This window comes from Rothia sp. P5764 (assembly GCF_048512965.1).
Taxonomy (GTDB): Bacteria; Actinomycetota; Actinomycetes; order Actinomycetales; family Micrococcaceae; genus Rothia.
The window spans coordinates 346,030-460,276 of record NZ_JBLXXQ010000001.1 but is presented as its reverse complement, the minus strand read 5'-3'; the positions used below and the strand labels follow the sequence as shown (position 1 = coordinate 460,276).

103 protein-coding genes, 5 tRNA genes, 1 pseudogene and 1 riboswitch (1 of these 110 cut by a window edge) are annotated in these 114,247 nt (G+C 57.4%); of the genes and pseudogenes, 76 read left to right on the top strand and 33 right to left on the bottom strand.

What is annotated here, in order from left to right:
- Positions 1 to 201: 201 nt before the first annotated feature.
- Positions 202 to 777: a CueP family metal-binding protein gene (locus ACN08Y_RS02130; protein WP_419111699.1), complete on the top strand. Its 576-nt coding sequence runs from the start codon at positions 202 to 204 to the stop codon at positions 775 to 777.
- A gap of 71 nt (positions 778 to 848) precedes the next feature.
- Entirely contained in the window at positions 849 to 2,330 is a 1,482-nt protein-coding gene (locus ACN08Y_RS02125; protein WP_237205628.1) for a multicopper oxidase family protein, read from the top strand.
- 276 nt (positions 2,331 to 2,606) lie between these two features.
- On the opposite strand, the pseudogene ACN08Y_RS02120 reads toward ACN08Y_RS02125, so the two are convergent.
- A pseudogene (locus ACN08Y_RS02120) lies at positions 2,607 to 3,317 on the bottom strand (IS6 family transposase).
- Between the two features lie 86 nt (positions 3,318 to 3,403).
- Between ACN08Y_RS02120 and ACN08Y_RS02115 the strand changes: the two are divergent.
- The 3 genes from ACN08Y_RS02115 (at position 3,404) to ACN08Y_RS02105 (ending at position 5,499) form a co-directional block, all read left to right on the top strand.
- The gene (locus ACN08Y_RS02115; RefSeq protein ID WP_419111864.1) at positions 3,404 to 4,273 is read left to right on the top strand and encodes a 5-methylcytosine restriction system specificity protein McrC; all 870 of its coding nucleotides are present in this window, start codon (positions 3,404 to 3,406) and stop codon (positions 4,271 to 4,273) included.
- A gap of 102 nt (positions 4,274 to 4,375) precedes the next feature.
- Positions 4,376 to 4,600, top strand: a complete 225-nt coding sequence (locus ACN08Y_RS02110; RefSeq protein WP_419111698.1) for a transposase — start codon at positions 4,376 to 4,378, stop codon at positions 4,598 to 4,600.
- Positions 4,597 to 5,499, top strand: a complete 903-nt coding sequence (locus tag ACN08Y_RS02105) for an IS3 family transposase (protein WP_419111697.1) — start codon at positions 4,597 to 4,599, stop codon at positions 5,497 to 5,499. The genes ACN08Y_RS02110 and ACN08Y_RS02105 overlap by 4 nt, the downstream gene beginning before the upstream one ends.
- Before the next feature lie 354 nt (positions 5,500 to 5,853).
- Here the strand turns inward: ACN08Y_RS02105 and ACN08Y_RS02100 are convergent, their stop codons facing one another.
- Positions 5,854 to 6,696, bottom strand: a complete 843-nt coding sequence (locus ACN08Y_RS02100; RefSeq protein ID WP_419111696.1) for a sulfurtransferase — start codon at positions 6,694 to 6,696, stop codon at positions 5,854 to 5,856.
- Positions 6,697 to 6,846: 150 nt separating this feature from the next.
- Here ACN08Y_RS02100 and ACN08Y_RS02095 point away from each other — a divergent pair, with 150 nt between their 5' ends.
- Entirely contained in the window at positions 6,847 to 7,356 is a 510-nt protein-coding gene (locus tag ACN08Y_RS02095; RefSeq protein ID WP_419099044.1) for an asparaginase domain-containing protein, read from the top strand.
- A 19-nt stretch (positions 7,357 to 7,375) separates the two neighbouring features.
- Here ACN08Y_RS02095 and ACN08Y_RS02090 read toward each other — a convergent pair whose 3' ends face one another.
- Entirely contained in the window at positions 7,376 to 8,719 is a 1,344-nt protein-coding gene (locus ACN08Y_RS02090) for an FAD-binding oxidoreductase (RefSeq protein WP_419111695.1), read from the bottom strand.
- 168 nt (positions 8,720 to 8,887) lie between these two features.
- Between ACN08Y_RS02090 and ACN08Y_RS02085 the strand changes: the two genes are divergently transcribed.
- From ACN08Y_RS02085 to ACN08Y_RS02070, 4 genes are all read left to right on the top strand, one after another.
- Positions 8,888 to 9,562, top strand: a complete 675-nt coding sequence (locus tag ACN08Y_RS02085) for a hypothetical protein (RefSeq protein WP_419111694.1) — start codon at positions 8,888 to 8,890, stop codon at positions 9,560 to 9,562.
- A gap of 215 nt (positions 9,563 to 9,777) precedes the next feature.
- On the top strand, positions 9,778 to 10,692 hold the full coding sequence (locus tag ACN08Y_RS02080) for an ABC transporter permease (RefSeq protein WP_419111693.1): 915 nt from the start codon (positions 9,778 to 9,780) through the stop codon (positions 10,690 to 10,692).
- On the top strand, positions 10,679 to 11,551 hold the full coding sequence (locus tag ACN08Y_RS02075; RefSeq protein WP_419111692.1) for an ABC transporter ATP-binding protein: 873 nt from the start codon (positions 10,679 to 10,681) through the stop codon (positions 11,549 to 11,551). Before ACN08Y_RS02080 ends, ACN08Y_RS02075 begins: the two co-directional genes overlap by 14 nt.
- A 41-nt stretch (positions 11,552 to 11,592) precedes the next feature.
- The gene (locus ACN08Y_RS02070; RefSeq protein ID WP_419111691.1) at positions 11,593 to 11,754 is read left to right on the top strand and encodes a hypothetical protein; all 162 of its coding nucleotides are present in this window, start codon (positions 11,593 to 11,595) and stop codon (positions 11,752 to 11,754) included.
- Between the two features lie 192 nt (positions 11,755 to 11,946).
- On the opposite strand, the gene ACN08Y_RS02065 is transcribed toward ACN08Y_RS02070, so the two are convergent.
- Positions 11,947 to 13,944 carry a glycosyltransferase family protein gene (locus tag ACN08Y_RS02065; protein WP_419111690.1) on the bottom strand — a complete coding sequence of 666 codons (1,998 nt, stop codon included), beginning with the start codon at positions 13,942 to 13,944 and terminating at the stop codon, positions 11,947 to 11,949.
- A 74-nt stretch (positions 13,945 to 14,018) separates the two neighbouring features.
- On the opposite strand from ACN08Y_RS02065, the gene ACN08Y_RS02060 reads away from it, so the two are divergent.
- The 9 genes from ACN08Y_RS02060 to ACN08Y_RS02020 all read left to right on the top strand — a co-directional run bounded on the left by ACN08Y_RS02060 (position 14,019) and on the right by ACN08Y_RS02020 (position 22,141).
- The gene (locus tag ACN08Y_RS02060; protein WP_419099058.1) at positions 14,019 to 14,768 is read left to right on the top strand and encodes a DUF6270 domain-containing protein; all 750 of its coding nucleotides are present in this window, start codon (positions 14,019 to 14,021) and stop codon (positions 14,766 to 14,768) included.
- 6 nt (positions 14,769 to 14,774) lie between these two features.
- A complete protein-coding gene (locus ACN08Y_RS02055; RefSeq protein ID WP_419111689.1) occupies positions 14,775 to 16,958 on the top strand; it encodes a RecQ family ATP-dependent DNA helicase in 2,184 nt (727 codons plus the stop codon).
- A gap of 39 nt (positions 16,959 to 16,997) precedes the next feature.
- Positions 16,998 to 17,471 (top strand): tRNA adenosine(34) deaminase TadA, encoded by a 474-nt coding sequence (gene tadA / locus ACN08Y_RS02050; protein ID WP_419111863.1) that lies wholly within the window; start codon positions 16,998 to 17,000, stop codon positions 17,469 to 17,471.
- A 104-nt stretch (positions 17,472 to 17,575) separates the two neighbouring features.
- Positions 17,576 to 18,235 carry a TetR/AcrR family transcriptional regulator gene (locus ACN08Y_RS02045; RefSeq protein ID WP_419099060.1) on the top strand — a complete coding sequence of 220 codons (660 nt, stop codon included), beginning with the start codon at positions 17,576 to 17,578 and terminating at the stop codon, positions 18,233 to 18,235.
- Between the two features lie 81 nt (positions 18,236 to 18,316).
- A tRNA-Ser gene (locus ACN08Y_RS02040) sits at positions 18,317 to 18,407 on the top strand.
- Between the two features lie 461 nt (positions 18,408 to 18,868).
- A complete protein-coding gene (gene upp, locus ACN08Y_RS02035) occupies positions 18,869 to 19,507 on the top strand; it encodes a uracil phosphoribosyltransferase (protein WP_419104197.1) in 639 nt (212 codons plus the stop codon).
- A 409-nt stretch (positions 19,508 to 19,916) separates the two neighbouring features.
- A complete protein-coding gene (locus ACN08Y_RS02030) occupies positions 19,917 to 20,687 on the top strand; it encodes a winged helix-turn-helix domain-containing protein (RefSeq protein ID WP_419099062.1) in 771 nt (256 codons plus the stop codon).
- Positions 20,688 to 20,821: 134 nt separating this feature from the next.
- Positions 20,822 to 21,604, top strand: coding sequence for an alpha/beta fold hydrolase (locus ACN08Y_RS02025; protein ID WP_419111688.1), 783 nt, complete (start codon positions 20,822 to 20,824; stop codon positions 21,602 to 21,604).
- 9 nt (positions 21,605 to 21,613) lie between these two features.
- Positions 21,614 to 22,141 carry a SixA phosphatase family protein gene (locus tag ACN08Y_RS02020; protein ID WP_419104199.1) on the top strand — a complete coding sequence of 176 codons (528 nt, stop codon included), beginning with the start codon at positions 21,614 to 21,616 and terminating at the stop codon, positions 22,139 to 22,141.
- A 75-nt stretch (positions 22,142 to 22,216) separates the two neighbouring features.
- Here ACN08Y_RS02020 and ACN08Y_RS02015 read toward each other — a convergent pair.
- Both ACN08Y_RS02015 and ACN08Y_RS02010 read right to left on the bottom strand, forming a co-directional pair.
- Positions 22,217 to 22,305, bottom strand: a tRNA-Ser gene (locus ACN08Y_RS02015).
- Between the two features lie 289 nt (positions 22,306 to 22,594).
- Positions 22,595 to 22,682 (bottom strand) — tRNA-Ser (locus tag ACN08Y_RS02010).
- Positions 22,683 to 22,846: 164 nt separating this feature from the next.
- Between ACN08Y_RS02010 and ACN08Y_RS02005 the strand changes: the two genes are divergently transcribed.
- The 5 genes from ACN08Y_RS02005 (at position 22,847) to ACN08Y_RS01985 (ending at position 28,445) form a co-directional block, all read left to right on the top strand.
- Positions 22,847 to 23,857: an NAD(P)H-quinone oxidoreductase gene (locus tag ACN08Y_RS02005; protein WP_419099065.1), complete on the top strand. Its 1,011-nt coding sequence runs from the start codon at positions 22,847 to 22,849 to the stop codon at positions 23,855 to 23,857.
- A 143-nt stretch (positions 23,858 to 24,000) separates the two neighbouring features.
- A complete protein-coding gene (locus ACN08Y_RS02000; protein ID WP_419104202.1) occupies positions 24,001 to 26,271 on the top strand; it encodes a carbon starvation CstA family protein in 2,271 nt (756 codons plus the stop codon).
- A 7-nt stretch (positions 26,272 to 26,278) separates the two neighbouring features.
- A complete protein-coding gene (locus tag ACN08Y_RS01995; RefSeq protein ID WP_419099067.1) occupies positions 26,279 to 26,470 on the top strand; it encodes a YbdD/YjiX family protein in 192 nt (63 codons plus the stop codon).
- A gap of 128 nt (positions 26,471 to 26,598) precedes the next feature.
- Complete coding sequence (locus tag ACN08Y_RS01990; RefSeq protein WP_419099068.1) at positions 26,599 to 27,084, top strand: dehydrogenase; 486 nt, start codon at positions 26,599 to 26,601, stop codon at positions 27,082 to 27,084.
- A 170-nt stretch (positions 27,085 to 27,254) separates the two neighbouring features.
- On the top strand, positions 27,255 to 28,445 hold the full coding sequence (locus ACN08Y_RS01985; RefSeq protein WP_419111687.1) for an acyltransferase family protein: 1,191 nt from the start codon (positions 27,255 to 27,257) through the stop codon (positions 28,443 to 28,445).
- A gap of 137 nt (positions 28,446 to 28,582) precedes the next feature.
- Here ACN08Y_RS01985 and ACN08Y_RS01980 read toward each other — a convergent pair whose 3' ends face one another.
- Both ACN08Y_RS01980 and ACN08Y_RS01975 read right to left on the bottom strand, forming a co-directional pair.
- Positions 28,583 to 29,212 (bottom strand): response regulator, encoded by a 630-nt coding sequence (locus ACN08Y_RS01980; protein ID WP_419111686.1) that lies wholly within the window; start codon positions 29,210 to 29,212, stop codon positions 28,583 to 28,585.
- Positions 29,202 to 30,596 carry a sensor histidine kinase gene (locus tag ACN08Y_RS01975; RefSeq protein WP_419111685.1) on the bottom strand — a complete coding sequence of 465 codons (1,395 nt, stop codon included), beginning with the start codon at positions 30,594 to 30,596 and terminating at the stop codon, positions 29,202 to 29,204. Before ACN08Y_RS01975 ends, ACN08Y_RS01980 begins: the two co-directional genes overlap by 11 nt.
- Positions 30,597 to 30,790: 194 nt before the next feature.
- Here ACN08Y_RS01975 and ACN08Y_RS01970 point away from each other — a divergent pair, with 194 nt between their 5' ends.
- The 4 genes from ACN08Y_RS01970 to ACN08Y_RS01955 all read left to right on the top strand — a co-directional run bounded on the left by ACN08Y_RS01970 (position 30,791) and on the right by ACN08Y_RS01955 (position 33,872).
- Positions 30,791 to 31,882, top strand: a complete 1,092-nt coding sequence (locus tag ACN08Y_RS01970; protein ID WP_419104206.1) for an ABC transporter permease — start codon at positions 30,791 to 30,793, stop codon at positions 31,880 to 31,882.
- 32 nt (positions 31,883 to 31,914) lie between these two features.
- Positions 31,915 to 32,661: an ABC transporter ATP-binding protein gene (locus ACN08Y_RS01965; protein WP_419111684.1), complete on the top strand. Its 747-nt coding sequence runs from the start codon at positions 31,915 to 31,917 to the stop codon at positions 32,659 to 32,661.
- 81 nt (positions 32,662 to 32,742) lie between these two features.
- The gene (locus ACN08Y_RS01960; protein ID WP_419110892.1) at positions 32,743 to 33,594 is read left to right on the top strand and encodes an HpcH/HpaI aldolase/citrate lyase family protein; all 852 of its coding nucleotides are present in this window, start codon (positions 32,743 to 32,745) and stop codon (positions 33,592 to 33,594) included.
- Positions 33,595 to 33,629: 35 nt separating this feature from the next.
- Positions 33,630 to 33,872: a hypothetical protein gene (locus ACN08Y_RS01955; RefSeq protein ID WP_419099075.1), complete on the top strand. Its 243-nt coding sequence runs from the start codon at positions 33,630 to 33,632 to the stop codon at positions 33,870 to 33,872.
- An 86-nt stretch (positions 33,873 to 33,958) separates the two neighbouring features.
- Here ACN08Y_RS01955 and ACN08Y_RS01950 read toward each other — a convergent pair.
- Positions 33,959 to 34,033: transfer RNA gene (locus ACN08Y_RS01950), tRNA-Thr, on the bottom strand.
- A 108-nt stretch (positions 34,034 to 34,141) separates the two neighbouring features.
- On the opposite strand from ACN08Y_RS01950, the gene ACN08Y_RS01945 reads away from it, so the two are divergent.
- The 4 genes from ACN08Y_RS01945 (at position 34,142) to ACN08Y_RS01930 (ending at position 39,120) form a co-directional block, all read left to right on the top strand.
- A complete protein-coding gene (locus ACN08Y_RS01945) occupies positions 34,142 to 35,287 on the top strand; it encodes a histidinol-phosphate transaminase (protein ID WP_419111683.1) in 1,146 nt (381 codons plus the stop codon).
- Between the two features lie 181 nt (positions 35,288 to 35,468).
- Entirely contained in the window at positions 35,469 to 36,644 is a 1,176-nt protein-coding gene (locus tag ACN08Y_RS01940; RefSeq protein ID WP_419110891.1) for a thiamine pyrophosphate-dependent enzyme, read from the top strand.
- Between the two features lie 4 nt (positions 36,645 to 36,648).
- Positions 36,649 to 37,638 (top strand): alpha-ketoacid dehydrogenase subunit beta, encoded by a 990-nt coding sequence (locus ACN08Y_RS01935; RefSeq protein WP_419099078.1) that lies wholly within the window; start codon positions 36,649 to 36,651, stop codon positions 37,636 to 37,638.
- 21 nt (positions 37,639 to 37,659) lie between these two features.
- Positions 37,660 to 39,120, top strand: a complete 1,461-nt coding sequence (locus ACN08Y_RS01930) for a dihydrolipoamide acetyltransferase family protein (protein WP_419111682.1) — start codon at positions 37,660 to 37,662, stop codon at positions 39,118 to 39,120.
- A gap of 477 nt (positions 39,121 to 39,597) precedes the next feature.
- Here the strand turns inward: ACN08Y_RS01930 and ACN08Y_RS01925 are convergent, their stop codons facing one another.
- The 5 genes from ACN08Y_RS01925 to ACN08Y_RS01905 all read right to left on the bottom strand — a co-directional run bounded on the left by ACN08Y_RS01925 (position 39,598) and on the right by ACN08Y_RS01905 (position 44,002).
- Positions 39,598 to 40,614: a hypothetical protein gene (locus tag ACN08Y_RS01925; RefSeq protein WP_419111681.1), complete on the bottom strand. Its 1,017-nt coding sequence runs from the start codon at positions 40,612 to 40,614 to the stop codon at positions 39,598 to 39,600.
- On the bottom strand, positions 40,604 to 41,956 hold the full coding sequence (locus ACN08Y_RS01920) for a sensor histidine kinase (protein WP_419111680.1): 1,353 nt from the start codon (positions 41,954 to 41,956) through the stop codon (positions 40,604 to 40,606). Before ACN08Y_RS01920 ends, ACN08Y_RS01925 begins: the two co-directional genes overlap by 11 nt.
- Before the next feature lie 28 nt (positions 41,957 to 41,984).
- Entirely contained in the window at positions 41,985 to 42,698 is a 714-nt protein-coding gene (locus ACN08Y_RS01915; RefSeq protein WP_419099082.1) for a LuxR C-terminal-related transcriptional regulator, read from the bottom strand.
- Between the two features lie 182 nt (positions 42,699 to 42,880).
- Entirely contained in the window at positions 42,881 to 43,717 is an 837-nt protein-coding gene (locus tag ACN08Y_RS01910; protein WP_419111679.1) for a hypothetical protein, read from the bottom strand.
- Between the two features lie 135 nt (positions 43,718 to 43,852).
- Complete coding sequence (locus ACN08Y_RS01905; RefSeq protein WP_419099084.1) at positions 43,853 to 44,002, bottom strand: hypothetical protein; 150 nt, start codon at positions 44,000 to 44,002, stop codon at positions 43,853 to 43,855.
- 47 nt (positions 44,003 to 44,049) lie between these two features.
- Between ACN08Y_RS01905 and ACN08Y_RS01900 the strand changes: the two genes are divergently transcribed.
- Both ACN08Y_RS01900 and nagB read left to right on the top strand, forming a co-directional pair.
- Entirely contained in the window at positions 44,050 to 45,759 is a 1,710-nt protein-coding gene (locus ACN08Y_RS01900; protein ID WP_419111678.1) for a long-chain-fatty-acid--CoA ligase, read from the top strand.
- A 344-nt stretch (positions 45,760 to 46,103) separates the two neighbouring features.
- Positions 46,104 to 46,913, top strand: coding sequence for a glucosamine-6-phosphate deaminase (nagB, locus tag ACN08Y_RS01895; RefSeq protein WP_419099086.1), 810 nt, complete (start codon positions 46,104 to 46,106; stop codon positions 46,911 to 46,913).
- Between the two features lie 42 nt (positions 46,914 to 46,955).
- Here the strand turns inward: nagB and ACN08Y_RS01890 are convergent, their stop codons facing one another.
- The 7 genes from ACN08Y_RS01890 to ACN08Y_RS01860 form a co-directional block, all read right to left on the bottom strand.
- A complete protein-coding gene (locus ACN08Y_RS01890) occupies positions 46,956 to 47,642 on the bottom strand; it encodes an N-acetylmannosamine-6-phosphate 2-epimerase (protein ID WP_419104212.1) in 687 nt (228 codons plus the stop codon).
- Positions 47,643 to 47,650: 8 nt separating this feature from the next.
- Positions 47,651 to 48,604, bottom strand: a complete 954-nt coding sequence (locus ACN08Y_RS01885; RefSeq protein ID WP_419104213.1) for an ROK family protein — start codon at positions 48,602 to 48,604, stop codon at positions 47,651 to 47,653.
- A 33-nt stretch (positions 48,605 to 48,637) separates the two neighbouring features.
- Entirely contained in the window at positions 48,638 to 49,558 is a 921-nt protein-coding gene (locus ACN08Y_RS01880; protein ID WP_419111677.1) for a dihydrodipicolinate synthase family protein, read from the bottom strand.
- Positions 49,559 to 49,610: 52 nt separating this feature from the next.
- The gene (locus ACN08Y_RS01875) at positions 49,611 to 50,477 is read right to left on the bottom strand and encodes an ATP-binding cassette domain-containing protein (protein WP_419111676.1); all 867 of its coding nucleotides are present in this window, start codon (positions 50,475 to 50,477) and stop codon (positions 49,611 to 49,613) included.
- Positions 50,474 to 52,453 carry a dipeptide/oligopeptide/nickel ABC transporter permease/ATP-binding protein gene (locus ACN08Y_RS01870; RefSeq protein ID WP_419099091.1) on the bottom strand — a complete coding sequence of 660 codons (1,980 nt, stop codon included), beginning with the start codon at positions 52,451 to 52,453 and terminating at the stop codon, positions 50,474 to 50,476. Before ACN08Y_RS01870 ends, ACN08Y_RS01875 begins: the two co-directional genes overlap by 4 nt.
- A 2-nt stretch (positions 52,454 to 52,455) precedes the next feature.
- Positions 52,456 to 53,409, bottom strand: coding sequence for an ABC transporter permease (locus ACN08Y_RS01865; RefSeq protein WP_419099092.1), 954 nt, complete (start codon positions 53,407 to 53,409; stop codon positions 52,456 to 52,458).
- Between the two features lie 189 nt (positions 53,410 to 53,598).
- Complete coding sequence (locus ACN08Y_RS01860; RefSeq protein ID WP_419099093.1) at positions 53,599 to 55,200, bottom strand: ABC transporter substrate-binding protein; 1,602 nt, start codon at positions 55,198 to 55,200, stop codon at positions 53,599 to 53,601.
- Positions 55,201 to 55,485: 285 nt separating this feature from the next.
- Between ACN08Y_RS01860 and ACN08Y_RS01855 the strand changes: the two genes are divergently transcribed.
- From ACN08Y_RS01855 to ACN08Y_RS01840, 4 genes are all read left to right on the top strand, one after another.
- A complete protein-coding gene (locus ACN08Y_RS01855; RefSeq protein WP_419111675.1) occupies positions 55,486 to 56,286 on the top strand; it encodes a FadR/GntR family transcriptional regulator in 801 nt (266 codons plus the stop codon).
- A gap of 227 nt (positions 56,287 to 56,513) precedes the next feature.
- Positions 56,514 to 57,398 (top strand): MetQ/NlpA family ABC transporter substrate-binding protein, encoded by an 885-nt coding sequence (locus tag ACN08Y_RS01850; RefSeq protein WP_419111674.1) that lies wholly within the window; start codon positions 56,514 to 56,516, stop codon positions 57,396 to 57,398.
- Between the two features lie 194 nt (positions 57,399 to 57,592).
- The gene (locus tag ACN08Y_RS01845; protein WP_419099096.1) at positions 57,593 to 58,651 is read left to right on the top strand and encodes a methionine ABC transporter ATP-binding protein; all 1,059 of its coding nucleotides are present in this window, start codon (positions 57,593 to 57,595) and stop codon (positions 58,649 to 58,651) included.
- A gap of 1 nt (position 58,652) precedes the next feature.
- Positions 58,653 to 59,309 (top strand): methionine ABC transporter permease, encoded by a 657-nt coding sequence (locus ACN08Y_RS01840; protein ID WP_419111673.1) that lies wholly within the window; start codon positions 58,653 to 58,655, stop codon positions 59,307 to 59,309.
- 149 nt (positions 59,310 to 59,458) lie between these two features.
- On the opposite strand, the gene ACN08Y_RS01835 is transcribed toward ACN08Y_RS01840, so the two are convergent.
- Together ACN08Y_RS01835 and ACN08Y_RS01830 are read right to left on the bottom strand one after the other, a co-directional pair.
- On the bottom strand, positions 59,459 to 59,980 hold the full coding sequence (locus ACN08Y_RS01835; protein ID WP_419099098.1) for a hypothetical protein: 522 nt from the start codon (positions 59,978 to 59,980) through the stop codon (positions 59,459 to 59,461).
- Between the two features lie 42 nt (positions 59,981 to 60,022).
- A complete protein-coding gene (locus ACN08Y_RS01830; protein ID WP_419111672.1) occupies positions 60,023 to 60,748 on the bottom strand; it encodes an HAD family hydrolase in 726 nt (241 codons plus the stop codon).
- Between the two features lie 493 nt (positions 60,749 to 61,241).
- Between ACN08Y_RS01830 and ACN08Y_RS01825 the strand changes: the two genes are divergently transcribed.
- The 11 genes from ACN08Y_RS01825 (at position 61,242) to ACN08Y_RS01775 (ending at position 75,445) form a co-directional block, all read left to right on the top strand.
- On the top strand, positions 61,242 to 63,443 hold the full coding sequence (locus ACN08Y_RS01825) for a hypothetical protein (protein ID WP_419111671.1): 2,202 nt from the start codon (positions 61,242 to 61,244) through the stop codon (positions 63,441 to 63,443).
- A gap of 11 nt (positions 63,444 to 63,454) precedes the next feature.
- On the top strand, positions 63,455 to 64,105 hold the full coding sequence (locus tag ACN08Y_RS01820) for an ABC transporter ATP-binding protein (protein ID WP_419111670.1): 651 nt from the start codon (positions 63,455 to 63,457) through the stop codon (positions 64,103 to 64,105).
- A 149-nt stretch (positions 64,106 to 64,254) separates the two neighbouring features.
- Positions 64,255 to 65,370: a histidine phosphatase family protein gene (locus tag ACN08Y_RS01815; protein ID WP_419111669.1), complete on the top strand. Its 1,116-nt coding sequence runs from the start codon at positions 64,255 to 64,257 to the stop codon at positions 65,368 to 65,370.
- Complete coding sequence (locus tag ACN08Y_RS01810) at positions 65,370 to 65,810, top strand: VanZ family protein (RefSeq protein ID WP_419111668.1); 441 nt, start codon at positions 65,370 to 65,372, stop codon at positions 65,808 to 65,810. Before ACN08Y_RS01815 ends, ACN08Y_RS01810 begins: the two co-directional genes overlap by 1 nt.
- 106 nt (positions 65,811 to 65,916) lie before the next feature.
- Positions 65,917 to 66,708 (top strand): DeoR/GlpR family DNA-binding transcription regulator, encoded by a 792-nt coding sequence (locus tag ACN08Y_RS01805; protein WP_419104803.1) that lies wholly within the window; start codon positions 65,917 to 65,919, stop codon positions 66,706 to 66,708.
- Positions 66,705 to 67,667 carry a 1-phosphofructokinase family hexose kinase gene (locus tag ACN08Y_RS01800; protein WP_419099105.1) on the top strand — a complete coding sequence of 321 codons (963 nt, stop codon included), beginning with the start codon at positions 66,705 to 66,707 and terminating at the stop codon, positions 67,665 to 67,667. The genes ACN08Y_RS01805 and ACN08Y_RS01800 overlap by 4 nt, the downstream gene beginning before the upstream one ends.
- Before the next feature lie 57 nt (positions 67,668 to 67,724).
- The gene (locus tag ACN08Y_RS01795) at positions 67,725 to 69,734 is read left to right on the top strand and encodes a PTS fructose transporter subunit IIABC (protein ID WP_419111667.1); all 2,010 of its coding nucleotides are present in this window, start codon (positions 67,725 to 67,727) and stop codon (positions 69,732 to 69,734) included.
- 26 nt (positions 69,735 to 69,760) lie between these two features.
- Positions 69,761 to 71,458, top strand: a complete 1,698-nt coding sequence (gene ptsP / locus ACN08Y_RS01790; protein WP_419099107.1) for a phosphoenolpyruvate--protein phosphotransferase — start codon at positions 69,761 to 69,763, stop codon at positions 71,456 to 71,458.
- A gap of 127 nt (positions 71,459 to 71,585) precedes the next feature.
- On the top strand, positions 71,586 to 71,864 hold the full coding sequence (locus tag ACN08Y_RS01785) for an HPr family phosphocarrier protein (protein WP_168614631.1): 279 nt from the start codon (positions 71,586 to 71,588) through the stop codon (positions 71,862 to 71,864).
- A gap of 339 nt (positions 71,865 to 72,203) precedes the next feature.
- A complete protein-coding gene (locus ACN08Y_RS01780) occupies positions 72,204 to 73,304 on the top strand; it encodes a lipid II:glycine glycyltransferase FemX (protein WP_419111666.1) in 1,101 nt (366 codons plus the stop codon).
- 68 nt (positions 73,305 to 73,372) lie between these two features.
- A complete protein-coding gene (locus ACN08Y_RS01775; protein ID WP_419099109.1) occupies positions 73,373 to 75,445 on the top strand; it encodes a threonine/serine exporter family protein in 2,073 nt (690 codons plus the stop codon).
- Positions 75,446 to 75,563: 118 nt separating this feature from the next.
- Here the strand turns inward: ACN08Y_RS01775 and ACN08Y_RS01770 are convergent, their stop codons facing one another.
- Positions 75,564 to 76,238, bottom strand: a complete 675-nt coding sequence (locus tag ACN08Y_RS01770) for a uracil-DNA glycosylase (RefSeq protein WP_419099110.1) — start codon at positions 76,236 to 76,238, stop codon at positions 75,564 to 75,566.
- A gap of 64 nt (positions 76,239 to 76,302) precedes the next feature.
- Here ACN08Y_RS01770 and ACN08Y_RS01765 point away from each other — a divergent pair, with 64 nt between their 5' ends.
- From ACN08Y_RS01765 to rlmC, 5 genes are all read left to right on the top strand, one after another.
- The gene (locus ACN08Y_RS01765; protein ID WP_419104799.1) at positions 76,303 to 76,569 is read left to right on the top strand and encodes a DUF3263 domain-containing protein; all 267 of its coding nucleotides are present in this window, start codon (positions 76,303 to 76,305) and stop codon (positions 76,567 to 76,569) included.
- Positions 76,570 to 76,636: 67 nt separating this feature from the next.
- Entirely contained in the window at positions 76,637 to 77,521 is an 885-nt protein-coding gene (locus tag ACN08Y_RS01760; protein WP_419111665.1) for a LytR C-terminal domain-containing protein, read from the top strand.
- A 300-nt stretch (positions 77,522 to 77,821) separates the two neighbouring features.
- Complete coding sequence (groL, locus tag ACN08Y_RS01755; protein WP_419099113.1) at positions 77,822 to 79,450, top strand: chaperonin GroEL; 1,629 nt, start codon at positions 77,822 to 77,824, stop codon at positions 79,448 to 79,450.
- A gap of 217 nt (positions 79,451 to 79,667) precedes the next feature.
- Positions 79,668 to 79,820 (top strand): hypothetical protein, encoded by a 153-nt coding sequence (locus ACN08Y_RS01750; protein ID WP_419099114.1) that lies wholly within the window; start codon positions 79,668 to 79,670, stop codon positions 79,818 to 79,820.
- A gap of 108 nt (positions 79,821 to 79,928) precedes the next feature.
- Positions 79,929 to 81,071, top strand: a complete 1,143-nt coding sequence (gene rlmC / locus ACN08Y_RS01745; RefSeq protein WP_419104797.1) for a 23S rRNA (uracil(747)-C(5))-methyltransferase RlmC — start codon at positions 79,929 to 79,931, stop codon at positions 81,069 to 81,071.
- Positions 81,072 to 81,214: 143 nt separating this feature from the next.
- Here the strand turns inward: rlmC and ACN08Y_RS01740 are convergent, their stop codons facing one another.
- On the bottom strand, positions 81,215 to 82,021 hold the full coding sequence (locus tag ACN08Y_RS01740) for a 4'-phosphopantetheinyl transferase family protein (RefSeq protein WP_419099116.1): 807 nt from the start codon (positions 82,019 to 82,021) through the stop codon (positions 81,215 to 81,217).
- 79 nt (positions 82,022 to 82,100) lie between these two features.
- On the opposite strand from ACN08Y_RS01740, the gene ACN08Y_RS01735 reads away from it, so the two are divergent.
- Positions 82,101 to 82,994: an RNase H family protein gene (locus tag ACN08Y_RS01735; protein WP_419111664.1), complete on the top strand. Its 894-nt coding sequence runs from the start codon at positions 82,101 to 82,103 to the stop codon at positions 82,992 to 82,994.
- Here ACN08Y_RS01735 and ACN08Y_RS01730 read toward each other — a convergent pair.
- From ACN08Y_RS01730 to ACN08Y_RS01715, 4 genes are all read right to left on the bottom strand, one after another.
- Positions 82,991 to 83,281: a WXG100 family type VII secretion target gene (locus ACN08Y_RS01730; RefSeq protein ID WP_419099118.1), complete on the bottom strand. Its 291-nt coding sequence runs from the start codon at positions 83,279 to 83,281 to the stop codon at positions 82,991 to 82,993. The genes ACN08Y_RS01735 and ACN08Y_RS01730 overlap by 4 nt on opposite strands.
- A 256-nt stretch (positions 83,282 to 83,537) precedes the next feature.
- A complete protein-coding gene (locus tag ACN08Y_RS01725; protein ID WP_419099444.1) occupies positions 83,538 to 84,947 on the bottom strand; it encodes an ATP-binding protein in 1,410 nt (469 codons plus the stop codon).
- 83 nt (positions 84,948 to 85,030) lie between these two features.
- A complete protein-coding gene (locus ACN08Y_RS01720) occupies positions 85,031 to 85,741 on the bottom strand; it encodes a response regulator transcription factor (protein ID WP_419099119.1) in 711 nt (236 codons plus the stop codon).
- Between the two features lie 121 nt (positions 85,742 to 85,862).
- On the bottom strand, positions 85,863 to 86,108 hold the full coding sequence (locus tag ACN08Y_RS01715; protein ID WP_419099120.1) for a hypothetical protein: 246 nt from the start codon (positions 86,106 to 86,108) through the stop codon (positions 85,863 to 85,865).
- Positions 86,109 to 86,210: 102 nt separating this feature from the next.
- Here ACN08Y_RS01715 and ACN08Y_RS01710 point away from each other — a divergent pair, with 102 nt between their 5' ends.
- Both ACN08Y_RS01710 and ACN08Y_RS01705 read left to right on the top strand, forming a co-directional pair.
- Positions 86,211 to 86,786: a DUF3027 domain-containing protein gene (locus tag ACN08Y_RS01710; RefSeq protein ID WP_419111663.1), complete on the top strand. Its 576-nt coding sequence runs from the start codon at positions 86,211 to 86,213 to the stop codon at positions 86,784 to 86,786.
- A gap of 29 nt (positions 86,787 to 86,815) precedes the next feature.
- On the top strand, positions 86,816 to 88,150 hold the full coding sequence (locus tag ACN08Y_RS01705; protein ID WP_419099122.1) for an MFS transporter: 1,335 nt from the start codon (positions 86,816 to 86,818) through the stop codon (positions 88,148 to 88,150).
- Between the two features lie 83 nt (positions 88,151 to 88,233).
- Here the strand turns inward: ACN08Y_RS01705 and serC are convergent, their stop codons facing one another.
- A complete protein-coding gene (gene serC / locus ACN08Y_RS01700; protein WP_419111862.1) occupies positions 88,234 to 89,331 on the bottom strand; it encodes a phosphoserine transaminase in 1,098 nt (365 codons plus the stop codon).
- A 333-nt stretch (positions 89,332 to 89,664) separates the two neighbouring features.
- On the opposite strand from serC, the gene ACN08Y_RS01695 reads away from it, so the two are divergent.
- The 3 genes from ACN08Y_RS01695 (at position 89,665) to ACN08Y_RS01685 (ending at position 92,065) form a co-directional block, all read left to right on the top strand.
- A complete protein-coding gene (locus ACN08Y_RS01695; protein WP_419099123.1) occupies positions 89,665 to 90,357 on the top strand; it encodes a metal-dependent transcriptional regulator in 693 nt (230 codons plus the stop codon).
- Between the two features lie 458 nt (positions 90,358 to 90,815).
- A riboswitch (cyclic di-AMP (ydaO/yuaA leader) is annotated at positions 90,816 to 90,976 on the top strand.
- A gap of 4 nt (positions 90,977 to 90,980) precedes the next feature.
- Positions 90,981 to 91,601 (top strand): C40 family peptidase, encoded by a 621-nt coding sequence (locus ACN08Y_RS01690; RefSeq protein ID WP_419104793.1) that lies wholly within the window; start codon positions 90,981 to 90,983, stop codon positions 91,599 to 91,601.
- A 236-nt stretch (positions 91,602 to 91,837) separates the two neighbouring features.
- Positions 91,838 to 92,065 carry a hypothetical protein gene (locus ACN08Y_RS01685; RefSeq protein ID WP_419110864.1) on the top strand — a complete coding sequence of 76 codons (228 nt, stop codon included), beginning with the start codon at positions 91,838 to 91,840 and terminating at the stop codon, positions 92,063 to 92,065.
- Between the two features lie 102 nt (positions 92,066 to 92,167).
- Here ACN08Y_RS01685 and ACN08Y_RS01680 read toward each other — a convergent pair.
- Both ACN08Y_RS01680 and ACN08Y_RS01675 read right to left on the bottom strand, forming a co-directional pair.
- Positions 92,168 to 92,240 (bottom strand) — tRNA-Arg (locus ACN08Y_RS01680).
- Between the two features lie 112 nt (positions 92,241 to 92,352).
- Positions 92,353 to 93,048: a hypothetical protein gene (locus ACN08Y_RS01675; RefSeq protein ID WP_419111662.1), complete on the bottom strand. Its 696-nt coding sequence runs from the start codon at positions 93,046 to 93,048 to the stop codon at positions 92,353 to 92,355.
- A 95-nt stretch (positions 93,049 to 93,143) separates the two neighbouring features.
- On the opposite strand from ACN08Y_RS01675, the gene pcrA reads away from it, so the two are divergent.
- The 4 genes from pcrA (at position 93,144) to sucD (ending at position 98,864) form a co-directional block, all read left to right on the top strand.
- Positions 93,144 to 95,855, top strand: a complete 2,712-nt coding sequence (pcrA, locus tag ACN08Y_RS01670; RefSeq protein ID WP_419111661.1) for a DNA helicase PcrA — start codon at positions 93,144 to 93,146, stop codon at positions 95,853 to 95,855.
- A 73-nt stretch (positions 95,856 to 95,928) separates the two neighbouring features.
- A complete protein-coding gene (locus ACN08Y_RS01665) occupies positions 95,929 to 96,537 on the top strand; it encodes a hypothetical protein (RefSeq protein WP_419099128.1) in 609 nt (202 codons plus the stop codon).
- A 209-nt stretch (positions 96,538 to 96,746) separates the two neighbouring features.
- A complete protein-coding gene (gene sucC, locus ACN08Y_RS01660; RefSeq protein WP_419099129.1) occupies positions 96,747 to 97,913 on the top strand; it encodes an ADP-forming succinate--CoA ligase subunit beta in 1,167 nt (388 codons plus the stop codon).
- 36 nt (positions 97,914 to 97,949) lie between these two features.
- Positions 97,950 to 98,864 carry a succinate--CoA ligase subunit alpha gene (sucD, locus tag ACN08Y_RS01655; RefSeq protein ID WP_419099130.1) on the top strand — a complete coding sequence of 305 codons (915 nt, stop codon included), beginning with the start codon at positions 97,950 to 97,952 and terminating at the stop codon, positions 98,862 to 98,864.
- Between the two features lie 242 nt (positions 98,865 to 99,106).
- Here the strand turns inward: sucD and ACN08Y_RS01650 are convergent, their stop codons facing one another.
- Positions 99,107 to 100,228, bottom strand: coding sequence for a VIT1/CCC1 transporter family protein (locus ACN08Y_RS01650; RefSeq protein WP_419104789.1), 1,122 nt, complete (start codon positions 100,226 to 100,228; stop codon positions 99,107 to 99,109).
- Positions 100,229 to 100,628: 400 nt separating this feature from the next.
- Between ACN08Y_RS01650 and ACN08Y_RS01645 the strand changes: the two genes are divergently transcribed.
- From ACN08Y_RS01645 to ACN08Y_RS01590, 12 genes are all read left to right on the top strand, one after another.
- Positions 100,629 to 101,132, top strand: a complete 504-nt coding sequence (locus tag ACN08Y_RS01645) for a Dps family protein (RefSeq protein WP_419099132.1) — start codon at positions 100,629 to 100,631, stop codon at positions 101,130 to 101,132.
- A 125-nt stretch (positions 101,133 to 101,257) separates the two neighbouring features.
- A complete protein-coding gene (locus tag ACN08Y_RS01640) occupies positions 101,258 to 101,878 on the top strand; it encodes a hypothetical protein (RefSeq protein WP_419111660.1) in 621 nt (206 codons plus the stop codon).
- 159 nt (positions 101,879 to 102,037) lie between these two features.
- Positions 102,038 to 104,626 (top strand): ATP-dependent chaperone ClpB, encoded by a 2,589-nt coding sequence (clpB, locus tag ACN08Y_RS01635; protein ID WP_419111659.1) that lies wholly within the window; start codon positions 102,038 to 102,040, stop codon positions 104,624 to 104,626.
- A 327-nt stretch (positions 104,627 to 104,953) separates the two neighbouring features.
- On the top strand, positions 104,954 to 105,877 hold the full coding sequence (locus ACN08Y_RS01630) for a Sir2 family NAD-dependent protein deacetylase (protein WP_419111861.1): 924 nt from the start codon (positions 104,954 to 104,956) through the stop codon (positions 105,875 to 105,877).
- A 92-nt stretch (positions 105,878 to 105,969) separates the two neighbouring features.
- Positions 105,970 to 106,560 (top strand): DUF4956 domain-containing protein, encoded by a 591-nt coding sequence (locus ACN08Y_RS01625; RefSeq protein ID WP_419111658.1) that lies wholly within the window; start codon positions 105,970 to 105,972, stop codon positions 106,558 to 106,560.
- 174 nt (positions 106,561 to 106,734) lie between these two features.
- Positions 106,735 to 107,622 (top strand): polyphosphate polymerase domain-containing protein, encoded by an 888-nt coding sequence (locus ACN08Y_RS01620; protein ID WP_419111657.1) that lies wholly within the window; start codon positions 106,735 to 106,737, stop codon positions 107,620 to 107,622.
- Positions 107,623 to 107,668: 46 nt separating this feature from the next.
- Entirely contained in the window at positions 107,669 to 109,183 is a 1,515-nt protein-coding gene (locus ACN08Y_RS01615) for a carbohydrate-binding domain-containing protein (RefSeq protein ID WP_419111656.1), read from the top strand.
- Between the two features lie 304 nt (positions 109,184 to 109,487).
- On the top strand, positions 109,488 to 109,694 hold the full coding sequence (locus ACN08Y_RS01610; protein ID WP_419111655.1) for a DUF3073 domain-containing protein: 207 nt from the start codon (positions 109,488 to 109,490) through the stop codon (positions 109,692 to 109,694).
- Positions 109,695 to 109,857: 163 nt separating this feature from the next.
- The gene (locus ACN08Y_RS01605; protein WP_419111654.1) at positions 109,858 to 110,889 is read left to right on the top strand and encodes a phosphodiester glycosidase family protein; all 1,032 of its coding nucleotides are present in this window, start codon (positions 109,858 to 109,860) and stop codon (positions 110,887 to 110,889) included.
- Between the two features lie 6 nt (positions 110,890 to 110,895).
- Positions 110,896 to 112,170, top strand: a complete 1,275-nt coding sequence (locus ACN08Y_RS01600; protein WP_419111653.1) for a GtrA family protein — start codon at positions 110,896 to 110,898, stop codon at positions 112,168 to 112,170.
- A 99-nt stretch (positions 112,171 to 112,269) separates the two neighbouring features.
- Positions 112,270 to 113,523 carry a glycosyltransferase family 4 protein gene (locus ACN08Y_RS01595; RefSeq protein ID WP_419111652.1) on the top strand — a complete coding sequence of 418 codons (1,254 nt, stop codon included), beginning with the start codon at positions 112,270 to 112,272 and terminating at the stop codon, positions 113,521 to 113,523.
- Positions 113,520 to 114,247, top strand: the 5' portion of a protein-coding gene (locus ACN08Y_RS01590) for a glycosyltransferase family 4 protein (RefSeq protein ID WP_419111651.1). It continues 943 nt past the right edge of the window; only the first 728 of its 1,671 coding nucleotides appear in the window; its start codon is at positions 113,520 to 113,522; its stop codon lies off the right edge, out of view. The genes ACN08Y_RS01595 and ACN08Y_RS01590 overlap by 4 nt, the downstream gene beginning before the upstream one ends.

Genomic DNA, 114,247 nt, shown 5'->3' with positions numbered 1-114,247 from the left:
GAAGGACATCGCCCACGGCTGTGGGGTGGTGACCCGGTGGTGACCCAGCCCATCGAATTCACCCCCTTTTCGCCCTGTCATAGTGCTGTGAGCAGGGTTTTTGATTTCTAGTCCGTCAGGCACCCGTGTTAGACATAAGGTATGGCATCGACCTTGAGACGGTGTCTTCTCACGGTCTTACCACGGTCCAAGGAGATTGACGTGAAACGAGCAGCGATCGCAGCCGCCGCCCTTGCCCTCGCCCTCACGGGGTGTTCGGCCGCCGACCCGGAACCCACCGCCGACGGGACAGTGTCCCAGGATACATTCCTGACTACCCATGGCCTGGCCGACATGGACGCGGTGGAGATCATTGATCACCTCGACCGGCAGAAGGTCACTGAGCGTCCCACGGATCTGATCGCCTCAGTGCGTGCCGATGAACTGCTGCTCTCGAGCGATGACCAGGAAGTCGTGGTCGATCTTCCCGACAATCAGACGTATGTCTCGATCGCACCCTATCTCACCTCCACCCACGACTGCCTCTACCACAGCCTCACGACCTGCCTGGGGGAACTCGACAATGAGGATATCCAGGTCACGATCACCGATGAGGCGACCGGTGAGGTGCTGGTGGACGAGGCGACAACCACCTTTGACAATGGGTTTATTGGCTTCTGGCTTCCTGATGATACCACCGGCCTGATTGAGGTCAGCTACCAGGGGCGTACCGGCACCACGGAGTTTTCCACCACCGACGACGGTGCCACCTGTGTCACAGACCTGCGCCTGACGTGATGGCTCAGCAGGGTCCTCACCTGTACCTGTCTCCCGTATCACTGAAATCTTGCACCAAGAAAGGTTAAATCATGACAAACGCGTCTTCCCGACGACAGTTTCTGCTCGGCGGGCTCGTCCTCGCCGGCACCGGGGCCCTGACCGCCTGCACCAGCGCCCCTGGACCCGCTGCCTCGGGATCAGGTCCCTCCCTTCGCCCCATTCCCACCCCCACTGCGCTCGGTGAGCCGACGGTGCGCCGGACACTGACCGCCCGGCCCCTCTCCCTGGATATCGGCGGCATCGAAGCCAAGACGTGGGGGTACGTCTCTGACACCGGGGATGCGGCCATTGAGGCCACCGCTGGCGACGTCCTCCAGGTCGATATCACCAATGAACTGCCTGAGAGTACCTCCATCCACTGGCATGGCATCGCACTCCACAACGCAGCCGACGGTGTACCCGGCATGACTCAGAACCCCATTGAACCTGGCGAGTCTTTCTCCTATGTTTTTGAAGTCCCCCACGGTGGCACCTACTTCTACCATTCCCACACCGGCCTGCAGCTTGATCGCGGCCTCCACGCCCCACTGATTATCCGTGACCCGCAAGACGCTGAGGACCAGGACGTCGAGTGGACCATCGTGCTCGACGACTGGGTCGATGGCATTCAGGGCACTCCCGACGATGAGCTCGACAAGCTCACCGGAATGGGTTCGGGCGACCATAACGGGGGAATGGGAATGGGAGGTCACGACCAGATGATGCACGGCACCCCGGATCAGGTACTGGGCGGGGATGCCGGCGATGTGATGTATCCGCACTACCTCATCAACGGACGTATCCCCCGTGCTCACCGGACTTTCAAGGCTCGCCCGGGCGACAAGGCCCGCCTGCGGTTTATCAACTCCGGCGGTGACACCATCTTCAAGGTGGCCCTCGGTGGTCACCGCATGACCGTCACCCACACCGACGGCTTCCCTGTCCAGCCCTGGGAGACCGAATCGATCTACCTGTCCATGGGCGAGCGTGTCGACGTCGAGGTCATCCTCGGCGACGGCGTCTTCCCGCTCACGGCTTTGGCGGTGGGTAAGGACGACCGCGCCTTCGCTGTCATCCGCACCGCCGGCGGCCAGGCCCCCCGCCCCGATGTCGACTTCCCCGAGTTGTCGTCCACCGGACTGCTTCTGTCCTCCCTGAAGCCAGCAGACCGTGCACTCTTGCCCGAGGGCACACCAGACCGAGAAGTCAGCATCGACCTGGGCGGGCAGATGATGCCGTATGAATGGAGCATTCTCACCGACGGCCAATCCTCCTCCGCGACCGTGCAGGAGGGCCAGCGCCTGCGGATGGTCATGCGCAACAGGACCATGATGCCCCATCCCATGCACATCCACGGCCACACGTGGGCGCTGCCCGGCAGCGGCGGGCTACGCAAGGACACCGTCCTTCTCCGCCCGGGTGAAACCATGATCGCCGACCTGATCGCTGAGAACCCCGGTGAGTGGGCATTTCACTGCCATAACGCCTATCACATGGAAGCCGGGATGGTCAGCTCGCTTCGCTACGAGTAACCCCCACAGCAGGGTTGAGTGCCGAGGTGGGCAGAGTCGCTGCAGACCGCCCACCGGGTAGCACGATGACCTTCCTCGGTGTTGTGGTCTTCCGGGATAACCAGAAAACCGTCTTCTTCCCCACCGGGTTACTGATGATCGGCATCCTGGCTGCGGCAGCTGCAGGTCTGATCTCGTTCGCTTCCTCGTGCGTCGGGTGCTGTTGCAAAGTTGGGCGGAGAGCAGCAGTGAAGACTCAGTTTCTTATTCCCTGATCGCCGCTGCGTGTGGGCGTTCTCAGGCCGTCTCGAAGACCCGGTTGGCGATCACCGCGCCCGGGTTCGGTTGCCCGTAGGCAAACATCGTGCCTTGCCCTTTCCGCAATGAGTGCATCGCCTCCATCCCTTTCAACGTCCGATATGCAGATGTCCGGTTCTTAAACGCGCCTTTCGGACCGAGGATCCGCTTCAGCCGACCATGGTCGCCTTCCAGGATATTGTTGAGGTATTTTACCTGCCGGTGTTCCACTGTTGGCGGGCAGATTCCCTCTGACTTAAACTCGGCGATTGCCTTGGCTAGGGAGGGTGCTTTATCGGTGTTGATCACTCTGGGATACCCGGATGACGCATTGGATCTGTGGGCCTTGGCCAGGAAACGCTTCGCTGCGACCACGTTCTGCTTCGGAGAGAGGTAAAAGTCCAGGGTCTGGCCACCGGCGGTGATTGCCCGATAGAGGTAGCACCACCTGCCGCTGACCCGGATATAGGTCTCATCTACCTGCCAGGAACTGGCCTGTCAGTCAGGTACCTGTCGGCACCACCGTGTTTGCTTGTCCAGCTTAGGGCCGTATTTCTGGACCCAGCGGTAGATCGTGGTGTGATTGACCGGCACACCCCGCTCAGTCATCATTTCCTCCAGATCGCGATAGCTCACCCCGTAGCGGCAGTATCACCGCACTGCCCACAGAATGATGTCACGGGGGAAATGACGACCGGAGAAGATACCCATGGCTGTGATTATTTCACGTCGCTCTTCCTACTGCCCCAACTTTGCAACAACACCTCTTCAATCCCATATAGACCCGTTGGGTCAAAATTGTTCACCGGGTTCCCACCAGCATAGGCATACCGATTCGCATTAACCGGATTCAAAGGTGCAAAGAGCAGGGGATAGCGGACGTTTCTCCTTCCCCTAGAGAAGGATGTTTTAACGTCTCTGTAAAACAGGTCGCCGGTCAGGTCAGTTTTGAAGGGTCCACTTTTAGTATTGCCCCTAAGCTGCCTGTTTGTTCAGTGATATGGATGGTGCAACAAGCCTATGTTCCACTCAAATGGAAAGGCGAGCACACGCCTCTAAATCAGGAGTCGCTAATCTGTGCAATGGCCCAGATGTATCGGACTCTCGTGGAAGGCATCTTAGCTGGTGGCCTCTTACAAGGGTATGTTTCAGTGCAAGAGCGTTCCTCTGTTTTGCGTGGCCGGTTATTGCTGAATGAGCAACTTACTCGTCATTATGGGAATCTTTATCCTTTTGAAACGAGCTATCAAAAGTTTGGTGTAAATATCCCAGTCAATCAGGTGTTATTGACGGCGGCGGTGCATCTGATGCACCTGTTGGAACAAGACGGCCGGTTCTCTGATGAGGTTCTGGCGTATCGAAGATTTCTTCAGAGCTTTGATGGTGTACAGTCCCTTGTTCCTGGTCAGGTTGTACCTGATGTGGTTTTTACTCGTCTCAATCAGCATTATGAGCAGGTTTTTCGATGGGCTGCGATGGTTCTTCAGCAGATAGGTTTTAGTGCAACTGCTGGGGTGTATCAGGGCTCTGGTTTCGTGGTGAATATGGCAACGGTATTTGAAGTGATGGTTGGTAACATCCTGGTTTCTTATTACCCGGCCGGGGCGGTGCTGATATGTACTGGGTTCAGTCCACACCTTCCACCCACACCCCACCGGAAGGAATAATAAAGACCATGCCCACCAAATACCCCCCAAGAATTCAAAGAATGAGCAGTACGACTCGTAGGCGACCGACTCAACTACGCTGACGCTCCATCCATAACCGCGGTGATCAAAGATATCGCCCCTCGGCTAGGAATTTCCCACAACACCCTGGCCTGCTGGTGCAACACTGCTGCACTGGACACCGGCAAAGAAATCAGTACTACTAGTGACGCGGCGGCCGAAATCAGACGTCTGAAACGAGAAAACGCGGAACTGCGTAGGGCCAACGAGATTTTGAAAACCGCCTCAGCTTTTTTCGCAGCGGAGCTCGAGGCACCGACCCGATGATGATCCGATTCATCAACACTTATAAGGATCTTTTCGGAATCGAGCCCATATGCCGAGTCCTATTCGAGCATCTTGATGGTGGCTTTATTACGGCCAGCGGCTATTACCGCGCAATTGGCCGTGTCGCTTCAGCCAGATCACTATCCGACCAGCTCCTCATTCCTGAACTGATCAAAATCCACCAGGAGAACTACGGAGTCTATGGCGTGCGCAAAATGTGGCAAGCGATGAGACGAGCAGGCTGGGCAGTCGGACGGGACCAGACCTACCGATTGATGCGTGCAGCTGGTCTCCAGGGGGTGCATCGGGGGCGTAAGCCTGTGACTACTAGGCCTGCCACTGTCTTGGATCACCGTCCTGATTTGGTTCAGCGCAACTTCACCGCTGATGCGCCGAACCGTCTGTGGGTGGCAGATTTCACCTATGTGCGTACTGCTGGCGGGTTTTGCTACACCGCGTTCATCACTGATGTGTTCAGCCGGAAAATTGTGGGCTGGGGCGTTTCCTCGACTATGCATACTCAGGGTATGCCGCTGATGGCTCTCAAGCAGGCTTTGTTTGAAGCCAGGCGTTCAGTGTCTGGTTTGACGCAGGTGGTGCATCATTCTGACCGGGGCTCGCAGTATGTGGCTGAGGATTACACTCGTGAGCTGGTCCAGCTGGGTGTTCGGTTGTCCGTAGGATCTACTGGAGATTCATACGATAATGCCCTGGCTGAGTCGGTTAACAGTGCGTATAAGACTGAGCTTGTACGTGGTCGGTTCTTTGAATCTGTTGCTCAGTTGGAGGCTGCCACGGCGGGTTGGGTGTGTTGGTGGAATCGGCAGCGGTTGCATTCGGCTCTTGGTTATCGGGCTCCTCAGGAGGTGGTGGATGATGCTTTAGTTGCTGTTGTTTGATGTGTTAGTTTTTTTGGGTGGTGGGTGTGACCGAAACCCAGTACATACCTTCAGAGTTCAATGTGATGTCTGATTGCGCCTCTGGCAGGTGTCGTGTCTGAACTCAGCTGTTGGAGCTCATCGGTTGTTTCCTTGCTTGTTAGGGTCTTTGTAGGTGTTGTCTAGGCTTCTTTGGATCAGGAAGGTTACTAGGGCTGCCTGGCTGTAGATTGGAACTTTTAATCCGTGGGTCGTGGGTTCGAGCCCCACAGGGCGCACAGCTAAACCCCGGTCTTCCTAGGAAGACCGGGGTTTTCTTATGCTTGGGCTGGTAGTGCGCCTGTTCCTGGAGCTAGTTAGCTTTCAACACGCATTTTAGCGCTCCACGGGGCGTACCCCGGCGGGGTCTTCTGCCCCGTACTCAGCCCAGGAACCGTCGTAGACGGCAATCTGCTGGCAGCCAGAAACATAGGCGGCTAGGGCATCCACGCAGGCGGTGACACCGGAACCGCAGGTGAAAATCAGTAGCTCTTTGCCATCGGCAACCTCATCGACAGCCTTTTTAACTTCATCGGGCTGACGGAACCTGCCCCGTTCATCGAGCAGGCTGGTGAAAGGTAGGTTGACAGAGCCGGGGATATGCCCGGCCCGTAAACCGGGGCGCGGTTCCGGCGCCTTGCCGGCAAAACGCTCAGCGCTGCGGGCATCAATAACCTGTGCTGAATCGTGACCCGCCATGGCCTTGGTGGTCAGGGCATCCACGAAAATCTCTCGGTCTTCTGCAAGGAAAGAGCCAGGGACGAAGGGGCCACGATCTAGAGGGAGCTGTTGGTAGCCAGCTTCTACCCAGGCGGGTAGGCCGCCGTCCAGAACAGCCACGTTGTCAAAACCCATGGCCACAAACATGAACCAACCACGGGCGGCAGAGAACATGCCCTGCCTGTCATAGACCACCAAAGCTGAGTCCTTGTTAATTCCCAGAGCCCGTGCCCTGTCTTCAAACTCGGGTGCACTGAGCATGGTGTGAACGCCTTGGGAGGCGCTGAATTGACCGTCAATATCGAAAGCGCGGGCACCGGGGATCCCCTCGCTTGCTCCTGCAAAGTCACCGACCGACGCGTCCAGAACAATCAGGTTAGGTGCCGTTAGATGAGCGGCAAGCCACTGTGCCCCTACGATAGGGAAGGTCAGCTTAAGAGGTGCAGTCGCTACAGACATAGTGTTCCTTTGCTCAGTGGAAAATCCTAGGGACCATACTACCGCCCCGAAAAGATAAAACCGTGGACTAGACTTTAATCCAGCAATTCCGCAACCCCCTTAGACGTGCCAGAGTAAGAGAGCACGTCAGCACCAGTAGAAAGCCAATAGATGCCTATTCAGCACCCCAGCCATATTACCGTTCTGACTACCGGGGGGACCGTGGATAAAATCTACTCCCTAGAGGGGGAACTTATTATTGGCCCGCCCAGCGTTCCCGAGCTCCTGGGCCCTGTGCTCAGCGACATCAACTTCACGGTACAGAGTGTGCTGAAACTCGACAGCCTGGACATGACCGATCGGGACCGCGCAGTTCTTGCCTCCGCTCTCGAAGCGGTAGAGACCCAGCACGTCATGATCACCCACGGTACGGACACTATGCCCGAGACTGCTCGCTACCTGCAAGCGAACAAAAAGGCACAGGGCAAGGTCGTTGTGCTCACCGGGGCCATGCAACCGGCTTCTATGCGGGCCTCTGACGCCAGCTTCAACCTGGGGTCAGCGGTAACTGCCCTGGGGCTCTTAGAACCTGGTATCTACATTGCTATGAGCGGGCGAATCTTCCCCGCGACCACAGTCCTTAAAGATAAGGCGCGGGGAATCTTCACCCAGGGTAACTAAACCCTACCGGGGGCGTGGCCTAGACAGCCCGGCCCGGTGTCAGAATATTGTTGGGATCCAGCGCCGCCTTAATGGCGCGCTGGGCCGCAAGAGTAGCCGGGCTGAGCTGTTCGAGCATGCCCTGCATCTTCAGAGAGCCGATGCCGTGTTCACCGGTGACGGTACCGCCTAATTTGAGCGCTTCAAGGCCGATTCTGTCTAAGAGCTCGTGGGCCTGTGCCTGGCCTTCCTCCCCATCTGCTGAGTAGACAGCCGGGTGTAGGTTGCCGTCCCCTGCATGGGCAGAGATTGTGACTTTACGGCCGTACTCGGCTTCTAGCTCCCGGATTTTTGCTACGAAGAGGGAGAGCTTCTCTAGCGGTACGCCAGTGTCACCAAAGACCAGGTAGCCCTCTGCAATGGTGGCTGAATGAACCAGTCTGCGGGTTTCCATGAGATCTAGCCCGGGTAGAGCGGCAGTCTCGATTGCACCCCCCTGAGCGCACCGCTGTGCAAAGGCCTGAGCCTGTTCTAGGGCACGTGGCCCGGTGGTTTTACCCATGACGATAGCGGCCTTCGGAATGGTCAGACCCCTGCTGTGGTGCTTCTCAATCATGGTCGCTGTCTCGGCATCTACAAGTTCCAGGCTTTCGGGCTTCTCCTGGCTGGAGGCAATGGCAATGATGGTATCCGTGGCCTCTTCAAACGAATCAAAGTGTGCGGAGAAGGTTGCTGGCTCCCCCTCAGGAACAGGCTTGAGCCGGACCGTCGCCTGGGTAATAACACCCAGGGTGCCCTCCGAACCCACAAAGAGCTGGGTCAGGTTAAGGCCGGTGACATTTTTAGCTGTACGGGCACCGGTATGAATGACACTGCCGTCGGCAAGAACTACTTCAAGGGCTACAACCGAGTCAGCGGTAACACCGTGAGCAAGACAGCGCAGTCCGCCGGCGTTGGTGGCAATGTTACCGCCTACCGTTGAGATAGCCGCCGATGCCGGGTCCGGCGGGAAGAAGAGCCCGTGTTCCTGGGCCGCCCGGTCTAGTTCGGCGGTAATGACGCCGGGGCCAACAACAGCCAAACGGGCTAGCGGGTCAATGGAAAGGGAAGTCATTTTCTCCAGCGAAAGCACCAGGCCACCGGCGTAAGCCACTGCGCCACCGGCAAGACCACTACCCGCACCGCGTACCGACACCTTGACACCGTGCTGGTTGGCCCAGGCAAGGGCGGCAGAAACGTCTTGGGTGGACTCAGCCAGGACAACGGCCAGAGGTACCTCCGGAGTTGCCTCAGAATCATCCGCTGGGTAGCGGCCAAAGTCAGCGGGGTCAGTGAGCAGGGTACAAGAAACGGACCGTGCTAATTCTTGGAGAAGTACAGACATCTTTGTTCTTTCTCTATGGAGCTGTATCACTCTTAGTGTAGGTTCTAAGGAGAAGATGATGCGTGCATCACCGAGTATTAAGACAATCTTGCGCAATGTAGTCGACGCGCGAGAAAGTAAACACCGGGCCTCGCAGAAAGCAAAGGGATAAGGAGAGGAAAGACAGCGATGTCAGATCAGCCTGACTACACCTACCCCAACCAGCCTCAGCCACCCCAGTACGCCGGCCAGTACCAGCAGACACCCCAGTATCAGCAAGGTGCGTACGCCGGGTACACCCAGATGTACGGTCAGCAACTCCCTGAACATATGGAGAAGCCAGTTGCTCCCAAGGCTCTTAAGATTGGGGCATTTATTATGTATTGCATCGCTGGGCTGACCATTATTTCCGATATTCTGGAAATCTTTTTCTACGATGAAATCCAGGCTCAGATAGAGGAAGCTGTCGCAGCACTTTTGGGGGTACCGGATTTCTCTAGCATGGCTGGTACCACGACACAGCTAGAAGGCAGCCTCTTGACCGTGAGTCTGGTGACCGGGCTGATTTTATCTCTCATCTGGAATGGTGGAGCAGCGGTCATAACTTTCTTTATGATGAAGGGGCATAACTGGGCTCGTATTGTGGCGACTATCTATGCTTTGCTGGTTTCGCTCGGTATTTTTAGCGTGTTCGTCTGGTTGCTTCTTTTCCACTGGTCAATGCTGATTGGGCTTTTGGCTTCTGTGCTGGCAATCGTTGCTTTGTTCTTCTTCTGGCAGGGTCCCGCTAACGAATACATGCGGCAGTCCCGTATTTACAAGCAGTGGGTTGAGCAGCAGTCCTATTTTGCTTCTCACTCCTAAAGGCGGGCATATCTGCTCCTTTGCAAAGTCGAAAAGCCACGCTACCGGTAAACTGGTGGGGTAAGGGCCGGAGTACCTGCTCTTAGCCTGTGTTTACGCTCTAGTGTTTTCTGCGCGAACATAGGCCGAGTAAGAGTACTTCGGCAACCCCCGCGAGGCTAGTTCGACAAGAATCAGTCTCACCCCCACCAAGGAATCGAAAAGCGAAACGTAGCATGGGCAAGACGAGCAGGGTCATTTATAAACCGCGTGAGGCGGTGGATTATCGTCTGATTGATATGGCACCCTATATCCAGTCAGGACGGCTCGTGCCTGTTGGCGCGCGAAGCAAATTGAGCCTCTACCTCAAAGATCTCTGGGGACGTCGTAGCTATATCTGGTACGATTCCCGGACCAAGGTCAAGACCCAGAACAACGAGCACCGGCTCGGTACTCTCTGGCTACTGGTCAAGCCCCTGCTCGACATCATTTTTTACGGCCTGCTCTTTGGCGTAGTACTCAAAGCATCGCGGGGTATAGATAACTACCCGGCTTATATCATCATCGGTATTTTGATGTTCCGGTACATCTCAAGCGTTATGAATAACGCCGCCGGCGTGATGAACCAGAGCAAGCCCATGATGAGGGCCTTTTCGTTCCCCCGCATGGCGATACCGCTCTCGATGCTGGCGCGGCAGACTCTACAGATGGGCCCTATCGTTGCGGTCATGATCGTGGGTCTTATTGCTATCCCGCCCCACCAGTACCCCTCACTGACCTGGGCCATGTTTATCCCGGTTTTTGCGCTTAACTCAGTCTTCCTTTTTGGGCTATCCCTGATTATTGCCCGGTACGCTTTTATCCTGCCCGATATTAAACAGCTGTTGAGCTTTGTGACCCGCGTACTCTTGTACGGTTCGGGGATTATCTTCCCCATCGAACGGTTCGTGAACCACCCCGTTTTGGCCCAGATAATTCAGGCCAACCCGGTCTACATTTTTATTGACCTGTACCGGCAGGTCCTACTAAACAACAGTCTGGGCTCGCTTGAATCGTGGGCCGGTGCAGGTGCCTGGACAGTTGGCACGCTGCTGGTAGGTTTCTTTATTTTCTGGCGTGCAGAGGAGGTGTTCGGTCGTGAACTCCGCTAACCAAGAGAACCTGGGGAGCTTTGCTCCCGGTAAACCCTACGACGATGATCGCTTCCTGCAACCGAATATTGTGGTCAATAATCTTTCCGTTGACTACAAGGTATCGGCCGGACTCTTTGGCCGCCGTAAGCAAGAAGTTGTGCACGCTTTGCAACCCTTCTCCTTTGCCGCCTTTGAAGGCGAGTTCATTGGGCTGGTTGGTCGCAACGGCTCGGGCAAGAGTACCCTGCTCAGAGTGATTGCCGGCCTTGAATCGCCCACAACTGGCACGGTTTACGCATCGTCGCGGCCTTCCCTGGTCGGTGTGAGCGCTGCCCTAAACCCCGAACTGACCGGTCGGCAGAATATCATTCTGGGTTGCCTGGCCATGGGCCTTAAAAAGAATCAAATTGATGAGGCCATGCAGAAGGTTATCGACCTAGCCGGTATCGGAACCGCTATCGACCGGCCCATGCGAACCTACTCATCGGGTATGGGTGCCCGCCTACGCTTTGCTATTTCTCTGGCCGCCAAGCCCCGCATCATGCTCGTTGACGAAGCCCTTTCCACCGGTGACGCCGCCTACGCAGAACGCTCAGCCCAGGCCATGAAAGAGGTCCTTGACCAAGCTGGAACGGTCTTCCTGGTCACCCACGCCGCACAGACCATTGAAGAGCTCTGCAACCGCGCTATATGGCTGGATTACGGCGAGTTCGTCATGGACGGCGACGCCCGCCAGGTTGCCCGCAAGTACCGCTGGTTCGCTCACAACCTGGCTCAGGGAAACAACGAAACAGCCGCTCAGTTGCTAGCAGAAGCAAAAGCTCTTGGTGCTCAGGGGTACGTTGCCGACAGCCCCGAAGAAACAGACGAGCACTAAACCACTACACACCCCCCGGCAGATTACAAGGTAAAGAACTGATGTCCCCCCCTACCATCATGACCATTTACGGCACCAGACCGGAAGCTATCAAGGTTGCCCCCATCATTAAAGCCCTTGAAGCATCAACTGACTTTACCCCTGTCATCGTTTCAACAGCTCAACACCGGGAAATACTAGAGCAGGTGCAAGGAATATTTTGATATTAGGCCTGACTAAGCGCTAGACATTATGGAACCAGGCGAGGGCCTGAACTAGGACACCACAAGAACTCCCCCGAAGCTGTTGAGAAGTTGGCGCGGTCGCTAGGGTAACTTGCTGGGGTGAACCGAAAGAAGCTAGAGAGACCAGCCATAGGTACCTTTCAGAGGGGGGACGGTGCCCGGGGGAGGGCTTTAGAAGAAGATGTGTTGCTGGCTGAGGCCGTAGTGGTGGACCCGTGCGTGGGCCAGCACTCGGGAGTCGCTGATATCCCAGGTGTGCTCGGCGCCTTGCCCAGCGGCCCGGCGTACCTGCACAAAGTTGAAGCGGTCAGCGGAGTAGATGCGCCCGCCGGCTTTAGCCACGGATTCCAGGAAGGCGGTGTCTTCGCCGGTGGAGACATCCTCAAAGGGGTGGGCCTGGAAGATTCTGCGGTAGCCCAGCAAGGTGGGCCCTGCAACGAAGTCGGTGAAGCGGTGTTCGCGTTCTGCTGCCCTCACCACGGTTGCGTCAAGGCCTTGCAGGTGCATGTAGTAGGCCTGTTTACCGACCACATCGGCGCGGGAGAAGCGCAGTGCGTGCAGGGAGTCCTCTAGGTAGTGGGGGCCGTAAAGGTCATCGTCGTCCATCTTGGCAAGGACCTCGCCATGCGCCGCATCAACAAGCTGGTTAAGGCAGTAGCCCAGAGAGCGTTCACTACCTGCGGTCAGCAGGCGTGCCCGCTCAATCCCGGCCTGACGGGCACGGTCCTGGAAGGTGCGAGAATCGAGGGTGAAACCGTGGGTCAGCAGAACCAGTTCAGCTTGTACCGTCTGCTGGCCTACCTGTTCAAGGAGGTGCTCCACCTGTTCAGGGCGGCAGGTAGAGGCAATGACGCTGACACTCGGTTGCCCCAGGGCGAAGGGCCCGGTCAGCTTTCCTTGGCTTGCCAGCGCATTGAGAATGGTCAGTGCCCGGTGGGAATAGGTGTGCTGTGACCAGATGTGTCGCTGGGCCAGGTGAACCTGCCGGTCCCGGTACTCACCGCTTGCTAGTAGGGCGCGGGTTGCCTGACGCGCTTGGTCTTCGGTGCCTGCCACCTGGATCATAGTCTCGTCAAAGTAGCTGGTAATAGCGGCTGAGGGGCTGGTTAGTACGGGTGTTCCGCTGGCTAGAATCTCAAAGATTCTGCGGGCGCACATGCTCGGGGAATCTACCACCGAATTGACGTTCAAGAAGACCTTATAGGCCTTATAGGCCACCAGCATCTGCTGGTAGCTCTGGCTGCCCACGACGTGCTCGGTGAGCGGCTGGGGGAACTGGTAGCGTTCGTCCTGACCTAAAAAGCGGGAGAAAATCTCAAAAGGCTCACCGGCCTGGGCCGCTCCGGTGCGGGCACCCTTGAGCAGGTAGTCCATCTGCTCGCGGCGCTCAGGGTATTTGTGGGCAAAGTAAGAACCTGCAAAGGCCGCACCGCGCTCTGCTACCCCGTGGTGGGGGCGCACCGGGTTGTGCACTGCTGGTTGGGCGGCAAAAGCCAGGGGATAGACCCGTTCATGCCCCAGCTCTTGCTGGTAGCGGGTGACCATGTTGCTATCGGAGGTAAAAACAAAGTCAAAAAGCGCGGCAGTAGCGAGGAAGTCCTCAAAATGCGGGGGGTCCTCCTTGTTCCAGAAAACAGAGGGGATGCCTTCTTGCCGGGTGTAGGCCAGAAGCTCTTTGACGGCAGGGCGCGGGGCTGATTCCCCGGTTAGGTGGTACTGCCAGGTGCCGTCGTTACCGGCCCAGGCAGACTCCACCAGCAGAAAATCAGGCTTCTCGCGCTCTAGGACCTCTCGCCAGTTCTCCGGGGTGATAGCTAAAGTGGTGAACTCAAAACCCCAGGCCAGCGCAGAAAAATCATCCAGAATAGTAGCCACTTTTAAGCCCTCAAAAACCGGAGGGTAGCTGGGGTAGTCTAGGGGCAGGAAGTCAAGACGGTAGCCAGCAGGGGTTTTTCGGTCCTTGCTGACCTGGGGGACCGCGCCGACGGCTTCCTCGCTGGCTAGGCCTAAACCTTTGCCCCCGCTGCGGGAGCGGGAACTAAAGGCCGCACCGCCAAAGTGGTTCGCCATGACCTGACGCCGCCTGAACTTACGGACCTGCCTCAGGCCTCCTCGGCGAAAGTGCCAGAGCGCGCGACGTAGTTCAGAGGGGGACAAAAGCTGGGGCACCGCTACTCCTTGACTCAAATAGGCAGATACAATAAACCTACCGCACCGTCAGCGGCGAATACATAAGGGAGAGCATGACAGTAGGAAATCAGGTACAGAGGGTCTTTATCTACGGCTCTTGTGTTGCCCGCGATACCGCTGAGTATTTGCCTGAAAACTATCGGGTAGTCGGCTACACCGCCCGGCACTCCTTGCTTTCGTGGGCTACCGATGCCAGCTATAAGCTCCCTGCAGACCTGGAGCTGAGCAATAAATTTCAAGATAAGATGCTTCGCGCCGACTGGGCCGGTCAATCCTTGGATTCCCTGCTAGAGACCGCAGACCAGTATGACCTGATCCTGTGGGATATCTTCGATGAACGTCACGGGGTCCACTGGTTTAGCACCGGTGAGGTTGTGACCCGCTCTATCGACTTGGTTGCCTCCAAGCCGGCTATGGGCCTGATTGAGGACGGCACCCACGTTGCCTTAGGCGCTGAAGAGCATTTCCAGAGCTGGTGCGAGAAAGCAGACGAGTTTATTGATGCACTGACCGAACACGGTGCCCTTGCTAAGGTGCGCCTTCTGCGCCTGCCCTGGGCCGAACAGACCAGTGCCCATGAGCCTACCCCCGTCAGCATGGGAATTAGCGCCCAAGAAGCCAACCAGCTCACGGTGCCCTACTACGACTATGTGGCGCAGCGGGGCCTACCTATCATTGATGTTCCCGCAGACCTTGTGGTAGCTGACCCCGGCCACCAGTGGGGTCTGGCCCCTTTCCACTATGTGCCTGAGGTCTACCACTACCTGCGGGATGCGATCGTCAACCCCGCCCCGGAAAGCTAGGCTCTCATGACCTCCACCGCCAGTAGTGCACCCCTTAAAGAGCAGGCCCAGGACCTGCTCGCCCAGCTCACCGGCGCCCCTGAGGCCCGGTTCCACCCCGGCCAGTTTGAGGCTATCGAAGCGCTGGTAGAGCACCGCCGCCGCGCCCTGGTGATCCAGCGCACCGGCTGGGGTAAATCTGCGGTCTACTTCATCTCGGCCCTGCTCCTGCGCCGCCAGGGCAGCGGCCCCGCCCTGATTGTCTCCCCGCTGCTGGCCCTGATGCGTGACCAGGTGCTGGCCGCCGCCCGCGCCGGTGTACGAGCCGCTATGGTCAACTCATCGAACGTGACCGAATGGGCGGCAATCCGCGCTGACCTGGCCGCCGGTGAACTAGACGTTTTGCTGGTGGGCCCTGAACGCCTGAACAACCCGGACTTCCGCCTGAACTGGCTCCCTGAGCTGGTGCGCGCCTGTGGCCTGTTGGTGATTGACGAAGCCCACTGTATCTCTGACTGGGGCCACGACTTTAGGCCCGACTACCGCCGAATCCGTGACCTTATCGCCAACCTGCCAGCGGGTGTGCCTGTTCTGGCCACTACCGCCACCGCTAATGAGCGTGTAGTTGAGGATGTTGCGGAGCAACTAGCTATCCAGCAGGGTGGGCAAGCCGGCCCTGACTCGGTCTTTATTCTGCGCGGCCCACTTTCCCGTGACTCTCTGCGGCTGGGCGTTCTGCATCTGCCCACCGCCACCGATAGGCTGGGCTGGCTAGCAACCCACCTGGGGAGCCTACCCGGCTCTGGGATCATCTACACGCTCACGGTGGCCGCTGCCGAAGACACCGCCGCTGCCCTGCGCGCAGCAGGCTACCCGGTACTGCCCTACAGCGGGAAAACCGATGCGGACGAGCGGGCAGAAGCCGAAGAAGCCCTCAAGGAGAACCGGGTCAAAGCCCTGGTTGCTACCAGCGCCCTGGGCATGGGTTTCGATAAGCCGGATCTGGGGTTTGTGATTCACCTGGGCGCGCCCTCCAGCGCGGTTGCCTACTACCAGCAGGTCGGGCGTGCTGGTCGCGGTGCTATCAAGGCCGACGTACTACTTATGCCCGGTAGAGAAGACCGGGAAATCTGGGAGTACTTCGCAACTGCTAGTATGCCCACCCCCGAGAACACCGGTGCTGTTCTTGCCGCTCTTCGCCAAGCAAGCTCCGCGGGGCAGGAACTGACCGTCCCGGCGCTGGAAACTCGCGTGGATGTCAAACGTTCGTCCCTGGATCTGCTCCTGAAGGTCCTCGCGGTTGAGGGCGCTGTTGAGCGGGCCGAGAGGGGCTGGGTAGCCACGGGCGCTCCCTGGCACTACGATGCTCCCCGCTATGAACGTGTGCTCCAGGCGCGCCTGCGTGAACAGCAGGCCATGCTGGACTACCAGCGCACCAGCACCTGCCGTATGGTCTTCCTAGCCCAAGAGCTTGATGACACCACCGCCCAACCCTGCGGTATCTGCGATGTGTGCGCTGGCCCCTGGTACCCCAGCGACCTTGACCCTGCACTGACCGCGCAAGCAGGGATTACCCTCAACCGTACTGGTGTTGAAATTGAGCCGCGCGCCATGTGGCCTAGCGGTTTGGGCTCTCTGGTGTCTGAGGCAACCACGGACCATGGTAAGCCTCTTGGGGGCAGAATCGCCCTGCAGGAGCGGGCCCAAGCAGGCCGGGCCCTTGCCAGGCTCACTGACCTGGGCTGGGGTAATCGCCTGCGAGAAATCTTTGCCCTCGGCCCCGACGGCAGCCCTCTGGACGGGTCGGTACCCGCAGATCTAGGCCGTGCCAGCCTTCAAGTTCTTGCAGACTGGGACTGGGAACAGCGCCCTGTAGCTGTGGTGGGCTTGCCCTCCCCGGTGCGCCCTGTCCTGGCGTCCTCGCTAGCTCGTGGGCTAGCGGCTGCCGGTAAGCTCACCGACCTGGGCGATATGGAATGGGTCAAAGAGCCAGAGCACTTTGGTGGCAACAGCGTCTTTAGATGCGCCGGTGTGCTGGGTGCTTACCGGCTTCCCGACCGGGTGCAAGAGTACCTTGCCAGTAGCCCCGGTCCGGTCCTGCTGGTGACTGACCGTATTGACTCCCGCTGGTCTAGTACGGTTGTTGCCCGTATGCTCCGCAAGGCTGGTGCCACCGCCGTGCTACCTTATGCCCTTGCTATTACCCATTAGAACCACCTTTTCATATGAGAGCCGGTGACCGTGCCCACTATCTTTAGCGACCGCCCCCGCAACCGCGACCACGAAGCCCTCATGCGCCTGGCCCTTGAACAGGCTCGTTGTGCCCTGGTCAGCGATGACGTCCCTATCGGGGCAATTCTTGTGGATGCCTCGGGGCAGGTGATCGGCCGGGGCTATAACCGGCGTGAAGCTGATGCTGACCCTACCGCCCATGCTGAGGTCCTAGCCATTCGAGAGGCGGCTGAGCACCTGGGGAGTTGGAGGCTTGAGGGGTGCACCCTGGTGGTGACCTTGGAGCCCTGCCTTATGTGTGCTGGCGCAATTTTGCTGGCACGTATCCCTACCGTGGTGATGGGTGCCTGGGAAGAAAAAACCGGTGCGGCTGGGAGCGTCTACGATGTTCTGCGTGATCGGAAAGTCAACCACTGGGTAGCGCTCTACCCCGGTGTGCTTGAAACAGAGTGCGCTAGCTTGCTGACCACTTTCTTCCGCCAACAGAGGTAGTTAAGGTTACGCTATTCATGTGCTCGCAAGACCCTGTTTCTTGCCCACTATCCTGTATATTTGCAAAAGGTAACTGATTTTTTCAAATAAAAGAGGGGGCGGGTGTGAACAGCACTCAAGCGAACGCCATTGTTTATGCACACCAGGCACCTGTTGTCCAAGCCAGCACCCGCCGCCCGGGGCGGACCAACAAAACCCAGCTTAAGCTCTTTCAAGCTGCCATGGATATCATGAGCCAGGGCGGGCCTACGGCGACTACCGTTGAAGATATCGCTGAACGGGCCGGTGTTTCTAAAGGTACGGTCTACTACAACTTTGGGTCTAAGAAGACCATGATTGATCAACTTCTGCAGTACGGCGCTAAGCTGCTGCTGGCGGAAATGACAATGGCGAGCGATAGGGGGCTAGACCCCAAGGTTTCTCTCCGTCAGGCTCTTGAGGCGGCTATTGTCTACCTGCGGGAGCACCCCGGCTTTGCGCGCCTGTGGGTCTCGGAACTGTGGCGAGCTGGCTCTGAATGGTCGCCGACTACCGATCTGATCCGTGCCGATATTATGCGGTTTGTTCGTGAATTGATTACTAGGCTTTCGACCCGCTACAGGGTGAATAAGGAGCGTTCCGTTGAGGGGCTTTCGCTGATTATATTCGGTGCTGTTTTCATGCTTTCGATGGACGAAACCCGCCACGGTGCCCAGCGCAGTGCCAGCGAAGCCGCCGATTTGGCTATGCTCACCGTCGACGGTTACATCCTGGGCCCTGCCTAGGCCACGAACCGGTCTTGGCCTGTGCTGGCACTGGCTCTAAGTTGAGGCGCTGGGGCATCTAGGGTAAACTTTCCAGAGTTTGGTGACGTGTCCGAGCGGCCGAAGGTGCAACACTCGAAATGTTGTGTACGGTAACCCCGTACCGAGGGTTCAAATCCCTCCGTCACCGCCACAAAGAAAAACCCGTTTAGGCTAGTAGAAGCTAGGTTAGGCGGGTTTTTTCTATGCCTTAAAATGTCTCTGTGATACTCGTTTGCCCAACAACTTGGCATCAAAGCAGGTGACAAGCAGGCCCAAAGAAGCCTGCCCGGAGGCCAACAAGGGGGGGCAGCTTAGAAGCCTGCGAGCGCCCCATAATCAGGCAAGTTTCCGTTCAAACTCAGGGAACAATTAAAACTTTCAAAGGCCCTAGCACCCTACACAGTCCGAGCGACAGATGAAAGAGGTCAAGGGAAAATATCCCAGGGAGGTGGGGGTTTCTGGTGCCATGGTAGTCACGCTGGTAAGCCTTCTAGCAGGCTAGGGGTTGGCAGTCTCCTTGCCAGATGTGCTTAGGCCTAGCCTTCAGGGTGAGGTGTGGCTAGAGGCTGATGGTGCCCTCCCCCAGGGCCTAGGAGCTGATAGGTTTTAACTATGCGTATTAAAGTTCTGGATCACCCCCTGGTCGATCACAAAATTACCGTCCTGCGAGACAAAAACACCCCCTCACCTATCTTCCGGCAGCTGGTTGACGAGCTGGTAACCCTGCTCGCCTACGAAGCCACCCGCGAGATCCGCACCGAACCCATTGAGGTTGAAACTCCCGTGGCTAAAACCGTCGGGTCGCGCATCTCAACCCCGCGCCCGCTGATCGTCCCCATTCTGCGAGCGGGCCTGGGCATGCTCGAAGGTATGACCCGTCTTATCCCCACCGCCGAGGTTGGCTTCTTGGGCATGGCTCGCAATGAAGAAACCCTGGATATTGTCACCTACGCTGAGCGTCTGCCCGAAGACCTCACTGGCCGCCAGGTCTACCTGCTTGACCCCATGCTCGCTACCGGCGGCACCCTGATTGAGGCCATCAAGTTCTTGCGCGCTCGCGGGGCTGAGCGTATTACCTGCGTGTGCGTGCTGGGTGCCCCCGAAGGTATAGCCGCTCTGGAACGCGGTGTTGAGGGTATGGCCGATATTGACCTTTTCCTGGCCGCTCAGGATGAACGCCTCAACGAAAAGGCTTATATTGTTCCTGGTTTGGGTGATGCCGGTGACCGTCTCTACGGGGTAGCCGACTAGGGCGCGATAGTAAGCACAGTTGGCCTACGGGTCAAGGTGCCGCCCCTAGTTCTCACATATTAATCAGGCAGGTTGGCTTGGTTCTGCAAAGAATCGCTGACCTGCCTGAGCTGTCCCCACCCCCTGAGCGCTGGATTCTGTGACTAGCGGCTTATGGGATAGAGAGGCCTTTCCGCATCGATCTTATTGAGAACTCAGGGTATAAATTGGTGCTTGCAGGTCCCTGAACAAGGCCCTTTCCCTGTGAATACGGGTAGATTAGTTAAAAATTTATCTGAATGTTCCTTGCTTTAATTACAAATTCGGACAACGATTAAAGCTAGACAGCGACAACTCCCTCACGCACGGGATGTGCAGTCTAGCTGAGCCACACACTAGAATGCTCGATACACAGGGAGAAGGTAGGCAAATGTCAGGCGCACCGGGATATGTTCACATATCGCAACGCAATCGTTCTGCCGCACAGCGCCAGCAGGGCGCACCGAATCAAGGCCGAGCAATCAGGCAGCAGCCAGCTAATCTTCGCCCCATGACCTACAAGCCAGAACCCCAGCGAGCAGTAGCTCAAGAAAATGAGGCCCGTGGCTTCGTGATCTACGTTGGCCTAAGTGAGGAAGCCGCTGCAGCGCAGGGCACCTCACTGGTCCGCATCGTTCAGGACACCCGCGTCTACGTGCAGAACCAGGTCCCCGGCGCTGAATCTTATGCCGCCGTTGCCCTAGCCCCCTCCGATGCGCAGGGGAGCGACCTCGAAGTGGTTCGCAATGCTCTAGGCGACCCCACCGCGGTGCACTACCAGCCCGAAGCTGGCCAGCACACTAGCCACCACACGGCCGATGACTCAAAGCCCACCCACTCCGTCGGTGTACTCATTGACCTTTCCCGCCGTGAAGTTTACCTGGACGGTGAGATGCTCAACCTGACCTACAAGGAATTTGAGCTCCTCAACTACCTGGTAGAAAACGGCCAGCGCACCGTCGCCCGCGAAGAACTACTGACCAGCCTGTGGCGAGATGCCGAGGAAGTCCCCAACGAGCGCACTATCGACGTTCATATCCGCCGTCTGCGTTCCAAGCTGGGTCGTCTCTCCAACACCGTACGCACCGTACGTGGCCAGGGCTACCGCTTCTACGAGCACCCCGAGGTCGTTGTCTGGGCCGCACCCGAGTACTCCATCTAAACGGATTTGCCAGCTGAGCCCAGCTCAGCCCAGAACCCTTTATAAGGGTAAGGCCACCCTTGCACCGAGCGGGGGTGGCCTTACCGTTTGTGGTGGTGCCGGGTGTGCCGCCCGATGGGGTTAAAGTAGAGGGTATGACTGCTTCTGCTCTTGCGACCACCGTCATCGGTTCAGGCCCCCTCAAAACCGTCTTTCTGCACGGCCTTTTGGGGCGGGGAAAGAACTTTACCGCTATCGCCAAAAACCTGGGAGAGGGTGTACAAACCCTGCTCCTTGATTTACCCAACCACGGCTCAAGCTACTGGACCGATAGCTTTGACTACCGGCAGATGGCTGACCTGGCCGCCCAAGCTGTAGCCGAGTATGCCGCCGGTGAGCCGGTGGTCGTCATGGGGCACTCCATGGGCGGAAAAATTGCTATGCTCCTTGCCCTGAGACACCCGCACCTGGTCAGCAAGCTGGTCGTTATTGATATCGCCCCCGGTGAGTCCAAGGGTAGCTTCGAGGTGCTCATGGACAGTATGCTGGCTCTACCCATCGACACCTACACCACCAGGGGACAGGCCGATACTGACCTGGCCCGCACCGTTCCTGCAGCAGGAGTGAGAGCCTTCCTGCTCCAAAACCTAAAAATGTCCAAGAGCGGCAACAGCTGGGAGCCCAACCTGGTCATGCTCCGTGAGCACCTAGCGCAGATTATGGGTTGGCCGGGAACAGAACAGCAGTACAAGGGCCCGGTGCTCTGGATCGCCGGTGGCAATTCCCCCTACATCACCCCAGCAGACTTTGAGCCTATGCGCCGGCTCTTCCCCCTGGTACGGCGCTCTGTGATTAGGGGAGCGGGCCACTGGGTTCATTCGGAGAAGCCCCAGGAGACTATCTACTTACTCAGAGGCTTCTTGGGCAACCGCGACTAGGATAGGTGTATGACCGATTTTGCTCTGCCCCGCCACGATGCCCGCACCCTCATCATCATGCGCCACGCCGAGGCTGATTGGGGGCTGGATGATTTCAACCGCCCCCTGACCCGGCGTGGCCACTCCCAAGCCCCGCGGGCCGGTGCCTGGCTGGTAGAGCAGGGCCTAATCCCCGAGATGATGGTCAGCTCAGCCGCCCTGCGTACCCGGCAGACCACCACCTGGGTTTCCGAAGCGCTGGGGGAGAAAGCGCCCACTGCTAGCCTGGACGAGCGCCTCTATAACGCGCCTGCCTCCCAGCTACTGACCACTATTAACCGCACCCCCGAGGCCGTGCATTCGCTGATGCTAATTGCCCACCTACCCGGTGTGCAGGACGCAACCCTGCAACTGGCCCGGCCCGACTCCGACTACGAGGCCCTCATGGATGCCTCTTACGGATTTGCCCCGGCCACTTTGGCTGTATTCCAGGTCCAAGGGGACTGGGGGCAGCTGGTGGACGGTGAAGCTCAGCTGATTCACTGCGTTAGCTTCTAAACCAGAGGCCCCGTGACTAGGGGGAGAGCAAACACGAAAAAGCCCGCCTACTCATCGAGTAGGCGGGCTTTAGAGCGGAGACGGGGGGATTTGAACCCCCGGTCGAGTTTAACCCCGACCCTTCATTAGCAGTGAAGTCCATTCGGCCGCTCTGGCACGTCTCCTAACGCTGCTCAGCTTAACCCGTCAACCTGGCTCAGCACCACAGCTTAGACCAGTCTAGCGACAAAAAGAAGCTTGGTCAAAACGTAAGCTTTAGTAGCCGGTAGGTGAGTTAGCGGTCATGGCTAGGAGGACTAAGCCAACCAGGGCTATAAACCCCAGTACCTTGTAGATAAGAGCAACCCCAGCCGGTGACCTTGCCAATAGTGGCAGCGCTACCCAGGGATTCTGCCTCACCATTTGTTAAAGATAAAGCCCATCTCACGTAAGATACATAAGATGGGCTAGGTGCGGATGGTAAGGGATTTGAACCCTTGAGGCGGGGTTGCCGCCTACTGGTTTTCAAGACCAGCTCCTTCGGCCGCTCGGACAACCATCCAAATGTGCTCAAAGCACTCATCCCATGTTACACAGGCTGGAGCATAAAGCAAAATACTAGTTTCTGTGCCCTTGCTCTCGCTAGGGTAGTAAGGTCAGGCAATACCCACCGCACGATTTAGCTGAACCGCCTGCCTAGGGACAGGAAGAAAAAAGGGGGAGAGCATGCAAGCCATTGTTGAATCTGAGCACGGAAGCCCCGAAGTTCTGTGCGTCAGCCAGGTGCCGGTTCCTGAGCCAGGGCCGGGCCAGGTCCTCCTCAAAGTCGCTGCAGCGGGCATTAACCAGGCCGATCTTGCCCAACGTCGCGGCTTCTACCCGCCACCGCCAGGGGCAAGCTCCATCTACGGACTAGAGGTATCTGGTGTCATCGAAGCGGTCGGACCCGGAGTGGATACGACCCTCGTCGGGGAACCAAGAGTTGCCCTGCTTGCAGGAGGTGGCTACGCCCAATACGTCGCGGTGGACCTAGCACACACTCTGCCCCTACCTGCCGGGGTCAGCTTAGGCGATGCCGCCGGCCTGATAGAGGTAGCCGCAACGGTCTACTCCAACCTGGTGCTCACCCTCGGGGTAGGCACCAGCCCCCAAACCAATCAAGGGGCCAGTCTGCTCATTCACGGGGGTACCGGTGGAATCGGCACCCACGCCATTGAACTAGCCCAGGCGCTGGGCCTCACGGTTTTCGCAACCGCTGGCACCGACGAAAAGTGCGACTATGTTCAGAGCCTCGGTGCCCACCCCATTAACTACCGCACCGAGAACTTCCGCCAGATCGTGCGGCAGGCAACCGAAGAACGCGGGGCCAACTACATTCTCGATGTGGTGGGCGGTAGCTACCTCGAAGAAAACATCAAAACCCTGGCCCTGGACGGTTCCCTCGCGGTGATTGGACTTCAGGGCGGCGCTAAAGGTGAACTGAACCTGGGCTACATGCTACCGCGGCGGCTGAGCCTGCATGCCACCTCCCTGCGCTCACGAAGTGCCGACGATAAGGCGCGCATTGTGGACGGTGTGCACAGACTTGTCTGGCCCCTAATCGAGAGCGGTGCCATCAGCCTTCATACCGACTCTGTTTTCCCCTTGGAGCAGGCCGCCCAAGCCCATGCCCGTCTCGAATCCGGGGCTCACCGGGGTAAAATTCTCCTGGTCCCTGACGCATCAGCGCATGACTAAAGAGGGGTTACAGGTAGGTGCGCTCTAAACCAAATGTCACATGAGCGAAGCAATGTGACCTATCACCCAAAGCCCGGTATAGTGTGAGCACGCACACCGCATTAAAACTGGCGGAACACGCACGATCACACTGGAGTGAGCCCATGACACAACAGAGTTCTTCAACTGCGGAGCAGGAACGCCCGCAAGCCTACATAGACCCCGAGGTGCTAGAGCAAGAACACCGCACCTGGACCCCCAAAACCATCGCTATCTGGGCACTGATTACTCTGCTTGGCGCAGTCAGTTGGTCCATGATCGCTATCTTCCGTGGCGAAACCGTGAACGCTATCTGGTTCGTCTTCGCCGCCGTCTGTAGCTACCTGATCGCCTACCGTTTCTACGCCCGGTTCATTGAAGCCAAACTGGCTCAGCCCGATGACCGCCGGGCAACCCCCGCAGAGTACGATGCTGACGGTAAGGACTACGCCGCCACCGACCGCCGCGTACTCTACGGGCACCACTTCGCCGCAATTGCCGGCGCAGGCCCCCTGGTTGGCCCCGTCCTAGCCGCCCAGATGGGCTTCCTGCCCGGAACCATCTGGATTATCGTCGGCGTTATCTTGGCCGGTGCAGTCCAGGACTACCTGGTTCTCTTCTTCTCAATGCGCCGCGGTGGACGCTCCCTAGGCCAGATGGCCAAGGAAGAGCTTGGCACCATTGGTGGTTACGCCGCGATTCTGGCAACCCTGGCCATCATGATCATCATTACCGCCATCTTGGCGCTGGTGGTTGTCAACGCCTTGGGTGAATCCCCCTGGGGCGTATTCTCCGTGGGCATGACCATCCCTATCGCCCTCTTCATGGGTGTCTACCTGCGCTACATTCGCCCCGGCAAGGTCGGTGAGATCTCAATTATCGGCTTCGTCCTGCTCATGGCCGCTATTATCAGCGGCGGCTGGGTCAGCCACACCGAATGGGGCGCCCAATACCTGCACCTTGACCGGGTCACCCTGGCCTGGTGTGTCATCATCTACGGCTTCATCGCCGCTGTTCTGCCCGTCTGGCTCCTGCTGGCACCCCGCGACTACCTCTCCACCTTCATGAAGGTCGGCACCATCGTGCTCTTGGCCGTGGGTATCATCGTGGTCCGCCCCGAAATTACCGTACCCGCCGTCAGCGAGTTCGCCTCCCGATCAGACGGCCCGGTGTGGTCAGGCTCCCTCTTCCCCTTCCTCTTTGTCACCATTGCCTGCGGTGCGCTCTCCGGTTTCCACGCGCTCATCGCTTCGGGTACCACCCCCAAGATGGTTGAAAAAGAACGCCAGACCCGCTTTATCGGTTACGGCGGCATGCTCATGGAGTCCTTTGTCGCTATCATGGCCCTGGTTGCAGCTGTCACCATTGACCGTGGTATCTACTTCGCCATGAATTCCTCAGCAGGTGCCACAGGCGGCACTGTAGAATCGGCAGCGCTCTTTGTGAACTCACTGGGTCTGACCGGTGTGCAGGTTACACCCGAGCTACTACAGGGTACAGCTGATGCGGTGGGCGAGCATTCCATCGTCTCCCGCACAGGTGGCGCACCCACCCTGGCCGTGGGCATGGCATTCATTCTGGGCAAGATGCTCCCCTGGTTCGAACTGACTAGCTTCTGGTACCACTTCGCCATCATGTTTGAGGCTCTCTTCATTCTGACCGCTGTGGATGCCGGTACCCGCGTTGCCCGCTTCATGCTGTCTGATACCCTGGGGAACTTCTTCCCCAAGTTCCGCGACCACAACTGGCGGGCAGGTGCCTGGATTACCACCGCTCTTATGGTGGCAGGTTGGGGATCCATCTTGATTCTGGGTGTGACCGACCCCTTGGGTGGCATTAACACCTTCTACCCGCTCTTCGGTATCGCCAACCAGCTCCTGGCTGCCTGTGCCCTAGCTGTCTGCCTAGCGATAGCCGCTAACAAGGGCCGCTTCAAGTACCTCTGGATTATCGCCCTGCCTCTGGCCTTCGACCTGTTGGTTACCGTGGTCGGCTCTTACCAGAAGATCTTCTCCACCAACCCCGCAGTGGGCTACTGGGCTAATCACAACCGCTTCAAGGAGGCCCTAGCCGCCGGTGAAACCTCCCTCGGCGCGGCAAAGAACGTGGAAGCAATGGAAGCCGTTGTGCGTAACACTTTCGTGCAGGGCACACTCTCCATTCTCTTCGTGGTGCTGACCCTGATCGTGGTGATTGCCGCCGTCCTGGAGGTATTCAAGGCCAAAAACGGTCACGCCCAGAAGAGCCACGAGAATCCCTATGTCCAGTCCACCATCTACGCACCGGCTGGCCTCTTCGCCACCCCGGCCGAGCGTGAACTGGAAAAGGAATGGAAGGCCTTCTACGAGAAGTACCCCGACCAGATCAGCGGCTCAGCAAGCCACAGCGGCCACTAGGAGAGCCATGCAGAAGATACGGTATTTTCTCTCACGGGCTCGCTGGTTTGCCGGGGGAGTGATGGGCGCTGACAAGTACCAAAAGTACCTGGCCCACCACAGAGCAACCGGTTGCCACCAGGAGCCCATGACCGAACGCCAGTTTTGGCGGGAATACACCGACGGGTTGGACCGTAACCCCGGTGCCCGCTGCTGCTAACAAGTAGCCCAGAGGCCGTTACCCCACCAAAAGTTGGGGTAGCGGCCTCCCTACATAGGCTGGTGACCAGCAGGCGAAGAAATTAGGGTAACCTAAGAAAGTAGGAACCGGTAAGAAAGGGCCAAGCAATGGGCATCAAAGACTTCTTGCAAAGTCGTCGTGACGACGCTGAGCTTGGGCAAGGCCTCTGGCGCAGAACCCACGACCGGTTCGTCCGAGGGCTTGACCGCTTTCACCAGATCCTCGAGCGCGTCCCAGTAGGCCCCACACTCGAAGAAATCGTGCCGCTTGCCAACGAGCTAGCTGACCTGCTCCCCAGGGTTCGAACCGTTGCCGCCGAAGCGCACCGGCTAGCTCCCAGCGACTCCCAGGACATCCCCGCCTCACCCACCGGCGTATATTCCGATCTGCATCGCGCGCTCTCCCGAGCAGGCAACGCACTGGCCCTTACCGCTGAGGCCCTAGCCATGACCCGTTGCGCCGGTGACTGCCTGAACGGATGCACCCGAACTGAGAGCATCGCCCGCCGAATAGACACCGTCAAACAGCACATTAGCGACGCAGAAACCTACCTAGAGCAGGCACGCTGTGAAGCGCAACAAACAGCCTCTTAGCTTCTGACAGGGGAGAACTTTTTTACACTCCGGGATTTGTCGCCAAGACCGCGTAAATATCCCCTAAACCGTACCTATTAAGAAGACCAAAGTACAGGTAAAGTTAGCGCGCGTGCAATTACGCTTAAAGAAGGCACAATCACACACGCTTTTAGGGGAGAAGTAAGCCTATGAACCGCTACGCCCACATAGACGCCATGCGCGCCTTTGCGGTGCTACTCGTGGTCTTTTCACACGCAGGGCTAAAATTTGTGCCGGGCGGCTCCGGGGTAACCATCTTCTTTGCCATTTCAGGCTTCATCATCACCTACCTGCTTCTTCGAGAACGCGACAAAACCGGCAAATTCGATGTATCGGGCTTCTACATCCGCCGCTTCCTCAAAATTGCCCCTCCCCTTATCCTCGTCATAGTCCTGCCCACCATCGTCTACTGGGCGCTCGGCGGAACCCTTGACCCCCTTGACGTGCTGGGCCAGATTTTCTTCTTCTTCAACCTGCGCTACCTGGACTCACACATCACCGTGCTACCCGGTAGCCACGTGATGTGGTCGCTCTCCATCGAGGAGCAGTTCTACCTGGTTTTTGCCATCCTCTGGCTATTCATGGTGCGCTGGCGCAACTACCGGAAGGCCCTGACGCTGCTGGGCCTATCCCTTATCTTGTACTCGGCCCTGTCACGGTGGGCACTGTTCGATGCCGGTGCCAGCAGCGACCGCATCTACTTCGGCACCGATACCCGCCTTGAAGCAATCGCTATCGGCATGCTCACCGCCCTCTGGTACCACCGATACAGCGACGATGAAATGGTCCGAGGACGCCACCTAGCAGGCAAGCACTACATGCCTTCCGGGGGCCTGACACGAGACGGGTACACTATCCCGCTCCTGGGCCGTAACTGGGTCTTCTTCACCGCCATAGGGGTCTACCTGATGACCCTGGTCATCCGCGATACAACCTTCCGCGAAACCGTGCGCTACTCGCTCCAGGCCTGGTCAGCTTCCACCATTATGCTCTGGGGGCTGGTAGCTTCCCGCCAGCCCCTGGGCGCGGCTATCCACCGCTTCTTAGCCTGGCGGCCTCTGCAACTCATTGGCCTGTCGAGCTACAGTATCTACCTGGTACACGATGTGCTGTTCAAAGCAATCGAAGGCCATCTGCAGGACCTGCCCCTTCTGGCCCAGGTTGCTCTTCTGGTGCCCCCCGGCCTTCTCTCGGGTGTACTGATTTACCTCATGGTTGAGGTCCCCGTCCAGCGCTTTAAAGACCGCCGCTTTGGGGCCAGCTGGAAGCAAGACCAGAAGCCAGCACCCGCTCCAGCTGACACCCCTGTTGTCATTCCCTGGAACAAGCAGAAGTCTTAGGCTTCTGCCCGAGAAGGTATCCACCCCGGCCTGCTTTGTGCCCGCCAAGGCCCTAGAAGGCCAACCCCGAGCCAGTTGGCGGGGCACAAAGCAGGCCTTCCTCCTTACACGGGAGCTACCACACCCGCACCATACAACTAGATGAGGTTCTGCGCGCGTGCCGCCGCCACAGCGGCCGTGCGGTTATCCACACCCAACTTGGTGAAAATATGCACCAGGTGCGTCTTTACCGTGGACTGCGAAATAAAGAGCTTCTGCGCAAGCTCCTTGTTGGTTGCACCGGTAGAAACAAGCTCAAGAAGCTCAGTTTCCCGCGCTGAAAGAGTCACAGTAGGCCGTTGCATCCGGTCCACCAGCGCCGCCATGACCTCGGGCGAGAGCGTCCTCTGGCCCCGCGCCGTAGCTAGTACAGCCGTATGCACCTGCTCCGGAGGGGCGTCCTTGAGCAAATAGCCCAGAGCGCCGGCCTCAACAGCTGCCACGATATCGGCCTGCGTATCAAAGGTAGTCAGCACCAGCACTGGAGGACCCTCCATAGCCACCAGCAGACGAGTCGCCTCCACCCCGCCCATAGGTTTCATCTGAAGGTCCATCACCACCGCATCGGGGGCCTCGCCCCGTACGGTTAGCTCCTGTACAACCGAAACAGCCTGACCCCCATCGGAGGCTTCTGCCACTACCTCGATGTCGCTAAACCCGGCAAACAAGGCACCCAAACCAGCCCTGACTACCGGGTGATCATCGACCAGCACAACCTTAACAGTCATAGTTACCTCCAGAAGCCGGGGCAGCCAGTACACCCTCTACCGGTAAACGGACAGACAAGGCGGTACCAGCGCCAGGAGAACTTTCAATATTCAGGGTCCCACCCACCTGGTCTACCCGGGCAGTCAGAGAGATCAACCCATAGCCGGTGCTACCCTCCGCTAGGGCAACCTCAGCCTTATCCGTTACCGGTGAGAGCGCACGAACGTCAAAACCAACCCCGTTATCGCACACATCCAGTGCCACCTCACCCGGCCACAGGCTGAGCGTCATCACCGCCTGACTGGCCTGAGAATGGGCAGCAACATTCGCCAACGCACCCTGGGCTACCCGCACCAGGGTAGAGGCAATCGGCTCAGGCAGCCGGTTCACCGCAGACTCATCACCATCAACGGTCAAAGAGCACCGGAAGTCAAGACCCGCCGCCTGCTGAGTGGCCTGCGTCGAAGCGACCAAAGAGCTCAAAGCACCTACCACAGAACTATCCAGCGCGGGCGAAGCTAAGTCATGAATAAAACGGCGGGCTTCTGCCAGGTTAGTGGACGCGCTCTGCTCAATGACCTGCAATCGTTCCCTCCCCAGCGCAGTATCACCTGATGCCAAGGCATTTGAGGCCGCACGGGACACCAGAACAATCGACGATAGCCCCTGGGCCAAAGTATCGTGTATTTCCCGGGCAAGGCGCTCGCGCTCAGCAATCTTTCCAGCCCGGTACTGCTGTTGAGCCAGCTCGGCCTGCACCGCCCTGAGCTGCTCAGCTAGCCGAAACTGGTGGGCTGCATCCTGTCTCAGTGCCCGGTAGGTAAAAGAGATAACTACAGCCAACATAGCCCCCAGCGTAGGGCCTACCAGGTACCCCGGAGTCAGACCCTCAGCCCGTAAACGAGCCAGGCCGAACCCGGCAGGGCCCACCAAAGGCAAAGCAACCGCCAGAAGGCACAGCGCACCGGTAGCCAGCACCCCGGCTAGAGGTCGCAAGAGGTGCAGGTAGAGGAACATGACGGGGAAAACAGCCCAGGTAAACGAGCTATCCAAACACATCAGCGCCAGCCACAAACCTGTAATGACAAGCAACCAGAGATGAGCCGGGCTAAAAGGCAAAGTACCACCGGAGGCCAAGGGAAAACCTGCCAGCCTCAACCGCTGAGGTAGGCCGCGCCGCTTCTCATAGACCGTACCTGCCAGGTAGATAGCCCCCAGGGTAAGTGTCAGGACCCCGATAGCGGTGTGGCGGGGCTGGTAGACGCTGCCCACTAGAGCCAAAACAGCACCAAAAATGAGTAGGAAAGCGAACATGACGTGCAAGCTCACTCTCAGAGTAGTGAGCACCAGTAACGTCTGCCTGCTACCGCCAGAGGCAGCGGAGGCGGGTGGGGCAAGGGGCACGAGCATCCTTACTGAACTAAGCAAGTCTTACCCCAACCAGTCTAGCCCTCTCAGAGCCTCACCTCGCTTCCCCCGCTATCGTCCAAACGGTTGATTATAGGTTCAACCCTTACCCCGATGTAGTAAGGGTCGGTGAACTGGTCAGATAGATATAGCCCCTGATACGGGGATTGTCTTCTGAAAGGTAAAATCTCATGTTTGTTGGCTGGCGCGATATCCTCTTTGCTAAGGGCCGATTTACCCTTATTGGGGCAACGGTCACCCTCATTACCCTGCTCCTGGTTATGCTGACGGGGCTGACCGGGGGGCTGGGGCGACAAAACACCGATGCCCTCCAAAAAATGGGGGCCGACCGGTTTATTTTCGCCTCCGATACAGCCGGAGCTAAGGCTTCTTTCACCGACTCCAGTGTGACTACCAGTCTCACCCAGCAATGGCAGGAAGAGGCAGACAGGGTTACCCCGGTGGGCTTCCTGACGGCTAAGGTTGAGGGCAAAGGAGCCGCACCCATGACCCTCATCGCCACCCCCCAGGGTTCTCAGCTGCCCGCCTCCACCGCTCCCTTGCATGAGGGCTCTGAAGCAGCTGATGACCAGATCGTCCTCCCCCTGAGCCAGGCCCACGACCTAGGTGCAGGGGTGGGTGATACCGTGAGCGTGAATGGTACCGAACTCACTGTGACAGGTATCGCTGAAGACACCTACTACTCCCACACCCCCGCAGGCTGGATCACCACCAGCACCTGGCAGAAGCTCACCCACCAGAACCCAACCACAGGGCCAGATGCCGTACTGGGAACAGTGCTAGCAGTTCAGGGCGCTAGCCATGTAGATGCCACGGCCACAGCAACCAGAACCCAGGCACTGACCACCAAGCAAGCCTTTGCGGCCCTGCCCGCCTACTCATCAGAGCACGGCTCACTGACGACCATGCAGGGCTTCCTCTACGGTATTTCTGCCCTAGTCATCGTTTCCTTCCTGACTGTGTGGACCATTCAGCGCACTCGGGATATCGCCCTCATGCGAGCGCTAGGTGCTTCTCGTGCTTTCCTGACCCGTGATGCCCTGGCCCAGGCTGGCCTAATTCTGGCTTTAGGAACTCTCAGCGGTGCCCTAGCTGGCTGGGCGCTAGGGGCTCTCGTCTCGGGCACTGTACCCTTCCAGCTCTCACCCCTGACAGTTGCCGGACCAGCAGCTGGAATCTGGGCCTTAGGTATGGGCGGTGCCCTTATCGCTCTACGGCGTGTAGCAACCGTTGATCCCATGCTCGCCCTGGGTGGCAACTAATTAATTCTGATCTAATCCCGAAAGGTAAACCCATGACCTCTGTACTGCCAGGCTCTCTACCTACCCAAGCCGCAGCTGCCGCCGCCCTCGAGCTACGCGATATCACCCTTGACTATCCCGACGGGGTTGATAGCTCCGGAAAACCCCTGACCGCGCGCGCCCTGGACGGCATCAACCTGACGGTAGAGCGGGGTGACTTCTTTGCCCTGACCGGCGCATCTGGCTCCGGTAAATCCTCCCTGCTGTCTGTGGCGGCGGGGCTGATCACCCCTACCTCCGGTAGCCGCCTCATCAACGGTGTAGAGACCACCGGCTACCGGGACTCCCAGCTAGCTGAACTCCGCCGCACCACCATCGGCATTATCTTCCAGCAACCCAACCTGATTGCCTCACTCACCGCTGCAGAACAGCTAGAACTGGTAGCACGCATTGGGGGAGCTCGAGGGGCAGAGCTACGGGCAGCTAGGTCACAGGCCCATGACCTTCTTGATCTGGTAGGGCTCTCTGCTGCCAGCCACCGCAAGGTGCACCAGCTCTCGGGTGGGCAACGTCAGCGAGTCAATATTGCTCGCGCCCTGATGAGCCAGCCAGCGCTTTTGCTGGCCGATGAGCCAACGAGTGCCCTAGATAGTGAGCGTTCGGAAGAGATTGTGCGACTGCTGGCACAGGTCACTGCCGAGTTCAATACTGCCACGCTCATGATTACCCACGATGCCGAGCAGGCCGCGCTGGCTACTGGCCAGTTACATATGGTGGACGGGCGTTTGCTCACACTCTAAGGCGGGCCGGGAAGAACCCGCAGCGGGTAGCTCTTGCGGGGGTAGACTTGAGAGGGTCAGACCCACCTTAACGAGGATCCCGTGATTAATTTCCACCGCAACGAACGCGCCGCATCTTTGCCCGCCCGACTTTCTCGATCCTGGCTTCTAGTATCAGCTGATGCAACCGAACAGACCATTGCAGCAGCCCTGGAATCAGAAGCAGATTCGGTCATCATTGACCTTGAGGACGGTTGCCCCGAGAAAGCCAAAGATGCTGCCCGTGAGCACATCGTTGCCATGCTCAATAAGGGGGCTTCGGCCTGGGTGCGTATCAACGCGATTGACAGTGAACACTGGTCTAAAGACCTTGAAGCGCTGAACCGTGCGGAGGGGCTCAAGGGGGTCATGCTTGCTATGACCGAACACCCTGACCATGTAACTCGTACCGCTATGATGCTCCCAGCCGGTACTCCGGTCATCGCGCTGATTGAGACCGCCCTGGGCATGGTGAATGTGGTGCGTATTGCCAAGGCTCCCGGTACCTTCCGCCTAGCTTTTGGTGTGGGTGACTACCGCCGCGACACCGGAGTTTCAGCCGACCCGATTGCGCTGGCTTATGCGCGGTCACAGCTGGTCTTGGCCTCCCGCGTGGGCGGGCTGGCAGGCCCGATTGATGGGCCTTCTGTGGGTAAGCACAGCGGGGACTTGCTTAAGGACTGCGCGGTGACCACCAGCCACGGCATGACCGGTAAACTGACCTTGGACCCGGCACAGACCGAGACTATCAATCTGGGGCTTGCCCCGAGCGCCGACGAAATTGCCTGGGCGCGGGAGCTTTTGCAGAAGAGCGAAGGCGATTCTGTACCCAAGGACGGTTCCTATCTGCCACGTTTGGCGCGTGCCCGAAAAGTATCATCACTTGCCAAGACCTATGGCCTGTGGCGTAGCTAGAGTTTTCCCTAGGTGAGCCAAGAAAGATAAGCACCGTGAAAAATTATTTTGGTTTTCAAGCCCGCAGAACCCCTCAGGGGGGCTACGCACCCGGGTTCTTGCGTCTCTTTGCGCTACTACTTGTTCCTTCGGCGGGAATCTGGTGGTTCTACCGGTGGATTTTTGACAATGACACCAGCCTGTTAGCGCTGTGTTTTCTGGTGCCGGTAAGCGCCTGGATGTGGGCTTATCTGATTGGCTACAGCACGGCTCATCACATTGACGAGGACCGGTCTTAGAGCTTTCTGCTAGCCGGGGCTGACCGAGCTGGTAGAGACAAAGGGCCGCTTCCGAGTGTCTTCGGAAGCGGCCCTTAGCCATCTTATGGAGCCCCCAGTCGGATTTGAACCGACGACCTTTTCTTTACGAGGGAAATGCTCTACCCCTGAGCTATGGAGGCCAGCCGCGCCTGTGCGGACGAAGCAACTCTATCAGAAAGGCAAGGCTACCTGCCAGCTGTGATGCTGGGGCGTTCTCCCTGGGGCGCTGGTTGGTTAGAATTGGGTCTATGACTCAGATTACTCAAAATGACGGTGTGCGCCCCCGCCCCGTTTTCTCTCGACTCCCCAAGTACTCTGCCGGCAAGCCCCCTGCCACTGTGGAAGGGCTAGAACGGTTCAAGCTGTCCTCCAACGAAAATCCCTTCGGGCCGGTTGCTTCTGTCGCTCAGGTGCTTGCTGACTTTGACACTGCCCACCGCTACCCGGACCCGCTGTCAACCGCCCTACGCACCCGCCTGGGTGAGTACCTGGGGGTTGACCCCGAGGACATCGTGACCGGAGCAGGTAGCTTGGGTGCGCTCAACCAGATTCTGGCAACTTTCGCCGGTGCCAACGAAGACGGTACCCAGGACGAGGTCATCTACGCTTGGCGCTCCTTTGAGGCCTACCCCATCTGTGTGGGTCTCGCCGGGGCTAAGAGCGTCCAGGTACCCAACCTACCCAACGGCGCCCACGACCTTGACGCCATGGCGGCGGCTATCACCGACCGCACTCGCGTGATTCTCATCTGTACTCCCAACAACCCTACCGGCCCGGCAGTGACTGAAAGTCAGGTGCGGGACTTCCTCCGTAAGGTCCCTCAAGACCTGCTGGTGGTTATTGACGAGGCCTACTTTGAGTTCTGTGCCGCTTCTGAAATCCCTGAGGGCCAGGAGCCGCCCCTCAACGGCTTGGATATCTACCGGGACTACCCCAATGTGGTGCTGCTGCGCACCTTCTCCAAGGCACAGGGTCTAGCGGGACTGCGCGTTGGCTACTCCATCAGCCACCCCGATATCACCGCCTACCTGCGGGTGGCTGCTACCCCCTTTGCCGTTACAACAATTGCTGAGCAGGCGGCTATCGCCTCCATCGAGCATGCCGATGAGGTCATGGAGCGGGTAGAGCACCTGGTAGCTGAACGCGAAAAAGTAGTGACCGGGCTCAAAGAGCTGGGCTACTGGGTTCCCGAAACCCGGGCTAATTTTGTCTGGCTACCCTTGGGTGAACACACAACTGCCTTTGCTCAGCAGGCCGAGGCACATGCTCTCTCGGTGCGGGCTTTTGCTGGTGAGGGCGTACGCATCAGCATTGGTGAAGATCAGGCCAACGCCCGCCTGCTCACCCTTGCAGAAAAGTTCCCTCACCGTTCAGTAGCTCCTGCCCTCCAATAAGGGGATTTTTCCGGCGCTGGCTTCTCCCTGAACCCTGCGGGGTAGGGGAGGAGCCAGAGTCTGTGTAAACTCATTATTTGTAAAGAAACAGTCAAAAATTCTAAAAATAAGGCCCTGCCCTGCCGAGAGCGGGCGTAGGGTTAAACAAGAGAAAAAGACAGACCTGGACCCGGAGACACGCATGTCACAAACAAAAAGCCCCCAGAACCCCTGGGGGACCCCGGAGCGAATCCAACTTCTGGATGAAACCGGAACTACTAGCTCACACGCTAGCTTTAGCTCCTTTGCCGATGAGCTCACCGGCGAAGATCTCAAAGACATGTACCGTACCATGGCGCTCACCCGCCGTTTTTGCAGTGAAATGACCTCCCTGCAACGGCAGGGTCAGCTAGCTCTCTGGGTTCCGTCTGTGGGGCAGGAGGCCGCCCAGATAGCCTCCGCCCGTGCACTGGCACCTAACGACTACATCTTCCCCTCCTACCGCGAGCACGGCGTGCTCCTGGAGCGGGGGATTGACCCCACCGAAATTACCCCGCTCTTTACCGGCACCGGCACCCTGGGCTGGGACGCTAAAAAGCACAATGTGCACCCCTACACTCTGGTCCTTGCCGCTCAGGTTGTCCATGCCACCGGCTATGCCATGGGCCTTAACTTCGATGCCCAAATCCAGGCCGAAACCGGGCAGTACCAGACCGGACAGGGGCAAGCCACCGACCCGGCTACCGACCCCGAGAAACCTGCGGTTGTTGTCTACTTTGGTGACGGTTCCAGCACCGAGGGCGACGTCCACGAATCCATGATTTTTGCGGCCAGCTACAACGCCCCGGTCCTTTTCTTTGTGCAGAACAACCAGTGGGCTATCTCCGTACCCTTTAGCGTCCAATCCCGCGTGCCCATTTCAACCCGGGCCGCCGGCTACGGCTTTGAAGGTATCCGGGTAGACGGTAACGATGTGCTCGCCGTCTATGCCGCAACCCGCTACGCTATGCAAAAAATTAGGGCGGGACAAGGCCCCGTGCTGATTGAGGCTGAAACCTACCGCCTGGGCCCCCACACCACCGCCGATGACCCCACCAAGTACCGCGCCTCCGAGGACGAGGCCGCCTTCGCTCAGCTTGACCCTATGACCCGACTCGAAAAATACCTGCGCTCAGCCGGGTACGCGGACGACACCTTCTTCACTGAGGTCACTGACTTTGCTGACTCCCAGGTCAGGGGTGTACGTGACTTTGTGCTTGCTAGCCAGCCAGCAGACTTTGAAACCTACCTCAGCCGGGCCTACACCGAACCCCACCAGCAGGTAGAGGACGACCTAGCCTTCCACCGCGCCTACACCGAAGGGTTCGAAGAGGAATAAAGACATGACCGAGCAGATAAGAGAAACCCTCACCCTGGCCAAGGCTATTACCCGGGCCCTCCACGACGAGATGACCAGCAACCGCAAGGTGCTAGCCCTGGGCGAAGACATCGGAAAACTGGGCGGCGTCTACCGCGTAACCGAGGGGCTACAAGAGACCTTCGGCCCTACCCGTGTGATGGACTCACCCCTGGGTGAAGCCGGTATTATCGGCACCTCCATCGGCATGGCCCTGCGCGGCTACCGGCCCGTCCCCGAAATTCAGTTCGACGGCTTTGTCTTTCCCGGTTTTAACCAGATCACCTCCCAGCTCTCCAAGATGCACGGGCGAACCCACGGCCAGTACCAGGTACCCGTGACCGTGCGTATCCCCTACGGCGGCATGATTGGCTCCATCGAGCATCACTCAGAATCACCCGAAGCCCTGTTCACCCACACCCCGGGCTTGCGCGTCATCACCCCATCTAACCCGCACGATGCCTACTGGATGCTCCGCACAGCAATCGCCCACCCCGACCCAGTCATTTTCTTTGAACCCAAACGCCGCTATTGGATGAAGGGCGAAGTCAATTTTGCTGACGCCAACTTTGACCCCTTTACCGCGCAGGTCGTCAGGGAAGGCTCCGAACTGACCATCGCCACCTACGGGCCACTTGTGCCCGTTGCCCTGGCCGCAGCAGAAGCTGCCGCCGAAGACGGACACGATATTGAGGTGCTGGATCTGCGCTCGCTGTCCCCGCTGGATGTCCCGACCATTGAGGCCTCTGTGCAGAAGACCGGCCGCCTGGTAGTAGCCCACGAGGCACCGACCTTTGGTGGCCTGGGCTCCGATATTTCTGCGGCAATCACCGAACGCTGTTTCTACCACCTTGAAGCACCCGTTATCCGCGTGGGCGGCTACCACATGCCCTACCCAGTCTCTAAGGTAGAAGAAGATTACGTGCCCGGCATTGACCGTATGCTCGAAGCCGTCGACCGTTCTTTGGCCTACTAGCCCCCACGAAAGGCACATACCATGTCACAGATTTTTAACCTTCCTGATGTGGGCGAAGGGCTCACCGAAGCAGAAATCCTGAGCTGGAAAGTAGCTCCCGGTGATCTTGTTAAGCTCAACGACATTATCGTTGAGATTGAAACGGCTAAGTCCGTGGTAGAGCTTCCCTCGCCCTACGATGGCAGGGTGCAGGACCTTCTGGTTGCCGAGGGGCAGAGCGTGGAGGTCGGCACCCCCATTATCGCTATTAGCGCTGAGGGCTCCGCCCAGGCGGTATCCGCTCCTGAGGCTAAGGCTGAGAAGGACCCCGGTGCCGGTGCCGCGCTGGTGGGCTCAGGCCCTAAGGCTGATCCCGTTAAGCGCCGTTCACGCAAGAAGAATGCGCCTTCGCCAGCTCCTCTTGCCCCGCCTCCGGCGCCCCCGGCTGCTGCAGCACAGCTTGCTGAACAGCGCAAGCCCCTGCTGACTTCCCTGCCTGCTCGCGCAGGCAAGTTCTTTGAAGAGAGCGGCATGGGGGGAGTCTTGCGCCGTCTGGGCACAGCAGAACACTTGCCCGGGGCTGAACACTCTGAGGTTCCCCGCCGCCAGGCTCTTGCCAAACCTCCGGTGCGTAAGGCTGCTCAGGAAATGGGCATTGACCTGGCACAGGTGACCCCCACCGGCGACAGGGGACAGGTGACTAAGCGTGACCTGCTCAACTTTGCGGCCCACCTGAGCCTGGCAGAAACCGCTGACTTTACCGATAACGCCGATCCCACCAGCTTCTGGATTCCCGCCGGGGCCGGTGGTGACCGCATCGAGCGTATCCGGGTCAAGGGCGTTCGTAAGGCTACGGCCAAGGCTATGGTGGATTCCGCCTTCAAGGCCCCGCACGTTTCTATCTTTGTGGACGTGGATGCTACCCGCACCATGGAGTTCGTCAAGCGCCTCAAGAAGTCACCCCAGTTTGAGGGTGTTAAGGTAACCCCCTTGCTGATTCTTGCTAAGGCCGTTATCTGGGCGGCCTCGCGCACCCCGCAGGTCAACGCCACCTGGACCGACTCAGAGATTCAGATTAAGCACTACATGAACCTGGGCATCGCGGCGGCTACCCCTCGCGGCCTGATGGTACCGAACATCAAGGACGCCCAGAGCATGAACCTGCGTCAGCTGGCTGTAGCGTTGAATGACCTGAGTGCCCGGGCCCGCGAGGGTAAGACCCAGCCTGCTGAGATGCAGGAAGGCACCCTGACTATCACTAATATCGGTTCCCTGGGCATCGACACCGGAACGCCTATTCTGAACCCCGGTGAGGCCGCTATCGTGGCTTTCGGCACGATCAAGCAGAAGCCCTGGGTCGTGGACGGGGAAGTTATCCCGCGCTGGGTTACCACCCTGGGTGGATCTTTCGACCACCGTGTGCTGGATGGTGACCTTTCGGCTAAGTTCCTGGCCGATGTTGCCTCTATCCTCGAAGAACCAGCCCTCCTCCTCGATATGTAGGGTAGAAATCTGCCAAAGACACTCAAAGGCTCAGCTGGCAGCATGCGCGGGCTGAGCCTTTTTGCAGGCGGTTTGATACCTCTTGCTCCCGAAAGGATTAAAGAGGCGAGGCCCCCACCTGAAACAGGTGAAGGCCTCACAACGCCAAGGTACGGAACCTGGAGCAGAATTCGAATTATCTCCCCCAAGAAATCCGAATCCCCGGACACATCGGTCCGGACAAGTTCAGGCCCCGTAGGTTACCTTATGCCCTTGACTGGCTGTTCTACATTTTCTGGATCAGTCCCCCAACGTCACCAGAAAGCTGAGTCCCCCGACTCATCGTTGAACAGCTATCAAGTTACTTAAAATCTTAGTCTGGGTAACCTCAGCTTGTATGTCCTCATATAGGTCTACGCTTGCTCTCAGAAAATTCTTTGAATAAGGCAAAGGTGCCTACAAAAGCCGGGGGGAGTGTCCCCGAGTAGGCTGGGGTTCTTAGAACCTTTCAACCAGGCCAGTCTGAGAAATTTCGATTGCGCTGGGCTCCTCATCCTCTGAGTTACCATCGTGCACCAGCATGACAGCTATCTGGTCGTCAGCAGGGAAAGCACGAACCGTAATAGTCCCGCCCGAGGCCTTATCGAACAGGTCGACCGCGCACTGGGTCAGAATCATCGAGAGCCGGGCAGGTAGAGCGCTTCCTCGCTCGTCGAGAATATCTACCTTGACACCGCGCTGGCGGGCAAGCCAGGCCGCATGAAGAATTTCCTTATTGACGATGTAGCGACCGCGGATAGTGTCACGCAGCTGAGCTTCGGTAAACCGAAACTCGTCCATTTCGTCACGGGTCACGGGTGATTCGTTGTAGGCAATACGGTGAAGCATGTCTTCAGTCAGAGTGCGCACTTCCTGCACACGCTGGGTTGCAATAGCACTCATATCTGCTTCTTCGGTACGGCCCGCATCGGCAATGATGCGCATACTGCGAGCCTGCCGGGTCTTAGAGACGGCCTGCTCAATCTGCTGAGGCACGATGGTGCAGACTACCATGAGCAGGAAAGGGATATAGAACTCGGTAGAAAGATTGATCCGGCTTAAGAAGTAGTTGCTGTGCCAGCTCAGCACCAGTAATACAAAACTTGCAAAGAAGAGCCAGCCGTAGAAAGTGTGCCTGCGGGAAACAAGACCCATAGCCAGCAGAGTATAGGCCATAAGCGGCCAGGAGAGGCTAGAGAAGGTGACTGAATGGCTCATAGCGCTCAAGGTTATATCCACGCTGTGTAGCCCCAAAATAGTAATAAGGGGAAGCATCGCATCGGGTAGAGCCAGCCGCTGAGTGGGCAAGAAGACCGGGAGCGTGGCAATAGCGTAGAGACTGATGATGGTAGCCCAGTGAGGAGCGCGGGTGGTGGTGTACTGGGAGTACCAGAAGAAGAAGGAGCCCAGAACCAGGAGAGTGACAGCGCTCAGAAGCAGAGTGAGCTGACGGGAACGATAGTACTTAACCAGCATCGGGGTCCTCATGGGGCCACTGGACAATGACAGTTGTTCCCTTTTCAGGGGCAGAAGTGATGGTGACCTTGCCACCTACTTCTTCCATGCTGCGGATCATAGAAACACGCACACCCAGGCGACGGAAATCGATATCTTTCATGGAGAAACCCTGGCCTCTATCCGAGATAGTGCAGAGCACATAGGGGCGTTCTTCATCGGACCGGGTCGAGTTGTAGGGTCTGCGCAGCTCGGTACGAATGGAAATCTGTGTGGTGCGGGTTCCCGAGTGCCGGGCGGAGTTCGAAACAGCTTCGGTGACCGCATGGGTAAAAGCGCGTGCCGCCGTATAGGGCAGCGTAGAGTCGGGGCTCGCTAGGGGGTACTTCTCCATGGAGTCTGAGATAAAGCGTAGGCGCTGGTTCCAGGGCTCAACGCCTTCAGCGATCTGTTCGGTCAGAGCCTGGAAGGTAATGGGGCGCTGGGGCTGAGACTTGAGGCTTTCCTCTTCAAGAACATCAATAGCTCGGCGTGCCAGCAGGCGGGTGCGCTGGGGGAGTTCCCCGGGGTTGCGGCTGGCATCGAGCAAGGCGGCCATCACATTATCGTGCACCAGCTTGTCAAAGTTCTGTAGCTCTTGGGAATAGTCGCGTGAACGGTTGAGTAGAAGCTGGGCTGAGAGCGTCTCGTAGTAGGTCCTATCAGACTCCCTAACGGCTTTGAGCGCAAACCGCGCAAGACCTGCTAGCAGAACGCAGGTAAAACACAAATAGCAAGCTCGGATCATCAGCTCGGTGGGATTCAAGGGGACTCCGGTCAGAAGATGGGAAGCCACCGAGCTGATAATCAGTAGTGCGGGTAAAGCAATGCTGTGGGTAATGCCGTCCCGTGATTCTTCCTCAAAGACCGGCACCAGCATGGCGTAGATACCAAAAAGCCAGGACCAGGGGATAGCCGAATGCTGGGCACCGATACTCAAAGGCCACACTATATAGGTGCCGTAGGCAATGACAAGCATGAAATTAACTGTCCTGGCTGAAACCTCTTTACGCACACCGTTGAACATGAGCAAAGAGGCATGGGTGACTATCACAGGGATAATGGCCAGGTACCAGAGAGAGTCCCCGCCCCGGTTCTCGGAAATATTGGCCAAAGATTGCAGGAGCAGGCCGACCGCGATGAGGGAATAGACAATTTCTAGGGTGCAATAGAGACCAAAGGAGCTCGGCCCCATCAGCGGCTGTTGGCCGCTAGTGAGGGTGAGCGACTTCAGCGAGAAAGCGCGGAGTCGATTGACTCTTGAGGGTTGGAGAGCCTGGGCCAGGTCCTTAGAGGCGCCTCCGGTAACAGTAGACAGGTGCACAATCCTTAGGGGTACAGGGGTGAGCGAATTACAGGTGACGGTCTGCGGTGGAGGTGTCTTCCATGGTATCTACCAGGCCATCCTCAATAGCGCGGATACGCAGGTCAATCTTGGTGGGGGCCGGGCGACCAACACGAGCGTACTTTTCGCGGATACGGTCAATATTTGTTTTAACCGCAGACTGCTTAATACCCATACGGCGGGCTACCTGAACCTGTGCAAAGCCGGAGGCATAAAGACGCAGGGTTTCCTGCTCTCGGGGGGAGAGATTAGCGCGAGAGAACTCCTGGTCACCGTCAATAGCGGCGGCAAGTTCCTTGGTAACAACGGCTTTACCGTCTGCGATATTCTTGGCCTCGGCCAGGGCATGTTCAAGAGGCTCAGACTTGCGAACCAGGCCCAGCGCGCCAGCTTTCAGGGCTTCGCGAATCAGGCCGGGGTTTTCTCCGATGCTGAAGATAAGAACCTTAATGCCTGCCCGTTGCAGGATATCAACATTCTCTGACGGTCGAGACTTATCCTGAAGTGAGAGGTCCAGAAGCACAACATCGCAGTCACGCTTCAGCTTTCCCAAATCAGCATGAGAAGGGTCATTGAGGTTGCGCCCCAAGGCTACCAGCAGGTCAGCTGCAGTGGGAGCAGCCGCTACCAGCTCAATTTCGCTAGCGCCGGCAGCGACTGCCCGCATACCTTCGCGGACTACCTCATGGTCATCGACAATGCCTACACGTACTACGCTCATAATTCTTACTTACCTTGTATGCTGTGCAACCCTCACCTGAGACGGTGGCTGCTCGGTGGTTGCATGGGTGCGATGAGCAGACTGTTTACATTACGAACATATTTTACAGCTAAAGCCCGGTTTAAGCCCTCTTAACCCCTGGCTTTTAAGGTGACTTAGAGCCTTCCTAAGTTGATGCTATTTTAGGAATTTATACTTGTCAGGGCTCGACGATACCTCATTCCCAGAGCCGCACCCAGCATTGAGCCGATAGCGGCGAGTAGCCCTGCGGCTAGCGCTGTGAGAGCCCCAAGAGCCAGATCGGGGGCCAGAAGCCGCTGAAAGGCAAAGCTGGGCGTAAGCGGTGACGGGAGCCAAGCGGAAGCCCATGTCACCAGGGTTGCAAGGAGAGCCGCAAGGAAGCTGACAGCAAGAACCCCCAGGGCCTGCCTGGTAGGTGCTACCGCAGCCATGCGGGTGGCAACATATCCTGCCCAGCCGAAGCTCAACAGCCATATAAGAGCACTTGCAACTACCCAAGGAATAGCCTGGCCCTGACTGGAAGCAACAGAAACGGCCAGAGCGCCACCCGTCAGACTGCCATAGGTCGAGATACCAACAGCAGTGAAGACGGTTCTTACCAAGGCAAATAGCCCGGTGCTCAGAGCATAAGCCACGAGGCTACCGCTCATAGCCGGTAGGAACTGAATCCTGCGGTAGACAGCTACACGAGCAGACGGTAGGGGAGCAACCTCATGGTCCCAACCGGCCTCTGTTTGCTGATGGGGTAGGGGGAGTTGAGCGGTAGCAGGGTGCGCCTGTTGCCAGCCCACAGGGTAAGGAGCCTGCCCCGACCGGGTCGCTGAAAGGATCTCCTGCTGGTAGCTGCTAGTTTCAAGCGGCCTGGTATCTTCTTCAAGCCGGTCGGTGTAGTGGTGCTGCGAGGGAGAGAGCAAGCGTGTTGATTCTGAGTCCTCAAAAACCGCGTCCCAATCCTCAAAATCTTCCTGGCCGCTCTGCCGATGATCTGTACTGCTCATTGCCTGTAAACCTATCAAAAAAAAGGGGGTACTTAGACCAGACTCAGAACCTCGACGCGCTCCTGATCCGGGCGGTAACCCATACCTGCTGTCATCTGTTCAAAGACACTCTTACGGTCCCTGCGGGGCTCCCACCTAGTTGCCACCCAAAAGGTACATCAACCCGATAATGACCAGGCCAAGAGCAATAGCTCCAAGCCCCACAAGTATCATGCGTTTGTTAATTTCTTTCATCAACTCCCGAAATTCTTCGGTCGTGATGTCTTTGTTTCCACGTTGCGCCATACCCCTTAGTATGTCAGCTCAAGCACCCCTGTGGCACAATCTTGTGTATGCATGTAGCCGAAAATAACGATACGACCGACACCTTCCCCCTGGCTCACCGCCCCTGGCAGAAGAACTACCGGCCCGAAACACACCGCGATGTGAAGCTGCCTGAAACCTCACTGAGCCACCTCATGGCAGAGGCTGTTCGCACTTCCCCCCAGAAAATTGCCCTCGAATTTTTCGGCTCCACCACCACCTATGCCCAGCTCGGTGACCAGATCCTCCGGGTAGCTGAAGGGCTCCGCAAAGCGGGTATCCAGCACGGGGACCGCGTAGCCATCGCCCTCCCCAACTGCCCCCAGCACATCGTTGCCTTCTACGCCATTCTCCGATTAGGCGCTATCGTCGTTGAGCACAACCCCCTCTACACCGAGGCAGAACTCCGCCACATGTTTGAAGACCACGGAGCAAAAGCCGCCATCGTCTGGGACAAAATCGCAGATAAAATAAGCTCCCTCCCCGCAGACATCCGCCCCCGTACCATCTACGCCGTCAACATGATCGAAGAGATGCCACTTGCCATGCGAGCAGCACTCAAACTCCCCATAGGCAAGATGAAAACCTCACGCGAAAAGCTCGAAGGAACCGCACGCGGCGCCACACCCTGGCGCCAGCTCATGAAGAACCAACCCCTAGCTGCCGACCACCACCGCCCCACCGCCCAAGACCTCGCCCTCCTCCAATACACCTCCGGGACAACAGGGCTCCCCAAGGGCGTCATGCTCACCCACCGCAACCTCGAATCAAACGGCAGAATGGGCGAAGAATGGATTCAACCCGGAAGTAACGAAGTCATCTACGCCGTGCTCCCGCTCTTCCACGCCTACGGCATGACACTGGGGCAGACCATCTCCGCTGTCTGCAAAGCACGACTGGTACTCTTCCCCACCGTGGACATGGACCTCATCTTCCGAGCCATGAAAAAAACCCCACCAACCATCCTGCCTGCCGTCCCACCTATCTACCGCCGCATGCTCGACGAAGCAAAACAGCGCAAAGTCTCGCTCCAGGGAATCCGCTGGTCAGTCTCAGGTGCCATGCACCTACCTACCGAACTGGTCACCGAATGGGAAGAAGCAACCGGAGGCATGCTTGTGGAAGGCTACGGGCTCTCAGAATGTTCACCCCTGGTGTCCTGCAACCCCCTCAACTCCACCCGCCGCGCGGGCTCCATCGGTATCCCCTTCCCCTCCACCGACATCCGCGTTGTTGACCCCGAAACCCTCCAAGACCTCGAACAAGGGCAGGAAGGTGAACTATTGGTGCGCGGACCCCAGGTGATGAAAGGCTACTGGAAACGCGCAGAAGATACCCGCAATACCTTGCTGGAGGGAGGTTGGCTACGAACGGGTGATATTGTCCGTCTCGATAAAGACTCCTTCATAGAAATCGTCGACCGGATTAAAGAAGTCATCATCACTGGTGGCTTCAACGTCTCCCCCTCCGAAATTGAAAACGTCCTTAAACAACACGACTCCGTAGCAGACTGCGCTGTCGTGGGTATGCCCGATGCTAGCGGAGGCGAAACTGTCACCGCCGCTATCGTCCCGGCCCAAGGATATGCATTAGACCCCGCAGAACTTAAAGAGCACTGCTACACGCGACTGACCCGTTACAAGGTTCCTAAAAACTACTACGAGGTTGATGAACTGCCCCGCTCCATGCTGGGCAAGGCCCTGCGCCGCAAGGTGAGGGAAGAGCTAGCTCAGCGTTAAGCAGGGTTTGCGGTAGCTGTCCCCCCTAGGCGGTGTGTCCCTCTGCGTCCTTAGGCGGTGTGGTCGTCTGCACCCTGAAACGCCAGCCCCGAGCCAGCAGACGACCACACCACCTACAGGGCAGGAGCAAGGAGACAGCCCCCAACACCAACCCCAAGCCAGCAACTTCGCGGTGAGCCAGCTTTATCTACCCTGATGAGTAAAACCCTATCTACTTTTCTGACCTGAACCTCGGGGAATAATAATTATTAAAAATATTCCTTGCGAATTTTCAAATTTGTGTCACGGGGTGTCATAAACGCGCCCTCTGCCGCTTCTAGATATATTTTTCGTAAGATATTTATATGGAAATAATTATCTGTGATTCAAAGGATCAAGCCGGTGCCTACGCGGCGTCTTTAATCGCTATGGTGACGGAACGCAATAACCGCCAGGGTCGCCCAACGGTCTGGGGAGTTGCCACGGGATCATCCCCAGAGGCTACCTACCGCTATCTCGCAGAACGCGTAGAAGCAGGCCTAGACGTTAGCTCTGTCAGCGCTTTTGCCCTCGATGAGTACGTTGGCCTAGACCCCTCTCACCCCGAGTCCTACCGAAGCGTCGTCAACCAGCAAATTGTTGGGCGAATCGGGCTCGACTCCCAGAAGGTGCATGTCCTCGATGGCATGGCTCGGGATATCAATGCTGAATGCGCTCGGTACGAAGAGAAAATCAAGACCGCAGGTGGAGTTGACGTGCAGATACTTGGTATAGGCGCCAATGGGCATATAGCTTTCAATGAGCCCGGTTCCTCGCTCGTATCACGCACCCGCATCAAGACTCTAGCACCTAAGACTGTGGCTGATAACGCCCGCTTCTTCGACGGCGATGCAAGTCAGGTGCCAGTACACTGCCTAACCCAGGGGATTGGCACCATCATGGAAGCCCGCAAGATTGTCCTGGTCGCTGACGGAGCCAACAAGGCGAGTGCAATCGCGGGCATGGCAGAAGGCCCCATCACCACCTTCTGCCCGGGGTCAATACTCCAGATGCACCCAGATGTCACCGTCGTGGTCGATGAGGCAGCAGCCAGCCAATTAAAAAATGCAGAATATTATCGTTTTGCGCAAGAAAATATCCCCGACTTCCAAAAGCCAGCTATATTTCTTGGATAAATAAAAATAGGTGGGGTTACTCGAAAGTAGCCCCACCTATTTTTATGCTTGGAGGGCGTCCTTAAACCATCCGGTAATAGAAATAGGGTGCGTAATAGCTGTGCCTACCACAACAGCGTGGGCACCAGCCTCCAGAGCCTGCCGAGCCTGAGCCGGGCTATGGATCCGGCCCTCGGCAATAAGCGGTAGCCCAAGATCCTGTGCAGCAATAGCTTCCAGGAGCTCAAGGTCGGGGCCAGCGGTCTTGGGGCGGGCATCGGTGTAGCCTGCCAGGGTGGTGCCGATAAAATCAGCTCCGGCTTCCGCCGCCGCAACAGCTGCTTCGAGAGAATCACAGTCTGCCATGACCAGTGATGGGCTCGACCCGTGTACCCCGTCAATTACCTCTTTGAGGCTGAGCCCGTCGGGCCGGTCACGCCTAGTGCCATCAAGCGCGACCACATGGGCACCCGCCTGGGCTACTGCCAGGGCATGGTGCAAGGTGGGGGTAATGAAAATACCCTCATGCCCGTCTTTCCACAGGCCAATGACCGGGACCTCAACGCTGGTGCGGGTGAACTGAATATCAGCCAACCCCTGTACACGGACAGCGGCCGCGCCTCCCATCACTGCAGAAGCCGCTACCTGCCCGGTTGTTCGGGGGTCGCGCATAGGCTCACCGGGGTAAGCCTGGCAGGAGACAATGAGCTGGCCTGCAAGCGAATCAATCAGTTCTTGAGCTGTAAACACGGTGAATCCTAACCTCGTGATGAGTCTCTGACAATGAAATCCGGGATCAGGCTTGCCGCCCCCAGAAGCGGGGCATCTGAACCTAGTGAAGCTGAGATAATGCGGGTTTCGGTAGCCTGTCCAAGTGCTGCCTGCTGGTAGGCCTGCACCATGCCCTGCCACCAGAGATCGCCCAGGTTAGTCACACCCCCGGAGACAAGAATCAGGTGGGGGTCCAGGATAGTTGCCAGGTCACCGAGTGCGATACCCGCTGCCCGCGCACCTAGCGCAATAGCTTCTTGGGCATGAGTATCTCCGGTAGTAGCAAGTTCTTTTACCTCAACTAGGCTCTCAACCTCAGTAGGTCCGCCCAGCCTGCGATAGCTATTGACGATGCCGGTACCTGAGGCGACAGCCTCCACATGCCCCACTCCTCCGCAGGTGCAGGCAATATCTAGAGCACAGGGGGATGAGAAGTGCCCCACATGTCCCGCAAGGGAATGCGCTCCGTGAAGCTGCTGGCCCCCCACAATATAGGAGCCACCCACACCTGTGCCAAAAGCTACCATGAGACTGCTTTCAGCATCGGCGGAAGCACCGAGCCAGGCCTCACCCAGGGCATGAGCGTGGACATCGTTCACCGCGTAGGCAGGCAGACCCGTCACATCACTGAGAATAGAAGCTAGGGGAGTGCCGCTCCAGCCCTTAATCAGGTTGGCAGCCGTGATGACCTGCCCCTCGGAGCCAATGACGCCAGCAGATCCAATACCCACCCCAAGGGGCTCATAGCCTAGCTCACGGGCAGTAGCACCCAGCTTTTTGAGCGCCTCGGCCGTGTGCCGGGCCAGCTCAGTACCACCAGCCTGAGCCAAAGTGGGTATCTGGTCACGGTGGAGAACCTGGCCTGTGCAACTGACAATGCCAAGCGCGGTTTTGGTGCCTCCTAGGTCAGCGACCAGGGCGACGTGTTGGGGGTTACTCATCCTTGTCCCTTCAGTGGGTGTGCTAAACCCGGCCTAGAGGAGCCCCGTTGAGGCAAGGATAGCGCGAATCCGCTCTGCCTCTTCGGACCCTAGTGTCTCCATGGGCTGAGACATTGTGTTTGATTCAATGACTCCCATGATCTGTAGTGCGGTCTTGAAAGCACCCAGGCCAGCCGCTCCGCCTGAGACGCTGGGGGTCTGAACGAAAACAATGTCAAAGAGCTTGGCTAGGCGGTCCTGCTCCTGGCGGGCGCTCTCCCAATCCCCGGCCTGAGCCGCATCAAAGAGACGACGGTAGCCTGCAGGGTCAACGTTGCCTAGGCCCGGTACGAGGCCTGCCGCACCTGAGAGCAGAGCACCGTCGCAGACCACCTCATGACCTGTAAAGGCGGCGAAGCCCTCAATATCAGCGGTTGCAAGCGCGAGCTGGCGGAAAGCAACGTCATCACCGGATGAGTCTTTAACACCGGCAATTACGCCGTCCTTGGCCAGCTGAACCAGCAAGCCCAGGGGGAGCTTCTGCTTGGTGCGTACCGGAACGTCGTAGGCGAAGACCGGTACATCTACAGCATCAGCGATAGCGCGGAAGTGTCGGTCTTCTTCAAAGGTATTATCTACAGCGTAGAACTGGCTGGTGACCACAATCGCGTCGCCACCAATAGCAAGCAGGCGCTGGGCTTCGTCAATAACACGGGCTGTGGTCATGTCGTTAACTCCGACAATGAGAGGGACTCGCCCTGCAATGGTCTCTACACAGGTGCGGAGCACTTTTTCTCGCTCAGCATTGGTTAGGTAAAGCACCTCAGAGGATGAACCCAGGGCAAAAATACCGTGTGAACCGCCTTCGATCAGGTGGTTAATCAGTCGCTCCAGGGAGCCCAAATCGAGGGTGCCGTCGGCGGAACGGGGAGTTAGAAGTGGCGGGATAAGGCCGGAAAAAAGCGGGGAGCTCATGTGATTCTTCTCCTGGAATATTAAATTATTGAGTTGAAAGCCGCTGTCTCTTTTAGACGTGGAGCAGAGTGGGTGCAGCCCCTAAGAGGGTGCGGGTGTAATCCTGGCTGGGGGTATCAAAGACCTGTTCGGCGGTCCCCTCTTCGACGATGTTGCCCTTGTTCATGACGCAGATACGGTCTGAGACGTAGCGAACGGTCTGGATATCGTGGGAGATGAAGACCATACCCAAGAAGAGCTCTTCTTTAAGGTCTGAGAGCAGGTTGAGCACCTGGGCACGCACTGACACATCCAGCGCACTGGTGGGCTCATCGGCCACAATAATCTTGGGTTCCAGAGCCAGGGCGCGGGCAATTGCTACGCGTTGACGCTGACCACCAGAAATCTGGGAGGGCAGAGCATCGGCGGCGGAAACGGGTAGACCCACCAGCGCCAGGAGCTCACGCACTCGGCGGTCACGGCCTGACTTATCGCCAATGCCGTGCACATCAAGGGGATCCTTGAGGATGTCCTGGATGGTCATACGGGGGTTGAGCGCAGTGGCCGGGTCCTGGAAGACGATCGAGACATCGGAACCGAACTCTTTACGCAGGGCAGCATTGCGCTTGAGCACGCTCTTACCCTTGAAGAGGACGTCACCGCCGGTGGGCTTTTGCAGGCCCACAATCACAGAGGCCAGGGTGGATTTACCACACCCAGACTCACCGACCAGGCCGATGGTTTCACCGCGGCGAACCGTGAGGTTTACCCCGTCAACAGCCTTGACGATAGTGGGCTTGAGAATACCGCCACTACGGGCTCGGTAGTGAACCTGGACGTCCTTGAGCTCAATGATGGGCTCATTGACACGGCTCACTGCAGCCCGGCCGGTGGTATTGAGCAGGCTCTTGTCTTCGGGGGTTACAGCTGGGTTGCTCATGCTGTCTCCTGTGCGGTGGTGAGGTGGGATGCCCAGAGGTGGTCGCTGTCGCCTTCAACAGGCGTGAAGACCAGCTTCTGCTCGGGGTCGGCATCGGGTCGAAGTGAACGGGGTGCAAAGCGGTCCCCTGCTGAGAAATCTGAGGGTGAGGGCACGGTACCGGGAATCTGGTAGAGCCGTTCTGCCCCGGACTCGATAGAAAGCACTGCTCCCAGAAGGCCGCGAGTGTATTCATGCTGGGGGTTGGTCAAGAGCTGGCTGGTTGCGCCGGCTTCTACAATCTGGCCCGCGTACATAACCGAGATGCGATGGGCTACCTGGGCTACCAAGGCCAGGTCGTGGGACACGAAGATCATGGCGAAGCCCAGCTGCTCACGCAGCTCATTGAGCAGGTCGATTACTTCTGCCTGCACGGTTACATCGAGTGCGGTGGTGGGCTCATCGGCAATAACCAGCTTGGGGGAGCGGGAGAGTGCCATGGCGATGAGAACACGCTGACGCTGACCACCAGATAGCTCATGCGGGTAGGAGGCTAGAGTACGCTCCGGGTCAAGTTTGACCAGGCGGAGGAGTTCTTCGGGGCTCTTGCGGCCGCCACGGCGGGTGAGCTGCTCCATCTGGTCCTTGATCAGCATGGAGGGATTCAGAGAGCTCAGGGCGTCCTGGTAGACCATGGAAATCACGGCACCGCGGAGCTTCTGGAACTCGGCTTCGCTGGCACCGACCAGTTCCTGACCTTCAAAGAGGACGGAGCCGGTGATCTTGGCCTTACGGTCAAGTAAGCCGATGATAGCCAGTGAGGTGATGGACTTACCGGAACCTGATTCACCGACCAAGCCCATAGTTTGGCCTTCGGTGACGGTGAAGGAAACGCGGTCAACCACGGGGGTGTCGCCAAACCGCTCAGGGAAATAGATAGAAAGGTCTTTGACCTCAAGTATGACTCGAGCTGAAGGATCTGCCATGAGGCGGTCTTCTCTGCGGCTTTCAGTCATTTTGAGTTTTTGCAGAACAGTTTCAAGCTCAGCGCTAGCCTTGCGGTCACGTACGGTTAGGGCCGCAGATGCCGCTAGAGCCTGGGCGGTTGGCTGTTCATTATTTTCTTCGATCTTGACCTTACGGCGGAGTTTGGGGTTCACCATGGCATCGGTCATGCCCTCAGAGAGTACGTTAAGTGCCAGGACGGTGAGCAAGATAACGCCACCTGCGAAGGTGGTGGCCCACCAGCCGCCTGCTAGTACGATAGCGCGACCGTCTGCGATGACGTTACCCCAGGAAGGCTCAGGGGGGCGTACACCGGCGGAGAGGAAGGACAGCGAAGCCTCCAAGATAATAGCGTCGGCCACCATAACGGTTGCAAAAACAAGCACCGGGGCGATGGTGTTGCGTACCACGTGCTTGAGCAGGATGTAGAAGCGGGGGGCACCCATAACGCGCTCTGCACGGACGTAGTCCTCGTCCCAGGCTGCCAGCACCTGGGCGCGGACAACGCGGGCTAGCTGCGGGGTGTAGACCACCGCAATAGCGAAGATAATAGTCCCAACAGAGTTGCCCAGGGAGGCCAGCAAGACAGCGGCCAGAGCGATACCGGGGAAGGCCATGAGCACATCCATGATGCGCATGATGACTTCTGCAACAAATTTAGAGCTGGTTGCTGCAAGTGAGCCCAGGATTCCACCCATAATCAGTGCCAGGGCAACAGCGCCGAGGCCTACCTGCAGGGAAGCGCGGGCACCGTACATGAGGCGGGAGAGAATATCGCGGCCCTGACGGTCGGTACCAAAGAGGTACTCAGAGTTGGGTGCACCAATCGGTGCGCCGGTGGAGGCTAGCGGATCGTGAGGAGCTAGCCAGGGTGCCAAGAGCGCAACCAGGGCGATAAGGGCGATGAATGTGAGAGCTAGCTTTGAGCTAGCGGGGAGCGCCTTGAATCGGATGCCCGGTGCTGAGAGGCGTTCTGCGAGTCCGCTACGCATGATTAGACGCTCCTGATTCGTGGGTTGATGAGCAGGTAGAGCAGGTCAACGACAATGTTGACCAGAACAAAGGTGATGGCGATGGTTAGTACAACGCCCTGGACAAGGTTGATGTCGTTACCGGTGATACCGATAAAGATGAGGTTGCCCATGCCATTGAGGGAGAAGATCATCTCGATGACGACCGCGCCGCCCAGGAGGTAGCCAATGCGCAGGCCCAGCACGGTGACCGGGGTGATGAGGGCGTTACGGAGTACGTTCTTGGTAATAACTTCCTTGCGGGGGACACCGTTACCGATAGCGGTGCGCACGTAGTCCTTGTCGAGTTCTTCCACCATGGAGGTACGAACGGTTCGGGTCAGCGATGCGCTGACGGGCACAGCAAGAGCCACTGCCGGAAGGAACATGTGCAAAAGCCAGGTGCCAAATCCGCTACCTGCCGGTGCGGAACCACCTGTGGGGAACCAGCCCAGGCCCAGAGCAAAGTACTGAATCATGAGGATACCCAGCCAGAAGGAAGGAGTGGCGATGGAGGCCATGGACAGCACACGGATCAGCTGATCGGGCCAGCGATCGCGGTAAAGGGCGGCAACAACGCCAAGGACCAAGGAAGCCACAGCAGCGATGACGACCCCCAGGAAGGTCAACTGCAAGGTTGTGGGGAAAGCGACCTTAATCTGGTCAATAACAGGCTGAGCGGGTGGGGTAGTCATACCCAAATCAAAGTGAGCTAGCCGTGCCAGGAAGGCAAAGTACTGGACATAGAGCGGGTCATTGAGACCGTGCGAGTCTCGGTAGGCTTCTTTAGCTTCTTCCGATGCGCCTTCGCCCAGGGCAATAGTGGCGGGGTCACCAGGAGTGAACTGGAGAATGATGAAGACAAGAAGGGTAACGCCCAAAATCATGATGGGCAGGGCTACCAGGCGTCTGCCGAGGAGCCTAAGAAAGTTTGACACGGAGAGTCACTCCCTGCAAGAGAAAGAACGAGGTGGGTGTGGCTAGCGCACGGTGAGGCGCCAGGGCTGGCTGAGCCTGCCCGCTACCGGCCTAGGGGCCGGGCGGGCAGGCAACCAGGTGCTCAATGAGCGATTACTGTGAGCGGTTCAAATCATGTGTGGAGGGGGAGCCCGCTCACGGATCCCAGGCTAAGCCTGGGTGGTGCCGACATTCAGGAATGACAGGCCGGTCGTGGGGAGCGGCTTGAAGTCAACCAGGCTGTCGGTAGCCCACGCGGTGGGCAGCTTGCGGTGGAAGAGGGGGTAGAGGGGTACATTCTCTGCCACGATGTCCAGGCAGGCCTTCCAGTCGGGCTTCTCTGATGTGACCGCGGCAGACATTGCGCTCTGCAGGGCGGCGTATTCAGGGGTGGAGGACCAGCGGAAGCGCTTCTCAGGCCAGGTAGCACCGCGGTACCACCAGGACAGAAGCAGGTCGGGGTCATTGCCGAAGACTGAGGGATCGCCGGGGGCCAGGACCACATCGAAGTCGCCGCTATCGACAAAGTCGGAGTAGAGGGAGGAAGACTGTGAGTCTTCTAGGGCAACCTCAATACCGGCATCTTTGAGGGATTCCTGAACCAACTGGGCGCACTGCTTGACCCAGTCGTGGTCGGTGGTGCGCAGGGTGATGGAGAGCTTATCCACACCTGCATCCTTAAGGAGCTGCTGGGCCTTGGCCTTGTCATAGGTGTAGACGGTGGAAGCCTCAACATAGTCGGGGTGCTCCTTCTGCAGGAAGGAGGTGGCTGCGGTGGCGTTGCCCAGCAGACCGGTGGAGATGACCTTGTCCATGTCGATTGCGTAGAAGAGTGCCTGGCGGACTTCCTTCTTGTCGAAGGGAGCCTTCTGGCAGTTGAACATCATGAAGAGCAGACCGAAGGACTGAACTGACTCCACGGTAACGCCGTTGGTCTTTTCCAGGACCGGGATATTGTCGTAGGGCACTGACTCGATAGCCTGAACTCGCTGTGAGCTCATGGCGGTGACGCGGGCTGAAGATTCAGAAAGAATGAGCCACTTCATGGTCTTAGCCAGGGCAGGGCGGGGGCCGTTGTAGTCGTCGTAGCGTTCAAAGGCAATGTGGTCACCCTTGGTAGCTGAGACAAACTTGTAGGGGCCTGAGCCAATGGGCTTAGCACCGAATGCTTCAAGGTCGGCACTAGCGCTGGCCGGCATGATGTTAACCAGGGAGATACGGTCAGCAAAGAGGGGGAAAGCCTGGTTGAGCTTGAACTCTACGGTGCTGTCATCGACTGCGGTTACCCCGTCGATGAAGTAGAGGAACTGGCTAAAGAGAGATTCCTCGGAGGTGTAGAGCTTAAAGGTTTCAACGACATCCTTGGCAGTAACTGCTGCACCGTCGTGGAAGGTAGCACCCTCTCGGAGGCTGACGCGATAGGTGGTTTCGTCAACAACTTCGGGGTCACCGGTTGCTAGTGCGTTGTAGCGTTCACGGGTTGCCGGGTCCAGACCGTAGAGGCCTTCGAAGATGTGCAGGTTGGCTGCGAAGGGAGCCGCACCCGATGCCTGAGAGGGATCGAAGGTGGTGGACACATCGTAGGCAATTGCTGCGGTGATGGAGCCGTCTTTGTTTTCTTTGCCAGCGGCTGAGCCGGATGATTGGCTAGATGAGCCACCGCATGCGGCAATGGATGCGGCGAAAGCTGTTGCTGCGCTGATTCCACCGGCGATTTTGAAAAAGCTACGGCGGGAGGTATCAAATTCTTTTACCTGGGTGAGCTGTGACATCTATGTCGCACTCCTTCGGGCTGCGCTCCTGGTAGGGAGGGGGTGATAAAAATAAGGTAGAGGTAGGATGTCCTACCTATATCTTGTATGGTAGTGATGGGTATCCAAATCGGTCAAGCTGGGCAGGAAAAGTCATCAAAATATGACGCCACCCTCTTACCTTGCGGATGGAAACTGTCCCTGGGTGGCAAGGGCTCCTACAGTAGTAGAAGGATCCGGTGGAAGTAGTCCTGCCGGATAGTGTTTTGGGTGCCCTCAATATCAACACACTGAAAAGAGCACGTTATGAACAGCCACGACTCTCTTCCTCCCGCCCCATACGTCCCTGACCTTGGTTTTCTCCACCCTGAGGGGGTGCGCCGCAGCGCCGCGCAGAAACGCCAACAGCAGCTCCAGAATGAGATAATTTCGCTAATTTTTAAGCGGCAGTTAGGCCAGGGGGACCCCCTGCCCAGCGAACAGGAACTGATCGATGAACTAGGTGTGGGGCGAAACTCCATTCGTGAAGCTCTTAAGGTTCTAGAAGCGCTGGGGATTGTGGAGGTTCGCCACGGCTTTGGAACCTTTGTCGGTGGTCAGGTCCTTATTTCTATGGCGCGAGGCCTGAGCTTTCGAGGCTGTTTAGCGCTCTACCACGGTGGCCAAGAGGCTCTGGAACTGGTGGAGGTCCGGGAGGCTCTTGAAGTTGGATTGTTACGCGCCGTTATTCCGGTGATGACCGAAGAACAGCTCCAACGTGTCAAACAGTCCTATGACGCAATGGAAGAAAGCGTCCACAACGGGGTCTGGCTGGCAGAATCAGATCAGTCTTTCCATGCTGCTATCTTTGCGCCCTTGGGTAACGAATTGCTGTCCAAACTACTGGATATCTTCTGGCAGGTTTACAACAATATTGCCGGCCTACTCGATACCGTTGCCCCACTGGATGAAGCACAGACCTGCACCCTGCTGGAGGCCCACCTGCGGCTCTATGAAGCTATTAGGGACCGAGATGCCGATGCGGCAACCGAACTGATGAGAGAGCACTTTGTGGGTATCCGCGAGAGACTGACCTCTTGGCAGGCCAACTGGTTGGCAGAAGGCTAACTCCTATATACCTTTTATGACGCACTGTTACGGTGTAACTTTTTGTTGCTTACAGATAGGTGAAATATGACCCAATTTTGGGCTGATTTCTAGCCTGACCATTGTGGAGTGTTCTAATAGAAGAGTCGCTGAAACCAGCGTCCGAAACCACATCAGCCAACAGCCCCCGGTAAACCGCTGAATCGTGGCCGCACCCATCAATTTTCCCAACAGAAAGATTCATAGCCGTGAAGAAATTTGTTGCCACTTTGGCTCTCGTACCCCTCGCATTTGGTCTTGCAGCCTGCGGCTCATCATCAGACTCAGCGTCTCCTGCCTCCGCTTCATCAGCCGATGATGTTATCAAGATCGGTGTTGTCGGCGCATCTGACTCCAACGCCAAGCTGGTCGAAGTGGCCAAGGCTGAGGGCATCAATATCGAGATTATTGAGTTCTCCGATTACACTCAGCCCAACCCCGCGCTCAGTACCGGTGAAATTGACCTCAACTGGTTCCAGCACATCGCTTACCTCTCCAACTACAACGTTGAGGCCAACGACAACCTGCAGATTGTTGGCCCCACCGTGATCTACCCCATGGCTCTCTTCTCTGAGAAGCACGATTCCATTTCTGCACTGCCCCAGGGCGCTGAAATCGCTATCCCCAACGACACCGTTAATGAAGCTCGCGCTCTTCTTCTGCTTGAGGCTAACGGTCTTGTGTCCTTCACCAAAGACACCGATTCACCCACCGTGGACGATGTAGACACCGCTGACTCTAAGGTTAAAGTCACCCCCGTTGATGCAGCTCAGACCGTTCTTGCTCTCAAATCAGTGGATGGTTCGGTCATCAACAATGACTTCCTGAAAGATGCTGGGCTTAACCCCAAGGACGCTCTGGCTCAGGACGACCCCGCTAACGACAGCGCTCGCCCCTACGTCAACCTCTTCGTCTCCCGCGCAGATGACGCTGATAACGAAACCTACAAGAAGATCGTAGAACTCTTCCACAGCGATGAGGTTCTGGCAGCTGTCCAGGAAGAGACTGAGGGAACCGCAGTTGAGGTTAACACCGATATGGCAGACCTGCGTTCAACCCTTGCCGACCTGGAAGCTAAGAAGCGTAAGCAGTAGTCCTCGGTTTTAATCACACAGCGTGATGCAGGCAATAAGGGCGGCAACCAACTTGGGGTAGGCTAGACCTTTTGCCCCTCCGGGGCAGAATGTTGGACTAGGCTAGGGCGGTTGCCGCTTTACCTATTCCTGTTTCCCCTGAGGTTTCTCCGTGATGGGGTAGCTGCCCTCCCAAACCTTACAAAGAAGAAGAGATGACCCAACAACGAGCAGTATCAGACAACCAGGCCTCCGAGCCTATGGTTGTGCTGAAGAAGGTGACCAAAGAGTTTAAGGTCGGTAAGAAGACCGTTACCGCAGTAGACGATGTTGATCTGACCATCAACAAAGGCGAAATCTTCGCCATCATTGGTTACTCCGGTGCCGGTAAATCGACCCTTGTTCGCCTGATTAATGGCTTGGAAAGTATCACCAGTGGTTCTTTGACCGTGGATGGTCTAGAGATTGCCGGTAAGCGTGAGTCCCAGCTCCGCCAGGCCCGAACCAACATTGGTATGATTTTCCAGCAGTTCAACCTCATGCACTCTCGCACGGTGGCGGGTAACGTCGAGTTTCCCCTGATCGTTGCGGGCTGGGATAAGGCTAAGCGTACTGCCCGTGTAGCGGAGCTCCTAGAGTTTGTGGGTCTTTCGGATAAGGCTAAGAACTACCCCGATCAGCTTTCAGGCGGTCAGAAGCAACGTGTGGGTATTGCCCGTGCTCTAGCGACCTCTCCCTCACTTTTGCTGGCTGACGAGTCAACCAGCGCCCTTGACCCTGAGACCACCGCTGAGGTCCTTGAGCTGCTCAAGAAAGTCAACAGGGAGCTGGGTATCACCGTTATTGTGATTACCCACGAGATGGATGTTGTCTCATCTATCGCTGACCGTGTGGCTGTCATGGAGAAGGGCAGGGTCGTTGAAAGCGGCAATGTCTACGACGTTTTTTCGGCTCCTCAGACCGTCACCGCCCAGCGTTTTGTGGGTACCGCGGTCAAGTCTCTTCCCGTTGGTGCCCAAGCCGCTGAACTTAAAAAGCGTCACCGCGGGTACCTCATTAATATTGAAATTACTGAGGGTAATAAGGGTATCGGTAAGGTCCTTTCTTACCTGGGGAGCCGCAATGTTTCCTTCAACATTGTGCAGGGTGGATTGGAGACCTTGCAGGGTAAGAGCTACGGCAACCTAACTCTTGAACTTCTTGGCGATGTAACCAGCTTGGACGCTGTTATCGCTGAACTTAAGACCGTCACCCGTGTGCAGGAGGTCCGCTAGCATGGACGCAACATTTATTAACGGCAAACTGCTCCCTGCCCTGGGTGATACCCTCTACATGGTCAGCTTCACCATGCTGGTGGCCGGTGCGCTGGGCCTCTTCTTTGGGGTCTTGCTGTACACCACCCGCCAGGGCAATATCTTGGCTAACCGCTGTGTCAACATTGTGCTGAATATTGTGGTGAACGTTGTCCGCCCTATTCCCTTCATTATTCTGTTGGCGGCTTTGGGGCCGCTCACTCAGGCTATCGTGGGGACCCGCTTGGGCGTGAACGCCGCTATCTTCGCTATGGTCTTTGGCGCAACTTTTGCTATTGCCCGTATCGTTGAGCAGAACATGGTCTCTATTGATCCTGGCGTGATTGAAGCGGCCCGTGCAATGGGGGCATCAAAGCCCCGTATCTTGCTGACCGTGATGATTCCCGAGGCTCTTGGCCCCCTGATTCTGGGTTATACCTTCTTGGTGATTGGCGTGGTCGATATGTCGGCTATGGCCGGTTACATTGGTGGTGGTGGCCTGGGTAAGGTTGCCCTGGTCGATGGTTACCAGCGCTTCAACGAGGTTGTGACCTGGAGCGTTGTTGCGGTCATTATTATTCTGGTTCAGCTTATTCAGCTGGTTGGTAATATGCTGGCCCGTAAAGTCATGCGCCGATGAGCTTGCCGGTCGTGAACAGGTAAGCGCCTGAGAAACGGCCAGCTGAGCCTTTTCTAAGCCGAGTGCCAGCCTGCTGACAGGCGCAAGAAACCCTAACCGTATATCTACCCCGCACCTCGGTGCGGGGTAGATATTTTTAAAGGTGCGTCTTACTTTTTACCGCTAATCCACGACGAATCGTAGAGATCTCCTGGGCCTTTGCCCCGCTTGTGCTCTATCTCTTTTTCCCAGAGCTGTTCGGCGTAGTCGGTGGGGCGGATAAGCCTGTCGTCGTCTACATCATCGTGATCACTCCAGGCGGCCAGCGCAAAAATACCGTAGAGCAGGGCGGCAAGGAGCAAGAAGAACATAGCCAGCTCAGCCCACAGGATAACGTAGTTGCGACGAAGGTCAGCACTTACATGGCTGTAGACTTCGGGGATGACCAGGAAGGAGATGAGCCCCAGAACGACGGCGATAGCGGTGAGTAAATGGGGCGCCCAATACCAAGGGTTCTTGGTGCGGGGCTTAGCCTGCCGGGCAGGTTTAAGCGGGGGCAGCTGCTGAGCCGGGGGAGTGGGGGTGGCCTGCGGGGGGAGGAACTCCCGATAGTAGGCGCGCTCGTCTTCGGAGAGGTCCTCAAGCCGCCTACCGTAGCGGGAGGGCTTGCTCTGGGAATCCTTGTGGTTCATGACCTGCTCCTTGCGCTGGCGGGCAAAAGTGTTGGCTCTAGTTTACTGAGGTAACCCTGTAGAAAACCAGCGCTCTACCTGTGCCAGGAGCTGGGGGTCGGTGAAGGAGTCGCAGCGGCCCACACCGGCGGTAAGCAAGAGCGGCTTATCGGTGGGTTCACCCAGGTAGACAAGGGGCTGAGTACCTGCGGCAATAGCTGCGGTGAGGCCTGCAACGGAGTCTTCAAGGGTGAGGGTCAGTTCTGGCCTTCCATCCAGACGGCGGACAGCTTCCAGGTAGATGTCGGGCGCTGGTTTGCCCTTGGCCACGTCGTCGGAGGAAACCCAGGTGGTGAGGACATCTGATAGGCCTGCGGCCCGGATTTTTGTTTCGAGGACTGGTGCTGTTGAGTTGGAGGCTACCGCTACGGGAATGTGCTGAGCCAGTTTTTTGATCAGGGCAATGGCTCCGGGAATCTCATCGACTCCGGCTTCGATGGTGGCACGTTCGGTGGCTAGGAGATCGGTGAGTACCTGCTGGTAGTGCTCCTGCTTACCCAGGTCTGTGAGGCCTGCAGGTTGGGAGAGTTCTGCTAGGCGGCGGGCAACGTCGTAGGCAGTGTAGCCGACCAGGGAAGCTTGAAGCTCAGGGGTGTAATCGACTCCCCAGCCTTTAAAGACCTGGCCTTGGATCTGTCCCCATGTGGTTTCGGAATCCAGAATGACGCCGTCACAGTCAAAGACAGCACAACGCGGTGCCCAGTCGGGGCTTAAGGAGAACTCAAACATAGTTCCATGCTCTCACATTGCTAGGCCATGGTGACAGATGGCGTACCCCAGCCATCCGGAGATATGAAAGAAAAACATGTAGAAATATTGCGTAAATCACTTTTGTTTGTTATTTTTATCTCACGCATGGTGTTGTTGTCTCACTGTTGATTACAAGGAAGTGATCGTTATGAGGAATAAAATGTTGAAGGCTACCGCAGGAGTGGTGCTTGCAGTGACGGCTATGATGGTGCCAGCACTGTAGCTGAAGCGGCTACTGTTTATTACAAAGGTAGCGCTGTGAGCTGGGATCATGGTCGTAGCTGGGGTGTGAATAGCTATTCCAATGTGCAGAGTGGAGTGTATGACCACTCAGCGACTGCTAATACCACTTTTTCAGGGTGGAAGAGGCCTGGTGTGCTTGCCTCGGCGAGCCAGTATGTTGGTCTTGGTCAAGCAACTGCTTATTGGAATTGTCGCGGCTAATTAAATAGTACAAGGAGATAATGACACCATGCGGCATACTCTTAAATATTGTGCTTGTGCTCTTGTGCTCTTACTGGCTGTAGCCAGCGCCGCCCTTTTCGCCTTGATGAGAGCAGATGCCTATACCGCTACTCTTGAAGGCTATCTAGCTGAGGGAAAACACTTTACTCTTTCCGGTGTTAGTCCTGGAAACACTGCTGTCGTACAGAGCTACCTAGAGACAGAAACTACTCGCCGGCAGGTTTTTCTGGTACGAGCCGATGACAAACTCTCAGCGGTGGACGGCTCAGCGGCGGGCACCCATTGGGGTGTCCTGGCTGATAGAGCTCATCTAACTTCTGTACCGGAACTGGACTACCTGGGCATCAGTATTTTAAACAGGGAAAATCTAACGGAGCTTCTGGCCGCAGAAGAGGGAAAAACTCTGGGTCTCTATAAGGTTTCAGAAGATACTCTGGAGACTTTACCCGAGGTCACCTTTGCTCCCGGTTTTAGCCTGGGGAAGCTGAGCGACCTAGTGGAAGAAACCGGTACTATTAACGGCTCTTATACCGTGTATGGCCTCGGTGAAGAGGAATTTGCTGATTTTGTGAGCGGTCTTTCTACCCTCACCGGTAGTAGCGAAGAAAACCTGCTGACCCCACTATCTGGTCATGCTAAGGACGCAGGTCTTCTACCTGTATTCGTTACCCTTGCGGTGCTGTCCTTAGCTCTTTTGCTGACCCTGGTCTTTTTCATCTATGTCACCCAGGGAGCAAAAGAACTGGGTACCTACCTCATTCTGGGCTGGTCAAAAACTGATTACCTGATTAATCTCTTCAAACCCATCCTATACTGCCTCCTCCCAGCCTTACTGATTACTCTCTTCGGTAGCTGGCTGACCCTCCACAGCTTTGGATTTAGCGTGGAGATGCTCCCTGCCCTCTTTTACCCCTTTGGAGCTACGGTCTTTATCACGGTCTTGAGCTTTCTGCTCTCCTCGCTGGTAGTTATTGGCATGAAGCCCATCCATGCGGTTCGGGGCTACACACCGCAAAAGCTTTTTGCCTTCATGCTGGCAGGGGCTTTTGTCGCTACCAGTGCAGGGCTTTATATCACAGCTTCCTACCTTGATGGTCCTCTCAAAGAAGTAGAGAAGACTGCTACGGTGCAGAGGGAATGGGGCCGGGTTGCCGATGAGTATATTCTTTACTCCCAAAGCGCGGGCTCTGACAGTACGAGCTTTACCGGTCAGTCCACCGAATACGCTGCAGATTTTTACCGTTGGTATGCATCGATAGAGAACGAAAGCGGTGTTTCATTGGTCAATACCTACTACGTCGATCAGCAGTTGCTTCAGCAATGGAGAGAACTTGGGGAAGAAGTACCCACCAGAGAATTCTGGTACATGGCAGCTTCCCCGAGCTACCTGCAGAAAATTGGCCTTCAGATACCGGCAGAGACTTTGGAGCGTGCCGAAGCGGGGCAACAGGTTTTTCTCCTGCCGGATCACTTTAATCAGGAGGACCTAGCTTCAATTAGCGGTTGGCTGAAAGCCGAAGCTCTGAGGAAGGGGCAAGCAGAGCAAGATATCAGCACGCCTTTTACCCAGAACCCGGTAAGTTATCTCGACAGCTATTCTCCCGGTGAGGGACTCTTTACGTGGAGCGCCGACCCCCGGCAGGACTTTCGCAGCCGGGACGTAGTGATTTACGTGGCAACCGCAGCAAATATGACCTATTTCGAATCAGAAAGTTTGGCAGCCTCCGGCCTGGCAGATAGCTATGTGAAATTGTCAGAAGAAGCCGTTAACCAGTACACATCAGCGGCCTATCTATCACGGTATGGTCTGGCAGATAATCAGCCGGTCTTTATCTCTTCTGAGAGCTTTGTTGCCGGTCTGCAGAAAAGCCTTCGGCAGTACCTTCAGCTGTTCGGCACAGTGACCTTGCTGCTGGTTCTTTTGGTAGCTGTGGCTTTGAGTGCCTTTACCGGCATTTACTCACTTCTTAACAGGAATAAGATAGCGGTGCTACGACTGCTGGGGCACTCCCTCCTCGCTTCCTTCAAACCTGCCTATCTACTGGTTATCTTGACCAACCTTGGGGGTCTAGCGGTAATGGTGTTGGCCTCCTCCCAAGTGGGTATCATTCTGGCGCTCATCATGCTGCTTGGTCAGCCGGTACTCCTCTACCTACTTGCTCAAAAATTCGCTTACTCAAACATGGTGAGCCTCATTAAAGAATCATAGGAAGGTGAACTATGGAAAACTTTGTGGAAGTCTCCAATCTTTCTAAAACCTTTGGCGACCGAGTAGTGCTGAACAGCATCTCCTTACATGTCGCTGAGGGTACCTCACTAGCAATTGTGGGAAGATCAGGCTCCGGTAAATCGACCCTGCTGAATATCATTGGGTTACTCGAAACCGCTACCTCCGGCAATCTGACAATTGCCGGTCGCCCCGCTCCCGGTGTCCGTACCCGCCAGGCAATGATGCTCCGTCGCAACACCATTAATTACCTTTTTCAAAGCTTCGCCCTTATTCCTTCCCAAACTGTTATACAGAACATTCTGCTCGGTATGGAATACGTCAAAGAGCCCCTAACAGAAAAACGTGAGCGCATTGCAGATACTCTTGCCAGGCTTTCTATCGGCCATCTTGCTAATCAGAAGGTAGCTACCCTCTCGGGCGGGGAGCAACAGCGTGTGGCGCTGGCCAGATGCCTACTTAAGCCGGGAGACCTCATCCTTGCTGACGAGCCCACGGGCTCCCTTGATAAGGAGCTGGCGCTTGCCTCTATCTCTGAAATGCTTCAGCTACACCGTGAATTTGGCAAAACACTGATTATTGTGACCCACGATCCGGATGTAGCCCAACGCTGTGACAGGGTCTTTGATCTCAGCGCAAATTAGGTGAATGTCCTGTGAAGACCAGCCTTGTTACATTTTCTGAATTAAGTGCTAGTAAATGTAACAAGGCTTAATACCTGGGCCGGAGTCTAGAGCAAGCTAACACCGGATAAAACCTGCTGGGATCGCTCACACCTGAGATAATGGGAGCCATGCTTAGCGTACTTATCAGACACGGACAGACCGATTGGAACCTAGAGCGCCGCTTGCAGGGTTCTAGCGATATACCCCTCAACGACACCGGTCGTGCCCAGGCCCAGGAGGCTGCCCTCAACCTGCGTGAGTACGCCCACACCCAGCAAGAAACAGACCCCGGCTTCACCTGGCACGGCGTAGTCACCTCACCCCTTTCCCGTGCCGCAGAGACCGGGCAGATTATTGCCGATGAGCTGGGCCTGCCCGTACTGGGCTCCTACGAGGGTCTAGCAGAGCGCTCCTTTAAAGACCTCGAAGGCATCAAAAACTACCCTGAGCTATGGGAAACTGTCGAGAACGAAACCGCCGATATTGAACCCCTGGGGGACTTCCTCAACAGGGTAGAGCAGGCCCTGGAACAGGTAGAAGCTGACTACCCGGGTAAGAACCTGATTATCGCCGTTCACGGTATGCTCATCTCCCGCCTGATGAGCTCACGCACCGGCCAGAAAGTCCCGGTTCCCGACAACGGCACGGTTACCGAGTTAGCACCGGCTCGCCGCGCCAGCTCCATTATGCTGATCCGCCACGGTCAGACCGATTGGAACAAGCTCAGCCTCATGCAGGGATCCAGCGACATTCCCCTCAACGATACCGGCCGATCCCAGGCCCGTGACACCGCCCGCTCCCTGATTGAGCGCGGCTTCACCTTTGATGTGGTGGTCTCCTCCCCACTTTCTCGGGCCCAAGAAACCGCCGATATTATGGCCGCTGCCTTTGGCCTGACCCTTGCAGGCACCTACGAGGGGCTGGTGGAGCGTGGCTACGGTCAGGCAGAAGGGCTCGATATTTCCGCTGAGGCCCGCAGGGAACCCGATGCCTACTACGCCGGGGTTGAAAGCGAACGCTCTGTCTACACCAGGGGAATCGAGACCCTGCGTCAGATCGCCCGGGACTACCCCGGTCAGCGGGTACTTGCGGTGTCCCACGGTTCCCTGATCCGCCGGGCACTTTCTGCCACCCACGGCTACGAATTTGGAACCATCGCTAACGCTGAACCCTTTCAGGTAGATCTGGTGGGGCTGGCCCGTTGGAACGAGAATGCTGAGCCCCTGCTGAACGGCAAAATCTAGTGGCTCGCTACCCTAAAGCCCTGGGGTGGGCCCTGGTAGGTCTTTACCTTACCGCTGTAGCCTTTATGGTTTTCTGGCCTGTACACGTTGACTCGGGCGATACCGGCCAAACTCTAGCCCGCCTGCTGGCTCATGCTCACGCCCAGGGGTGGCTACCTGCCTGGTTCGGCTACGGGCAGGTTGAATGGCTTTCCAACGTGGTCATGTTCATCCCCGGCGGCCTACTTTTTACCTGTCTCCTGCGCCCCGAACGCCTCTGGCTCATTCCCCTAGGCGGGCTAGTCTCTACCCTTAGCATTGAGAGTATCCAGCACTTCATGCCGGGGCGAACCAGCTCACCGCTGGATGTTTTAGCCAATTTTTTAGGCTGTGTTATCGGTTGGGTTTTCGCCTTAGGCTTGCTCAAAACGAGAGCAAAACGCAACAAAAAGAGCGACTGAAGCCCTTTTTTCTAGGGGTTTACATTGACTTACCCACAAAAACCCACATAAAATCAACTAATAATAGGGTTATTTAGCCCATCTCAATCTTTAAGGTGATAAAGACATGTTCGCTGAAGAACGACGTGCCGAAATAGCAAAGCTGGTAGCTTCAGCACGCCGTGTCAACGGCGCAGACCTGGCTAGACGCTACGAAGTCACGATGGAAACAGTCCGTCGTGACCTCGCCGCGCTCGAAGCCGATGGAAAACTGCGCCGAGTACACGGTGGTGCTGTAACTGTAGAGCAGTCAACATCCGTTGAATCCTCCATAGCCTTGCGCCAAAACATGAACACCCCCGAAAAGCAGAAAATTGCTCTGCGTGCCTACGAGCTACTGCGCGATTCCGATGCCGGGGCCGTTGTTCTTGATGCAGGTACAACTATCGAAATTTTAGCTGACCGTATCGCGGCCGCTGATTTTTCTCTTAAATCTGGTGCCGACCGCCTGATTATTACTCATGCGCTTCACATCGCCGTGAAACTTGCTGAGGCCGATGGCATCGTGCTCGATATGGTGGGTGGGCAACTCCGCAAAATGACCTGGGCCGCTGTAGGAACCCGTGCCGCCGCCCACTTCGAAACGATCCGCCCCGATATCGCCTTCATCGGTGTGAACGGGCTGGACGCCGAGTTTGGGCTCAGTACCCCCGGCTTGAACGAAGCTATCGTCAAAACCGCCATCGTTAAATCTGCCCGTCGCGTCGTCCTACTGTGTGACTCCGCAAAGTTCGGCCAGGAATCCCTGGTCCGGTTCGCAGGTCTAGGCGATATTGACACGCTTATTACCGATAAAGCGCCCGACGGTGAACTTGCTGCCGCGCTTGAAGAATCCAATGTAGAGGTGCTTATCGCATGATCGTAACCCTAACCGCTAACCCCAGTATGGACCGCACCGTGGAGCTAGACCACCAAATTAAGCGCGGAGCCGTTCAGCGCGCCAGCGGGGCGGCCTCCGACCCCGGCGGCAAAGGCGTAAATATCGCGCGTGCTCTCAATATCTCCGGTTTTGAGACCGTTGCGGTACTCCCCGGCGACGCTGAGGACCCCGTCCTGGCCGGTCTCAAAGACGAGGGTGTTCCCTTTGTGAATATGCCGATTGGCTCGCCCATCCGGTCCAACATCACCGTTGTTGAGCCCGATGGCACCACCACTAAGATTAATGCGCCCGGTCAGCCACTGAATGACGTTGCCCAGCAACAGCTCACCCGTCTGATGATTAAAGAAACCATTGACGCTTCCTGGCTGGTTCTGGCGGGTTCATTGCCTGCCGGTGTGCCCACCGACTACTACGCGGTCGTGGGTCGCTCTATCCGCGAATCCCTGGGCGAAAAAGCACCCCGAATAGCTGTCGATACCTCTGGCGCGGCCCTGCGTGATGCGCTGGTTGGCCTGGACGGTATGCCCAACCTCATTAAGCCCAATTCCGAGGAACTGGCCGAACTGGTCGGCAAGCTAGAGATGGCCGACGAACTGGAAAAGAACCCCGAGCTGAGCGCCGCTACCGCCAAGGAACTGGTAGACCGCGGTGTCGAAATGGTCCTGGCCACTCTGGGCGGGGCCGGCGCTGTACTGGTAACTGCTGAAGGTGCCTGGCACGCAGTCCACGAGCCGGTGAAAGTTCGTTCCACCGTCGGGGCAGGGGACTGCTCCTTGGCAGGTTTTCTCATTGCCCACGAAGAGGGCAAAACTCTGCCTGAATGCCTGGTCCAGGCAGTAGCTCACGGCTCAGCCGCCGCTTCTTTGCCCGGTACCCAGGTGCCTACTGTGGAGTCAACTGCACCTGCACTGGTGACCCTGCGCCAACTGGTTCTGTAGATAACTCCAAAAGACACATCAGTATTACTCACCCACCCATACCCCGAGGAGGAGCACATGTCTGCTCTGATCACTGCGGACCTCATCAGCCTTGATGAGGACCTCGGAAACTCCCGCTTTGAGGTTATAGCGCATCTGGCTAAGCTGGTCACCACAGCTGGCCGGTCCAGCGACTATGACACCCTCTACGCGGCGGCCCGCGCCCGCGAAGAGAAAACCGACACCGGTATTCCCGGCGGTATCGCCATTCCTCACTGCCGGAGCCAGGCCGTTACCCAACCCACCCTTGCAATGGCCCGGCCTAAACCCGCCGTTGACTTTGGTGCCCAGGACGGACCCGCTGACCTCATTTTTTTCATTGCCGCGCCGGCAGACGGTGATGAAGCCCACCTGAAGATTCTTTCTCAGATGGCCCGCTCACTGATGAAAAAGTCCTTTACCGCCGCACTGCGCGAAGCAAAAACCGCCAGCCAGGTCCTTGCCTTGGTTGAGGATGCTCTGGGCGTGCGCGAGAAAGCACCCCAAGCTCCCTCAGCTACCCCCGTGGCAGAAGCCGCTACCGAGTCTTCTGCCCGCCGTAAGAAGATTGTGGCTGTGACCAACTGCCCCACCGGTATCGCCCACACCTATATGGCAGCTGACGGCCTCAAATACGCCGCCGAAGAGCTGGGCTATGACTTCAAGGTGGAGACCCAGGGGTCCTCCGGCGGTGAAAAGCTGACCCAGGCTGAAATTGATCAAGCAGATGCCGTTGTCTTTGCTGTAGCTCTGCCCGTTCGCGGGCGTGAGCGCTTTGCCGGCAAACCCTTTGTTGAGGGGGCTGTTAAGCGCGCTATCGACGAACCCAAGGTCATGCTTGAAGAGGCCCTGGCTGAGGCCGCTAGCCCCAGCGGTAAGCGCCTTGCTGCCCCTAGCTCCGCCGACTCCTCCGAATCAGCCGATGAGGGCGGCCCCTGGGGTAGCCGCATCTATAAGGCACTGATGACCGGTGTCTCCTACATGATTCCTTTTGTGGCCGCTGGCGGCATTATTCTGGCTATCGGCTTCATGCTCGAAGCAGTAACCATGCCCAACCTAGGTGACGTTGATCCTCAGCTTATCCTGGGGCTTAAAGATGATTCAGTTACGCATCCCAGCCTCTTGAACCTTGATGGAGTGCCCCTATCTCTCTATCTAGGGGCATCATTACACCTGATTGGGGCCTTTGGCCTGAACGCTATGGTTCCGATTCTGGCGGCCTATATCGCCTACGGTCTGGCCCAGCGCCCCGGTATCGCACCGGGCTTCATTGCCGGGTCTGTTGCCGTGCTTGTTGGTGGTGGTTTCTTAGGCGGTATCGTCGCAGGCCTGCTAGCCGGTCTGTGCGCCTACTGGCTCTCCTTGCTGAAGCTACCTCGCTGGATGGCATCCATGATGCCCGTGGTGATTACCCCGCTGGTCGCTACTCTCTTTGCAGGCGGTCTGATTTTCTTCCTGCTCGGTACACCCCTGGCCTGGATTACCAGCTCACTGACTGAGTGGCTGAACTCCATGACCGGTGCTTCTGCCCTTCTGCTGGGCCTTATCCTGGGCGCCATGATGGGCTTTGACCTGGGTGGCCCCGTTAACAAGGCCGCCTACCTCTTTGCGACCGCAGGCCTATCCGCCGGTACCCTGGCCTCCCAGCAGGTCATGGCCGCTGTCATTATCTCCGGTATGGTGCCGCCGTTGGCTATGGCTCTGGCAACCACTGTTCGTCCCAAGCTCTTTAGCGCCCCTGAGCGCGAGAACGGTAAGGCCGCCTGGTTGCTGGGTGCCTCCTTCATTTCCGAAGGTGCCATTCCTTTTGCGACCGCTGACCCCCTGCGCGTAATCCCCTCATCGATGGTTGGTGCCGCTGTTGCCGGTGCTATCTCCATGGGTGCTGGTGTTGCTTCCCCTGCGCCTCACGGTGGTGTCTGGATTATCGCTCTTGTGCAGAATCCGGTCATGTTCCTTCTTGCGGCTCTGGCAGGCACTATCGTCGGCTCTGTCATGTATATTGTTCTCAAGTCACTTGCCGGTCGTCAGGCCGAGGCAACTGCCTAAACCCCTCCAACACTAAGGAAAACACTATGACTACCTACACTGGCGTCGGCGTCTACGCCGGACGCGTCATTGGCAAAGTTTTGCAGATGCCTGAACCTATCAAGGCCCCCTCTTCATCACTGAAGCTGTCAGCTGATGAGACTGCCGAGCAGGCTGCTGAACGTATTAAGGCCGCTGCCCAGACTGTCAAGAACGGTCTGCTAGAGCGTGCTGAAAATGCGGGCCGTGACGGCAAGGCAGTGCTTAAGTCCACGTCACAGATGGCAACTGACCGCGCCCTGCTCAAGAGCGCAATCCAGATTGTGGAGAAGCAGGGTAAGGCACCTGAACTCGCTGTATGGGAAGCCGCATCGGCTTTTGCTGACCAGATGGCTGCCCTGGGCGGCTACATGGCTGAGCGTGTGACCGACATCCACGATGTTCGCGCCCGCATCGTTGCTGAGCTGACCGGCCAGCAGGCCCCCGGTATTCCGGTGTCGTCTGAGCCTTTCATCCTAGCTGCTATTGACCTGGCACCGGCTGATACCGCAACCCTGGACCCTAAGCAGGTGATCGCTCTGATTACCTCTGACGGTGGCCCCCAGGCTCATACCGCTATCCTGGCCCGAGGCCTGGGTCTGCCCGCTATCGTTGCCGCTAAGGGGGTTACCGAGATTGAAAACGGTACCGAGGTTTACATCGACTCTAACGAAGGCGTCGTTGAAACCGAGGTCACCGCTGAGCACCGCGACCTGGCGCAGAAGTACGCTAACCGCAAGGAACTAGCAGACTTCGACGGTCTTGGGGTGATGGCAGACGGTACCCGCGTACCCCTCTACGCTAATGTCGGTGACGGCAAGAGCGCCGAGAAGGCAGCCGGCCTCAAGGCAGAAGGCGTTGGCCTGCTCCGCACCGAGTTCGGGTTCCTGGGTTACGATGCCGAGCCTTCGGTGGAGACCCAGACCGAAACGTACAAGTCTGTTTTTGATGCCTTCCCCGGCAAGCACATCGTAGTCCGTACTCTCGATGCTGGTGCCGATAAGCCCCTGCCCTTCCTCAACGTCAAGGAAGAAGAGAACCCCGCGCTGGGTGTTCGCGGCTTCCGCACCGACTGGACTGTGCCCGGTGTTCTTAAGCGTCAGCTTGAGGCTATTAAGGCAGCAGCTGACGGCACCGAAGCTGACATTTGGGTCATGGCTCCGATGATTTCAACGACCAGCGAAGCCCGTAACTTCAAGAACATGCTCGATGAGGTTGGTCTGAAGACCCGCGGTGTCATGGTAGAAACCCCTGCCGCCGCTGTAAACGCTGAGGCTATCCTGGGCGAGGTTGATTTCGTATCTATCGGTACCAACGACCTGACTCAGTACACCATGGCCGCTGACCGCCTGCTGGGCGACCTGGCTCACCTGAACAACCCCTGGCAGCCTGCCGTCCTGAAGATGATCAAGCTAACTGTTGAAGGCGCCAAGCGAGCCTCGGCAGCTGCCGGTAAGAAGAAGTACGTCTCGGTCTGTGGCGAAGCTGCCGCTGACCCCGCACTGGCTGTTGTCCTGGTTGGTCTGGGTGTTGATACCCTCTCCATGAACGCTGGCGCTATGGCCGCTGTTTCCGCTGTGCTCAAGTCGGTTACCCCCGAGAAGGCACAACAGATTGCTCACAAGGCACTGAGCCAGATCTCATCGGCTGAAGCCAAGGCGGCAGCTCGCTCTGAACTGCCCATCCTCGATGAGCTCGGTCTGTAAGTTAAACCAACTCGTTCATTGCTGAATAAAAGTCGTCAAAATCAGGGGTAACACGCCCCAAAGGTGCTGCCCCTGATTTAGACTCAGTAGTGGACAACAAATCCGCACTCTTTATAAGGAGAATCCCATGGCAGAACGTATTGCCACCATCGCAAGCCGTGTTGGCCTGCACGCCCGCCCCGCAGCGATTTTTGCTGAAGCAGCAGGTGACCTCCCCGTTGAAGTTACCATCGCCGCTGAAGGTGAGCCCGCAGACGAGGCAATGGACGCAGCTTCCATTCTCTCCCTGATGTCACTCGGTGCTAAGCACGGCGACAAGGTCGTTCTGCGTGCAGAAGGCGAAGGCGCTGAAGAAGCACTCGACAGCCTGGTTAAGATCCTCGAGACCGACCACGACGCCGAGTAATTATCTGAAGTAGTTGTGTGTCATCGTGGTCGGTTACGGGGTTCGCTTCGCTCACCGCACCACCTTCACCAGCTCCCAAGTCACCGTGTACGGTGACCTGCTGGCTGATTACGATGCCAAGTAATTAAAGCTTCACGGCGACGACATACTGTGTCGCTAACTGATTTACATGTCTGGCCCCCGCCCCGTATGGAGCAGGGGCCAGGCTGTGTTTTAGCATAAAACACGCACCCTACCCGCCTTGCGGGCTACACGGGTTAGCGACAAGTCGATAAACTGGAACACTGAACCTAGAATTTTTCGCGTTCACCCGCGTACCCAACCTGAAAAAGAGGGACCTTGCGAGACTTCACCGCCCGCTTCGCCACAGACACCGAAATCGCCCAATGGGATGAACACGTCATCGCCAGCCCCGGCGGCGGTAACCTGTTGCAGTCAGCTTCCTTCGCCTCGGTCAAAGCCAAGCACGGCTGGAAGCCCCTCTACCTGGTCTACGAAGGCACCACCGTCCTGAACGGTGAGAGCGCTCCCTTCGCCAGCTACAACCTGATTCTTGAAAAGTCTGTTCCTGCCCTGGGCAAGATCTGGTACATGATCAAGGGCCCCGGCGTGAACTCTGTTGAAGAGATCCCCGCGATCCTGGACGCTAACCGCGAATTCGTCACCCGCGAAAAGCTCGGCGTTTTTGCTATCAAGATTGAACCCGATATCGTCGCTGACGAAACCACCAAGGCTCTCATGGCTAAGAGCGGCCTGGTCAAGAGCTGGAATATTCAGCCCAATGACTCCACCGCTATTCTGGCAACCGATAAGAGCCAAGAGGAGGTCCTCAAGTCGCTCTCCTCACGCGGTCGTAATGCCGTGCGTCGTTCACTGCGCGAAGGTTGCCAGGTGGAGCGCGTGCCGCTAACTGAAGAGAACATGAAGAAGATGTACGCCCTCATGGACACTGTGGGCCAGGGCAACGCCCAGGTGAACCTGCGCTCCTACGACTACTACCGCGACTTCTGGACCACCTTTGAAAAGGCCGGGCAGGGGCGCCTCTACTTCACCTATGAAGACGGTGAACCTTCCGTGGGCGCTTATGTCATTCGCTACGGGGAAAAGGGAACCTACAAGGACGGCGGTTCCAAGCCCCGGCGTAAGCAGTACGGTGACTCCCACCAGGTGCAGTGGACTGCGCTGACTGACCTCATGAAAGAGTTCGGTATCAAGAGCTACGACTTCTGCGGCACCCCGCCAAAGGACCAGCTGAAGAACAAGGAACACCACCACTACGGCCTGGGTCTCTTTAAGACCTCCTTCACCAAGGAGGTCATCGACTACGTTGGTGTCTGGGACCAGGTGCTTTCACCGTTCAAATATAAGGCCTGGAACACCAGTGTTGAGAAGGTCATGCGTCAGCTCTGGGTTCGTAAGACCGGTCAGCCTTTCTACTAAACCAGCACGGACCGTTTTGGCGGTTATCTTGAACTTTCACCGATCAGGCGGAAGGAGTATCCCTTTCAGTGAGCAAGAGCTCTACCGGCTTGCAGCAGAAGGCTTACCCTTCTGCCTCTGCATTTGAAACAGGTATTGATAACACAGAAGATAGCGGTGCCTTTGGACAAACCGGGCTTCTGCCCCGTGCCGACACCGCAGTATCTGTGCTACCCGCTACGGGGCAGATGGCTGCCCAGGACTCGGAGGCCCCCCGGTCGCTAGGTGGTGCGCTTCCGGTAGTGTCCCTGGCTCAGGTGCGCGATCCCAAGCTTCGCGATGCACTGGCTCATCTGGGGGATGCCCCCAGCTCACCGGTGCAGGGGCAGGATAGCCCTACCGCAAGCCCCGCTCCAGCATCTGCCTTTGACCAGTTAGCACCGCCAACCTATCAGGTACCCTCCGCATTTGGGCCGGCCACTGACCTGAGTCTCAACCAGGCCCAACCGCCCAGCACGGAAGCAACACCTCCACCAGTCGATGATAGGCCCACAGCGTCAAGGACGGGCGGACTCCAGAAGGCTTTCTACCCCTCGGTAGCGGGTGCTCATACCGTGGCACGGCCCCTGACTGCACCCAAGCGGCCTTCGCGTATGCGTTCGTCGCTTAAGTCCTTTGTGAGCACGGACCAGTCCCTGACCAAACCGATGCGCGGCATCGCCCGCCTGGCCCAGCGCCCTTTCAATATCGCCTCCGCCCACCGGGCCGAGTATGTGCGCGAGAAAGAAGAAGCGCGTGAGGTCCTCAACTTCTCCCTGCGACTGGCTGAGACCATGTTCCACTACGGGGCAGATACGGTCGATGTTGACTCCGCAATCGTTGCGGTGTGCGCCGCCTATGGTCTGGAAGACGTTGAAATCGACATCACTAACCAGTCGGTTATTATCAACTACGTCTCAGATATTGATGAGGTTGATGACCAGACCCGGGCAATTGACTTCTCCGGCTCCGGAGCCATGTCCTCGAGCAAAGAACGCTTTAGCCACACGGTATTGCGCGTGGTTCGTTCCTGGTCCGAGAACTATGCGGCCCTAGATGACATTTATAAGCTAATCACCGAGATTACCGCAGGCAATCTGCCACGGCATCGGGCTGAACGCCGCCTGCACCGCATTAATACTGCTAAGAAGCCCTACTCGCCCATGATTATCATGCTGGCTAACATGCTAGCGGCTTTCTCCTTGGTGCTGGCTCTGGGCGGTTCGCTGGCGGCGGGCGCTGTAGGCGGTATCGTCTTTTTGGCCATTCACTTTGTGAACAGTGTGATTTCACGTCTCAAGATGCCCAGCTTCTTCAACATGGCTGCGGGCGCGGGCGTCGTAACGTTCGCATCTATTCTTATTTCCGATGACTCGTCTATCTTCTCCCAGCTGGGGCTCCACGTGAGCGCACCGCACATTGTGGCTGCGGGCCTGATCATGCTTCTGCCCACCGCCCGGTTAGTATCAACAGTCCAGGACGCCCTCAACGGTTTCCCGCTGACCGCAGCAGGTAAGTTCGTCTCGACGGGCATGTCATTTCTGGGTATTGTGGTGGGGCTTGCCTCAGCGGTGGCAGTCCTGACAGCTCTAGACATTAGAGAACTAGATATTACCGAGACCCGCTTTGTGGGGGCCTCTTTGGGGGTAAGCTACCTTTTCTTTATGCTAGCTTCCCTGGCTTTTGCGGTCACAACTCACGCCCGCTGGCAGACACTCTTATGGAACTTACTGATTGCTACCAGTGGTTTTTGGGTCTACCAGGGCTACACTTTCCTTTTTGGGGCTGGTGCAGGACGTGCCAATACCGCTTTTGCGGCTCTGGTCATTGGCCTCATGAGCACCTTCTTGGCTTACCGCTTGCAGGCCCCAGCCTCTATCTTTTATGTACCGGCCCTAACTTTTCTCCTGCCCGGTCTTTCCATTTTCCGGGGCCTTTATATCTTCACCGTAGAGGCTAATCCTTCGACTGGTGTGCCGGGGATGGTTGCGGCAATTTCAATTATCCTTTCTATGGCGTCCGGGGTGGTCCTCGGTAGCTACCTGATGCAGTACTTTATTCAGCAAGCGTCGGGTCAGCTCCAAACAGAAAAACAAGATCCGAAAGATACTCGGGACCGCTAAAGTGAGCCCAGACCTTCCCCCTATCATTTAGGAGCCGGCCAGGGGTGGCATTCTCAGCTGCCGCCTTGAGTGGGATAGATAACTGAGACCGGTAGATTTTCCGATCTGCTCTAGGGCTTTAGAGAGCCCAGTTCACCGGGGAGGCCCCCTGAGCGAGCAAGAGCTCATTGACGCGGCTAAAGGGTCGAGAGCCAAAGAAACCCCGCGAGGCAGAGAGCGGCGAGGGGTGCGGTGACTCCACGCAGGGGTAGCCACCCAGAAGCGGTTTGCAGGAGCGGGCATCTGCGCCCCACAGTAGCCCTACCAGCGGCCTGCCCCGGGCTACCAGGGCTTGAACAGCGGCGGTAGTGACCTGTTCCCAGCCCAGGTTGCGGTGGGAACCTGCGGCCCCAGCACCCACCGAAAGAACCCTATTGAGGAGCATGACCCCCTGCTGGCTCCAGGCCCGTAAATCCCCGTGATCCGGGGGCGTGATGCCCAGATCGGTGTTGAGCTCTTTGTAGATATTGTGCAGGGAACGTGGCACCGGCCTGACCTCGGGACGTACAGAGAAACTTAGCCCCATAGCGTGCCCGGGGGTAGGGTAGGGGTCCTGACCCAGCACCAGAACCTTGACCTGGCTCATGGGGTAGGTGAAGGCCCTAAAAATATCCGGGCCAGGGGGCAGGGTGTCCCGGCCAGCCTGATGCTCGGCCCGCAAAAAATTACCCATAGCCCTAATCTGAGGCTCCACGGGTGCCAGGGCCTGCGCCCAGTCCGGGTCCATAATCTCGTGTAGGGGCTGAGCAGGCACGGCGCTTGTTCTCCTCTTGTATGCGGTATTCTCCCTATAAGACTAGACCACCGAAAGAAGACCCATGAACATGCCAGCCGGTTCACCCACACCAGAGTCTCAGACTAGCTCTACCCACCGGCTTACCGAGCAGGAGCGCGCCATCTTAGATATGGAGAAAAAACGCTTCAAGTACCAGGGAAGTAAAGAACAGGCCATCAGCAAAGACCTGGGGCTGAGCCCGATTGCCTACTACCAGCAACTCAATGCACTAATCGATAATCCGCGCGCTATTGCCGCTGAACCGGCCCTCACCCGCAAGCTCCGGCTCACACGCAACCGACTCACCTAAAACAGGGCGGGGGAGTGTACCCTAGAAGCTGACCCCCGTAGCAACCGTGCACCGAAAGAGGCGACCAGTGAACACCTACCCCCGTGACGAGTTCGATGATGTCGAAGAAAACTCCTCCCGGCGGGGTGCCTACCGCGGACGAGTCACCGACACCTCAACCTCACGGGCCGGCCTGCTGGCTGTCATCATCAGTGGTATTCTCGCCCTCCTGGTGGGCGGCATCATGTACGTGGTTTCGCCCCGGACTGCTGGCCCGGGCATCACAACCGCGCCCGCATCGGCAAGAGCCACCGCAACAGCTACCGCCGATGCCAGCCCCAGCACCAACCCAGCTAGCGTTACCGTAGCGGTCTATAACTCAAGCGCCCCCGAAGGCTCAGCCAGCACCGCCGCCAGTGTCTTGCAAAAAGCAAACTACAAGATTACTGAAACCACCAACTGGACCGGCACCTATGCCACCGAGTCTATGGTTTACTTTGCTACCGGGGCCTCATCAGAAGCCAACGAAGTCGCTGACCTCTTAGGTATTGCCTACATCAACCAAGACTTCCAGGCCGAGACCGGTGAGGTCTATGTGGTGCTCGGAGCAGACTTCGACCCCACCGCGCTTGCAGAGCAGACCCAGGTGGCCAGCGCGGATGCTGCCACCTCGACAGCAACAGAGGATAGCCAGCTTTTCTACGTCTTTGACCCGGTGAACGGGACTTACACCGCCACCAGCAAGACAGAGGCCCTGGCCTCGGGTAAGGTTCTCTACCGTGTGGACCCCGCTACCGGTGCCTACGTTGAATACTCCGGAACTGATGCCAGCTCACCAGCCTCAGCGACTACGGGAACCGCTACCCAGAACACCCAGCGCTACAGCCTGGACCCTGCTACCGGCACCTATGTACTGGATCCTGCCGGTGCCTATATCTACGATTCTGCTACTGGAACATACACACAGGGCTAAGCAAGATCTAAGCCCGGGAGCTGTAGCTTTGTGCGCTGTTGGCGATTAAGGCTTCTCAAAGCGAATAATAGGTTTGCGCGCTCTGGGCTCAGGTGCCAAGATTGTAGTTAGCACTCAGAGGCTTGGACTGCTAAATCATGTGCTAGATTCTGCACCCGGGTGGCTCTGAGTAAAACACCTGAGCGATTTCTTGGTGAGGTCCTCCCCGTGCCGCCCCTATGGCGGCCCCGGTAGCGCCGTCCGTCGCGGGCACCGACTAATCGCGCTCACACCTAATGTTCCAGAAGGAGCGAAAGCCATATGGCAAAGCTGATTGCTTTTGATGAAGAAGCACGCCGCGGTCTTGAAAAGGGCCTCAACACCCTCGCAGACGCAGTAAAGGTAACTCTCGGCCCCCGCGGTCGTAACGTTGTCTTGGAGAAGGCCTGGGGCGCCCCCACCATCACCAACGATGGTGTTTCCATCGCCAAGGAAATCGAACTTGAAGACCCCTACGAGAAGATTGGCGCTGAGCTGGTCAAGGAGGTCGCAAAGAAGACTGACGACATTGCCGGTGACGGTACCACCACCGCAACCGTTCTAGCTCAGGCTCTCGTCCGCGAAGGCCTGCGCAATGTTGCCGCTGGCGCTGATCCCCTCTCCCTCAAGCGCGGTATCGAAAAGGCTGTAGAAGCTGTTACCGCTGAACTGCTCGCTTCTGCCAAGGAAGTTGAGACCGAAGAGGAAATCGCCGCAACCGCATCTATCTCCGCTGGTGACCCCGAAATCGGTAAGCTCATTGCCCAGGCTATGGAGAAGGTCGGCAAGGAAGGCGTTATCACAGTTGAAGAGTCCAATACTTTCGGCCTGACCCTTGAACTGACCGAGGGTATGCGCTTTGATAAGGGCTTCCTCTCTGGCTACTTCGTTACCGATGCTGACCGTCAGGAAGCTGTCCTTGAGGACCCCTACATCCTGATTGTTAGCTCCAAGATCTCCAACGTCAAGGACCTGGTTCCCGTTCTGGAGAAGGTCATGCAGGCCGGTAAGCCCCTGCTGATTGTTGCCGAGGATGTTGAGGGCGAAGCCCTGGCCCTGCTGGTTCTGAACAAGATGCGCGGCTCCATCAAGTCTGTTGCCGTTAAGGCTCCTGGCTTTGGCGACCGCCGGAAGGCTCAGCTGGCTGACATCGCTATTCTGACCGGTGGACAGGTTATTACCGAAGAGGTTGGCCTGTCACTTGATACCGCAACCATCGACCTGCTGGGCCAGGCCCGCAAGGTTGTTGTTACCAAGGACGAGACCACCATCATCGAAGGCGCAGGTGACCCTGAGGCCATCGAGGGCCGCGTTGCTCAGATCCGTGGCGAAATCGCTAACTCTGACTCTGACTACGACCGCGAGAAGCTGCAGGAGCGTCTGGCTAAGCTTGCCGGTGGTGTTGCTGTGCTCAAGGCCGGCGCTGCTACCGAGGTTGAGCTCAAGGAACGCAAGCATCGCATCGAGGACGCCGTCCGCAACGCTAAGGCCGCTGTTGAAGAGGGTATTGTTCCCGGCGGCGGTGTTGCCCTGATTCAGGCTGGCGTGAAGGCTTTTGAGAAGCTGGAACTGACCGGCGATGAGGCAACCGGTGCCAACATCGTCCGTGTTGCCATCGACGCTCCCCTCAAGCAGATTGCTTTCAATGCTGGCATGGAGCCCGGCGTCGTCGTCGATAAGGTCCGTCACCTCTCTGCTGGTACCGGCCTGAACGCCGCAACCGGTGAGTACGAGGACCTGATGGCCGCCGGTATTAACGACCCCGTAAAAGTCACCCGCTCAGCTCTTCAGAATGCAGCGTCAATTGCCGGTCTCTTCCTGACCACCGAGGCTGTTGTTGCCGATAAGCCTGAGCCTGCTGGTGCGGCACCGGCTGCCCCCGACATGGGTGGCATGGGCGGCATGATGTAGTCTGCCGCTTGCTCTGGTAAGTAGCCGCTCTTTGAGCTGAGAACTCCGCCTGCCCCGTTTGGGGTGGGCGGAGTTCTCTTTTAAGGACGCTGACTAAAAAATGCAGATAAGGGTATTGTGGTTCACACTTATTGGGAGTATTCTTTAAATCACTTAAGAGGTTTCCTCTAAGTTTTACTCATCAGTCTCAAAGGTGAAACTGAAAGGTGTGAGGCTCATGGCCACACTCGTGGATCTTGTTCTCTACGCAATTATCGTAGGCTTGCTGGCTCTCTTGCTGGGTGCCTACCTAGCAGATGGGTGGACCAAGCTGGAGAAGAAGAGCAATGAGGCCCTTCGCCAGGATGTTGCCTTTGGGGCCGGTGGCTAAAAGTTAATAGTGATTGTGTTTTCCTTTTGAGCCGGCACCCCGGAACGGGGTGCCGGCTTTTATCTTCCGTTACCGCCTGCTTACAGGGGGCGGTAAGATAGTCACGCTATGCAATGCCACTATTACGATGCCAGCCTGTGCCGCTCCTGCTCACTAATTCTTACCCCCTACGCACAACAGCTTGAAGGGAAGCAGAACGATGCCCGCAAACTGATGGCACCGTGGCCCGGTATCGAGTGGCTAGCACCGGTGGCGAGTGCTGAAACCGGGTTCAGGAACAAGGCTAAGCTGGTGGTGGGTGGAAGCGTCCAGGAACCAAGGCTCGGTATCTTGAGCCGGGACGGTGCGAGTGTAGACCTGAGCGACTGTCAGCTTTACACCGCACCTGTAGCAGATACATTCCCGGTGCTCAAGGAGCTAATTAGCCGGGCGGGGCTTACCCCCTATAGCGTTGCCCGGCGTAAGGGCGAGCTCAAAAATATTCTGGTGACGGCCTCTGAGGCCGGTGAGCTTCTCATTCGCTTTGTGCTCCGTTCCAAGAAACTACTGGTACCTATCCGGCGCGAGCTTGACTGGCTCCACACCCAGCTCCCTCAGCTCGCGGTTCTTAGCATTAACCTGCTCAGGGAACATATCGCCTTGGTGGAGGGCGACGAAGAAATCATCCTGAGCGAACGCCAGACCCTACCGATGCAGGTCAACGACCTAACGCTCCACCTACGCCCGCAGAGCTTCTTCCAGACCAATACAGCGGTCTCAGCAGCTCTCTACCGCCAGGGGCAGGAATGGGTAAAAGAGTCCCAGCCCAATACCCTCTGGGACCTCTACTGCGGTGTGGGCGGCTTTGCCCTCCACGCGGCGCAGGTCATGCCCGAAGAGGCCAAAGTTACCGGCATAGAAATCAGCCCTGAGGCTATCGAGTCAGCCCGCCGGGCGGTGGCCGAGTACGACCTAACCGGTATTGAGTTTTCCGCTCAGGATGCCAGGGCTTACGCTCTAGAAAGCGGCCAGGTACCCGACCTGCTGGTGCTTAACCCGCCCCGTCGCGGCCTTGGCCCTGAACTTTCGACCTGGATTGAGGCCAGCGGTATCGAGCGGGTTATTTACTCAAGCTGTAACCTAGCTACCATGGTTAAGGACCTGCACCAGATGCCTTCGATGCAAGCGGTCAAGGGCCGGGTTATGGACATGTTCCCCCACAGTAGCCACTACGAGACAATTGTGCTCTTGGAGCGCTATTCGCTCAGCTAGCATAGGCTTAAGAGAGCTCAGGCTGCACAGGTCAGGTCACCAAGAGCCTCACACTAGTAGGGGCAGAAATGAGCAAGGCCAGGTGCTTGACTCTTGGCAGTTTCTCTGACTGATTGACTAGAGGCTCCGATGAAGGTCTGTCTTTAAAGCGGGGGTGTGAGAGCTCGCTTGACCATATAGGGAGCGGTTACCTTCTGTGCTTCTAGATGGTGAGGTCCCTTACTAGCAACAGCTACGAGATGGGTGTCCTCGTAGACCTGCCAGGTAATCCAAAAAGGTACCGCTTCTGCCTGCTCCGGTAGGTAGGCTTTGGCACCTGCTGTGAGCCCGTGGACGCTACCGATATCGGTGGGTAGGGGCGGTAGCGCTAGCATAACCTGGTTAGGTTTAACAGATAGTCCGTGTCCGCTGGCCTTGAGAACTGCTTCTTTAGCGCACCAGAGCATCTGGCGTACCAGCCGGGCCTGATCCGGTAGGAGCGAATCCACGACACGTTTTTCGTAGTCAGCTAGTGCAATACGGTCAAAGCCGTCAAAGTAGTGGTCTCTTACCGTAATCAGGTCAATTCCAAGGGCAGTATCGGATGCTGAGTACACACCGGCGGCCAGGCCAAGGGCGCGCGCCATGTTCAGGTTTACTCCCTCAAGGCGGGGTTTTCCGTGGCTTGCTGACTTCAGGCAGAGACTGCAGGAGCGGTCTACGGGAATCTGTGAGGCTTCTGCATCCCTTACCCCGAGTACGGTAGCAGCGATACAGCGCATGAGGGTGTGCTGGGCCGCGTAGCTCATGGCCTCTTCGGGGCTTGCATACTCTGCGGCTCGCTTCTGCTCTGTCATACCGACGTAGGCCAGCCAGCTGACACCGTGCCCGCTCCGCAAGGTCTCCGGGGGCATCAGAAAGAGAGCCAGTCGGGTGTGACTTGCCCCGTCAACTATTGAAGCGTGAACCATGCTCCTATTCTAGCTGTGCCTACCCTCTTATAGCCGGGCGTAGAATGGAATGGCTAGTCCGTAGGAGGGTAGAGGAACCATGACCGAGAAAATAATTGCTGCTGCCGATGGATCTGCCCTGGGTAATCCCGGCCCCGCAGGCTGGGCCTGGTACATTGACGAAACCCGGTGGGCCGCCGGAGGGTGGGCTCACGGGACAAATAACATGGGTGAACTCAAAGCTGTTCTGGACCTCTTCGAGGCTACGGCGCACCTTCCTGAAACCCATCTGCACATTATCTGCGATAGCAAATACACCATTGATTCTATTAGCCGCTGGTTGCCGGGGTGGAAGAAGAAAGGCTGGAAGAAAGCGGACGGTAAGCCGGTACAGAATCTTGACCTCATGCAGGCACTGGATGCCGCCATTGAGGGCCGCTCCTATTCTTTTGAGTGGGTCAAGGGCCACACCGGCCACCCCCTCAATGAGGCGGCTGATCGGAGAGCTAATGAGGCTGCCCAAGCCTACCGCGATGGCGTGGAACCTCTGACCGGGCCTGGCTGGGGTAAGGGTGAGAGCTCGCAAGAGTTTCCTGATGACTCCGCGGCAGATACCCCTGACCCTGAGACTCTAGCGCCCACAGAGCAGGTAGCTGATGACGCGGTGGAAGAGGCCCGTAGCTGCGAACTGCAAACGCTGAACCCTTCAATCTATGGGTCTGAAAAGCTACTGGGCAGCTTGCTTCACCCGGAGCTAGCCTGGGTTGTTCCAACAGGCCAGGTAACTGACCGCGATACGGTCCTTCACTACCGTCTGCGTGCTTGTGCTAGTAGTGGGCCTGTCGAGGAAGTCTTGGCAACTGAGTTAGGTACTGAGGCAACCCTGCTAGTAACCAGAGTGCCTACGGATAAGGGCCTGCTGATCCGTTCAAGTACCTGGGTGCTTACTGGCGGTAGCTGGAAGCTCCGCTACCGCCAGGACACCCGAGCCTAGCCGACAAACATTGAGGCGTTAGCCAGTTCGGTATCGGAGTAGTTGATGCCGGCCCGTGATAGGGCCTCGTTGATTTGGGCAATGGACTCTTCGACCTGTCGCTGGGTATTGCGCCAGTTAGTTAGGACCCCCTGAAAGTTGGCAGAGGCTGAGCCGGTCCATGATCCCTGCAGATCCTGGAGGGAGGTGGTGAGCGCATTGACCTCTGAAACGATGGTATCTACCTGGCCGCGGGCTTGGGCTGACTTGCTGGCGATGAGGTCTGCATCGACGTTGAACTGTGCCATGGGAGGCTCTCCTTTTGCATAAAGATTGGGTCGTTGGCTACCGGTGCCGGTGTCTAACTGGCTACCGGTGTTTTGACACTAGCCCCCTCACCTGGCGCGGACTACCCCCGTGTGGTGGTGTGGAAAACCCCGGTTCGGGTGGGCCACCTAAACCGGGGTGTTTGAGTCAATCGTAAGCCCAAAATGATGTAAATGCGTCTGCAATATGAAGCTCGCCCGGCATTTATACACAAGTGTTCTCCCGGGGCAAGACCGCCTACTTTTGCCGGGCGAGAGCAACCGGGCCTGTATGGGTGCTGTACTGGGGGAGCCTGATAGTGAAAGTGGCACCGCCGCCTTCGGTTTCTTCAATACTGATTGAGCCATCGTGCTGGCTAACAATAGCCGCTACAATCGCCAGGCCCAGGCCAGTCCCGCCTGTCTCCCTGGTCCGGGAGGTATCTGCCCGGTAGAACCGTTCAAAGACGCGTTCGGCATCCTCACCGTGGATGCCCGGGCCGTGATCTCGCACTTGGAGCATGGAGGTCCAGCTACCGTCGATACCGGGAACAGAACCCACCGCTATTTCAATGGGGGAGCCGGCGGGCGTGTAACGCAGGGCATTGGTCATGAGGTTGGCTAGCACCTGGCGTAGCCGTTGCTCATCGCCCCAGACCAGGGCCGTAAGCGCCTCTGCGCCTTCGAGGCCGACTACCTCAATGGTTCGGTCGGGTTCAGAAGCAAAGGCGTCGTTGGCGGCATCCTGGGCTAATCTGAGCAGGTCTACCTGAGCGTTCTCTGTCACTCGCCGTTCGTCTAGCCGTGCCAGGGTCAGGAGATCTTCTACCAGCTGGCCCATGCGCTTTGACTCGGATTCAATCCGGTCCATAGCCATAGCAACAGCCTCGTCGTTAGGTAGCCCGCCCATACGGTAAAGCTCAGAGTAACCACGGATGGACACCAGCGGGGTTCTGAGCTCATGCGAGGCATCGCCTACAAAGCGCCTCATTTTAACTTCAGAGCGCTTTTGCGCGTCAAAGGCCTCCTCAATATGGGAGAGCATGGTGTTGAGTGAGGTAGTGAGATGGCCGATTTCGTTGTAGGGGCTGTAGTTCTCGATACGCTGAGAAAGATCGCCTGCCGCAATCTGGGCGGCGGTCTGTTCTACCCTTGCCAGCGGCTCAAAGGCCCGGGTGACAATGACCCAGGTCAGGGCTATGGAGGCAAGCAAAGTAGCCACGCCAAAGAGTAAGGTCAGGCCGCCTACGATGGCTACGGTCTGGTTGATCTGGGTGAGCGGCGCTGCAATGACCAGGGTCTGATGGGTCTCCTCCACAGGGAAAGCAATCAGGCGCCACTCGGTGTGCCCGCTTGACGAGCGGACCGTCAGCGCTGCCTTGTTGTATTTTTTGACGTTTTCAGCGGTCAGCCCAGAGATCAGGGGCGAGGAGGTTTCGTCGGCCAGAGTGGCTACCGGGCGCACAATCTTTCCGTCGCTATCAAGTAGGTAGGCCTCGTAGGGTATAAAAGTTCCCTCTGTTTGAGAGAGCTGCTGGTCTGCATACACTGCGGTGACCAGGTAGCTGTAGCTGGCCTCAATCTCATCATCGAGCTGGTCCATCATCTTGGCTCGAATGGCAGAAATAGCGACCAGAGACATGACCGAAATGGCCAGGGCCAGGAGCATAGACGTTAAAAGCACCAACTGGGTCCGCAATGAAAGCGAACCCAGCCGGTGCACAGAGAGACGAGAGCGCAAACTCTTACCCCTTAATTTTTGTTAGCTGTCCGTAACAGGTAGCCCACGCCACGCTTGGTGTGAATGAGCGGGGGGAGCTCCGGATCGTTGTCAATTTTGCGGCGCAGGTAAGAGATGTAGGACTCCACGATAGAGGCGTCGCCGTTGAAGTCGTACTCCCACACATGGTCAAGAATCTGCGCTTTGGAGAGCACCCGGTTGGGGTTGAGCATCAGGTAGCGCAGCAGCTTGAATTCGGTGGGGGAGAGGTCGATTTCGCGGTCGCCACGGAAAACCTCGTGGGCATCGTCATCAAGAATTAGGTCATCAACCCGCAGGCGTGAATCTTCTTCGTGCTGGGGCTGAGTGCGTCGCAGCACGGCGCGGATCCGAGCTACCACTTCATCAAGGCTAAAGGGCTTAGTGACGTAGTCGTCACCGCCGACGGTAAGGCCGGTGACCTTGTCCTCGGTGTCGTCTTTAGCGGTGAGGAAGAGCACGGGAAAGAGGCGGCCGGAGCTGCGCAGCTTACGGGTGACAGTAAAGCCATCCATATCAGGCAACATGACGTCAAGGACGGCCAGGTCGGGGGACTCAGTTTCGGCCTTATCAAGGGCTTCACGCCCGTTGGACGCCGTAACAACCTCAAAACCTGCAAAGCGCAGGGAAGTTGCCAGCAACTCTAAAATGTTGGGCTCGTCATCGACGACCAATAATTTTGCTTCAGGTTCTTTGATGTTCACAGTTCTATTGTGCGCTTATTACCTGTGCGCTACCTGTGCACAGCTGGGCGCTTTGCTGGGTATTAGGGAAAGGTTGGGTCTGATGCGCGCAGAAACGCGAGCCGAGAGGGACAGCTCTAGTCTAGCTTGTTCGGCGGCGAAGCAGAGTAAAGAAAAGAGCCGCTAATAAGGCCATGAAAGCGACCGGGAGCACCATCAGCGGGATAATACTCAGGATATGGGGAGCTGAGCCGGTCGCCCATTTAAGCAGAAGCATAGCCAGCCCAGAGATAGCACCCAGAATCATGAGGGCAAGAGAGCTCACCCCCAAAGAACGGATGGTCTTGCCGTAGGGGAGCTCGGGGGTTTCAGAAAAGTCAGAGTCCATACCCAATAAGGTATCAAGATTAGGCCGCCTCGGAGGGCACGTTCTGAGAAGGTAGTGGGAGGGAAACCCCACAACTCGCGCTAGCCTGCTTTAATAGAGGGTATGACTGAAGTGGTAAAAGACGGGCTCCAAGAAACCGGTAGCGATAAGTTCTTGCTACCCCCTGCCCCTGATTCTTCTGCGGAGCAGGGTTTAGGGCTTGAAAAGGACCAGGCACCGGCTCCCGAGCCGACCCTGGGCCTACCTACCCGCCGGCGTCGAACCAGCAAAGTTGATGCCGTCCTTGCCGCCGCTAAAGATGTAGCTCTTGCGGGGCTGGCTGACATTGCACCCGAAAACTCTATTGGCCCGGTCCACCACCTGCGCGGTGAAGAAGAGCGGCTCACCACCCACCTCTTTGAATGTGACCTCCCTGGCTACAGGGGCTGGTTCTGGTTTGCCACGCTCTCCCGCGCCCCGCGTTCTAAGGTCGCAACCGTCTGCGAAATTGGGCTGATACCGGGTGACGATGCTCTTCTTGCCCCTGCCTGGGTTCCCTGGGCTGACCGCCTGCGCCCCGAAGATCGCGAGGACCTTGATTACGATCAGGAAATACCCGAAGGTGACGCGGCAGACTTTGAGGGCGAATATGCCGAGAGTAAGTCAGCTTCAACCTCGGTGGCCGCTGCCCAAGAATGAGTGGGCTGTTGCAATCAGGGCCTCCACCTGTGACCGGAAAGCCTAGAACTTTCCGGTCACTGTGGATTTTTAACTACCGAATCTGGTTTATCGGTGCCCTAATTTCTAATATCGGTACCTGGATGCAACGTACAGCCCAGGACTGGCTGGTTTTTAACGACCTGTCCAGCCATGACTCTACCCAGATGGGTATTGTGATAGCTCTCCAGTTCGCCCCACCGCTTTTGCTGTCCCCCTACGCCGGTGCACTAGCTGACCGGGGTAACCGCCGGAAAATTCTGATGTGGACCCAGGGCCTTATGGGGCTTCTTGCCCTCGGCCTGGGCTTACTGGTGCTCTCTGGGCATGTTGCTATCTGGCAGGTCTACCTTTTTGCGCTCGCCCTGGGCCTGGTTTCTACCCTTGACGCGCCAGTACGTTCCACCCTGGTTTCTGAATTGGTATCGGATAAAGACCTACCCAACGCCGTTGCCCTGAACTCCATGTCCTTTAACGTGGCGCGCATGATCGGCCCGGCTTGCGCCGGTTTGCTGGTGGTTCTTGTGGGTACGGGGCCGGTCTTCTTGATTAATACCTTCTCTTTTGCTGCCATGATGGCAGCTATTCTCGCTCTGCGTACCTCGGAGCTAAGGCCTCTGCCCCGTTCATCGGCGGCCCAGAGCCGTATCCGTGACGGCTTTGGCTACCTTAGGGGCCGCCCCGACATCGTTGTGGTGATGGTAGCGGCCTTCCTCATCGGCACTTTTGGCCTTAACACAGCCCTCAACATTGCTGCCATGGCAACCACCGAATTTGGGCAGGGTGCCGGGGAATTCGGTGTGCTGAACTCGGTGGTAGCTATCGGCTCGGTAGCCGGTACACTCTTAGCTGCTCGGCGAGATACCCCACGGATGCGGTTCATGTTCGCATCCTGCCTGGGGTTTGGCGTGGCTACAGCGCTCGCGGCGCTGGCTCCCAGTCTCTGGCTCTTTGCTCTGGCACTGATTCCTCTGGGGTTGATGGCGCTGACTATTATTACTTCTGCCAACGCCTATGTGCAGGTGACCACCGAGCCTGAAATGCGCGGGCGGGTTATGAGTATCTATATGGCTGTCTTTATTGGTGGAACCCCTATCGGTTCTCCCTTGGTAGGGCTGGTTAACGATATCTTTGGGGCGCGTTGGGGGCTGGGTGTGGCCTCTGCGTCGGGTTTCCTGGCCGCTCTTCTGGGGCTGGTATGGATTATGAAGTACCGGCACCTGCACCTGCGCTATGACCGCTCAGTACCTACCCGCCTGGTTCTGCGCGCTCAGCAAAGCCCCGCTGCTGAGGGCACTGAGCCGCCGCCTGTGACAGCTGCAATTGATATCCAGGAGCCACGCTAGACTTTCACGTGGCATAAAAAGCCGCCCCGCACTGCCTCTAGGAGGTGAAACGGGGCGGCCCGGTCTTAAGGGCCGGAAGCTTTTTAGCCCGCGGTCTGCTCGACCAGGTAGTCGATACAGTTCAGCAAAGCTGATACATCGTCGGGGTCAATCGCGGTAAAGGTCGCAATGCGGAGCTGGTTGCGGCCCAGCTTGCGGTAGGGCTCGGTATCGACGATACCGTTAGCGCGTAGCGCCTTAGCGATAGCTGCCGCGTCAATGCTGTCATCAAAATCCACGGTGGTAATCACGTTTGAGCGCTCTGCCGGATTAGCTACAAAGGGGCTGGCAAAGTCTGACTCTTCTGCCCAGCGGTAGACTCTGCCTGCTGAGTCAGCGGTACGGGCCGATGCAAAGGCTAGACCGCCTTGTTCATTGAGCCACTTGAGCTGTTCGTTGAGCATGATCAGGGTGGCCAGTGCGGGGGTGTTGTAGGTTTGGTTCTTGCGTGAGTTATCGATAGCGGTTACCAGGTTGAGGGAGTCAGGAATCCAGCGGCCTGAGTCCTGAATCCGCTGTGCCCGTTCCAGGGCGGCGGGTGACCAGAGCCCCAACCAGAGGCCGCCGTCGGAGGCAAAGTTCTTCTGGGCTGAGAAATAATAGACATCAGCCTGCGAGATATCAAGGTCAAGGCCTCCTGCGGCGCTGGTTGCATCGATGAGAACCAGGGCGTTTTCACCGGCACCTTGGGGGCGGCTGACGGGTGCGAAAACACCGGTTGAGGTTTCGTTGTGAGGCCAAGCATATACATCAACACCTTCCTCAGCGTGGGCAACCGGCCTAGTCCCTGCAGGGCTGGTCAAGACGGTAGAGTCTGCCAGGAAAGGAGCGGCCTGGGTGGCGGCTGCGAACTTAGAGCCGAACTCACCAAAGGTGAGGTGCTGGGCTTTGTTCTCGATTAGCCCAAAGGTGGCGGCATCCCAGAAAGCAGTAGCTCCGCCGTTACCAAGAATTACCTCGTAGCCCTCGGGCGCAGAGTAGAAAGAACGCAGACCCTTACGGATTTCACTGACCAGGTTCTTGACAGGGGCCTGTCGGTGGGAGGTTCCCATAAGATGCTGGCCTGCCGCTTGAACAGCAGCAACCTGTTCGGGGCGAACCTTTGAAGGGCCGGCACCAAAACGGCCATCGGCTGGGAGCATATGGGATGGAATGGTGGGGAAGTCGGTCACGGTGTCTCCTCGTAAAAAGTAGGGGCTAAGCGCAGATAGCGGATGCGTGGAAAGGGGGAAGGTGCTATCTGCCGTCCTACTCTTTCTATTGTGACGGTGATAGGGGTGCTTGTCGGCTAGGGCGGGGCAAGAACCGCAAAAGAGGGGCTGAAATTTACAGAGTGAGAAGTAAGAGGGCAGAACTGTGCAAACCTGATCGGGCAGGGTCACGCCCAAAAGCCTGGGCACGGCATACAATTAATGATAATGACTGCACTGTTTGCCTAGCCCTAGCGGGGTGGGCTCGGAACGAGAGGAGAAGGCATGACTGACCTGATTGATACTACTGAGATGTATCTGCGAACTGTGCTCGAACTTGAAGAAGAGGGTATTACCCCTATGCGAGCTCGAATCGCCGAACGCCTTGAACACTCTGGGCCTACCGTCTCCCAGACTGTTGCCCGTATGGAACGACACGGCCTGTTGACTGTAGCGAGCGACCGTTCTCTTCAACTCACCGATGAAGGCCGCCACAAGGCTGTTGAGGTAATGCGTAAGCACCGTCTTGCTGAACGCCTACTGGCCGATGTGATTGGTTTAGAAATGGAGTACATCCACGAAGAAGCCTGCCGCTGGGAGCATGTGATGAGCGAGCGAGTGGAACGTCGTCTCCTGGAACTCCTCAACGAACCTAAGTTCTCGCCTTACGGTAATGCTATTCCTGGTTTGGAGGAGCTGGGTGCACAGAGCCAAGAGAACGATGGACGTACAGTCACCATGTCGATTGCGGCTAAAGATTCCGATGAGGATGACCGGTTTACCGTCTCTCGTCTGCCAGAGTTTATTCAGACAGATGTTGAGCTATTAAAGCGCTTAGGTGATGCAGGAATTGTCTACGGCGCAACTGTTTCTATTGTGGGGCGTAAGGACGGCTCCGTTCTGGTGCACGCCGATGGTGAAGATGAGTCCTTGATCCTGAACGCTGAGGTAGCAGAAGCTATCGTCGTCAAAAGGTAACATCTTGGTAACAGAAAAGAGGCTTGGGCGAGCGCCTAGGCCTCTTTTTTGTTATCAAACTGTTATATTCGCTGCTTCCGGGAGGCGGTAGGGGGCGCGGTGATGGGTCCTGGGGCCCTCAGTAGTGCCGTCCAGTGAAGTTTTTTAATTAAGTGGCGGGTTTCTCATTGGTGCCCCCTGATGGGAGGGCGCGGTGGCTCCTGGGGTAAAAAACTCTTCTTTATATGACCCCAGTCACCATAATTTCAGCTTGTCAGAACGGGTTTTTTGACAGCTTTCAGAGCTTTGTTCCCGAGGTGTGACCTGCAGGCAATAGGTAACCCTGCTTACTTTCTAGGGTTGGAAGCCGCGACTTTTGTAATCAAAACGTGACAATATCTGAAAGTGTGTGTAGTGTTTTGATTTGTGCTCATCACTGGTCGGATTAGCACCCTGCGGACTGAACGCCTAGTTCTGCCACGGTTCACAGGTTCACTCACAAACATCATCAGGCAGAAGCGGGGGACCCAACTTTGGGATCCTGTACTAGGAGCCCTTGGGGTTAAGTTACCTTCACCGGTAGCCGAGCGTACTTCATGTTCGAACCCGACAGCTCACCTCGTCCGGCAATGGAGGAAAACACAATGACTAAGTCAACTATCATTCGCAATGCAGGTATCGTTGCAGCTTCAGGTGCCATGCTGGCCGCTTCAGTTGCTCCCGCAAACGCTTTTGCAGTAGCAGAAACCGCTACCGCTCCCGTTCAGTCCGCTCCTGCGCTGGCTGTATACAACAACCAGGCTTACAACTCCTACAGCTACAACTACGAAACCGTTGCCCCTGTAGAAAATACCTCTGTTGTAACCACTCAGTCCAACACCGTCGCTGAGCTTCCCAGCAACGTCGATCTCTCCACCGCTCGTGAAACCGTTCTGGCAGCTGCTTACGACGGCCTCGGTGGTGCCTACGTATGGGGTGGCAAGTCCTACAAGGCTTGGGACTGCTCAGGCTTCGTATCCTACGTTTACGCTCAGGCTGGCATCAACCTGACCGCCTACACCTACGCTATGGCAACCCAGCTCACCCCTACCGCTAACCCCCAGCCCGGTGACATCGTTTTCACTAACGGTTATGCACACGTTGGTATCTACGTTGGCAACGGCCAGATGATCTCAGCACTGAACCCCTCACAGGGCACCATGCTGACCGCTGTTGACGGTGGCGGCTTCATGCCTGTTGACGGTTACTACACCGCAGGTATCTAATAAGACTTCACCCTAGGGTTCTGCCAAGGCGAATAGCCTCGGCTTCCCTGAGGTAGTCCAACCACAGTTTTCCTGGTCGTAAGAGAAAGCTGTGAGTATTAAAGAATTCCTACCACACATCACACGGTATGGATCCCCCAGTAGGCCTAAGCCTGCTAATGCGCACCAGACGACCAGCTGGGGCGCATTTTTTATCCCCTTTTTCTATTCCCTTACGCGCAGCTAGGATATAGCCTATGGCACCTCAATTTGAAAGCCCCAGGAACGCATCGGATCAAGAGTTTACCTATATGGCTGTGGGTATGATTGCCGGGGCGGTCCCCGGAATTGTTATTGGTCTGCTTATCGCCCTTTTGGTTGGCCACGCTGCTATGTGGGTATCGATTACCGGTGGTGTGGGTATCGTCATCGGCTTGCTGATCTCGCGTGCCCTCTACCGTAAAAAGCAGCAGAAGCTCCCGTAGGAAAAGGGCTGCTAGGGCTATAAAAAGAATGTTCATTCTCTCATAAGCTGAGGTCTAAACGCGAAAAACCCACCTACCAGAGTAGGTGGGTTTCTCTGTCTGTGCCCTCGAATGGATTCGAACCATCGACACCCGCTTTAGGAGAGCGGTGCTCTATCCCCTGAGCTACGAGGGCAGGCAACCCCATCAGTTTACAGCATTTGAGGAGCTAACTCTAAATACAGGCCGTGTGTGAGCTCGCCATTCAAAGCCCCTTGCCGGGGTACTCCTTGACCCCGAACTCAGGTTTATGACTGGCCGGGTAGCTCACCGCGTGAGAAAGCATCAACCTTAGAGCGGACAAGACGTACAGCCAGATACCCTAGCTGAAGCAGGCAGAGTACAAAGAGTCCCCAGCGAAGTGCTATGAGCAAAGAAGCCAAAGCTGTAGCGGAGCTGAGCGGGTTGGCAATAGCCTGATCCAGCGCAAAACCACCGGCCATAAATACACCGGCGTAGGCAAGAGGAAGGGCGAGCATCAGCCGGCCCAGAAGCAGCTCAAAGCGGGAAGCCCTAACCATATTCCACCAGGTAAAAGCAAAAATGAGGGGTAAAATCAGGCCCGTTGAGCGGTGCACAATCTGGTAGCTACGGATACCTTCTTCGCCCAGGCCAGATGCCAGAGCCTCTAGGTGCTCAGCATCAAAGCTAGCCATGAGTTCAGGGGCAGTCACACCTGCAACTGTCGAAATACCGGGCAATAAGATGAGGTAGTAGTAGAGAAGGAAGAGGGCTGTGACCGCGAAAGCCACTCCCACAAAGATATAGGAGCCGCCGCCTTTTTCCGGTTGGGCAGCTAACTCCGCTGCGCTGTAGTCGGTGATAACCCGCGGTTCTGCCAGTGCCTTTAGTCTGGACCGTGCTGCAGGCGGAGAGGGAGCAGGGGAGTGCACTTGTGTGTTCTCGCCATAGAGGCGCTTCTTCTGACCTTTTGAAAGACCCATACTGTCTATCTTATCTGTCAGCTAAAAGCTGGGGCCTCGAAAGTATGTTCGCCTAAAATGGTTATTTGACGGTTGAATCAGGAAAAGAGCCCACCATGTTTGATGACGATGATTTTATGCCCACCTCTCGGGCACCCAGGCCTCAGGGCGAAAGCGCAGAAGAGGCCCCGCCTATGGGCCAACCTGGGGGAGGGTACTACGATGAACCCGACCGGCTCCCTAGTCAAGATCCTGCACCGGTTCCCACCGCCCCAGCTGATCTGGCTGAGCTCGACTTCCTGCCACCCTCCTACCAGATGGGTGGTGCTCAGTTTGGCGGTCCTTCCCGTCAGCCCGCTTGGCAGGTCCAACCGCATAGGCTCCTTGAAGGCCTGAACGAGCACCAGGCTGCAGCCGTTGAACACGCTGGCTCGCCTCTGCTCATCGTTGCTGGTGCAGGATCCGGTAAAACCCGCGTCCTCACCCACCGTATTGCCTACCTGCTGGCGACCGGGCGTGCTCACCAGGGTCAGATCCTGGCTATTACCTTTACCAACAAAGCGGCCGCAGAGATGCGTGAACGTATTACCGACCTCGTTGGGCCAAAAGCTCAAAATATGTGGATTTCCACCTTCCACAGCTTCTGCGTGCGTCTACTTCGCCGTGAAGCTAAGAACCTGGGCCTTAAAACAACTTTCTCAATCTACGATTCTGCCGACTCCCAGCGCCTGCTAACCCTGATTATCAAACAGCTCAACCTGGACACTAAGAAGTTCACCGCTAAGGCCGTGGGCAACCGAATCTCCAACCTGAAGAATGAGCTGGTGACCGCCCAGCAGTTTGCCCAGGAAACCTCCCCCAGCGACCCCTGGGAAGCTGCCATCTCTAAGGTTTACAGCATCTATACCGAACGTCTCAAAGCGGCCCACTCACTTGACTTTGATGACCTGATCTTGGAAACCGTCAACCTGCTTCGGAATCACCCGCAGGTAGCCGAATACTACCGCCGCCGCTTCCGCCATATCCTGGTGGATGAGTACCAGGACACCAACCACGCCCAGTACCAGCTCGTTCGCCAGCTGGTGGGGGCTCCCGCTCAAGGCCCGGAACCCGGTGCGCCAGGGCCCTACCCCGATGCCTACCCTCCGGCAGAGCTGACCGTTGTGGGCGACTCTGACCAGTCCATCTATGCCTTCCGCGGTGCTGATATTCGCAATATCACCGATTTTGAGCAGGATTACCCCACTGCTCGCACCATTTTGCTGGAACAGAACTACCGCTCAACCCAGAACATCCTGAGCGCGGCTAATGCCGTGATTGAACGCAACCCCGGCCGCAGGCCCAAGAAACTCTGGACAGCCAGCGGTGATGGCGCAAAAATTACCGGCTATGTGGCCGAATCTGAGCAGGCCGAAGCACGGTATATCGCCCAGGAGATTGACCGCCTGCGTGACGAGTACGGAACCGCGCCGGGTGATATTGCGGTCTTCTACCGGACCAACGCCCAATCCCGTACCCTGGAAGAAATGCTCATGCGAGTTGGTCTGCCCTACCGGGTGGTGGGCGGCACTCGCTTCTACGAACGCAAAGAAATTAAAGACGCCCTGAGCTACCTGCGAGTTCTCGTCAACCCCGATGATGATATCAACCTGCGCCGGATTCTCAACGAGCCTAAGCGCGGTATCGGAACTAAATCGGAGAGTGTGGTTGCCGACTACGCACGAGTCAACCGCATCTCTTTCATGGCAGCCCTGCGCCAGGGTACCGAAGTTCCGGGGCTGGGCTCTGCCGCGGTTAAGAAGCTGGCCGTTTTTTCCCAGCTCATCGACGACCTGGCCCAGATCGCACAGACCGAGTCTGCCGCTACCTGCCTAGAAGCCGTCCTGGAACAGAGCGGCTACCTGGCTGCCCTGCGTGAATCCAAGGATATTCAGGACGAGTCCCGGGTAGAAAACCTATCGGAACTGGTAGATGCTGTCCGCGAGTTTGAGATTGATAACCCCGGTGCAAGCCTCGAGGACTTCTTGGAGCACGTTGCCCTGGTCGCTGACGCTGACCAGATTCCCAACAAGCCAAAGCAGGACCAGGAAGGCGGCCCCAGCGCTGCTCAGATTGCGGCAGAGGTTGCCGAGGCTCGTTCTCAGGGCGTAGTTACCCTCATGACCCTACACACGGCTAAGGGCCTAGAGTTTCCGGTGGTCTTCCTCACCGGTATGGAGCACGGACTCTTCCCTCACCAGCGTGCCCTGACCGATGACTCGGAGATGAGTGAGGAACGCCGACTGGCTTACGTTGGCCTGACTCGCGCGATGGAACGGCTTTACCTGACTCGTGCCGAGAACCGGTCTATGTGGGGCCAGAGCCAGTTCAACCCACCCTCTCCTTTCCTTGAAGAGATTCCCGAGGAACTTATCGAATGGAAACGTACCGGCTCCACTTATTCGATGGGTGGCCTTAGCTACGGCGGTGCCTACGCTGGCGGCAGGGGCGCTTGGCGGTCAGAAACTGGCACACCGGCTTACGGAAGCTCTAGCTACTCTGCTCGCTTCGATCAACCTCAGCGCAGGTCTTCCCCCTCGATAGCTGAAGTGAACGGTTCTGCCTCCTACGGCTATGCCGCCGCAGCAGGCAAGGTCTCGCGGGTACAGCAGAATAAGGAAATTCCCCTACTCTCCGTCGGCGATACTGTAGAGCACACAACTTTCGGTGAGGGTAAGGTTCTGGCACTTGAAGGGGCAGGAGACAAAACGGTGGCTAAAGTTCGTTTTGCCCGCGAAGAAAAGCGACTGCTTCTGCGCTATGCGCCATTGACCAAGAAAGATAGCTAATCGTGGCCGCTAGCGCCCTAAGGGGGTATCATGCCTTTGCCGGTTCTCTATCATGCCACAATGAGGTAGCTCGATGAACAATGACAGTAGTTTGCCCTCGGTTGCTGAGGAGTTCGCTCATGCCATGGACGAGGTCACCGATACCCGTATCCAGCTTCAGGAAATATCTGACCTGTCGCTCTTCCGGCTTGAAGTGGACCCTGCTAGCTCCGCCGCTCACCGTTTAGAAAAGGTACTGGGAGTTTCCCTCCCCGAATTACCCGGCCAGGTCAGCGGTGACGCATTAGCCCGCTACATGCTCTACGGTACCCGACAGGTCGTAGCCTGCCTTTATGTCGAAGCAGGGGTCTACCTGGTCGTGACCCGCGTTGATCCGGTGAAACTAGGGCGAGCTTTAGCTACTGCCCTAGGGAATGATGAGGGTCTGGTTCTTGATGTATCAGTTAACCGCACCGTCCTTAACCTTAGCGGGCAAGCAGCTGCGCAGGTGATTGACCAAGTTGTAGCTTTTGACTTCCCACCCGATGTCTTTAAACCGGGGCAGGCCATGAGCTGCCGGGTTTCTGAAGCCAGGATTATGCTATGGCGTATTGATGAGATGGAGTACCTCATGGTTCCGAGGGCTTCAGACACAGCACCGTTCTTGGTCAATATCTTGGATGCCTGTGCCCTCCTTAAGTAGCTGAGCCTAGCTCTGCTAACTCGATCGTACTTAACTGGGTCGCTCAATATAACTTGATAAGTTAGCTCCCTTGCTGTGAAGTGCGCTAAAGTTGCTCATGGAGAGGCTTCTGTGTGCTCTGGCTCTCGCTGGGGGCACGTGGAGGCTTCGCATTTGTAAAGGCCTGGCCCACACGGCCCGGCACGACTTCGACGAAGAAGGACACTCCTGTGGACCTGTTTGAATACCAGGCACGAGATCTCTTTGAGAAGCACGGTGTACCCGTGCTCCAGGGCATCGTAGCTACCACCCCAGAAGAAGCAAAAGCAGCTGCCGAAAAAATTGGTGGCGTCACCGTTGTCAAAGCACAGGTCAAGGTAGGCGGCCGCGGTAAAGCGGGCGGCGTTAAGGTTGCTAAGACCGCCGATGAAGCCTACGAGTATGCTCAGCAGATTCTGGGCATGGACATTAAAGGCCACACCGTTCACCGCGTGATGATTGCTCAGGGCGCTGACATTGCCGAAGAGTACTATTTCTCTATGCTGCTTGACCGGGCTAACCGCTCCTACCTGGCTATGTGTTCGGTGGAAGGCGGCGTGGATATTGAAACTCTGGCCGTTGAGCGCCCCGAGGCTCTGGCCAAGGTAGACATCAACCCCATTGAGGGAATTAGCCCCGCTAAGGCCGCTGAAATCGTTGAGACAGCTGGCTTTGCCGAGGACACCCGCCAGGCTGTAGCCGCTGTACTGGTCAAGCTGGGCGAGGTCTACAAGAAGGAAGATGCCACCCTGGTGGAGGTCAACCCGCTGGTCAAGACCGGTGACGGCAAGATTCTGGCACTGGATGGCAAGGTCTCCCTGGACGATAACGCAGAGTTCCGCCAGCCCGATCACGAGGCCCTGGTCGATAAGAGCGCAGAGAACCCCCTCGAAGCCAAGGCCAAGGAAAACGAACTGAACTACGTCAAGCTCGATGGTCAGGTCGGCATCATCGGTAACGGTGCGGGCCTGGTTATGTCCACCCTGGACGTTGTAGCCTACGCTGGCGAGAACCACGGCAAGGTCAAGCCCGCTAACTTCCTGGATATCGGTGGCGGCGCTTCTGCTGAGGTTATGGCCGCTGGTCTGGATATCATCCTCAACGATGAGCAGGTCAAGTCTGTGTTCGTCAATGTCTTTGGTGGTATTACCTCCTGTGACGCTGTTGCTAACGGTATCGTTCAGGCTCTTGAGATCCTGGGCGATAAGGCAACCAAGCCCCTGGTCGTTCGCCTTGACGGTAACAACGTGGAAGAAGGTCGCCGCATTCTTTCTGAGGCCAACCACCCGCTTGTACACCTGGCCGAGACTATGGACTCCGGTGCCGATAAGGCCGCCGAGCTGGCTTACAACGCTTAATTCACCGCGAAAACACAGATTTAGAAGGTTTTTATTATGTCTATCTTTTTGAACAAGGACTCTAAGGTCATCGTTCAGGGCATCACCGGCGGTGAAGGTACTAAGCACACCGCCCGTATGCTGGCCGCTGGTACCCAGATTGTGGGCGGCGTTAACGCCCGCAAGGCTGGCACCACCGTTACTCACAAGGACGCTTCGGGCCAGGACATCGAGCTGAAGGTTTTTGGCTCTGTGGCTGAAGCTATCCAGGAGACCGGCGCAGACGTTTCAATCGTCTTTGTACCCCCGGCCTTTACCAAGGACGCTGTTATTGAAGCGATTGACGCTGAGGTTCCCCTGGTGGTTGTCATCACCGAGGGCGTGCCCGTAGGTGATACTGCCGAATTCTGGGCCTACGCCAAGAGCAAGGTCAATGCTGAGGGCAAGCAGGTCACCCGCATCATTGGCCCCAACTGCCCCGGTATCATTACCCCCGGTGAATCCCTGGTGGGTATTACCCCCGCCAACATCACCGGCAAGGGCAAAATCGGTCTGGTATCTAAGTCAGGCACCCTGACCTACCAGATGATGTTTGAGCTGCGCGATATTGGCTTTACCACCGCTATCGGTATTGGCGGTGATCCCATTATTGGCACCACCCACATTGACGCTCTGGAGGCTTTTGAAGCTGACCCTGAGACCGAAGCGATTGTGATGATTGGTGAGATTGGTGGTGACGCTGAGGAGCGTGCCGCTGAGTTTATCAAGGCTCATGTGACCAAGCCTGTTGTTGGCTATGTGGCTGGTTTTACCGCTCCTGAGGGTAAGACTATGGGCCATGCTGGTGCGATTGTCTCCGGTTCTTCGGGTACCGCTCAGGCTAAGAAGGAGGCCTTGGAAGCTGCTGGTGTGAAGGTGGGTAAGACTCCTTCTGAGGCTGCTCAGCTCATGCGTGAGATTTTTGCCTCTTAGAAAGTAGCCTTTCTCTAATTATTAGAAGATAGAGAAGGACAGATAAGTATCTGAGCAGGGGTTGGAGCTATAGGCTCCAGCCCCTGCCTTTTGTCGGTCAACAAGAGCAAGTAGGTCAGGGCTGATGGGCGGGCAAGAACTAGTGGATAGGGGCAAGGCGCTAGCTAGCCTAAAGGGTATTGAGGCCAGGGGGCGGTAGCTTGAGACAGTGATCCTGAGCGCTTGCTCAGAGAGATTGCTGGCTAGGCCAGAGCCACATTAAAGGCCAGCCCCAGCAAGTAGGTAGCCAGGGCAGCTCCGTAGCCAATAGCTAGCTGACGTAAGCCACGTTTGAAAGGTGAAGCACCGGAGAGTAGGCCCACCACGCCACCGGTTAGCATGAGGGCAAGGCCTACCAGCAACATGGCTAGCAACATAGCGAATGGACCCTGTACCCCAAAGATGTAGGGCAGGATCGGAATGAGAGCGCCGGAGGCAAAGAAGCAGAAGCTTGAGGCGGCAGCTCCCACATCGCTACCCAGCGCACCGTGTTCTACCCCCGCTTCCTGATCCTCCTCAAGGTCGCGGAAAGAGAGTGATGGGTCGCAGTCGCAGGTGAAGTGCCCAAAGCGTTCCATGGCACGGTGGCGGGCTGCCTCCTCGCTCATACCGCGGGCCTTGTAAATCAGCTCTAACTCATTTTGGTTAATATCGAGCTGGTGGGCTACATCGAGGGTGACCTGGGTGGGGCGGGAGGCGTCGAGTAGCTCGCGCTGGGAACGGACCGATACAAACTCACCGGCAGCCATAGAAAGCGCGCCTGCCAACAGGCCTGCGACACCAGAAAGAAGAATCATAGAGTTGCTGACCCCGCTAGCGCCAACACCCATGATGAGCGCAGCATTAGAGACAAGGCCGTCATTTGCGCCAAAGACAGCGGCGCGGAAGTTGCCAGAAAGCTTTTCTCGGCCAGCGGTAGAAAGGGCTCGAATGATTTCCTCATGGATAGCCTCATCGGCTGCCATAGCCTCAGTTGCATCGGGATCCTCCGCGTAGGGGGAGCGTCCCTCGGCTCTTTGGGCTAGGGCAAGAACGAAGACTGAGCCAAAATTTTTGGCTAGAAGTTCAAGAATACGGGCCGAGACCGAAGGTTTGGGCTCAGGAAAAGCGTGTTCTCCAAGAAGCTGGCGCCAGTGATTCTGGTGGCGGTATTCGGCCTGGGCTACTTGGCCTAAGATTTCTGCCTCTTTACCGTGGGTGCGTTCAGCCAGCGCAGCGTAAATGCGAGCTTCGGAGATTTCTTCTGCTAAATAACGCCGCCAGCGGCGAATTTGGGCCTTGCTGGGTGTTGTGCAGGGGGCAGTATATGGGGTGGGTGCTGTCACGATCTTTTACTCTTAGGTCTGGAGCTGGTAGCGCTGGGGCGAGCCCCCTGTGGCTGACTCTTACTCTAGTCATAGACTGGGACCGGTGGCAACGGTCAGCTAGAGCCCCGGGGGATATGTTGTAAATCACATAAATGGTTTATGGTCTTTGGTGGGTAGAGCAGGGGCTGGCTAAGATCCCTTTGGGGAGAGTGTTGTGCCCAGTCAGTTGCGCTGAGGTTAGCCTTGCTTACCTTCTGTTTTAGGCAGAATACCTTGTCAAATCAGGGTTTCCTTATTATGATTTACTCAGAATAAGCCTTGAAATGGCGGCAGGGACAGCGTAAGGTTGGAACTACACAGCAGGCCGAAACCCACAGCTTGGGATCGACCTGATTACCTAACAGGAAGTTTAAGAATCATGAGCAAATACGCATCATTTACCGTACCGGGCCTCACCGAAGAGTCTGGCCACCACGTAGCTGACGTCCTCCAGCTCCGCCTGCACGCCCTCAATGACCTGCACCTGGTCCTCAAGCATGCTCACTGGAATGTTGTTGGCCCCAACTTCATTGCAGTCCACGAAATGCTGGACCCCCAGGTAGACCAGGTGCGCGGCTTTGTTGATGCCATCGCAGAGCGCATGGCTACCATGGGTGTTTCCCCCAACGGTCTCTCAGGCGACCTGGTAGAAAAGCGCACCTGGGCCGGATATGATGTTGACCGTGCTGACGCTATGACCCATATTCGTGCTCTTAATGACGTCTATAGCGCTGTTATCGAAGACCACCGTGCTGCTATTGCTAAGGTGGGCGATATTGACCCTATTACCGAAGATTTGCTGATCGGTCAGACTGCCGAACTGGAGCTCTTCCAGTGGTTCCTGCGCAGTCACCTCGAAGATGGGCAGGGTAACCTCAGCTAGCAGGTAACCCTCGCAACTCAAAAGCCGGGGTGGCTCACCGTCAAGAGGTGGGCCACCCCGGCTTTGTGGTGCCTGCTTCTTGTGGGGACTAAGAAGGGTGGGCCTAAAATGGGGGAGTGAGCCAAATGCAAAAAACCTCAGCCAATCACCTACCTCCGCAGGGCCCTCAGCCGGGTGCTCCTGGTGAGGCCCGGTCACACCCCTACTTGATGAGACAGGGCGGGCTCCTGACCAGGGCTATTTTCTACCTGGCTGTTCCCTGGGCACTTCTCTCGGCCCTGTGGGTGGTTGCTGGGCGCTCCCTGTTTGGTGCCGGTGGTAGCCTGCTGCCAATTTTCGCCATTTCACTAGGGCCGATCCTGGCGGGTCTGATGCTAGCTGCAGCCTACTTCTCGGGCAAAGAAATGAAATTACAAAAAGCTGGTAAACGGGCAGGTTTACCGCCGACGACCGCGCTTGTCTGGGGTGCCACCTGGCTGATGGCCCTCATCTTCGGTTTTTTGGTCCCCGACCGCCTGGATGGAACTGTTGTCTCGGCGGCATCGTCACTACTGGGGGGTGACTTTATTGGGCTCTCAGCCGGTTTCGGCAACCCAGCCGGTATCCTCACTTACGCCTTTGCAACTGCCTCCCTACTCCTTTCCCTGAGCAACTGGCGGCGAGCTGAATCGGTCTCCCGCGGTGTCGATGATGCTGTCAAGGAAGAATTGGAGCGGGCAGAATCCATATATGATTTCTTGGATTGAGCTAGCCGGACTCGGTGGGTTGACCTTCTTGCTCGGTGGGTCAAGGGTGGGGAAGGCCTCAGCTACCTGGTGTATATAAGTTGAGTGTAGTAGACTCAATTATGAGTTGAGTGAAGTACACTCAACCTTAAGGAAAAGACCTACTAGCTCAGGAGAAAAATGTCAGCTCAATTCACCAGTAAAAGCCAAGAGGCCTTATCGGCCGCCAACCTTAACGCCCAAACCGCAGGCAACCCCACCCTCGATACACCCCACCTGCTCAAAGCCTTGCTTGACCAGCGCCAGGGAGTAGCGGTCGCCGTACTCACAACCGCCGGTATCGACGTTGACGCGCTCTCGGTTGCAGCATCGACCGAAATCTCCAAGCTCCCCAAAGCCTCCGGAGAATCCATCGCCCAGGCACAGCCCTCACGAGCCCTACTCACCGCCATCCAAACAGCCCAGGCCAAAGCCGGAACCTTCGGTGACACCTACATCTCCACCGAGATCCTCCTGCTCGCCCTCGCCACAGGGAGCGACGCAACCGCCCGCGCCCTCACCGCCGCAGGCGCCACCGAAAAAACTCTAGAAGAAACCATCCCCACCGTCCGAGGAGACCGCACCGTGACCACCCCCGACCCCGAAGGTACCTTCGGCGCCCTCGAACAATACGGCACCGACCTCACCGCCATCGCCCGCGAAGGCAAACTCGACCCCGTCATCGGCCGAGACAGCGAAATCCGCCGCGTCATCCAGGTACTCTCCCGCCGCACCAAAAACAACCCCGTACTCATCGGCCAACCCGGCGTCGGCAAAACCGCCGTCGTTGAAGGCCTCGCCCAGCGCATGGTCTCCGGCGACGTACCCGAAACCCTGCGCGGCAAAACCCTCATCTCCCTCGACCTGGGAGCCATGGTCGCCGGCGCCAAATACCGCGGCGAATTCGAAGAACGCCTCAAAGCCGTACTCGAAGACATCAAAAAATCCGAAGGCCAAATCGTCACCTTCATCGACGAAATCCACACCGTCGTCGGTGCCGGTGCCAGCGAAGGCTCCATGGACGCAGGCAACATGCTCAAGCCCATGCTAGCCCGCGGCGAACTACGCCTGATCGGTGCCACCACCCTGGACGAATACCGCGAAAACATCGAAAAAGACGCCGCCCTGGAACGCCGCTTCCAGCAAGTCTTTGTCGGTGAGCCCTCCGTAGAAGACACCATCGGCATTCTGCGCGGCCTCAAAGAACGCTACGAAGCCCACCACAAGGTAGCCATCGCAGACTCCGCCCTGGTCGCCGCAGCCAACCTCTCCAACCGTTACATCCCCTCCCGCCAGCTCCCCGACAAGGCCATCGACCTCATCGACGAAGCCGCCTCACGCCTGCGCATGGAAATCGACTCGGCACCCGAAGAAATCGACGTACTCCGCCGCGCCGTAGACCGCCTCACCATGGAAGAACTGGCGCTCGCCAACGAAACCGACCCCGCCTCCGCCGAACGCCTAGCCGCCCTGCGCGCCGACATGGCCGACAAGAAGGAAGAACTCGACGCCCTCAACGCCCGCTGGGAAGCCGAGAAAGCCGGACTCAACCGGGTCGGTGACCTCAAAACCCAAATCGACGAACTGCGCTCCAAAGCAGAAGTAGCCCAACGCGAAGGCAACCTGGCCGAAGCCTCCCGGATCCTCTACGGCGAAATCCCCGCCCTCGAAGCGCAACTGCTCGAAGCCCAACAAGTAGAAAAGACCGCTCTCCAAGAGTCCATGGTCTCCGAAGAAGTCACCGCCGACGAAATCGCCGAAGTCATCTCCGCCTGGACCGGTATTCCCGCAGGCCGCATGCTCCAAGGCGAATCCGAAAAACTCCTACACATGGAAGAAGAACTCGGCAAACGACTGATCGGCCAGAAGAAAGCCGTCACCGCCGTAGCCGATGCCGTCCGCCGCTCCCGCGCCGGGATCTCCGACCCCGACCGGCCCATCGGCTCCTTCCTCTTCCTCGGCCCCACCGGCGTCGGAAAAACCGAGCTAGCCAAGGCACTCGCTGAGTTCCAATTCGACGACGAACGCGCCCTCGTACGTATCGACATGAGCGAATACTCCGAAAAGCACGCCGTCGCCCGCCTCGTTGGTGCCCCTCCCGGATACGTCGGCTACGAAGAAGGCGGCCAGCTCACCGAAGCAGTCCGCCGCCGCCCCTACTCCGTCGTCCTACTCGATGAAGTCGAAAAAGCCCACCCCGAAGTCTTCGACATCCTACTCCAGGTTCTCGACGACGGCCGCCTCACCGACGGCCAGGGCCGCACCGTTGACTTCCGCAACGTCATCCTAATCCTGACCTCCAACCTGGGCTCCCAGTTCCTCATCGACCAGAACCTGGACGATGAGAGCCGCGAGAGCGCAGTCATGAACACGGTCAACACCGCCTTCAAACCGGAGTTCCTCAACCGCCTCGACGAGCTCATCATCTTCGAGCCCCTCAGCGCAGAGGACCTGTCCTCCATCGTGGCCCTGCAAATCAAGTCCATGGCCCGCCGACTCGAGGACCGCCGCCTGACCCTGGACGTCACCCCCGCCGCCACCGAGTGGCTGGGACTGGCAGGCTATGACCCCGCCTACGGTGCCCGCCCCCTGCGACGCCTAGTTCAGCGAGAAATCGGTGACCGCCTGGCGCGAGGAATCCTGGCCGGAACCATCAAGGACGGCGACACCGTCCGGGTGGATATCAACCCCGATGTTGCTGTAGACGGCCTGGTCGTTACCGCCAGCTAATCCTCCCTCACGGCAGGTGCAAGGTCGGCAAGCTTCCTTCTTGCCCGGCTCGCTATCGCTCGCTGGGCAATTCATGCCAGCCCCAGCCAGCTTGCCTTCCCCTTGCACCTGCCTTAGCTTGCGCCGCCGAACGGCAAGCTTCCTTCTTGCCCGGCTCGCTATCGCTCGCTGGGCAATTCATGCCAGCCCCAGCCAGCTTGCCTTCCCCTTGCACCTGCCAGGGCTGATGCCGCATAGATACTCACCTACACTGGAAGAGTGAGAGAGAACCAACCGCATCACCGGGGAGAAACACTCGACACCCGCTACGCCGGCGACCCCACCCGCCTGACCGAACAGGCCCACATCGCGGCCACCCACGCCGCCGCCCTACGGTCCATCGAACGGGTCGTCCACGAAACCACCCCACCCACCGACCCTGAGGTTGCCTGCCGGGGCATCCAAGAACTCCTCGCACATGGGGGAGTGCTGGCCCTGACCGGCGCAGGCATATCCACCGGCTCAGGAATACCCGACTACCGGGGCCCCGCCGGTTCCCTGCGCAACCACCGGCCCATGACCTACCAAGAATTCCTCTACGACCCCCAAGCCCGCCACCGCTACTGGGCCCGCTCCTTCGTCGGCTGGCGGCAGATGAGCCGCGCCCACCCCAACACCGCCCACTACCTACTTGCCGAACTCGAAAACAAGGGGCACCTCACCGGCATCATCACCCAAAACGTAGACGGCCTGCACACCGCCGCTGGGAGCCGAACCGTGCTCCCACTCCACGGGGACCTCTCCACCATCCAATGCCTCGAATGCGGAGCCGAAGAAGCCCGCACCAGCCTCGATACCCGCATTAACGCCGCCAACCCCGGCTACCTAGAACGGGTCACCAGCCGTTCCCTACAGGTCAACCCCGACGGCGACGTAGACCTAGACGTTACCTTTATCCGCGATTTTCAGATGGTCGGTTGCCTTGCCTGCGGCTCCACCCGCCTCAAACCCGCCGTGGTCTACTTTGGCGAACCCGTCCCCGCCACCAGAAAAGCCCGTGTCAAAGACCTCCTAGAACAATCCCGCTCCCTGCTCGTACTCGGATCATCCCTAGCCGTCATGAGCAGCTACAAGATAGCCCTTGACGCCGTCCGCGCAGGAAAACCCCTGGCCATCATCAACCGCGGACCGGGCCGCGCCGACCGCCGCGCAACCTATCTCTGGCGCGAAGACATCACCGATGCGCTCTACCGCACTATATACAGCTCATAAGTGAAGGCTAACCTCAGCACAGCCTAAACACAGCCTCCGGGGTCATTCTGGAATATAGATAAAGAAAAACACCAGAAACCCGGAGACACCCCTTGAACACCATCACCGTCATGGCAGCACTTGACCTACTCGCCATTCTGACCCTCTGCACCATGTACGTCAGCCGCCACCGCCGCCGTGACCTCGTAGTTTCCTACCTCGTCATCAACGTAGGTGTCTTCGCCGTCACCGTAGCACTCGCCAACGCCGACGCCACCAGCGCAGGCATGGGAATGGGCCTCTTCGGTGTACTCTCCATCATCCGCCTGCGCTCCACCGAACTTGACCAGCGCGAAGTTGCCTACTACTTTGCCGCACTCGCGCTCGGCCTACTCATGGGTATCGGACTCAACCCGGTTGGCCTTGCGCTCGGCCTGGCCGCCCTGCTCCTAGCCATCATGTTCATCGTGGATCACCCCAAGCTCATGACCACCCTGCGAAGCCAGACCATTATCGTGGACCGCGCCATCAGCGACGAAGAAGAACTCAAAACCTACCTCTCTACCCAGCTGGGCTACAGCATCGAAAACGTCAGCATCGATGAGCTAGACCTCATCAACGACAAGACCATCGCCAAAATCCGCTACACCGTCACCAAGCTGGACGAAACCCGCCCCGTTCCCGCAGCCCACGGCGCTCGCTAAAGCCTCACTCAAGGTAGCTAGCTCTGAGCACCCCGGGCATAACCCGCGCAGACTCATAAGGCTACGACAGGCCAGCCACAGCACAAACATAGGCAGGTCTAACAGACTGAACACAGACGACAAGAACTACAGGCCTGATAGCCAACCGCTACAGGAACCTCATCAGGAAAGATTATGACTACCACCGCACCGCAAATACCAGCCAGCCCCACCGCAGAAACTATGCTCCCCGCGAGCTGGCCCGGTATTAGCCTCGAAGAGCTCAACGCAAAAGCCGCCATGCAAACCCGCGTGGACCGCAAATACATCGTTGATGCCCACTACGCGGCACTGGTACTTGCTGATCTGCCCGCTGAGGCCTCAGTGCTAGAAATCTCCGGTGAACGCCAGTTCTCCTACGACTCGGTCTACTTCGATACACCCAACCTTGACTCCTACCGCCTGGCTGCCACCGGCCGCCGCAACCGCTACAAGATCCGCACCCGCTCCTACCTAGACACCGGGGACACCTACCTCGAAGTCAAAACCGAAGGCGCTCGCGCTCTGACCGTCAAAGAACGCATACCCTACCCCTACGCAGACAGGGCCTACCTCAACGCCCAGGGCCGCGACTACGTCGAAGAATCCCTGCGCGGCCTCATCGAAGCCCCCGCGACCGCCTTTGAGCCAGTGCTCACAACCGGCTACCGCAGAACCACCGTCCTGCTTCCCGCATCGGACCTCAACCCGTCTGATTCGCGCATGACCATCGATACGGACCTCACCTGGACCCCGTTGAGCAACTTTGCACTCAGCACCAGCTCACCCTACCGACTAGGGCAGGCCTACACTGCCGCAGGCATGGTCATTATCGAAACCAAATCTGGCAGCGCTCCCTCTGTTGCTGATAAACACCTGTGGCGGGCAGGCATACGGCCTTCCAAAATCTCCAAGTTCGCCACCGGGCTTGCCGCGCTGAACCCGGAACTTACCTCCAACAAATGGAACCGAACCATTGCCCGAAGCATGAACCTGCAACCTGTAGACAACGGCACAGACCTCTACCTGCCAGTCGCCTCGTAGCCAGAACCTAGTTTTAAACACCAAAACCCAACCCCAAGGAAAACCCATGAAAAAGCCAACACGCCTGACCTACCTGTTCACCTCAGTAGCCGTTGCCGGAACCATCGCCCTCGCCGGTTGCTCAGCAACCACCTCCGCAACCTCCACCAGCACAGCCACCGGTACCAGCGTCAGCAGCTCAGCAAGCACCAGCGCCACTGCCGTAGCCACCAGCACCGGTGAGACCGTAACCAGCGCTATCAGCTACGACACCCACTACGACGCCGATGACCTCACCTGGGATACCTCCAGCGAAACCACCATCGACCTCTCCAACCCCACCGCCACCGACGGTGTTAGCGTCAAAGACGGCGTCATCACCATTACTGCCGGCGGCAACTACCGGCTCACCGGAACCCTCAAAGACGGCCAGATTGTAGTAACCGCTGGAGAAGAAGACATAGTGCGCCTGATCCTTGATAGCGCCACCATTACCAACTCCGGTGGTCCTGCCGTTGACGCAGAAAGCGCTAACGAGGTTATCGTCTACACCGCATCGGGTACCACCAACACCGTTACCGACGGCTCCAGCTACACCGCTACCGGAACCGACGACCCCGATGCCGCCCTCTTCGCCCGCACCGACCTGACCTTAGCCGGTGAAGGAACCCTCAAAGTCGCCGGCAACTACGCAGACGGTATTGCCTCAAGCGACGGCCTGGTTATTGCCGGGGGAACCATCAACGTCACCGCCGTCGATGACGGCATCAAGGGTAAGGACTACGTCGATATCCTGGGCGGCACCGTAGACGTCACCGCCGCAAGCGACGGCATCAAGTCCACCAACGACACCGACGCTGAACGCGGCTGGACCCGCCTGCTCGACGGCACCGTAACCGTCAGCGCCGGGGACGACGGCTTCAAATCAGAGCGCGAACTAGAAATTGCCGGTGGTACCCTCACAATTAACGAATCAAACGAGGCAATTGAGGGCCAGTACATCACCATTAGCGGTGGTAAAACCAATGTGACAAGTAGCGATGACGCTATCAATGCCACTATTCCCTCCGATAACTCAAGCACTACTTCCGGTGGTATGGGCGGCGGCATGAACCAGGCTGTTGACGCCTGGATCGCAATCAGCGGCGGCGAGATCACCCTCAACACTGAGGGCGACGGCATTGACTCCAACGGCACCGCAGAAATCTCCGGTGGCACCGTTGTTATCAACGGCCCCTCCACCGGTGGCAACGGCGCAACCGATGCAACCGGCGGTCTGACCATCACCGGTGGCACCCTAATCCAAGGTGATGCAGGTGACATGTTTGAAGGCATGGAAGGTGCTTACGTTCGCTTTAGCGCAAGCGTTTCCTCCGGTGATACTGTGACCGTGACCGACTCCAGCGGTAAGACCGTTGCAGAATATACCTCCACTAAGAACATCTCAGCTGTTGTTGTAGCCGGTAGCTCTATCAGCGAGGGTGCAAGCTACACCATCAGCGTCAACGGTAGCGAAGCCGGTACCGCAACAGCTACCAGCGGTAGCTCAGGTGCCGCTATGGGTGGCGGATTCCGCCGCTAAGGCAGAGAACTCCGGCAGAGGCGGAGATATTTTACAGCTGTTGAGCTAGAGACTCTCTCTATGAGCAGAAGCTCCGCACCCCTCGAAGAAAGGGGTGCGGAGCTTTATACCCGGTGGGAGGGCAACTCTTTATAAAACGGCCGTTCGCTATTTTTTGTGCTTCTTACATCTCACTTGGCGAACAGGCAAGCAAATGCGCTCAAAACAATGTACCCTTATATACGGAAAAGACTGAAAGATTTTCTGGTTCTCCCCTGAGCACGGATGGGTAGCCAGATACGAGCGATAAAGAGGGGGTCTCGCCATGGGGCGCGGCCGTCAAAAGGCTAAAGCAACTCGGCAGGCTCGGGAGATGAAATATTTCAGCCCCGACACTGACTACACGGCACTCGAACGTGAACTGAGAAGAAGCGGCAATTCCAAGCCTAAGACGTCTGCTCATCAGTACGATGATGACGACGACTACTCAGAGTACGTAGATAAGTACGCCGACAAATACTTGGAGAAGTAAACCCGCATCACTGTGATGCGGGTTCTTCCCGTAACCAAGCACTAGGGGGGCCTGCTACCGTTACCGGTGGCAGGCCCCCTTGCTACGTAGATCGGAGGGGGTCACAGCTAGAACATAGGTAAGACAAGCCTTCGTCATGGGTAAGCCCAGCATAGTTGGGGGTATGACGAAACAAGCAGACCTCAACGATCCCCTCGAACCCTCAGATACTCAGACGACGGAAACCAAGAAGAAATTCCTGGCATCTACCGCCAGCAGGCGGGCAGTTCTTGTGGGCGGCCTGGGCACCCTGGGCGTTGCCGGTCTGGGCGGTGGCTGGGCCTATAACCGCTTCTTGCAGGAACACACCGAAATCTCCGATGTAGCCGCCTACGAGGCCCAGGCGACTGCTACCGCTAGCAGCACCGCCAGCATGGATACGGAACTGACCGGCATGACGGTCACCGATACAGGCCTGACCGCAGAGAACGGCTCCCTGGTACTCAAAACAATCGTCCTGAACGAGGGCACCAGCGACCAGATCACTGCCTACACCGCCGAGGTGAAACTGGGCTCGGCCAGCATCCTCCGCTCTGCCTTTGCCAAGAACCAGTTCGGCCTGAACATTGTTGAGAATCCCAGCGCTATCGCCGCCGAGCACAACGCAATCTGGGCAATCAACGGTGACTACTACGGCTTCCGTGAGACCGGCATCGTGGTCCGTAACGGTGTGGTCTACCGTGACTCACCGGCCCGTGAAGGGTTGGCTTTTTACTCAGACGGTAGCGTCCGTGTTTACGATGAAACAGCTACTACCGCCCAGAAACTGGTGGATGAGGGCGTACTCAACACGCTCTCCTTTGGCCCAGCTCTACTAGAGAACGGCACAATTCGCGCCGGAATTGAAGAGGTAGAGGTCGACACTAACTTCGGTAACCACTCCATTCAGGGCAACCAGCCCCGCACCGCGGTAGGTGCTATCGGGGAGAACCACCTGCTGTTCATGGTGGTCGATGGCCGCTCAGAGGGCTACTCACGGGGCGTGACCATGACCGAGCTAGCCCAGATGATGCTGGACGCCGGATGCGTAACAGCCTACAACATTGACGGTGGCGGCTCATCAGCTATGCTCTTCAACAATGCTCTGGTGAACAACCCCCTGGGTAAGGGCCAAGAACGCGAAACCAGCGATATTCTCTACATCGCGGGGGTCTAAGACCCCATGCTGATTCTTATCCCCGCCTACAAGCCAGATACCTCCCTGGTTCAGCTTGCCCGCGATATTGACCAGCAGGCTAAGCACACTGAATCTACGGTTCACCTACTGGTAATCAACGACGGTTCCGGAACGGACTACATACCGGTCTTTGAGCAGGTAGCCAACCTTCCCACCGCCGCACCGGCTCCTTCCCTGGAACGGCGGCTGGATAGGCCGGGGCTGAGCACAGTAACGGTCTTGCACCTGCCCGCTAATGGAGGTAAAGGTGCGGCCCTGCGTGCTGGCCTGGCATGGGCTCAGCAAAACCTGCCCCACGAGCCCGTGATTACCGCTGACGCGGATGGCCAGCACCTCGCCCAGGATATTCTGGCGGTGGGGCAAGCCACCCAGAACTACACGGACCGCAAAGCCCGCTGCCTCGTTCTAGGGATAAGAACACTCCAAGACCCTGCTGAATCGCAACACCGCGCCCCGCTACGCTCACGGGTGGGCAACGCCCTCACCGCAGCCCTCTTTCGCATATCCACCGGGAAGAACATCGCGGACACCCAAACAGGCCTAAGGGGACTGACCCCGCAGATCATCCCCTGGGCATTAGAGCTGCCGGGGGATAGGTACGAGTACGAGTTCACCATGCTCCTGCGAGCATCACGCCATCATGTTGAGCTTGCTCAGGTGCCCATCACAAAGGTGTATGAGGAAGGGAACCCTACCAGCCATTTCCAGCCGGTTCGTGATTCCATCAGAATCTATGCTCCGCTTCTTGCTTTCCTGGCTGCCTCATTCTCCAGCTTTATCATCGATACTCTGGCCCTGCTCATCCTTGTTGCCGCGGGTATGGCGGTTATCCCGGCAGTCTTTGCCGCCCGGATCATCTCGGCGCTCGGGAACTTCGCCCTCAACCGCGTCATTTTGCACGATGGAGGGCCCCGGCCCTCAGCCCAACGCTCACTGGGACGCTACGCAATCCTCGCGCTGGTTATTCTGGCCCTCAATAGTACGGCGATGGAAGCCCTAACCCGCGTATGTATTCCCTTGCTCGCCGCTAAAATCCTCGTCGAGGGTGCGCTGATTCCCCTGAGCTTCTCGGTTCAGCGCCGCTGGGTTTTTGCCCGCGCTACCCAGGGTGAGCAGGACCCCCAGCTATCGAGCCGGAGAACGGACGAGAGAGGGACCGAAGCGGACCTGACATGCGCTGTCAGCCAGCTAACCGACGGCGGCAAAGAACTTTCCCCCAATAGTTCTGACAGAGGCAAGCAAACATCGAAAGCCGCGTAGGGATTTTTGTATGTGCGTGAGGACTTAAAGGGGTACAGTTGAGGTAGTTACACACCCTATAACCACCATTGCGAACCACACCCAGCACACATCATCTCAATGAAAATACTTGTCATTACGCACTACTACCCGCCCGAAATTGGTGCGCCTCAGCGCCGTTGGTCGGCTTTAGTAAAACGCTGGCAGAAATCAGGGCACCAGGTGACCGTGTGTTGCCCCCCTCCCCATTATCCGAATGCAGCAGCGACTACCTCAATACGTGAAAGCTTTAGGGGAACTCCTCGAGTTCATCAGGGTAAATACGGAGAAAAAATTATTCGAGTGCCCTATTTACTACATGGGGTCTCCGGAGCTGTGCGCACCCTAGACCAGATTATTGCTGCATTTGGGACTATTGCTGCTGTGGCTACTTTGAAGCTACAGAAGGTGTCGTTTGATGTTGTAATTGCTACCGTACCCGGGGTTCCCAGTGCGGGAGCAGGTCTGGTGGCAAAGAGTTTACTGGGGGTACCTCTAATATTAGAGATGCGGGATGCCTGGCCTGATGTTGTAGTTATACCAGATACCTCGGTGAGTGGGATAGCTCCCATGCTGAGAGCACGTAGGTTTTTTGCCCAAGCGCTTACCCTGGCTCAGCGTCAAGCTGATGCTGTTGTTACAACGACAGAGAGCTTTGCTCAGGTCCTGCGTAATCGAGGTCTAGAATCTGTCTATACTGTGAGCAATGGTGTGACCCCGAGCCTGTTTTATAGCAGTATTGATTCGTTGCCGTCTCGTCCGGATGAACTACATCTTCTTTACACTGGCACTATAGGGCGCTCTCAGGGACTAATGGTTCTTCTTGATGCACTGAAATTGGCGATGGATGCTCGCCCTTCCACCCGTTTTACTTTACGGCTTATCGGTGAAGGCTCTGAGCGTAAAGAACTAATGGAAGTAGCAGAGGCTGGTGGGCTACCTGTTGAATTTATTCATCTTCTCGATCGTGAGGAGGTACGCAATCACTACTCGTGGGCTGATGTTAATCATGTGTCTTTAAAATCCTTACCTGCTTTTGCCTGGACAGTTCCTTCAAAACTTTATGAGCTTCTGACGGTACCGCGTCTGGTTGTGGGTCTGCTCGAGGGCGAGGCAGAACAAATCTTGCGGGAGTCTGCAGCGGGTATTCATCTTGCCCCAGAGTCGGCGCAAGAGCTTGCCGACCTTTGGGTGGATCTGGCTGACGACCGCTCCCGCCTTCACCCTAACGATGGGGGGCGGCAGTTCGTGCTGGAGCACTTTAACTACGACTATCTGGCGCAGAAATACCTCACCGTCTTAGAGGCAGTCATCAGCAGAGAGCGCAGCCGATGAAGGCCCTGCAGATGTTCAGAAACGCCACTCTCGCCGCGACAGTTGTTATAGGGCTGATACGCACTGACCCTGCCGCCTTCCTCACCCAGGTAGGGCAGCGCATGCCCGTGGTAGTCCGTACCCACCTTGCTCCTGCTCTTGAACGGTTATCGCCGTCGCCGGACGCCGCCCGCACGCTATGGTCTGCAGGGCAGGTCACCGAGGCCCTGGCTTCTGCCCGCACAAAGGGCAAACGTCGCTTAGCCCAAAAACTTGAAGCGGAAGCTGCGCTACTGGATTCGGGTCTAGTACTGAGACTTCCAGTCTATACCCCTACTACATTCGCGGCCACCGATAGCCAAGCGGGGGAGGGGGCACCGGCGTCCGCCCCCGAAGCCCAAAGGCCGCGCGTGCTTCACCTGCTCACCAACTCGCTACCGGCAACCCAGTCAGGCTATACCCTGCGCACCCACCGACTGCTCAGTGCCCTGGCGCAGCGGGGGATGCCTCTGACTGCACATACCCGCATCGGCTACCCGGTGATGGTGGGTAGCCTGACCGCAGCAGACACAGTGCAGGTAGGCTCGGTGACCTACCGGCGTTATCTGCCCTGGAGGCTTGCCTCCACCGCCACAGGGCGTCTAGAGCAGTGGGCCAGCCAGCTTGCCCGCACCTATGACAGCCAGCCGCCTCACATCATCCATACCACCACCCACTTCCACAACGCGCTGGTGGCGCGGGCGCT

Bases quoted from the DNA above. Each gene is read 5' to 3' on its own strand.
- ACN08Y_RS02125 (WP_237205628.1), top strand. From the start codon at position 849: ATGACAAACGCGTCTTCCCGACGACAGTTTCTGCTCGGCGGGCTCGTC.
- ACN08Y_RS02105 (WP_419111697.1), top strand. From the start codon at position 4,597: ATGATGATCCGATTCATCAACACTTATAAGGATCTTTTCGGAATCGAG.
- ACN08Y_RS02100 (WP_419111696.1), bottom strand. From the start codon at position 6,696: ATGTCTGTAGCGACTGCACCTCTTAAGCTGACCTTCCCTATCGTAGGG.
- ACN08Y_RS02095 (WP_419099044.1), top strand. From the start codon at position 6,847: ATGCCTATTCAGCACCCCAGCCATATTACCGTTCTGACTACCGGGGGG.
- ACN08Y_RS02090 (WP_419111695.1), bottom strand. From the start codon at position 8,719: ATGTCTGTACTTCTCCAAGAATTAGCACGGTCCGTTTCTTGTACCCTG.
- ACN08Y_RS02085 (WP_419111694.1), top strand. From the start codon at position 8,888: ATGTCAGATCAGCCTGACTACACCTACCCCAACCAGCCTCAGCCACCC.
- ACN08Y_RS02080 (WP_419111693.1), top strand. From the start codon at position 9,778: ATGGGCAAGACGAGCAGGGTCATTTATAAACCGCGTGAGGCGGTGGAT.
- ACN08Y_RS02070 (WP_419111691.1), top strand. From the start codon at position 11,593: ATGTCCCCCCCTACCATCATGACCATTTACGGCACCAGACCGGAAGCT.
- ACN08Y_RS02060 (WP_419099058.1), top strand. From the start codon at position 14,019: ATGACAGTAGGAAATCAGGTACAGAGGGTCTTTATCTACGGCTCTTGT.
- ACN08Y_RS02055 (WP_419111689.1), top strand. From the start codon at position 14,775: ATGACCTCCACCGCCAGTAGTGCACCCCTTAAAGAGCAGGCCCAGGAC.
- upp (WP_419104197.1), top strand. From the start codon at position 18,869: ATGCGTATTAAAGTTCTGGATCACCCCCTGGTCGATCACAAAATTACC.
- ACN08Y_RS02030 (WP_419099062.1), top strand. From the start codon at position 19,917: ATGTCAGGCGCACCGGGATATGTTCACATATCGCAACGCAATCGTTCT.
- ACN08Y_RS02025 (WP_419111688.1), top strand. From the start codon at position 20,822: ATGACTGCTTCTGCTCTTGCGACCACCGTCATCGGTTCAGGCCCCCTC.
- ACN08Y_RS02020 (WP_419104199.1), top strand. From the start codon at position 21,614: ATGACCGATTTTGCTCTGCCCCGCCACGATGCCCGCACCCTCATCATC.
- ACN08Y_RS02005 (WP_419099065.1), top strand. From the start codon at position 22,847: ATGCAAGCCATTGTTGAATCTGAGCACGGAAGCCCCGAAGTTCTGTGC.
- ACN08Y_RS02000 (WP_419104202.1), top strand. From the start codon at position 24,001: ATGACACAACAGAGTTCTTCAACTGCGGAGCAGGAACGCCCGCAAGCC.
- ACN08Y_RS01995 (WP_419099067.1), top strand. From the start codon at position 26,279: ATGCAGAAGATACGGTATTTTCTCTCACGGGCTCGCTGGTTTGCCGGG.
- ACN08Y_RS01990 (WP_419099068.1), top strand. From the start codon at position 26,599: ATGGGCATCAAAGACTTCTTGCAAAGTCGTCGTGACGACGCTGAGCTT.
- ACN08Y_RS01985 (WP_419111687.1), top strand. From the start codon at position 27,255: ATGAACCGCTACGCCCACATAGACGCCATGCGCGCCTTTGCGGTGCTA.
- ACN08Y_RS01980 (WP_419111686.1), bottom strand. From the start codon at position 29,212: ATGACTGTTAAGGTTGTGCTGGTCGATGATCACCCGGTAGTCAGGGCT.
- ACN08Y_RS01970 (WP_419104206.1), top strand. From the start codon at position 30,791: ATGTTTGTTGGCTGGCGCGATATCCTCTTTGCTAAGGGCCGATTTACC.
- ACN08Y_RS01965 (WP_419111684.1), top strand. From the start codon at position 31,915: ATGACCTCTGTACTGCCAGGCTCTCTACCTACCCAAGCCGCAGCTGCC.
- ACN08Y_RS01945 (WP_419111683.1), top strand. From the start codon at position 34,142: ATGACTCAGATTACTCAAAATGACGGTGTGCGCCCCCGCCCCGTTTTC.
- ACN08Y_RS01940 (WP_419110891.1), top strand. From the start codon at position 35,469: ATGTCACAAACAAAAAGCCCCCAGAACCCCTGGGGGACCCCGGAGCGA.
- ACN08Y_RS01935 (WP_419099078.1), top strand. From the start codon at position 36,649: ATGACCGAGCAGATAAGAGAAACCCTCACCCTGGCCAAGGCTATTACC.
- ACN08Y_RS01930 (WP_419111682.1), top strand. From the start codon at position 37,660: ATGTCACAGATTTTTAACCTTCCTGATGTGGGCGAAGGGCTCACCGAA.
- ACN08Y_RS01925 (WP_419111681.1), bottom strand. From the start codon at position 40,614: ATGCTGGTTAAGTACTATCGTTCCCGTCAGCTCACTCTGCTTCTGAGC.
- ACN08Y_RS01915 (WP_419099082.1), bottom strand. From the start codon at position 42,698: ATGAGCGTAGTACGTGTAGGCATTGTCGATGACCATGAGGTAGTCCGC.
- ACN08Y_RS01910 (WP_419111679.1), bottom strand. From the start codon at position 43,717: ATGAGCAGTACAGATCATCGGCAGAGCGGCCAGGAAGATTTTGAGGAT.
- ACN08Y_RS01905 (WP_419099084.1), bottom strand. From the start codon at position 44,002: ATGGCGCAACGTGGAAACAAAGACATCACGACCGAAGAATTTCGGGAG.
- ACN08Y_RS01900 (WP_419111678.1), top strand. From the start codon at position 44,050: ATGCATGTAGCCGAAAATAACGATACGACCGACACCTTCCCCCTGGCT.
- nagB (WP_419099086.1), top strand. From the start codon at position 46,104: ATGGAAATAATTATCTGTGATTCAAAGGATCAAGCCGGTGCCTACGCG.
- ACN08Y_RS01885 (WP_419104213.1), bottom strand. From the start codon at position 48,604: ATGAGTAACCCCCAACACGTCGCCCTGGTCGCTGACCTAGGAGGCACC.
- ACN08Y_RS01880 (WP_419111677.1), bottom strand. From the start codon at position 49,558: ATGAGCTCCCCGCTTTTTTCCGGCCTTATCCCGCCACTTCTAACTCCC.
- ACN08Y_RS01875 (WP_419111676.1), bottom strand. From the start codon at position 50,477: ATGAGCAACCCAGCTGTAACCCCCGAAGACAAGAGCCTGCTCAATACC.
- ACN08Y_RS01870 (WP_419099091.1), bottom strand. From the start codon at position 52,453: ATGCGTAGCGGACTCGCAGAACGCCTCTCAGCACCGGGCATCCGATTC.
- ACN08Y_RS01860 (WP_419099093.1), bottom strand. From the start codon at position 55,200: ATGTCACAGCTCACCCAGGTAAAAGAATTTGATACCTCCCGCCGTAGC.
- ACN08Y_RS01855 (WP_419111675.1), top strand. From the start codon at position 55,486: ATGAACAGCCACGACTCTCTTCCTCCCGCCCCATACGTCCCTGACCTT.
- ACN08Y_RS01845 (WP_419099096.1), top strand. From the start codon at position 57,593: ATGACCCAACAACGAGCAGTATCAGACAACCAGGCCTCCGAGCCTATG.
- ACN08Y_RS01840 (WP_419111673.1), top strand. From the start codon at position 58,653: ATGGACGCAACATTTATTAACGGCAAACTGCTCCCTGCCCTGGGTGAT.
- ACN08Y_RS01835 (WP_419099098.1), bottom strand. From the start codon at position 59,980: ATGAACCACAAGGATTCCCAGAGCAAGCCCTCCCGCTACGGTAGGCGG.
- ACN08Y_RS01830 (WP_419111672.1), bottom strand. From the start codon at position 60,748: ATGTTTGAGTTCTCCTTAAGCCCCGACTGGGCACCGCGTTGTGCTGTC.
- ACN08Y_RS01825 (WP_419111671.1), top strand. From the start codon at position 61,242: ATGCGGCATACTCTTAAATATTGTGCTTGTGCTCTTGTGCTCTTACTG.
- ACN08Y_RS01820 (WP_419111670.1), top strand. From the start codon at position 63,455: ATGGAAAACTTTGTGGAAGTCTCCAATCTTTCTAAAACCTTTGGCGAC.
- ACN08Y_RS01815 (WP_419111669.1), top strand. From the start codon at position 64,255: ATGCTTAGCGTACTTATCAGACACGGACAGACCGATTGGAACCTAGAG.
- ACN08Y_RS01805 (WP_419104803.1), top strand. From the start codon at position 65,917: ATGTTCGCTGAAGAACGACGTGCCGAAATAGCAAAGCTGGTAGCTTCA.
- ACN08Y_RS01800 (WP_419099105.1), top strand. From the start codon at position 66,705: ATGATCGTAACCCTAACCGCTAACCCCAGTATGGACCGCACCGTGGAG.
- ACN08Y_RS01795 (WP_419111667.1), top strand. From the start codon at position 67,725: ATGTCTGCTCTGATCACTGCGGACCTCATCAGCCTTGATGAGGACCTC.
- ptsP (WP_419099107.1), top strand. From the start codon at position 69,761: ATGACTACCTACACTGGCGTCGGCGTCTACGCCGGACGCGTCATTGGC.
- ACN08Y_RS01785 (WP_168614631.1), top strand. From the start codon at position 71,586: ATGGCAGAACGTATTGCCACCATCGCAAGCCGTGTTGGCCTGCACGCC.
- ACN08Y_RS01765 (WP_419104799.1), top strand. From the start codon at position 76,303: ATGAACATGCCAGCCGGTTCACCCACACCAGAGTCTCAGACTAGCTCT.
- groL (WP_419099113.1), top strand. From the start codon at position 77,822: ATGGCAAAGCTGATTGCTTTTGATGAAGAAGCACGCCGCGGTCTTGAA.
- ACN08Y_RS01750 (WP_419099114.1), top strand. From the start codon at position 79,668: ATGGCCACACTCGTGGATCTTGTTCTCTACGCAATTATCGTAGGCTTG.
- rlmC (WP_419104797.1), top strand. From the start codon at position 79,929: ATGCAATGCCACTATTACGATGCCAGCCTGTGCCGCTCCTGCTCACTA.
- ACN08Y_RS01740 (WP_419099116.1), bottom strand. From the start codon at position 82,021: ATGGTTCACGCTTCAATAGTTGACGGGGCAAGTCACACCCGACTGGCT.
- ACN08Y_RS01735 (WP_419111664.1), top strand. From the start codon at position 82,101: ATGACCGAGAAAATAATTGCTGCTGCCGATGGATCTGCCCTGGGTAAT.
- ACN08Y_RS01730 (WP_419099118.1), bottom strand. From the start codon at position 83,281: ATGGCACAGTTCAACGTCGATGCAGACCTCATCGCCAGCAAGTCAGCC.
- ACN08Y_RS01725 (WP_419099444.1), bottom strand. From the start codon at position 84,947: ATGCTCCTGGCCCTGGCCATTTCGGTCATGTCTCTGGTCGCTATTTCT.
- ACN08Y_RS01715 (WP_419099120.1), bottom strand. From the start codon at position 86,108: ATGGACTCTGACTTTTCTGAAACCCCCGAGCTCCCCTACGGCAAGACC.
- ACN08Y_RS01710 (WP_419111663.1), top strand. From the start codon at position 86,211: ATGACTGAAGTGGTAAAAGACGGGCTCCAAGAAACCGGTAGCGATAAG.
- serC (WP_419111862.1), bottom strand. From the start codon at position 89,331: ATGCTCCCAGCCGATGGCCGTTTTGGTGCCGGCCCTTCAAAGGTTCGC.
- ACN08Y_RS01695 (WP_419099123.1), top strand. From the start codon at position 89,665: ATGACTGACCTGATTGATACTACTGAGATGTATCTGCGAACTGTGCTC.
- ACN08Y_RS01690 (WP_419104793.1), top strand. From the start codon at position 90,981: ATGACTAAGTCAACTATCATTCGCAATGCAGGTATCGTTGCAGCTTCA.
- ACN08Y_RS01685 (WP_419110864.1), top strand. From the start codon at position 91,838: ATGGCACCTCAATTTGAAAGCCCCAGGAACGCATCGGATCAAGAGTTT.
- ACN08Y_RS01675 (WP_419111662.1), bottom strand. From the start codon at position 93,048: ATGGGTCTTTCAAAAGGTCAGAAGAAGCGCCTCTATGGCGAGAACACA.
- pcrA (WP_419111661.1), top strand. From the start codon at position 93,144: ATGTTTGATGACGATGATTTTATGCCCACCTCTCGGGCACCCAGGCCT.
- ACN08Y_RS01665 (WP_419099128.1), top strand. From the start codon at position 95,929: ATGAACAATGACAGTAGTTTGCCCTCGGTTGCTGAGGAGTTCGCTCAT.
- sucD (WP_419099130.1), top strand. From the start codon at position 97,950: ATGTCTATCTTTTTGAACAAGGACTCTAAGGTCATCGTTCAGGGCATC.
- ACN08Y_RS01645 (WP_419099132.1), top strand. From the start codon at position 100,629: ATGAGCAAATACGCATCATTTACCGTACCGGGCCTCACCGAAGAGTCT.
- ACN08Y_RS01640 (WP_419111660.1), top strand. From the start codon at position 101,258: ATGCAAAAAACCTCAGCCAATCACCTACCTCCGCAGGGCCCTCAGCCG.
- clpB (WP_419111659.1), top strand. From the start codon at position 102,038: ATGTCAGCTCAATTCACCAGTAAAAGCCAAGAGGCCTTATCGGCCGCC.
- ACN08Y_RS01620 (WP_419111657.1), top strand. From the start codon at position 106,735: ATGACTACCACCGCACCGCAAATACCAGCCAGCCCCACCGCAGAAACT.
- ACN08Y_RS01615 (WP_419111656.1), top strand. From the start codon at position 107,669: ATGAAAAAGCCAACACGCCTGACCTACCTGTTCACCTCAGTAGCCGTT.
- ACN08Y_RS01610 (WP_419111655.1), top strand. From the start codon at position 109,488: ATGGGGCGCGGCCGTCAAAAGGCTAAAGCAACTCGGCAGGCTCGGGAG.
- ACN08Y_RS01605 (WP_419111654.1), top strand. From the start codon at position 109,858: ATGACGAAACAAGCAGACCTCAACGATCCCCTCGAACCCTCAGATACT.
- ACN08Y_RS01600 (WP_419111653.1), top strand. From the start codon at position 110,896: ATGCTGATTCTTATCCCCGCCTACAAGCCAGATACCTCCCTGGTTCAG.
- ACN08Y_RS01595 (WP_419111652.1), top strand. From the start codon at position 112,270: ATGAAAATACTTGTCATTACGCACTACTACCCGCCCGAAATTGGTGCG.